This is a genomic window from Enterobacter sp. ENT03 (assembly GCF_019218745.1).
Taxonomy (GTDB): domain Bacteria; phylum Pseudomonadota; class Gammaproteobacteria; order Enterobacterales; family Enterobacteriaceae; genus Enterobacter_D.
Genome location: NZ_JAHUXA010000001.1, coordinates 689,254 through 804,596 on the forward strand (window position 1 = coordinate 689,254; position 115,343 = coordinate 804,596).

Annotated in this window: 109 protein-coding genes, 5 tRNA genes and 1 riboswitch (2 of these 115 only partly in view); of the genes, 47 read left to right on the plus strand and 67 right to left on the minus strand. The window is 56.6% G+C overall.

Features of this window, described 5'->3' with window-relative positions; translation table 11 throughout:
- Positions 1-833 carry the 3' portion of a phosphoethanolamine transferase gene (locus tag KW828_RS03250; protein ID WP_218334963.1) on the plus strand. The gene continues 751 nt to the left of window position 1, outside the view, so 833 of the gene's 1,584 nt are visible here — the last part of the coding sequence; its start codon lies off the left edge, out of view; it ends in the stop codon at positions 831-833.
- 128 nt (positions 834-961) lie between these two features.
- On the opposite strand, the gene ompX is transcribed toward KW828_RS03250, so the two are convergent.
- Positions 962-1,468, minus strand: a complete 507-nt coding sequence (gene ompX, locus KW828_RS03255) for an outer membrane protein OmpX (RefSeq protein ID WP_218334964.1) — start codon at positions 1,466-1,468, stop codon at positions 962-964.
- Positions 1,469-1,820: 352 nt separating this feature from the next.
- Between ompX and rhtA the strand changes: the two genes are divergently transcribed.
- The 6 genes from rhtA to ybiO all read left to right on the plus strand — a co-directional run bounded on the left by rhtA (position 1,821) and on the right by ybiO (position 8,410).
- Entirely contained in the window at positions 1,821-2,708 is an 888-nt protein-coding gene (rhtA, locus tag KW828_RS03260) for a threonine/homoserine exporter RhtA (protein WP_218334965.1), read from the plus strand.
- Between the two features lie 277 nt (positions 2,709-2,985).
- A complete protein-coding gene (gene dps, locus KW828_RS03265) occupies positions 2,986-3,489 on the plus strand; it encodes a DNA starvation/stationary phase protection protein Dps (protein ID WP_218334966.1) in 504 nt (167 codons plus the stop codon).
- Between the two features lie 359 nt (positions 3,490-3,848).
- Positions 3,849-4,592, plus strand: a complete 744-nt coding sequence (glnH, locus tag KW828_RS03270) for a glutamine ABC transporter substrate-binding protein GlnH (RefSeq protein ID WP_088219875.1) — start codon at positions 3,849-3,851, stop codon at positions 4,590-4,592.
- A gap of 81 nt (positions 4,593-4,673) precedes the next feature.
- The gene (gene glnP, locus KW828_RS03275; RefSeq protein ID WP_088219876.1) at positions 4,674-5,333 is read left to right on the plus strand and encodes a glutamine ABC transporter permease GlnP; all 660 of its coding nucleotides are present in this window, start codon (positions 4,674-4,676) and stop codon (positions 5,331-5,333) included.
- On the plus strand, positions 5,330-6,052 hold the full coding sequence (gene glnQ, locus KW828_RS03280; RefSeq protein WP_129362195.1) for a glutamine ABC transporter ATP-binding protein GlnQ: 723 nt from the start codon (positions 5,330-5,332) through the stop codon (positions 6,050-6,052). Before glnP ends, glnQ begins: the two co-directional genes overlap by 4 nt.
- Before the next feature lie 123 nt (positions 6,053-6,175).
- The gene (ybiO, locus tag KW828_RS03285) at positions 6,176-8,410 is read left to right on the plus strand and encodes a mechanosensitive channel protein (protein ID WP_218334967.1); all 2,235 of its coding nucleotides are present in this window, start codon (positions 6,176-6,178) and stop codon (positions 8,408-8,410) included.
- Here the strand turns inward: ybiO and rlmF are convergent.
- Positions 8,400-9,332 carry a 23S rRNA (adenine(1618)-N(6))-methyltransferase RlmF gene (gene rlmF, locus KW828_RS03290; RefSeq protein WP_218334968.1) on the minus strand — a complete coding sequence of 311 codons (933 nt, stop codon included), beginning with the start codon at positions 9,330-9,332 and terminating at the stop codon, positions 8,400-8,402. The two genes, ybiO and rlmF, sit on opposite strands and share 11 nt — an antisense overlap.
- 100 nt (positions 9,333-9,432) lie before the next feature.
- On the opposite strand from rlmF, the gene KW828_RS03295 reads away from it, so the two are divergent.
- From KW828_RS03295 to ybiJ, 3 genes are all read left to right on the plus strand, one after another.
- Positions 9,433-10,047 (plus strand): flavin reductase family protein, encoded by a 615-nt coding sequence (locus KW828_RS03295; protein ID WP_088219880.1) that lies wholly within the window; start codon positions 9,433-9,435, stop codon positions 10,045-10,047.
- A 67-nt stretch (positions 10,048-10,114) separates the two neighbouring features.
- Positions 10,115-10,381, plus strand: a complete 267-nt coding sequence (locus KW828_RS03300) for a DksA/TraR family C4-type zinc finger protein (RefSeq protein ID WP_088219881.1) — start codon at positions 10,115-10,117, stop codon at positions 10,379-10,381.
- Between the two features lie 285 nt (positions 10,382-10,666).
- Positions 10,667-10,927: a DUF1471 family protein YbiJ gene (gene ybiJ, locus KW828_RS03305; protein ID WP_088219882.1), complete on the plus strand. Its 261-nt coding sequence runs from the start codon at positions 10,667-10,669 to the stop codon at positions 10,925-10,927.
- A gap of 129 nt (positions 10,928-11,056) precedes the next feature.
- Here the strand turns inward: ybiJ and ybiB are convergent, their stop codons facing one another.
- The 6 genes from ybiB to rhlE all read right to left on the minus strand — a co-directional run bounded on the left by ybiB (position 11,057) and on the right by rhlE (position 19,571).
- Positions 11,057-12,022, minus strand: a complete 966-nt coding sequence (gene ybiB / locus KW828_RS03310) for a DNA-binding protein YbiB (RefSeq protein WP_088219883.1) — start codon at positions 12,020-12,022, stop codon at positions 11,057-11,059.
- A 23-nt stretch (positions 12,023-12,045) separates the two neighbouring features.
- Positions 12,046-14,202, minus strand: a complete 2,157-nt coding sequence (gene dinG, locus KW828_RS03315) for an ATP-dependent DNA helicase DinG (protein ID WP_218334969.1) — start codon at positions 14,200-14,202, stop codon at positions 12,046-12,048.
- 127 nt (positions 14,203-14,329) lie between these two features.
- A complete protein-coding gene (locus KW828_RS03320) occupies positions 14,330-15,658 on the minus strand; it encodes a 6-phospho-alpha-glucosidase (protein WP_256349959.1) in 1,329 nt (442 codons plus the stop codon).
- A gap of 8 nt (positions 15,659-15,666) precedes the next feature.
- A complete protein-coding gene (locus KW828_RS03325) occupies positions 15,667-17,271 on the minus strand; it encodes a PTS transporter subunit EIIC (RefSeq protein WP_218334970.1) in 1,605 nt (534 codons plus the stop codon).
- A 128-nt stretch (positions 17,272-17,399) separates the two neighbouring features.
- On the minus strand, positions 17,400-18,134 hold the full coding sequence (locus KW828_RS03330; RefSeq protein ID WP_256349960.1) for a GntR family transcriptional regulator: 735 nt from the start codon (positions 18,132-18,134) through the stop codon (positions 17,400-17,402).
- Positions 18,135-18,227: 93 nt separating this feature from the next.
- On the minus strand, positions 18,228-19,571 hold the full coding sequence (gene rhlE, locus KW828_RS03335; RefSeq protein ID WP_218334971.1) for an ATP-dependent RNA helicase RhlE: 1,344 nt from the start codon (positions 19,569-19,571) through the stop codon (positions 18,228-18,230).
- A 229-nt stretch (positions 19,572-19,800) separates the two neighbouring features.
- Here rhlE and cecR point away from each other — a divergent pair, with 229 nt between their 5' ends.
- From cecR to KW828_RS03360, 5 genes are all read left to right on the plus strand, one after another.
- Positions 19,801-20,478 carry a transcriptional regulator CecR gene (cecR, locus tag KW828_RS03340; protein ID WP_218334972.1) on the plus strand — a complete coding sequence of 226 codons (678 nt, stop codon included), beginning with the start codon at positions 19,801-19,803 and terminating at the stop codon, positions 20,476-20,478.
- Positions 20,475-21,470, plus strand: a complete 996-nt coding sequence (gene hlyD, locus KW828_RS03345; protein ID WP_218334973.1) for a secretion protein HlyD — start codon at positions 20,475-20,477, stop codon at positions 21,468-21,470. Before cecR ends, hlyD begins: the two co-directional genes overlap by 4 nt.
- Positions 21,463-23,199, plus strand: a complete 1,737-nt coding sequence (locus KW828_RS03350) for an ATP-binding cassette domain-containing protein (protein WP_218334974.1) — start codon at positions 21,463-21,465, stop codon at positions 23,197-23,199. The genes hlyD and KW828_RS03350 overlap by 8 nt, the downstream gene beginning before the upstream one ends.
- Positions 23,192-24,325: an ABC transporter permease gene (locus KW828_RS03355; RefSeq protein WP_218334975.1), complete on the plus strand. Its 1,134-nt coding sequence runs from the start codon at positions 23,192-23,194 to the stop codon at positions 24,323-24,325. The genes KW828_RS03350 and KW828_RS03355 overlap by 8 nt, the downstream gene beginning before the upstream one ends.
- A gap of 199 nt (positions 24,326-24,524) precedes the next feature.
- Positions 24,525-25,631, plus strand: coding sequence for an ABC transporter permease (locus KW828_RS03360; protein WP_129362205.1), 1,107 nt, complete (start codon positions 24,525-24,527; stop codon positions 25,629-25,631).
- On the opposite strand, the gene KW828_RS03365 is transcribed toward KW828_RS03360, so the two are convergent.
- Positions 25,593-26,003, minus strand: a complete 411-nt coding sequence (locus tag KW828_RS03365; RefSeq protein WP_218334976.1) for a YbhQ family protein — start codon at positions 26,001-26,003, stop codon at positions 25,593-25,595. The genes KW828_RS03360 and KW828_RS03365 overlap by 39 nt on opposite strands.
- A gap of 133 nt (positions 26,004-26,136) precedes the next feature.
- Here KW828_RS03365 and KW828_RS03370 point away from each other — a divergent pair, with 133 nt between their 5' ends.
- Genes KW828_RS03370 through KW828_RS03380 form a run of 3 tightly spaced genes read left to right on the plus strand, consistent with a single transcriptional unit; the run spans position 26,137 to position 29,104 of the window.
- Positions 26,137-26,898 carry an endonuclease/exonuclease/phosphatase family protein gene (locus KW828_RS03370; RefSeq protein WP_218334977.1) on the plus strand — a complete coding sequence of 254 codons (762 nt, stop codon included), beginning with the start codon at positions 26,137-26,139 and terminating at the stop codon, positions 26,896-26,898.
- On the plus strand, positions 26,895-28,142 hold the full coding sequence (gene clsB / locus KW828_RS03375; RefSeq protein ID WP_218334978.1) for a cardiolipin synthase ClsB: 1,248 nt from the start codon (positions 26,895-26,897) through the stop codon (positions 28,140-28,142). The genes KW828_RS03370 and clsB overlap by 4 nt, the downstream gene beginning before the upstream one ends.
- The gene (locus KW828_RS03380; protein WP_218334979.1) at positions 28,142-29,104 is read left to right on the plus strand and encodes a YbhN family protein; all 963 of its coding nucleotides are present in this window, start codon (positions 28,142-28,144) and stop codon (positions 29,102-29,104) included. The genes clsB and KW828_RS03380 overlap by 1 nt, the downstream gene beginning before the upstream one ends.
- Positions 29,105-29,191: 87 nt before the next feature.
- Here the strand turns inward: KW828_RS03380 and KW828_RS03385 are convergent, their stop codons facing one another.
- From KW828_RS03385 to moaA, 6 genes are all read right to left on the minus strand, one after another.
- A complete protein-coding gene (locus KW828_RS03385; RefSeq protein WP_129362207.1) occupies positions 29,192-29,896 on the minus strand; it encodes a Bax inhibitor-1/YccA family protein in 705 nt (234 codons plus the stop codon).
- A gap of 58 nt (positions 29,897-29,954) precedes the next feature.
- A complete protein-coding gene (gene moaE, locus KW828_RS03390) occupies positions 29,955-30,407 on the minus strand; it encodes a molybdopterin synthase catalytic subunit MoaE (RefSeq protein ID WP_218334980.1) in 453 nt (150 codons plus the stop codon).
- 4 nt (positions 30,408-30,411) lie between these two features.
- The gene (gene moaD / locus KW828_RS03395; RefSeq protein WP_218334981.1) at positions 30,412-30,657 is read right to left on the minus strand and encodes a molybdopterin synthase sulfur carrier subunit; all 246 of its coding nucleotides are present in this window, start codon (positions 30,655-30,657) and stop codon (positions 30,412-30,414) included.
- Positions 30,650-31,135 (minus strand): cyclic pyranopterin monophosphate synthase MoaC, encoded by a 486-nt coding sequence (gene moaC, locus KW828_RS03400; RefSeq protein ID WP_088219899.1) that lies wholly within the window; start codon positions 31,133-31,135, stop codon positions 30,650-30,652. The genes moaD and moaC overlap by 8 nt, the downstream gene beginning before the upstream one ends.
- Positions 31,136-31,138: 3 nt before the next feature.
- A complete protein-coding gene (gene moaB / locus KW828_RS03405; RefSeq protein WP_218334982.1) occupies positions 31,139-31,651 on the minus strand; it encodes a molybdenum cofactor biosynthesis protein B in 513 nt (170 codons plus the stop codon).
- Between the two features lie 21 nt (positions 31,652-31,672).
- Positions 31,673-32,662 (minus strand): GTP 3',8-cyclase MoaA, encoded by a 990-nt coding sequence (gene moaA / locus KW828_RS03410; protein ID WP_218334983.1) that lies wholly within the window; start codon positions 32,660-32,662, stop codon positions 31,673-31,675.
- Positions 32,650-32,783, minus strand: a riboswitch (molybdenum cofactor riboswitch). (Overlaps the previous gene by 13 nt.)
- A gap of 217 nt (positions 32,784-33,000) precedes the next feature.
- Here moaA and yvcK point away from each other — a divergent pair.
- The 4 genes from yvcK (at position 33,001) to pmrB (ending at position 37,436) form a co-directional block, all read left to right on the plus strand.
- Complete coding sequence (gene yvcK / locus KW828_RS03415; RefSeq protein ID WP_218334984.1) at positions 33,001-33,909, plus strand: uridine diphosphate-N-acetylglucosamine-binding protein YvcK; 909 nt, start codon at positions 33,001-33,003, stop codon at positions 33,907-33,909.
- 120 nt (positions 33,910-34,029) lie between these two features.
- The gene (gene eptA / locus KW828_RS03420; protein ID WP_218334985.1) at positions 34,030-35,664 is read left to right on the plus strand and encodes a phosphoethanolamine transferase EptA; all 1,635 of its coding nucleotides are present in this window, start codon (positions 34,030-34,032) and stop codon (positions 35,662-35,664) included.
- Between the two features lie 5 nt (positions 35,665-35,669).
- The gene (pmrA, locus tag KW828_RS03425; RefSeq protein WP_218334986.1) at positions 35,670-36,341 is read left to right on the plus strand and encodes a two-component system response regulator PmrA; all 672 of its coding nucleotides are present in this window, start codon (positions 35,670-35,672) and stop codon (positions 36,339-36,341) included.
- Between the two features lie 3 nt (positions 36,342-36,344).
- The gene (pmrB, locus tag KW828_RS03430) at positions 36,345-37,436 is read left to right on the plus strand and encodes a two-component system sensor histidine kinase PmrB (RefSeq protein ID WP_218334987.1); all 1,092 of its coding nucleotides are present in this window, start codon (positions 36,345-36,347) and stop codon (positions 37,434-37,436) included.
- A 155-nt stretch (positions 37,437-37,591) separates the two neighbouring features.
- Here the strand turns inward: pmrB and KW828_RS03435 are convergent, their stop codons facing one another.
- From KW828_RS03435 to uvrB, 6 genes are all read right to left on the minus strand, one after another.
- The gene (locus KW828_RS03435; protein WP_256349961.1) at positions 37,592-38,611 is read right to left on the minus strand and encodes a Na+/H+ antiporter NhaC family protein; all 1,020 of its coding nucleotides are present in this window, start codon (positions 38,609-38,611) and stop codon (positions 37,592-37,594) included.
- On the minus strand, positions 38,608-39,048 hold the full coding sequence (locus KW828_RS21840; RefSeq protein ID WP_256349962.1) for a hypothetical protein: 441 nt from the start codon (positions 39,046-39,048) through the stop codon (positions 38,608-38,610). The genes KW828_RS03435 and KW828_RS21840 overlap by 4 nt, the downstream gene beginning before the upstream one ends.
- 16 nt (positions 39,049-39,064) lie before the next feature.
- On the minus strand, positions 39,065-40,276 hold the full coding sequence (locus tag KW828_RS03440; protein WP_218334988.1) for a PLP-dependent aspartate aminotransferase family protein: 1,212 nt from the start codon (positions 40,274-40,276) through the stop codon (positions 39,065-39,067).
- A 203-nt stretch (positions 40,277-40,479) separates the two neighbouring features.
- Positions 40,480-40,896 carry a PIN domain-containing protein gene (locus tag KW828_RS03445; protein WP_218334989.1) on the minus strand — a complete coding sequence of 139 codons (417 nt, stop codon included), beginning with the start codon at positions 40,894-40,896 and terminating at the stop codon, positions 40,480-40,482.
- Complete coding sequence (gene vapB / locus KW828_RS03450; RefSeq protein WP_088219909.1) at positions 40,893-41,123, minus strand: type II toxin-antitoxin system VapB family antitoxin; 231 nt, start codon at positions 41,121-41,123, stop codon at positions 40,893-40,895. The genes KW828_RS03445 and vapB overlap by 4 nt, the downstream gene beginning before the upstream one ends.
- 113 nt (positions 41,124-41,236) lie before the next feature.
- The gene (gene uvrB, locus KW828_RS03455) at positions 41,237-43,258 is read right to left on the minus strand and encodes an excinuclease ABC subunit UvrB (protein WP_218334990.1); all 2,022 of its coding nucleotides are present in this window, start codon (positions 43,256-43,258) and stop codon (positions 41,237-41,239) included.
- A 413-nt stretch (positions 43,259-43,671) separates the two neighbouring features.
- Here uvrB and KW828_RS03460 point away from each other — a divergent pair, with 413 nt between their 5' ends.
- Together KW828_RS03460 and KW828_RS03465 are read left to right on the plus strand one after the other, a co-directional pair.
- Positions 43,672-44,004 carry a hypothetical protein gene (locus KW828_RS03460; RefSeq protein ID WP_218334991.1) on the plus strand — a complete coding sequence of 111 codons (333 nt, stop codon included), beginning with the start codon at positions 43,672-43,674 and terminating at the stop codon, positions 44,002-44,004.
- Positions 44,005-44,020: 16 nt separating this feature from the next.
- Positions 44,021-44,743, plus strand: coding sequence for an ABC transporter ATP-binding protein (locus tag KW828_RS03465; RefSeq protein WP_218334992.1), 723 nt, complete (start codon positions 44,021-44,023; stop codon positions 44,741-44,743).
- On the opposite strand, the gene bioD is transcribed toward KW828_RS03465, so the two are convergent.
- Genes bioD through bioB form a run of 4 tightly spaced genes read right to left on the minus strand, consistent with a single transcriptional unit; the run spans position 44,706 to position 48,327 of the window.
- The gene (gene bioD / locus KW828_RS03470; protein WP_218334993.1) at positions 44,706-45,407 is read right to left on the minus strand and encodes a dethiobiotin synthase; all 702 of its coding nucleotides are present in this window, start codon (positions 45,405-45,407) and stop codon (positions 44,706-44,708) included. The genes KW828_RS03465 and bioD overlap by 38 nt on opposite strands.
- Entirely contained in the window at positions 45,400-46,155 is a 756-nt protein-coding gene (gene bioC, locus KW828_RS03475) for a malonyl-ACP O-methyltransferase BioC (RefSeq protein ID WP_218334994.1), read from the minus strand. Before bioC ends, bioD begins: the two co-directional genes overlap by 8 nt.
- Positions 46,139-47,296: an 8-amino-7-oxononanoate synthase gene (bioF, locus tag KW828_RS03480; protein ID WP_218334995.1), complete on the minus strand. Its 1,158-nt coding sequence runs from the start codon at positions 47,294-47,296 to the stop codon at positions 46,139-46,141. Before bioF ends, bioC begins: the two co-directional genes overlap by 17 nt.
- On the minus strand, positions 47,293-48,327 hold the full coding sequence (gene bioB / locus KW828_RS03485; protein ID WP_218334996.1) for a biotin synthase BioB: 1,035 nt from the start codon (positions 48,325-48,327) through the stop codon (positions 47,293-47,295). Before bioB ends, bioF begins: the two co-directional genes overlap by 4 nt.
- Positions 48,328-48,393: 66 nt before the next feature.
- Here bioB and bioA point away from each other — a divergent pair, with 66 nt between their 5' ends.
- Positions 48,394-49,701, plus strand: coding sequence for an adenosylmethionine--8-amino-7-oxononanoate transaminase (gene bioA, locus KW828_RS03490; RefSeq protein ID WP_218334997.1), 1,308 nt, complete (start codon positions 48,394-48,396; stop codon positions 49,699-49,701).
- Positions 49,702-49,839: 138 nt separating this feature from the next.
- The gene (locus KW828_RS03495; protein WP_218334998.1) at positions 49,840-51,123 is read left to right on the plus strand and encodes a putative acyl-CoA thioester hydrolase; all 1,284 of its coding nucleotides are present in this window, start codon (positions 49,840-49,842) and stop codon (positions 51,121-51,123) included.
- 52 nt (positions 51,124-51,175) lie between these two features.
- Here KW828_RS03495 and pgl read toward each other — a convergent pair whose 3' ends face one another.
- Positions 51,176-52,171: a 6-phosphogluconolactonase gene (gene pgl, locus KW828_RS03500; RefSeq protein WP_218334999.1), complete on the minus strand. Its 996-nt coding sequence runs from the start codon at positions 52,169-52,171 to the stop codon at positions 51,176-51,178.
- Between the two features lie 152 nt (positions 52,172-52,323).
- On the opposite strand from pgl, the gene KW828_RS03505 reads away from it, so the two are divergent.
- Positions 52,324-53,142, plus strand: a complete 819-nt coding sequence (locus KW828_RS03505; protein ID WP_218335000.1) for a pyridoxal phosphatase — start codon at positions 52,324-52,326, stop codon at positions 53,140-53,142.
- Here the strand turns inward: KW828_RS03505 and modC are convergent, their stop codons facing one another.
- The 4 genes from modC to KW828_RS03525 all read right to left on the minus strand — a co-directional run bounded on the left by modC (position 53,143) and on the right by KW828_RS03525 (position 55,988).
- Positions 53,143-54,201 carry a molybdenum ABC transporter ATP-binding protein ModC gene (modC, locus tag KW828_RS03510; RefSeq protein ID WP_218335368.1) on the minus strand — a complete coding sequence of 353 codons (1,059 nt, stop codon included), beginning with the start codon at positions 54,199-54,201 and terminating at the stop codon, positions 53,143-53,145. It abuts the gene before it with no gap.
- A 2-nt stretch (positions 54,202-54,203) separates the two neighbouring features.
- On the minus strand, positions 54,204-54,893 hold the full coding sequence (modB, locus tag KW828_RS03515) for a molybdate ABC transporter permease subunit (RefSeq protein WP_218335001.1): 690 nt from the start codon (positions 54,891-54,893) through the stop codon (positions 54,204-54,206).
- Positions 54,890-55,666 carry a molybdate ABC transporter substrate-binding protein gene (gene modA, locus KW828_RS03520; RefSeq protein ID WP_218335002.1) on the minus strand — a complete coding sequence of 259 codons (777 nt, stop codon included), beginning with the start codon at positions 55,664-55,666 and terminating at the stop codon, positions 54,890-54,892. The genes modB and modA overlap by 4 nt, the downstream gene beginning before the upstream one ends.
- Positions 55,667-55,838: 172 nt before the next feature.
- On the minus strand, positions 55,839-55,988 hold the full coding sequence (locus tag KW828_RS03525; RefSeq protein WP_088219922.1) for an AcrZ family multidrug efflux pump-associated protein: 150 nt from the start codon (positions 55,986-55,988) through the stop codon (positions 55,839-55,841).
- A gap of 128 nt (positions 55,989-56,116) precedes the next feature.
- Between KW828_RS03525 and modE the strand changes: the two genes are divergently transcribed.
- From modE to gpmA, 7 genes are all read left to right on the plus strand, one after another.
- On the plus strand, positions 56,117-56,905 hold the full coding sequence (modE, locus tag KW828_RS03530) for a molybdenum-dependent transcriptional regulator (protein ID WP_218335003.1): 789 nt from the start codon (positions 56,117-56,119) through the stop codon (positions 56,903-56,905).
- Positions 56,906-56,972: 67 nt separating this feature from the next.
- Positions 56,973-58,445, plus strand: a complete 1,473-nt coding sequence (gene modF / locus KW828_RS03535) for a molybdate ABC transporter ATP-binding protein ModF (protein ID WP_218335004.1) — start codon at positions 56,973-56,975, stop codon at positions 58,443-58,445.
- Between the two features lie 209 nt (positions 58,446-58,654).
- On the plus strand, positions 58,655-59,671 hold the full coding sequence (gene galE / locus KW828_RS03540) for a UDP-glucose 4-epimerase GalE (protein WP_088219925.1): 1,017 nt from the start codon (positions 58,655-58,657) through the stop codon (positions 59,669-59,671).
- A 9-nt stretch (positions 59,672-59,680) separates the two neighbouring features.
- Positions 59,681-60,727, plus strand: a complete 1,047-nt coding sequence (galT, locus tag KW828_RS03545; RefSeq protein ID WP_218335005.1) for a galactose-1-phosphate uridylyltransferase — start codon at positions 59,681-59,683, stop codon at positions 60,725-60,727.
- Positions 60,728-60,729: 2 nt separating this feature from the next.
- Positions 60,730-61,878, plus strand: coding sequence for a galactokinase (galK, locus tag KW828_RS03550; protein ID WP_218335006.1), 1,149 nt, complete (start codon positions 60,730-60,732; stop codon positions 61,876-61,878).
- A complete protein-coding gene (gene galM, locus KW828_RS03555; RefSeq protein ID WP_218335007.1) occupies positions 61,872-62,912 on the plus strand; it encodes a galactose-1-epimerase in 1,041 nt (346 codons plus the stop codon). Before galK ends, galM begins: the two co-directional genes overlap by 7 nt.
- A 239-nt stretch (positions 62,913-63,151) precedes the next feature.
- Positions 63,152-63,904 (plus strand): 2,3-diphosphoglycerate-dependent phosphoglycerate mutase, encoded by a 753-nt coding sequence (gpmA, locus tag KW828_RS03560; protein ID WP_088219929.1) that lies wholly within the window; start codon positions 63,152-63,154, stop codon positions 63,902-63,904.
- Positions 63,905-63,964: 60 nt separating this feature from the next.
- Here the strand turns inward: gpmA and aroG are convergent, their stop codons facing one another.
- A complete protein-coding gene (aroG, locus tag KW828_RS03565) occupies positions 63,965-65,023 on the minus strand; it encodes a 3-deoxy-7-phosphoheptulonate synthase AroG (protein ID WP_218335008.1) in 1,059 nt (352 codons plus the stop codon).
- A 319-nt stretch (positions 65,024-65,342) separates the two neighbouring features.
- On the opposite strand from aroG, the gene KW828_RS03570 reads away from it, so the two are divergent.
- Both KW828_RS03570 and zitB read left to right on the plus strand, forming a co-directional pair.
- Complete coding sequence (locus KW828_RS03570; protein ID WP_088219931.1) at positions 65,343-65,762, plus strand: protein YbgS; 420 nt, start codon at positions 65,343-65,345, stop codon at positions 65,760-65,762.
- 114 nt (positions 65,763-65,876) lie between these two features.
- Positions 65,877-66,812, plus strand: a complete 936-nt coding sequence (gene zitB / locus KW828_RS03575) for a CDF family zinc transporter ZitB (protein ID WP_218335009.1) — start codon at positions 65,877-65,879, stop codon at positions 66,810-66,812.
- On the opposite strand, the gene pnuC is transcribed toward zitB, so the two are convergent.
- The 20 genes from pnuC to mngA form a co-directional block, all read right to left on the minus strand.
- Entirely contained in the window at positions 66,809-67,528 is a 720-nt protein-coding gene (gene pnuC / locus KW828_RS03580; protein ID WP_218335010.1) for a nicotinamide riboside transporter PnuC, read from the minus strand. The genes zitB and pnuC overlap by 4 nt on opposite strands.
- 28 nt (positions 67,529-67,556) lie before the next feature.
- Positions 67,557-68,600, minus strand: a complete 1,044-nt coding sequence (gene nadA / locus KW828_RS03585) for a quinolinate synthase NadA (protein ID WP_218335011.1) — start codon at positions 68,598-68,600, stop codon at positions 67,557-67,559.
- 378 nt (positions 68,601-68,978) lie between these two features.
- A tRNA-Lys gene (locus tag KW828_RS03590) sits at positions 68,979-69,054 on the minus strand.
- Between the two features lie 121 nt (positions 69,055-69,175).
- Positions 69,176-69,251, minus strand: a tRNA-Lys gene (locus tag KW828_RS03595).
- A 144-nt stretch (positions 69,252-69,395) separates the two neighbouring features.
- Positions 69,396-69,471 (minus strand) — tRNA-Lys (locus KW828_RS03600).
- Positions 69,472-69,474: 3 nt separating this feature from the next.
- Positions 69,475-69,550, minus strand: a tRNA-Val gene (locus KW828_RS03605).
- A 126-nt stretch (positions 69,551-69,676) separates the two neighbouring features.
- Positions 69,677-69,752: transfer RNA gene (locus KW828_RS03610), tRNA-Lys, on the minus strand.
- Between the two features lie 174 nt (positions 69,753-69,926).
- A complete protein-coding gene (gene cpoB, locus KW828_RS03615) occupies positions 69,927-70,709 on the minus strand; it encodes a cell division protein CpoB (protein ID WP_218335012.1) in 783 nt (260 codons plus the stop codon).
- Between the two features lie 9 nt (positions 70,710-70,718).
- Positions 70,719-71,240, minus strand: a complete 522-nt coding sequence (pal, locus tag KW828_RS03620) for a peptidoglycan-associated lipoprotein Pal (protein ID WP_072567856.1) — start codon at positions 71,238-71,240, stop codon at positions 70,719-70,721.
- A gap of 34 nt (positions 71,241-71,274) precedes the next feature.
- Entirely contained in the window at positions 71,275-72,567 is a 1,293-nt protein-coding gene (gene tolB, locus KW828_RS03625; protein WP_218335369.1) for a Tol-Pal system beta propeller repeat protein TolB, read from the minus strand.
- A gap of 130 nt (positions 72,568-72,697) precedes the next feature.
- The gene (tolA, locus tag KW828_RS03630; protein WP_218335013.1) at positions 72,698-73,981 is read right to left on the minus strand and encodes a cell envelope integrity protein TolA; all 1,284 of its coding nucleotides are present in this window, start codon (positions 73,979-73,981) and stop codon (positions 72,698-72,700) included.
- A 161-nt stretch (positions 73,982-74,142) separates the two neighbouring features.
- A complete protein-coding gene (tolR, locus tag KW828_RS03635; RefSeq protein WP_218335014.1) occupies positions 74,143-74,571 on the minus strand; it encodes a colicin uptake protein TolR in 429 nt (142 codons plus the stop codon).
- A 3-nt stretch (positions 74,572-74,574) separates the two neighbouring features.
- Positions 74,575-75,267: a Tol-Pal system protein TolQ gene (tolQ, locus tag KW828_RS03640; protein ID WP_072567852.1), complete on the minus strand. Its 693-nt coding sequence runs from the start codon at positions 75,265-75,267 to the stop codon at positions 74,575-74,577.
- On the minus strand, positions 75,264-75,668 hold the full coding sequence (gene ybgC, locus KW828_RS03645; RefSeq protein ID WP_218335015.1) for a tol-pal system-associated acyl-CoA thioesterase: 405 nt from the start codon (positions 75,666-75,668) through the stop codon (positions 75,264-75,266). The genes tolQ and ybgC overlap by 4 nt, the downstream gene beginning before the upstream one ends.
- A 148-nt stretch (positions 75,669-75,816) precedes the next feature.
- Positions 75,817-76,110 (minus strand): cyd operon protein YbgE, encoded by a 294-nt coding sequence (ybgE, locus tag KW828_RS03650; RefSeq protein ID WP_218335016.1) that lies wholly within the window; start codon positions 76,108-76,110, stop codon positions 75,817-75,819.
- Complete coding sequence (gene cydX / locus KW828_RS03655; protein WP_055725978.1) at positions 76,110-76,223, minus strand: cytochrome bd-I oxidase subunit CydX; 114 nt, start codon at positions 76,221-76,223, stop codon at positions 76,110-76,112. The genes ybgE and cydX overlap by 1 nt, the downstream gene beginning before the upstream one ends.
- Before the next feature lie 14 nt (positions 76,224-76,237).
- On the minus strand, positions 76,238-77,377 hold the full coding sequence (gene cydB / locus KW828_RS03660; RefSeq protein ID WP_218335017.1) for a cytochrome d ubiquinol oxidase subunit II: 1,140 nt from the start codon (positions 77,375-77,377) through the stop codon (positions 76,238-76,240).
- 15 nt (positions 77,378-77,392) lie between these two features.
- Positions 77,393-78,961, minus strand: coding sequence for a cytochrome ubiquinol oxidase subunit I (cydA, locus tag KW828_RS03665; RefSeq protein ID WP_129362497.1), 1,569 nt, complete (start codon positions 78,959-78,961; stop codon positions 77,393-77,395).
- 590 nt (positions 78,962-79,551) lie between these two features.
- Positions 79,552-82,176, minus strand: coding sequence for a mannosylglycerate hydrolase (mngB, locus tag KW828_RS03670; RefSeq protein ID WP_218335018.1), 2,625 nt, complete (start codon positions 82,174-82,176; stop codon positions 79,552-79,554).
- Positions 82,177-82,188: 12 nt separating this feature from the next.
- Positions 82,189-84,081, minus strand: coding sequence for a PTS 2-O-a-mannosyl-D-glycerate transporter subunit IIABC (gene mngA, locus KW828_RS03675; protein ID WP_218335019.1), 1,893 nt, complete (start codon positions 84,079-84,081; stop codon positions 82,189-82,191).
- 189 nt (positions 84,082-84,270) lie between these two features.
- Between mngA and KW828_RS03680 the strand changes: the two genes are divergently transcribed.
- On the plus strand, positions 84,271-84,987 hold the full coding sequence (locus KW828_RS03680; protein WP_218335020.1) for a GntR family transcriptional regulator: 717 nt from the start codon (positions 84,271-84,273) through the stop codon (positions 84,985-84,987).
- 60 nt (positions 84,988-85,047) lie between these two features.
- Here the strand turns inward: KW828_RS03680 and sucD are convergent, their stop codons facing one another.
- The 8 genes from sucD to sdhC form a co-directional block, all read right to left on the minus strand.
- Positions 85,048-85,914, minus strand: coding sequence for a succinate--CoA ligase subunit alpha (gene sucD / locus KW828_RS03685; protein ID WP_072567843.1), 867 nt, complete (start codon positions 85,912-85,914; stop codon positions 85,048-85,050).
- Positions 85,914-87,080, minus strand: coding sequence for an ADP-forming succinate--CoA ligase subunit beta (gene sucC / locus KW828_RS03690; RefSeq protein WP_088219946.1), 1,167 nt, complete (start codon positions 87,078-87,080; stop codon positions 85,914-85,916). The genes sucD and sucC overlap by 1 nt, the downstream gene beginning before the upstream one ends.
- Before the next feature lie 113 nt (positions 87,081-87,193).
- Positions 87,194-88,432: a 2-oxoglutarate dehydrogenase complex dihydrolipoyllysine-residue succinyltransferase gene (odhB, locus tag KW828_RS03695; protein ID WP_218335021.1), complete on the minus strand. Its 1,239-nt coding sequence runs from the start codon at positions 88,430-88,432 to the stop codon at positions 87,194-87,196.
- A 14-nt stretch (positions 88,433-88,446) separates the two neighbouring features.
- Complete coding sequence (gene sucA, locus KW828_RS03700; RefSeq protein ID WP_218335022.1) at positions 88,447-91,254, minus strand: 2-oxoglutarate dehydrogenase E1 component; 2,808 nt, start codon at positions 91,252-91,254, stop codon at positions 88,447-88,449.
- A gap of 380 nt (positions 91,255-91,634) precedes the next feature.
- Positions 91,635-92,351, minus strand: a complete 717-nt coding sequence (locus KW828_RS03705) for a succinate dehydrogenase iron-sulfur subunit (protein WP_218335023.1) — start codon at positions 92,349-92,351, stop codon at positions 91,635-91,637.
- Between the two features lie 16 nt (positions 92,352-92,367).
- On the minus strand, positions 92,368-94,134 hold the full coding sequence (gene sdhA / locus KW828_RS03710; protein ID WP_218335024.1) for a succinate dehydrogenase flavoprotein subunit: 1,767 nt from the start codon (positions 94,132-94,134) through the stop codon (positions 92,368-92,370).
- Entirely contained in the window at positions 94,134-94,481 is a 348-nt protein-coding gene (gene sdhD, locus KW828_RS03715) for a succinate dehydrogenase membrane anchor subunit (RefSeq protein ID WP_088219951.1), read from the minus strand. Before sdhD ends, sdhA begins: the two co-directional genes overlap by 1 nt.
- Positions 94,475-94,879, minus strand: a complete 405-nt coding sequence (gene sdhC, locus KW828_RS03720; RefSeq protein WP_218335025.1) for a succinate dehydrogenase cytochrome b556 subunit — start codon at positions 94,877-94,879, stop codon at positions 94,475-94,477. The genes sdhD and sdhC overlap by 7 nt, the downstream gene beginning before the upstream one ends.
- Before the next feature lie 636 nt (positions 94,880-95,515).
- Between sdhC and KW828_RS03725 the strand changes: the two genes are divergently transcribed.
- Positions 95,516-96,802, plus strand: coding sequence for a citrate synthase (locus tag KW828_RS03725; protein ID WP_218335026.1), 1,287 nt, complete (start codon positions 95,516-95,518; stop codon positions 96,800-96,802).
- Between the two features lie 156 nt (positions 96,803-96,958).
- On the opposite strand, the gene nei is transcribed toward KW828_RS03725, so the two are convergent.
- The 8 genes from nei to KW828_RS03765 all read right to left on the minus strand — a co-directional run bounded on the left by nei (position 96,959) and on the right by KW828_RS03765 (position 104,251).
- Positions 96,959-97,750, minus strand: coding sequence for an endonuclease VIII (nei, locus tag KW828_RS03730; protein ID WP_218335027.1), 792 nt, complete (start codon positions 97,748-97,750; stop codon positions 96,959-96,961).
- Positions 97,743-98,489, minus strand: a complete 747-nt coding sequence (gene pxpA, locus KW828_RS03735) for a 5-oxoprolinase subunit PxpA (protein ID WP_218335028.1) — start codon at positions 98,487-98,489, stop codon at positions 97,743-97,745. Before pxpA ends, nei begins: the two co-directional genes overlap by 8 nt.
- Positions 98,479-99,411 (minus strand): 5-oxoprolinase subunit PxpC, encoded by a 933-nt coding sequence (gene pxpC / locus KW828_RS03740; RefSeq protein WP_218335029.1) that lies wholly within the window; start codon positions 99,409-99,411, stop codon positions 98,479-98,481. The genes pxpA and pxpC overlap by 11 nt, the downstream gene beginning before the upstream one ends.
- Positions 99,405-100,061 (minus strand): 5-oxoprolinase subunit PxpB, encoded by a 657-nt coding sequence (pxpB, locus tag KW828_RS03745; RefSeq protein WP_218335030.1) that lies wholly within the window; start codon positions 100,059-100,061, stop codon positions 99,405-99,407. The genes pxpC and pxpB overlap by 7 nt, the downstream gene beginning before the upstream one ends.
- Positions 100,062-100,075: 14 nt before the next feature.
- A complete protein-coding gene (locus KW828_RS03750) occupies positions 100,076-100,819 on the minus strand; it encodes a type 2 GTP cyclohydrolase I (RefSeq protein WP_218335031.1) in 744 nt (247 codons plus the stop codon).
- A gap of 12 nt (positions 100,820-100,831) precedes the next feature.
- Positions 100,832-102,250 (minus strand): deoxyribodipyrimidine photo-lyase, encoded by a 1,419-nt coding sequence (gene phrB, locus KW828_RS03755; RefSeq protein ID WP_218335032.1) that lies wholly within the window; start codon positions 102,248-102,250, stop codon positions 100,832-100,834.
- 12 nt (positions 102,251-102,262) lie between these two features.
- The gene (locus tag KW828_RS03760) at positions 102,263-103,219 is read right to left on the minus strand and encodes a DUF523 and DUF1722 domain-containing protein (RefSeq protein ID WP_218335033.1); all 957 of its coding nucleotides are present in this window, start codon (positions 103,217-103,219) and stop codon (positions 102,263-102,265) included.
- 825 nt (positions 103,220-104,044) lie between these two features.
- A complete protein-coding gene (locus KW828_RS03765; protein ID WP_218335034.1) occupies positions 104,045-104,251 on the minus strand; it encodes a DUF2517 family protein in 207 nt (68 codons plus the stop codon).
- 308 nt (positions 104,252-104,559) lie between these two features.
- Here KW828_RS03765 and kdpF point away from each other — a divergent pair, with 308 nt between their 5' ends.
- From kdpF to potE, 9 genes are all read left to right on the plus strand, one after another.
- A complete protein-coding gene (gene kdpF, locus KW828_RS03770) occupies positions 104,560-104,649 on the plus strand; it encodes a K(+)-transporting ATPase subunit F (RefSeq protein WP_042392117.1) in 90 nt (29 codons plus the stop codon).
- The gene (gene kdpA, locus KW828_RS03775; protein ID WP_218335035.1) at positions 104,649-106,328 is read left to right on the plus strand and encodes a potassium-transporting ATPase subunit KdpA; all 1,680 of its coding nucleotides are present in this window, start codon (positions 104,649-104,651) and stop codon (positions 106,326-106,328) included. The genes kdpF and kdpA overlap by 1 nt, the downstream gene beginning before the upstream one ends.
- Positions 106,329-106,338: 10 nt before the next feature.
- Entirely contained in the window at positions 106,339-108,387 is a 2,049-nt protein-coding gene (gene kdpB, locus KW828_RS03780) for a potassium-transporting ATPase subunit KdpB (RefSeq protein WP_218335036.1), read from the plus strand.
- 11 nt (positions 108,388-108,398) lie between these two features.
- The gene (gene kdpC / locus KW828_RS03785; RefSeq protein WP_218335037.1) at positions 108,399-108,980 is read left to right on the plus strand and encodes a potassium-transporting ATPase subunit KdpC; all 582 of its coding nucleotides are present in this window, start codon (positions 108,399-108,401) and stop codon (positions 108,978-108,980) included.
- Positions 108,977-111,664 carry a two-component system sensor histidine kinase KdpD gene (gene kdpD / locus KW828_RS03790; protein ID WP_218335038.1) on the plus strand — a complete coding sequence of 896 codons (2,688 nt, stop codon included), beginning with the start codon at positions 108,977-108,979 and terminating at the stop codon, positions 111,662-111,664. Before kdpC ends, kdpD begins: the two co-directional genes overlap by 4 nt.
- Positions 111,661-112,338: a two-component system response regulator KdpE gene (gene kdpE, locus KW828_RS03795; protein ID WP_218335039.1), complete on the plus strand. Its 678-nt coding sequence runs from the start codon at positions 111,661-111,663 to the stop codon at positions 112,336-112,338. The genes kdpD and kdpE overlap by 4 nt, the downstream gene beginning before the upstream one ends.
- Positions 112,339-112,645: 307 nt before the next feature.
- On the plus strand, positions 112,646-112,750 hold the full coding sequence (speFL, locus tag KW828_RS03800; protein WP_110510109.1) for a leader peptide SpeFL: 105 nt from the start codon (positions 112,646-112,648) through the stop codon (positions 112,748-112,750).
- Positions 112,751-112,947: 197 nt separating this feature from the next.
- Positions 112,948-115,146 (plus strand): ornithine decarboxylase SpeF, encoded by a 2,199-nt coding sequence (speF, locus tag KW828_RS03805; RefSeq protein WP_218335040.1) that lies wholly within the window; start codon positions 112,948-112,950, stop codon positions 115,144-115,146.
- Positions 115,143-115,343: the 5' portion of a putrescine-ornithine antiporter gene (gene potE, locus KW828_RS03810; RefSeq protein WP_218335041.1), read on the plus strand. Its footprint extends 1,113 nt past the window's final position; 201 of the gene's 1,314 nt are visible here — the first part of the coding sequence; the start codon lies at positions 115,143-115,145; its stop codon lies off the right edge, out of view. The genes speF and potE overlap by 4 nt, the downstream gene beginning before the upstream one ends.

Genomic DNA, 115,343 nt, shown 5'->3' on the forward strand with positions numbered 1-115,343 from the left:
TCTTTACCGACTATGTTGCCGCCAGCGGCTCGACACAGAAATCCCTCGGCCTGACGTTAAACCGCGTGGTGGATGATAAACCGCAATATCAGGATAACTTTGTCACCCTCGCGAACCGCGCCGGTTTTCAGACCTGGTGGTTCTCCAATCAGGGACAAATTGGCGAGTACGATACGGCAATCGCCAGCATCGCCAAACGCGCCGATGAAGTGCATTTCCTGAAAAATGGCGATTTCGAGGCGGATAAAAATGTTAAGGATGAGGCGCTGCTGAAGATGACGTCGCAAGTGCTGTCCACTCCCCACAGCCAGCCGCAGCTCATCGTGCTGCATTTGATGGGCTCGCATCCCCAGGCCTGCGACCGCACCGGCGGCAAGTACACGGTGTTTGTGCAGTCGAAAGAGACGTCGTGCTACCTCTATTCCATCACCCAGACGGATGAACTGCTCGGCAAACTCTACGCCCAGTTGCAGGGGGCCGGGGAAAGCTTCTCGATGGTTTATTTCTCGGATCACGGACTGGCGTTTAAAGAGCGCGGCAAAGACGTGCAGTATCTGGCGCACAGCGATACTTTCCAGCAGAACTTCCAGGTGCCCTTTATGGTGCTCTCCAGCGATGATAAAACCCATCGCGTGATCAAAGCCCGCCGTTCCGCGAACGATTTTCTGAGTTTCTTCTCCCAGTGGACCGGTATCAGCGCCAAAGAGATCGCCAACCGCTACCGTTTTATGTCATCCCAAAAAAGCGGCACCACCTGGGTGACAAACTTCAAATTGCAGAAAGTGGATTACACTCATCTGGGCAGCGATATTTTTGATACCCGCACACGATAAGCGTGGTGATGACCTGGCTGGCGCCTGCGAACACATCAGGCCGATAAGCGCAGCGCCACCGGGCTATTACGTTTCTTCACGCAAAAAAAATCCGCCCGTGGGCGGATTTTTTATCATCACCGAAGTGATTAGAAGCGGTAACCTACGCCTGCGATCCAGGTGCCAACGTCGGTGCTGCGGATACGGCTCTGCTCGTAGGACACGTCGATAGCAACGTTTTCCATCGGGTTGAACTGCAGACCGGCACCGTAAGAGAAGCCATAATCGCTGGTGTCAGCGGTTTTGAAGCCTTCTTCGCGCTGCTGGAATTTACCGTAACCAACACCCACGACGCCATAGATGCTGGCCCAGTCGTTGATACGGAAAGCAGGACCACCGGTCACACCGTAGTACTGCGCTTTGTTGTAAGCGCCGTCTTCGCTACGGTCTTTTTCGGTGTAGGTGAAGGAGCCGATGTAGCCCAGCGGGGTATCATTTTCGTAACGGTATTTCAGGTTGAAACCGTTAGCTTTGTTCGCTACGCCCTGCGCATCGCTCTGAGCGTAACCGCCAGAAACGGTGGATGCAGCTACTGCGGAACCTGCGGTAACGGCCAGAATCGCGGCCAGCGCTGAAAGACATGCAATTTTTTTCATAACCACCTCAAATGTGCTTCAAGTAAATCCTAAGTTTTAAATATATCAAAAATAGTCGGGAAACTCCTGGCGGATTACGCTGTCTAAGGAAGCTTTTCCTGTAACAGAACGTTTCCAGTGCTGACTATCTCTTTCAAAATGCAGTGGTTTTTCCACACAGGACGCTAGTTTTACGCGAGAACCCCAACACATTCATCCAGATTAATCCTAATCAAACGGCGATTAATCCATCAACTGCCGGCTATTATACGGATTTACGGCGACTTTTTTTCAACGAAGGTTCAACCGTAAGAGGGTATTTCCATTACACTGCCTCTTTTACCTCGTTTGACATAAATTGACAGGAGAAAGGATGCCTGGCTTATCCCGTAAAATGCCGGTATGGATGCCCGTACTGGTTATTCTCATTGCAATGCTCTCTATTCAGAGCGGCGCATCGCTGGCGAAATCCCTCTTTCCGCTGATTGGCGCACCCGGCGTCACCGCGCTGCGTCTCGCACTCGGCACGGTGATCCTGATCGTCATTTTTAAGCCGTGGCGTCTGCGCTTCACGAAGGAACAGCGTAAACCGCTGCTGCTGTATGGATTATCGCTGGGGGCGATGAACTACCTCTTTTATCTGTCTATCCAGACGGTGCCGCTGGGAATTGCCGTGGCGCTGGAATTTACCGGCCCACTGGCGGTGGCGCTGTTTTCCTCTCGTCGGGCGGTGGATTTCATCTGGGTGGCGCTGGCGGTGCTCGGGCTGTGGTTCCTGCTGCCGCTCGGCCAGGATGTGTCGCACGTCGATCTGCCCGGCGCAGCGCTGGCACTCGGCGCGGGGGCCTGCTGGGCTATCTATATATTAAGCGGCCAGCGTGCCGGCGAAGAGCATGGTCCGGCGACGGTAGCAGTGGGTTCGCTGATCGCCGCTCTGGTGTTCGTGCCCATTGGCGTAGTGCAGGCGGGCGATGCCCTCTGGCACTGGTCGGTATTGCCGCTCGGACTTGGCGTGGCGATCCTCTCAACGGCCCTGCCCTATTCTCTTGAGATGGTCGCGTTAACCCGCCTGCCAACCCGCACCTTTGGTACGCTGATGAGTATGGAACCGGGACTGGCGGCGCTGTCGGGTATGGTGTTCCTGGGCGAAACCCTGACCCTGACCCAGTGGCTGGCGCTGCTCGCCATCATTACCGCGTCGATGGGCTCGACCCTGACGATGCGCCGCGAAGCGAAAATTGAAAAAGTTGATATAACTTGAATTATATTTTCTGTGCGGCGACAAAGGCCGCGCAGAATAACACTTTACCGGGGTTCGCTTTATTTTCATTCATATTTATTCACACTCTTACCTGTTGCAGCCAATTAAGAATCATTCCTAAAAAATCTTGTAATACATTGAAAATAAGGTGCTTTTATTTTCTGATATTGTCTTCACTATTAAACCGATAGGCACAGCCGAAAAGCAAACTCAGGATCCGTGCTATACTGAGTTTCAGTAATTACCCGGGACATAAACATCAAGAGGATATGAGACTATGAGTACCGCTAAACTGGTAAAAACGAAAGCTTCCAATCTGCTTTATACCCGCAATGATGTCTCTGACAACGATAAGAAAGCGACGATTGAGTTGCTGAATCGTCAGGTAGTCCAGTTCATTGACCTGTCTCTGATCACTAAACAGGCCCACTGGAATATGCGTGGTGCAAACTTCATCGCCGTTCACGAAATGCTGGATGGCTTCCGCACCGGTCTGGTTAACCACCTGGATACCATGGCAGAACGTGCCGTGCAGTTGGGCGGTGTTGCGCTGGGAACCACGCAGGTTATCAACAGCAAAACCGCGCTGAAAAGCTACCCGCTGGACATCCACACCGTTCAGGAGCACCTGAAAGAGCTGGCTGACCGTTATGCCGTTGTGGCAAATGATGTGCGTAAAGCGATTGGCGACGCTAAAGATGAAGATACCGCAGACATCCTGACTGCCGCATCTCGCGACCTGGATCAGTACCTGTGGTTCATTGAATCCAACATCGAATAAGTATTGCAATTTGCTATGACCCCTCGCCTGTGCAAGGGGTTTTGCACTTTTATGGTGCACCTCTCCCCCGCATTCCCTCGTCAAACGTAAAGCAGATGTAATAATCACTTCACACAATCGTTAATAAAAGATTGTTTCCCGACCACTTCCTGCGTTAAAAATAGACATCAGTCTGTCCCCTCTGCCGTTGCACTAAAACAGCGCCCCATAATAGTGCAACAGGCTGCCGTTGCGCTGTTTTCAGTGCGCACTGGTGATGACACGTCTTTACAAAACAACAGGTTGTAAACCTGGCACGATTTTTTCATACTGCACATGTTCTCTCAGGGGATCGCCCCGTGGATATAAAAGGAAAGGCTATGAAGTCTGTATTGAAAGTTTCCCTGGCAGCTTTGACGCTGGCTTTTGCGGTTTCTTCTCACGCCGCGGATAAACTGGTGGTAGCAACGGATACCGCGTTCGTTCCGTTCGAATTCAAACAAGGCGATAAATACGTCGGTTTCGATGTGGATCTGTGGGCTGCCGTGGCGAAAGAGCTGAAGCTGGATTACCAGCTGAAACCAATGGATTTCAGCGGCATTATCCCGGCACTGCAAACCAAAAACGTCGATGTCGCGCTGGCCGGTATTACCATTACTGAAGAACGTAAAAAAGCGATCGACTTCTCCGATGGCTACTACAAAAGTGGTCTGCTGGTGATGGTGAAAGCGGACAACAACGACGTGAAAAGCGTAAAAGACCTGGACGGTAAAGTGGTAGCCGTGAAAGGCGGTACCGGTTCAGTTGACTACGCGAAAGCCAATATCAAAACCAAAGATCTGCGTCAGTTCCCGAACATCGACAACGCGTACATGGAACTGGGCACCAACCGTGCCGACGCGGTGCTGCATGACACGCCAAATATCCTGTACTTCATCAAAACTGCCGGTAACGGTAAGTTCAAAGCAGTGGGTGACTCTCTGGAAGCGCAGCAGTACGGCATCGCCTTCCCGAAAGGCAGCGACGAGCTGCGTAACAAAGTTAACGGCGCGCTGAAAACGCTGAAAGAGAACGGTACGTACAACGAAATCTACAAAAAATGGTTCGGTACTGAGCCTAAATAATAATTATAAGTTTTAACACGTTAAATCAGGGGCGCCCGTTCGCCCCTGCTGTTTTTAAACCACGGTTTACAGGAATACATCATGCAGTTTGACTGGAGTGCCATCTGGCCTGCCATTCCGCTTCTCTTTGAAGGCGCCAAAATGACGCTGTGGATCTCGGTCCTCGGTCTCGCAGGCGGCCTGATTATCGGTCTTGCCGCCGGTTTCGCCCGTAGCTTCGGCGGCTGGCTGGCTAACCACATCGCGCTGGTCTTCATCGAAGTGATCCGCGGTACGCCGATCGTCGTCCAGGTGATGTTCATCTATTTTGCGTTGCCAATGGCGTTTAATGACCTGCGTATCGATCCCTTTAGCGCCGCCGTCGTGACCATCATGATCAACTCCGGCGCGTACATTGCCGAGATCACCCGCGGTGCCGTACTGTCTATCCATAAAGGCTTCCGTGAAGCAGGTCTGGCGCTGGGGCTGTCGCGCCGCGAAACCATTCGCCACGTGATCCTGCCGCTGGCGCTACGCCGTATGCTGCCGCCGCTGGGCAACCAGTGGATCATCAGCATCAAAGACACCTCCCTGTTTATTGTTATCGGCGTCGCCGAACTGACACGTCAGGGCCAGGAGATCATCGCCGGCAACTTCCGCGCGCTGGAAATCTGGAGCGCCGTTGCGGTCTTCTATCTGATCATCACCCTGGTGCTGAGCTTTATTCTGCGTCGTCTTGAAAGAAGGATGAAAATCCTGTGATTGAATTTAAAAATGTTTCCAAGCACTTTGGGCAGACCCAGGTGCTGCACAATATCGACCTGAACATTAAACAAGGTGAAGTGGTGGTGATTATTGGGCCGTCCGGCTCCGGTAAATCAACGCTACTGCGCTGCATTAACAAGCTGGAAGATATCACCAGCGGCGATCTGATCGTCGATGGCCTGAAAGTGAACGATCCAAAAGTGGACGAGCGCCTGATCCGTCAGGAAGCGGGCATGGTGTTCCAGCAGTTTTATCTGTTCCCGCACCTGACGGCGCTGGAAAACGTGATGTTTGGTCCGCTGCGCGTGCGTGGCGCGAACAAAAAAGAGGCTGAAGTGCAGGCAAAAGCGCTGCTGGCGAAAGTGGGTCTTGCCGAGCGTGCGCACCACTATCCGTCGGAGCTGTCCGGCGGTCAGCAGCAGCGTGTCGCCATCGCCCGCGCCTTAGCAGTGAAGCCAAAAATGATGCTGTTTGATGAGCCCACCTCTGCACTCGATCCGGAACTGCGTCATGAAGTACTGAAAGTGATGCAGGATCTGGCGGAAGAGGGCATGACGATGGTCATCGTGACCCACGAAATCGGCTTTGCTGAAAAAGTGGCTTCGCGTCTGATCTTCATCGATAAAGGCCGCATTGCCGAAGACGGCAATCCGCAGGCGCTGATCGAGAACCCGCCAAGCCCGCGTTTACAGGAATTTTTGCAGCACGTTTCTTAATCGCGCGATCCCCGCCCTCTTCTCACCGGAGAGGGCGTATTCCCTGGATTTCTCTCATTTCCCGTCGCCGCTCCGCCATCCTCTATACTTATCCTTTTGTTCTGCTTTTCTCAGGAGGAGTCCGTGAAGTGGATCTTGTTGCTGCTTAGCCTGTTCTTCATGCCGCTGCACGCGGCGACGATCCCTGGCGTTACGTCAGGCGCGACCACCACCCCAGCCGAAGCCCCCGCCGCCGAGCCGGATGTCGAGCAAAAAAAAGCTGCCTATGGCGCGCTGGCCGATGTGCTGGAGAACAGCGCTTCCAGGGAGGAACTGATCGGCCAGTTGCGGAAAGTCGCCGCAACGCCACCGCCGGAACCGGTGCCGACCATTACCCCGCCGGAAGTGCTGGAAGAGACCACGGTGCTGGAGAACGTCACTAACGTCATCCGTCATTACGGCGATGAACTGGCCTCCCGCTTCGCGCAGTTGTATCGCAACATCACAGACTCGCCGCACAAAGCCTTTAACCCGCAGAGTTTTTATAATGCCGCCTCGCATTTTCTGATGCTGGCGGTGTGTGTGTTTGCCTTTTTCTGGCTGGCGCGCTTTAGCGTCACGCCGCTGTACCGCAAGATGGGCACCTGGGCACGCCGCAAAAACCGCGAACACAAGAACTGGCTTCAGCTTCCGGCGATCATCATCGGCGCGTTTATTATCGATATCATGCTGCTGGCCCTGACGCTGTTTGTGGGTCAGGTGCTCAGTGATAACCTGGACGGCGGAAACCGCACTATCGCCTTCCAGCAGGCGCTGTTCCTGAATGCCTTTGCGCTGATCGAATTTTTCAAAGCCATTCTGCGGCTTATCTTCAGTCCGCGTTTTCCCGATCTGCGCCCGTTCCCGGTCAAAGATGAAACGGCAAAATACTGGCATCTGCGTCTGACGGCCCTGAGCAGCCTGATTGGCTATGGGCTTCTGGTGGCGGTGCCTATTATCTCCAACCAGGTGAACGTACAGGTCGGCGCGATGGCAAACGTGCTAATCATGCTGTTTATCACCAGTTGGGCGCTGTACCTGATTTTTCATAACAAGATCACCGTGCAGCAGAATCTTATTCACCTGGCAGAGCGCTCGCTGTCGTTTTTCAGCCTGTTTATCCGCGCTTTTGCGCTGGTCTGGCACTGGCTGGCCAGCGCCTACTTTGTGGTGCTGTTTTTCTTCTCGCTGTTCGATCCCGGTAACAGCCTGAAGTTTATGATGAGCGCCTCGCTGCGCAGTCTGGCCATCATCAGCGTCGCCGCCTTTGCCTCAGGCGTGCTCTCCCGGTGGCTTTCGAAAACCATCACCCTGTCGCCGCATGTGCAGCGCAACTATCCGGAACTGCAAAAGCGGGTTAACGGCTGGCTTTCCGCCTCGCTGAAGATGGCGCGCATTCTGGTGGTCTGTGTGGCGATCATGCTGCTGCTCAACGCCTGGGGGCTGTTTGATTTCTGGAACTGGCTGCACAATGGCGCAGGGGAGAAAACCGTTGATATTCTGATCCGCATTGCGCTGATCCTGTTCTTCTCCGCCGTCGGCTGGACGGTGCTGGCCAGCCTTATTGAAAATCGTCTCTCCTCGGATATTCATGGCAGGCCACTGCCGAGCGCCCGCACCCGTACGCTGCTGACGCTGTTCCGTAACGCGCTGGCGGTGGTGATCAGCACCATTACGGTGATGATTGTGTTGTCGGAAATTGGTGTGAACATCGCGCCGCTGCTGGCGGGTGCCGGGGCGCTGGGTCTGGCGATCTCATTCGGCTCGCAGACGCTGGTGAAAGATATTATCACCGGGGTATTTATCCAGTTTGAGAACGGCATGAACACCGGCGATCTGGTGACCATCGGGCCGCTGACCGGCACGGTTGAACGCATGTCGATCCGCTCGGTGGGCGTGCGCCAGGATACCGGCGCGTATCACATCATTCCGTGGTCATCGATTACCACCTTCGCCAACTTTGTGCGCGGCATTGGCTCGGTGGTGGCGAATTACGATGTCGATCGCCATGAGGATGCGGATAAAGCGAATCAGGCGCTGAAGGATGCGGTGGGTGAACTGATGGCGCGGGACGATATTCGCGGGCTGATCATCGGCGAGCCGACCTTTGTCGGCATTGTCGGCCTGACCAATACCGCCTTTACCCTGCGCGTGACCTTCACCACGCAGCCGCTCAAGCAGTGGACGGTACGCTTTGCGCTGGACAGCATGGTGAAGAAATATTTCGATCTGGCAGGGGTACGCCCGCCAGTGCAGACTTATCAGGTGCTGGCGCAGCCTGCTGCGCCGTCATCGGCCGCGCCGCAGGAACTGTCGCCACCCGCCGCGCCTACGCTTTAAAACGGGTATTTGCCCAGCGGCGACGCTGGGCGTCATCCATAAAGGTCCAGGCAATAAAGCGGCTCTGCTTTTGCCCCTGGGCCATCTCTTTTTTCACCACTTTCACCGCACCGGCTTCCGTCAGCGCACGATACAGCGGCGGGAGGTTTTCCCCGCGCGATACCAGCGAGCTGAACCACAGCACCTGACGGCCAAAGGCCTGGCTTTCGGCAATCATCTGCGTGATAAAGGCCACTTCCCCGCCCTCGCACCACAGCTCCTGCTGCTGACCGCCAAAGTTCAGCGCCTCGCTGCTCTGACCAAGGTTACGACGCTTACGCTCGTTTCCGGCACGGGCGGCGGCGGCAGAATCATGGAACGGCGGATTGCACAGGGTGGCATCGTACTGTTCGTTTTTATGGATGATACCGGTGAGGATGGCTGCCGGATCTTTTTGACGACGCAGGCGCACGGCGCGGGTCAGCCCCGGATTGCCGTTAATGATCGCCTGGGCGCTGGCAAAGGCCTCGTTGTGCACTTCCGTGCCGGTAAAGCGCCAGCCGTATTCATGATTGCCGATCAGCGGATAGATGCAGTTGGCACCCACACCGATGTCCAGCACGCTCGCCTGACGCGGCACGGTACCTTCAGCACTTTCCGCCAGCAGATCCGCCAGATGATGAATATAATCCGCGCGGCCCGGTACCGGCGGACAGAGGAACCCTTCCGGAATGTCCCAGTGGGCAACGCCATAGAAATGCGCCAGCAGCGCTTTGTTCAGTGCCTTCACGGCGAGGGGATCGGCAAAGTTTACCGTCGCCTCACCCGTTGGCGTGGCAATAATAAAGCCACGCAGCTCCGGGCAGTCCTGACAGAGGGCGTCAAGATCGTAGCGGCTGTGATGGCGGTTTCGCGGGTGTAATCCCGGCTTCTGGGCAGTCATGGCATTCTCCTTTCAACAGCGGCGTAAGATACCCGTTGACGGCGGCGCGGTAAATAAGTGACGCTCGCTATTCTGATTTAATCGTAAAAATGGGTGAACTATGTATTTTTATCAGCCAGCACAGGGACACGGTCTGCCGCACGATCCGCTGAATGCTATTATCGGCCCACGTCCTATCGGCTGGATCGCCTCGCAGGACAGTCAGGGACAGCGCAACCTCGCCCCCTACAGCTTTTTCAACTGCTTTAACTATCGCCCACCGATTATTGGTTTTTCCAGCACCGGCTGGAAAGACAGCGTGCGAAACATCACCGAAACCAAAGAGTTCGTCTGGAACCTGACCACTTACGATCTGGCGGTGCGGATGAATGAAAGCTCCGCCTCCCTGCCGCACGGCGAAGATGAATTCGTGCGCGCCGGGCTGACGCCGGTGGCAAGTCAGGTGGTGAGCGTGCCGCGCGTGGCAGAAAGCCCGGTCAATTTCGAATGCCGTCTGTCCCAGTGTATTCAGTTGACCGCCGCCGACGGTACGCCGATCGACAGCTGGCTGGTGCTGGGCGAAGTGGTGGGGATCCATATCGATGAATCCTTGCTGGAAAATGGCATTTACCAGACTGCCAAAGCCCGTCCGGTATTGCGCGCGGGGGGGCCGTCGGCGTATTACACCATTGATGAATCCCAGCGTTTCGACCTGGTACGCCCCGACGCCCGTTGAGCCCTGAAGCCATCGCTTTGCCTGTATGGTCTAAACTATAAGGATGTACAACGATAAGGAGAAGGCGATGGCTTCCGGTTGGGCAAATGATGGCGCAGTGCAGGATCAAATCGACAGCACCGTAGAAGACGCCGTGGCGCGCGCCCGGCGCGATCTGCCAAAAGGCGAGAGCCTGAAAGAGTGTGAAGAGTGCGGTGAGCCGATCCCTGAAGCACGTCGCAAGGCGATTGCCGGTGTGCGGTTGTGCGTGAACTGCCAGCAGAAGAAAGATTTACAAAATTCAACAAATGCAGGGTATAATCGCAGAGGTTCTAAAGACAGCCAGTTACGTTGACCTTTACTGACGTAACATGACAGTGCAAGCGGTTGCGAAGCGGCGCACAAAAAATCGTACAGAAAGTAGCAAATTGTGCCGCTAATCCCCTGCAACCGCAGCCACCCCCCTTTCCTGACACATTCAGCGAAAAAATGTGTTCCTAATCAATTAATTAACGATCGTTCAATTTTTTAGAACAAGGTCGTCAATTCTCTTCGATTTAATCTTTTGCGAAATACTGTGATACTTATCACATCGACGGAACATCGTCCCCTTAACAGAATAACCTGCGAGAGATTAACCATGAAAACCATCAAATATGCTGTTGCCGCCATCGCCCTTTCTACCCTGTCCTTTGGCGCGTTTGCTGCCCAGGCAGTGACTGCTGAACAGGCCAGCAACATGAATAAAATCGGTGTTGTTGCTGCTGACGGCGCGACCACCCTCGACGGACTGGAAGCTCAACTGGCACAGAAAGCGGCTGAAGCAGGCGCTACCGGTTATAGCATCACCTCTGCTAACACCAGTAACAAAATGAGCGGCACCGCGGTTATCTACAAATAATCGACTGAATGCTTTACACCTGCGGTTAACCTCCGCGGGTGCGTTTTACCCTCATCATATGTTTTATTTGCAATACCAGAGTGTTATTACCCTTGTTGCCCGTCCGGTCTGGACGGGCTTTTTTTTGTCTTAAAAACGGGCGTTAACCTGCGCTAGTCCTGCCTCAATAGAGTCAGCTTCACCGGTGGCATACAGACAGCACGCCATCTGCGTTTTCAAAGATTGGGGTATCGCTTCGCTGCCTACAATACAGCGCTCGATCCAGCGCGCGGTAGTATGCGGATCTTTGGCGTCCGGCAGTGAGACGCCGCTTTGCTCTTCGGCCTGACGTTCGAGGATCACCCGCGCGCCCAGGCTGTCTATCAGCGTTATCTGCGGGCAGCGCTGTGGGTTGGCATACACTTCCCCTTCGGTGCCATGCATCAGCAGGCCGCGGCCACCAATATCACTGAAGAATTTCGCCACACGCGGCACGTACTCCGGGTGGGAGACGCTGGACAGGCGCAGGGCGGCGTCTTCGGCGAACGGCGTTGCCAGCTTGGCCAGCGTGTGGGCGCTGTTACGCACGCCCATCCGCCAGCGCATCGCCAGCTGGTTTTCCAGCGGCGGGCAGAGCGCGCTGACGGGGATATAGACCGGCTGATGACCATCGAGCTTCGCCTGCGCCTGTCCGGCAAGGTGCGTGGCTTCAATGCCGAGCAGCGCAAAAATGGTTTCTGTCACTACACGGGTGGGATCTTCGCTGACGCCGTGCACCACCACCGGAAAACCGAGTTTATGCAGCAGGATAGCCAGCAGCGGCGTCAGGTTGGCCTGTTTCCGCGCGCCGTTATAGCTTGGGATAACAATCGGCATCGGCTTTGCCACCGGCGGCGTCAGGCGCATTGTCTGCTGCTGCATGGCGTCATAGAAACCGAGCATTTCCGCTTCGCCCTCGCCTTTGATGCGCAGCGCGATCAGGATGCCGCCCATTTCCAGTTCCGGCACGTCGCCGTTCAGCATGTGGGTGTACAGCGCGCGTGCGGTGTCAACATCCAGATCGCGGGCGTGATTTTTGCCGCGCCCGACCTCTTTGATGATCTTGCGATAGTCCATGAAATCTCCTTCCCGTGCCCAGGTTAGCGTCGTCGGCGACGGCTCTGTTTTGCTTCCGCTTTTGGTTTACTTTTCACTATAACGTCCGGAACGGCAGGTTGTGAAATAGGAAATACCGGTAGCGCGTTGAGCAGACGCTTGCCATAGCTTTTGGTCAGCAGGCGTTTATCGTAGATCACCACTTCGCCCCGACAGCTGTGACTTCTGATCAGACGCCCGACCTGCTGGATCAGATTGAAGGAAGCGCTTGGCAGACTCTGCACTTCAAAGGGATAGCGGTTAAGGCTTTTCAGCCATTCCCCCTCGGTGATCACCACCGGGCTGTCGATGGGCGGGAAGGCGATTTTATGGATATGCACCTGCGTCAGGTAATCGCCTTTCAGATCCAGCCCCTCGGCAAAGGATTGCAGACCGACCAGCACGCTGCGCTCGCCGCCATCAATGCGTTTGCGGTGCAGCTCCACCAGCCGGTAACGGGGCTGATCGCCCTGCACCAGCAGCAACAGCCGCAGATCGGTGACAAAAGTCAGGAACAGCTGCATTGCGCGTCCGCTGGCAAACAGTACCAGCATGCCTTTGTGCGCTTTGCTTTTCAGCTGTTCCCGAAAATAGGTCGCCATCTCCGCGATATGCTGCTCTTCATGCTCCATCAGCGGCTCGTACTTCATCTGCGGAATAACGATTTTACCCTGCTCGACATGGTTAAACGGCGAGTCCAGCGCCACAAAACGGTCGCCCGCTTTTTCTTTCAGGCCGCTCATCTCCTGGAGCCGGGTAAAGCTGTTCAGCGAGCGCAACGTGGCGGAGGTGATGATAATGTGCGGCACGCTGCGCCACAGCAGCTTCTCCAGCTGATCGCTGACGCGGATCCCGACACAATGGAAGAACAGATGTATCTGCCCGTCGCGCACCTCGCGTGTTGCCCATTTTGATACCGGCGCGCCGGAGGCTTGCGCCATGGAGGCCAGCCGCCACAGCTTGCTCTGGCTTTCAAACATGCCGAGCGCGCGGTTCATTTGCAGGATCACCCGGTGCAGGCGCACGATGTCATGCTGCCCGGTTTTCTCGCTCAGATCGCTTAAAAACAGATCCGCCAGACCACGCAGCATGTCGGCGAGTTTCGCCAGCCGCTGACAGATTGCCATGATTTCATCCGGCAGTTCCCCCATCGCAAAACGATGCTCAGCCGCCTGGCCTGCGGGCATATACAGATTCAGGATATTATTCAGCGAGGCGATCAGCTCATACAGCTCTTCGCAGTGGGCGTTCAGCCGCTCCGGCGTTGCCAGCGGCGGCGTTGTTTTCGGGCGGAACTGCTCCATGCAGGTAGCCACCAGTTTGCTGAACAGATCCAGCTGCAGGCGATACCAGGGCGCGCTGATCTCCGCGCTCATTTCCAGCGCATCACGCGCCACATCAGGCAGATGATGGCCTTCATCCAGCACCAGCAGCAGGTTTTTCGGCTCCGGCAATACTGCTTCGGACTCCATTGCCGCCATCACCAGCGCGTGGTTTGCCACCACCACCTCCGCTTCCTGCACTTCCCGACGGGCGACAAAGAACGGGCATTCTTTGTAGTAGTGGCAGTTGCGGTTCAGACAGCTGGCTTTATCGGTGGAGAGCCGCGCCCAGAGCGCGTCTTCAATATTCTGATCGGTGTGATCGCGCAGGCCGTCCCATTTGTAGCTGTCGAGATCGACTTTAAGCTTTGCGCAGCGCTGCTGCTCTTCTTTGCTGCCGGGCGTCAGTTCGTCGTCCATAAACGCCAGCAGATCCTGCTGGGTCGCGTCGCTGCTGGCGAGCGCGGCCAGATTGCGCGGGCAGACATAGCGCCCGCGTCCGAAGGCGGCGGTAAAACGCAGGTCGGGAATGATTTTCTTCAGCAACGGCAGATCTTTACTGAAGATCTGATCCTGTAGCGCCACGTTCGCGGTGCTGACCACCAGCGTTTTTTGTTCTTCCCGGGCGATAGCAATGCCGGGGATCAGATAGGAGAGCGTTTTACCGACGCCGGTCGGTGCTTCGATAGCCAGATGCCGCCCCTCTTCACCGGCGAGGGTTTTCGCCACATCAGCAATCATCTGCCGTTGCGGTGCGCGGGGAATAAAATCCGGGATCTGTTGTTGTAACGCCTTATACCAGGCGGCTATCTGCGCTTTTAGCGCGGCGGATAAGGCCATCGGGAAACCTGAAACACTGTATAAACAGCCACTATTGTGGCATTTTTAACGTTCAGGCTGTACCTTTTTTTGCCGTCTCTGGAAGGCGGCTCGTAAAAACGGGAGAAGTTCCCTTTCTCCCTCCCGGTTAGTGCAGTTCAGGCCAGTAATCTTTGTTCGCCTCAATCAGCGCATCCAGCACCTTACGGGCTTTTTTCGCGTCTACAATGGTGCGGTTGAGGGTCAGAGCCTGCAACGCTTTGGTGTAAGAGCCTTCAAACCAGGCCTCGACCGTCAGACGCTCATAGGCGAACTGCTGCTCGATAAGCCCTTTATAGAAGGTCGGGATTTTGCCCACGCCATAAGGACGTGGCCCGTTGATGCCTATTTCTGCCACCACTTCCACCATCACGTCGTTGTCGAGGTTTTCCACCAGGCCGTTATTTTCCAGCATGACGATAAATTTTTTCTTCAGATTGAACGCGATGGCTTCCGCCAGTTCGACAATCATGTCGCCGTGGGCATCGTTGTGCACCACTTTGACGTTTTTGGTGGTGCCTTCCGCCACCGCCGTGCGGCACTCTTCAAAGACGCGTTTTTCGCGGCCATTCATCACTTCGTTGGCGCGGGTGAAATTCGCATCCAGTTTTGAGAATTTGTATTCCGGATAGAGGTAGTACTGCAAGTAAGTGTTCGGCAGATAGTCCGGGAAATCGCGCAGCATGTCGGCGACAGCGGCGTAGGTGTCCAGCCAGGACTGATCGCGCTGCTCGGCATCCGCCGGTTTAAAGCCGTTATCGGAAATAATGGCTTTCAGTTGCGGCAGCAGATCGACGCCGTTTTCATCGTACAGATGGGTGAACCAGCCGAAGTGGTTAAGGCCAAAATAGACTGGCTCGAAGGTTTCCGGGTTGCGCCCCAGCAGACGCCCGTAAGAACGCAGCAGGTTTACCGGCTGGTCGCAGATATTCAGAATACGATCGTCATCCGGGAAGCGCTGGTTGAGCGCGTCGGCGACAATGGCTGCCGGGTTGGTATAGTTGAGGATCCATGCCTGCGGCGAGCGGGCGCGAACGTCCTCCACCAGCTGGATCATGTCGCGGATCGAGCGCATACCGTAGGCAAAACCGCCTGCGCCACAGGTTTCCTGACCAATCACGCCGAGGCTGAGCGGGATTTTTTCATCTTTTTCGCGCATCGCGTAGCCGCCGGTGCGCATCTGGCAAAAGATGAAATCCATATCGGCAAAAGCTACGTCTTTATCGGTGGTATAGGTAAATTCCAGTTCCGGATATTCTTCACGGAACAGTACTTTCGCATACTCGCCTATTACCGCCTGACGCTCTTCATTAACGTCAAACATCACCAGTTTCTTCAGCGGCAGACGCGACTTGAGTTTGCATAAGGCTTTTAATAATCCCGGCGTCCAGGTGGAACCACCGCCGACTAATACGATATTAAAGGTGTTTTTCATCATCAGTTCTCTTATGGCGTCTGTTGAAGTAATTGTTGTTTTACGGCGCTGGCAATGCTTTCCACCTGCGGGCCGTATATAACCTGAAGATCGTTCTCCGTGGTGCGAATAACACCGTTGGCCCCGCTCTGTTTCAGCGCCGCGTCGTCCACTTTCGCCATCTCGTGAAGTTTGACGCGCAGGCGGGTAAAGCAGCAGTCAACGTGCTGAATATTCTCCCTGCCCCCCAGCCCCTGAATAATCAGCGCGGTTTCGCCGGAAACCTCGTTCGTGCCTGTTATTACACTGCGTACCCTGTCTTCCTCTTCCCGGCCCGGCGTTCTGGCATTGGTGCGCAAAATGACCCATTTAAAAACGAAGTAATACGCCGGTGCCCATATCGCGCCCTGTAGCAAACTGAACCACCAGTGCGTTTTCGCACCGCCCAGTACGCCGAACACCATAAAATCGATAAAACCACCCTGGATATTGCCGATCATCACCTCCAGCAGTTGCGCGCAGGCAAAGGAAAGCCCGGACATGACGGCGTGGAATAAGAACAGAATGGGTGAGACGAAGATGAAGCTGAATTCCAGCGGTTCGGTGATGCCGGTCGTGAAGGAGGCCAGCGCCCCGGCCATCATTAAGGCTTTGACACGCTGTTTATGCTCCGGGCGGGCGCAACGATAAATCGCCAGCGCCGCCGCCGGTAAACCAAACATCATTACCGGAATTTTACCCTGTGCCAGAAAGCGCGTGGCTTCGCGGGTGATGTCATCCGCCAGCGCGCCAGGATGGGCAAGGGCGTAATTGAAAATAGAGAGCGCGCCGATCACGCTTTCGTTATCGACATGCACCATGCCACCTACCGGCGTGAAGCGCACGGTTTCATTAAGGATATGGTGCAGACCCGTCGGGATCAGAATACGTTCGGTAAAGGCGTAAATAAAGGTGCCGAACGGCCCGGACTCGCCAATAAATTCACCGATATGAATAATCGCTGTGGCAATAACCGGCCAGATTAATGACATTAAAACGCCGACCAGCGGCAGCACAACGACGGTAATAATGGGCACAAAGCGGCGGCCACCAAAATAGGCGATGGCCGCCGGGAGTTTAATCGTATAAAAGCGGTTGTGCAGTATTACCGTGACCATGCCAGCAATAACCCCGCCGAGTACGCTCATCTGATAAGAAAATATCCCCAGCGTGCTGGCGAATTCCGCGGAATACATCACCGCTTCGGTCTGGCTGTAGCCTTTTTCCACAAATGCAGCGACGGAGGTCGTCGCCGGCGTTAAGCCCTGCACCAGCAGACTAAAATTAACGCCGACGTGAAAGGTAATAAAACCAATCACCGCTGCCAGCGCGGCGGTGGGTTTTTCATCCCGCGCCAGTCCAATAGCGGCGGCAATGGCAAAGAGTAAGGGTAAATTGGCAAACAGCGATCCGGCCACCTTACGAATAAAGCCGATGATGTGCTGCATCAGTTGGGCATTCATCATGTCGGCACTGACAATCGCCGGGTTTTGCAGTGCCGCCGCGAGGCCCAGAAATATCCCGGCGGCGGCAATCACCGAAATCGGCATCATTAATGCCTTGCCTAAATCTTGTAAAAACTCGCCAGCGCGACTCATAGCGTGATCCTTATTCAAGTAAGGGTATAACGGATCGAGAACCTGCCACGAGTATAGGCAGCTTAGATGTATAGTTGTCTAGCCCACTTATTTTATAACCAGAGTTGGATCACAGAACAGCGTTGCTGTTACGGACGTTCGGCGGTCAGCGTGAAACGGTAATGCTGCTGGTTGTAATAGATTTCAGAAACTTCGAAGGGAATGCCTTCCGCAAGCCAGGCGACGGAAGTGGCATGTAAAACGGGTTCATCACGGTTGATACCGAGCATATCACGCACGTCCTGGGACGGCAGCTCAGCACGGATCTCTTTTTCTGAGCGGGCAACGGTGTGGCCTTTGCGGCTGATATAGGCGTATTTCGAGGCGTTGAGATCGGCTTCGCACAGATCGCTGAACGGGGCAAACAGCATCCAGGACTGTTCAAACACAAAGGGCACCTCATCCAGCAGGCGCAGGCGTTTCATAAACCACACCGTATCCCCGGCCTGGATATGCAGCTTTTCAGCAATATCGTCAGGCGCTGCCTGACGCGAGAGGCAGATCAGACGGTTTATCACCGGCTCGTCAAGACCGAGCATGGCTTCGCTGGAGGAGAGATGACGATCAAGGGGTAACGGAATACGGAGGATTTTTTTGGGATGAGCAACAAAGGTGCCCTGGCCGCGACGGCGCTCAACTTTTCCCTGCCGGACCAGATAATCGACGGCTTTACGCGCGGTCATGCGCGACACCGAAAACTGCTGGCAGAGTTCATTTTCCGACGGAATAACGTCACCTGGACGTAAATCACCGGCGCAGATGCGGCCAGTCAGATACTGTTCAAGCTGTAAATATACCGGGACGGTAGAATGTTTATCGATCATCAGAGCGCTCCCCCACACTGCCGGGTATGTTAGCGATCCGCTGACAAAGAGACAACGCGGATTTTCCCTCTCCCGCAGGAGAGGGAATGCCGGTTACTGGGCTGCCGGTTTGCGAGGACGTGGACGGCGCGGTTTTTCACCGGCCGGCTTTGACTCGCTGGTGCGGCGCGCGCCTGGCGCTGAACTGTCGCTACGGCGTGGCTGCTGGCTGCGACCATTGCCGCCCTGCCCGCGTCCACCACCGCCACCGCCGCTACGCTGCTGACGACCGTTCTGAATAGGTTCCGCTTTGATCGACGGATCCGGTTCATAGCCCGCAACAGCAATACGCGGGATCTCTTTTTTCAGCAGACGTTCAATATCACGCAGCAGTTTGTGCTCATCGACGCACACCAGCGATAACGCTTCGCCGGTCGCCGCGGCACGACCTGTACGGCCAATACGGTGCACGTAGTCTTCCGGCACGTTTGGCAGTTCATAGTTCACCACGTGCGGCAGCTCTTCGATGTCCAGACCACGGGCGGCAATATCCGTCGCCACCAGCACGCGCAGTTCGCCGGATTTGAAATCCGCCAGCGCCCGGGTACGTGCGCCCTGGCTTTTATTGCCGTGGATCGCCGCACTGCGGATGCCGTCTTTGTTCAGCTGCTCGGCAAGATGGTTCGCGCCGTGCTTGGTACGGGTAAACACCAGCACCTGCTGCCAGTTGCCCTGGCCGATCATCTGTGACAGCAGTTCCCGTTTGCGTTTTTTATCCACAAAGTGAACGTGCTGGGTGATCTGCTCAGAGGCAGTGTTGCGACGCGCCACTTCGATTTCCAGCGGGTTGTGCAGCAGTTTTTCCGCCAGGCTCTTGATCTCATCAGAGAAGGTGGCAGAGAACAGCAGGTTCTGACGCTTTTTCGGCAGCTTCGCCAGTACACGACGAATGTCGTGAATAAAGCCCATATCCAGCATGCGGTCCGCTTCGTCCAGCACGAGGATCTCAACGCTGTCGAGCTTCAGGGCGTTCTGGTGTTCCAGATCGAGTAAACGGCCCGGTGTTGCCACCAGCACGTCCACGCCGCCGCGCAGTTTCAGCATCTGCGGGTTGATGCTCACACCGCCGAAAACCACCAGCGAGCGAATGTTCAGGTACTTGCTGTATTCACGGACGTTTTCACCGACCTGGGCCGCCAGCTCGCGGGTTGGGGTCAGGATCAACGCACGCACCGGACGGCGCGCTTTGCTGTGCGGCTCATTGTCCACCAGGTGTTGCAATAACGGCAGCGTAAAGCCTGCGGTTTTGCCGGTACCGGTTTGGGCGCTGGCCATCAGGTCGCGCCCCTGCAACACGGCCGGAATGGCCTGCTGCTGAATTGGAGTGGGTTCGCGGTAGCCCTGCTCAGCAACGGCGCGCAGGATCTCAGGGTTTAAACCCAGTTCATCAAAAGACATAACAACTCCGAACCGCCCCGACCGTTACCGGTGTAGTTTTCAGGGAGATCAGTAACGTGACAGATGACAAAAACCACAATGTCATGAAGTGGCGGAGTGTAGCAGCTTTTGTGACACACCGCATAAATTATCCCCTCGCCCGTTGTCAGCAAAATAATTCACTGTACTGGACAAGGTTAAAAATCCGTCATAATGTTAATCAATCGATTGATTAATTTTTAATGACGTCATGAATGCATCCCTGAAAACAAGTAAAGGCGAACAGGCAAAAGGCCTGCTGATCAAAGCGGCGCTGGCGCAGTTCGGTGAGTATGGCCTGAATGCCACCACCCGTGAGATTGCCGCGCAGGCCGGGCAAAACATTGCCGCCATCCCCTACTATTTTGGGTCAAAAGAGGATCTTTACCTCGCCTGCGCTCAGTCGATTGCCGACTTTATTGGCGAGAACTTCCGTACCCATGCCGAGGCCGCCGAGCAGTTGCTGGCGCAGCCCGCGCCGGAGAAAGCCGCCATTCGCGAGCTGATCCTGCGCGCCTGCAACAACATGGTCCAGTTGCTGACGGAAGATGAAACGCTGCCGCTAAGTAAATTTATCTCCCGCGAGCAGCTCTCCCCTACCCGCGCCTATCAGCTGATCCACCAGCAGGTGATCGATCCGCTGCACAACCATTTAACACGCTTGATCGCCGCCTTTACCGGACGAGACGCCGGCGATACGCGCACGATTTTGCATACCCATGCCCTGCTCGGTGAGATCCTCGCCTTTCGCCTTGGCCGGGAAACTATTTTACTGCGCGCCGGCTGGCAGGCGTTTGACACGGACAAATGTGCGCAAATCTATGAAGTCATCTGCTGCCATCTCGATCTTATCCTCGAAGGATTAACGTTAAGGAGCCAGGAGTCATGAAAAAACAGGTGATTATCGCACTGGCGATGGTCGTGGTGCTCGCCATTATCGGCGCGGGCACGCTGTGGTATCAGAGCCGACAGGATCAGCCGCTAACGCTGTACGGTAACGTGGATATTCGCACGGTCAATCTCAGCTTTCGCGTCGGTGGGCGGCTACAGGCGCTGAACGTCGATGAAGGCGACCAGCTAAAAGCGGGTCAGACGCTGGGCGTGCTGGATCGCGCGCCCTATGAGAATGCGTTATTGCAGGCGAAAGCCAACGTCTCCACCGCCCAGGCGAAATACGATCTGACTATTGCGGGCTACCGCGATGAAGAGATCGCCCAGGCGGTGGCAGCAGTGAATCAGGCACGCGCAGCCTATGACTATGCGCAAAACTTTTACCAGCGCCAGCAGGGACTGTGGAAGACCCGCGTGATCTCCGCCAACGATCTGGAAAATGCCCGTTCGTCACGCGACCAGGCGCAGGCCAGCCTGAAATCGGCGCAGGATAAACTTAACCAGTTCCGTGCCGGGAATCGTCCCCAGGAGATCGCGCAGGCGAAAGCGGGGCTTGAACAAGCGCAGGCACAGCTGGCTCAGGCACAGCTGGATCTGCATGACACCACGCTGGTTGCGCCATCCGATGGCACCGTCCTCACCCGCGCCGTGGAGCCGGGCAGTATGCTGAACGCAGGCAGCACAGTGTTAACCCTGTCGCTTACCCGCCCGGTATGGGTGCGTGCCTATATTAATGAACAGAGCCTCAGCGAAGCGCGGCCTGGGCGGGAGATCCTGCTCTATACCGATGGCCGACCGGATAAGCCGTATCACGGCAAAATCGGTTTTGTTTCGCCGACGGCGGAGTTCACGCCGAAGACCGTCGAGACGCCGGATCTGCGCACCGACCTGGTGTATCGCCTGCGTATTATCGTCACCGATGCCGACGATAACCTGCGCCAGGGGATGCCGATCACCGCCACCTTCCAGGATGCCGCGGCGCATGAATAATGACGCGATCCAGTTAAGCGGCCTGGTCAAACGCTTTGCCGGGATGGACAAGCCCGCCGTGGCGCGGCTGGACTGTGAGATCGCCTCCGGCTACGTCACCGGCCTTGTCGGGCCGGACGGCGCGGGCAAAACGACGCTGATGCGCATGCTGGCCGGGCTGATGAAACCCGATGAGGGCGAGGCGCGCGTGCTGGGCTTTGATCCGATCAAAGACGACCGGGCGCTGCACGCAGTGCTGGGCTATATGCCGCAAAAATTCGGCCTGTATGAAGATCTGACGGTGATGGAAAACCTCAATCTGTATGCCGATCTGCGCAGCGTGACGGGCGATGCGCGCAAACAAACTTTCGCGCGGTTGCTGGAATTCACCGCGCTGGGTCCGTTCACCGGGCGGCTGGCGGGGAAACTCTCCGGCGGCATGAAGCAGAAACTGGGGCTGGCCTGTACGCTGGTGGGCGAGCCAAAAGTGCTGCTGCTCGACGAGCCTGGGGTCGGCGTCGATCCTATCTCCCGCCGGGAGCTGTGGCAGATGGTGCACGAACTGGCGGGCGACGGGATGCTGATCCTGTGGAGCACCTCCTATCTGGATGAAGCCGAACAGTGCCGCGATGTGCTGCTGATGAACGAAGGCGAGTTGCTGTATCAGGGCGAGCCGAAAGCGCTGACGCAGACCATCGCCGGACGCAGTTTTCTGCTGCACAGCCCGCAGGAAAATAACCGTCGTCTGTTGCAGCGCGCGCTGAAACTGCCGCAGGTGAGCGACGGCATGATCCAGGGCAAATCCGTGCGCCTGATCCTCAAAAAAGCGGCCACCGCCGATGACATTCGCCAGGCCCCCGGTATGCCGGAGATTGAGATCGCGGAAACCGCGCCGCGTTTTGAAGATGCGTTTATCGATCTGCTCGGCGGCGCGGGTGCGTCGGAATCGCCGCTCGGCGCTATTCTGCATACCGTTAACGGCAGTGCTGACGAAACGGTGATCGAGGCCCGACAACTGACCAAAAAATTCGGTGATTTCGCCGCCACCGATCATGTGGATTTCAGCGTGAAGCGCGGGGAGATCTTCGGGCTGCTCGGACCGAACGGCGCCGGAAAATCCACCACCTTTAAAATGATGTGCGGATTGCTGGTCCCGACCTCCGGCAACGCGCTGGTGCTGGGCATGGATCTGAAAGTCAGCTCCGGCAAAGCGCGTCAGCATCTGGGCTATATGGCGCAAAAATTCTCGCTGTACGGCAACCTGAGCGTCGAGCAGAACCTGCGCTTTTTCTCCGGCGTCTATGGCCTGCGCGGGCGGGCGCAGGATGAGAAGATCAACCGCATGAGCGAGGCGTTCGGCCTGAAAAGCCTCGCCGGACAGGCCACGGACTCGCTGCCGCTCGGCTTTAAACAGCGGCTGGCGCTGGCCTGCTCGCTGATGCACGAGCCGGATATTCTGTTTCTGGATGAGCCAACCTCCGGCGTCGATCCCCTCACCCGCCGTGAATTCTGGCTGCACATTAACAGCATGGTGGAAAAAGGCGTCACCGTGATGGTGACCACGCACTTTATGGATGAAGCGGAATACTGCGATCGCATTGGCCTGGTGTATCGCGGCAAGTTGATTGCCAGCGGCACGCCGGACGATCTCAAAGCGCAGGCCGCCGACGATGCACAGCCGGATCCAACCATGGAGCAGGCGTTTATTCGCTTGATCAACGACTGGGACGAGGAGCATACCCATGCGTAGTTCTGCGTTAAGCTGGCGGCGGGTGCGTGCGCTGTGCGTCAAAGAGACGCGGCAAATCGTGCGCGATCCCAGCAGTTGGCTGATCGCCTTTGTCATTCCGCTGCTGTTGCTGTTTATCTTCGGTTACGGCATTAACCTTGATTCCAGCAAGCTGCGCGTCGGCGTACTGCTGGAGCAACGCAGCGAGGAGGCGCTGGATTTCACTCATGCGATGACCGGCTCCCCTTACATCGACGCCACCATCAGCAACAGCCGCCCGCAGCTTATCGAAATGATGCAGGCCGGGCGCATTCGCGGGCTGGTGGTGATCCCGGTGGATTTCGCTGAAAAAATGGCGCGCCCCGGCGATGAAGCGCCCATTCAGGTGATCACCGATGGGAGCGAGCCAAATACCGCCAACTTTGTGCAGGGCTATATGCAGGGCATCTGGCAGCTATGGCAGGCCCAGCGTGCCAGCGATCGCGGCGAGTCTTTTGAACCGCTGATCGACGTGCAGATGCGCTACTGGTTTAACCCGGCGGCCATCAGCCAGCATTTTATTATCCCCGGCGCGGTGACCATCATTATGACGGTGATCGGCGCGATCCTGACCTCACTGGTGGTGGCGCGGGAGTGGGAGCGCGGCACCATGGAGGCGCTGCTCTCCACCGAGGTGACGCGCGGTGAGCTGCTGTTGTGCAAGCTCATCCCCTACTATTTTCTCGGCATGCTGGCGATGCTGCTGTGCATGCTGGTGTCGGTGTTCGTGCTGGGCGTGCCCTACCGCGGCTCGCTGCTGGTGCTGTTTCTGATCACCAGTCTGTTTTTACTGAGCACGCTCGGCATGGGGCTGCTGATTTCCACCATCACCCGCAACCAGTTTAATGCTGCGCAGGTGGCGCTGAACGCCGCGTTTCTGCCGTCGGTGATGCTGTCCGGCTTTATTTTTCAGATCGACAGTATGCCCGCCGCCATTCGCATGGTGACCTACATTATTCCGGCGCGCTATTTCGCCAGCACGCTGCAAAGCCTGTTTCTGGCGGGAAATATCCCGACGGTGCTGGTGATCAATACGCTGTTTCTGGTCGCCTCGGCGGTGATGTTTATCGGCCTGACGTGGATGAAAACCAAACGGCGGCTGGATTGACTTTGCCCGGTGGCGCTGCGCTTACCGGGCCTACGGGACTTAACGGACCTACGGGGCATGTAGGCCGGGCAAGACATCGTCGCCGCCCGGCGAAAATAACGGCCACGGTGCAATATTCAACGCCCGGCGGCACAGGCTTGCCGGGCCTACAGGTTGTAGGTCGGGATCGCTGCGCGATACCCGACATTAAGGAGATGCTATGTTTCACCGACTCTGGACGCTGATCCGTAAAGAGCTGCAATCGCTGCTGCGCGAGCCGCAAACCCGCGCCATTCTGGTGCTGCCGGTGTTGATCCAGGTGCTGCTGTTTCCCTTTGCCGCCACGCTGGAGGTCACCAACGCCACCGTTGCCATCTATAACGAGGACAACGGCAAACATGCCATTGAGCTGACCCAGCGCTTTGCGCGGGCGAAAGCCTTTACGCACGTCATCATGCTCGCCAGCCCGCAGGAGATTAAGCCAACCATTGACCAGCAAAAAGCGCTGCTGCTGGTGCGCTTCCCGGCAGATTTCTCCCGTAATCTTGATACGTTCCAGCCCGCGCCGATGCAGTTGATCCTGGATGGACGTAACTCGAACAGCGCGCAGATCGCCGCCAACTATTTGCAGCAGATCGTCAAAGATTATCAGCAGGAGTTGCTGGGGGATAAGCCAAAACCAAACAACAGCGAACTGGTGGTGCGCAACTGGTATAACCCGAACCTCGATTACAAATGGTTTGTTGTGCCATCGTTGATTGCGATGATCACCACCATTGGCGTGATGATTGTCACCTCGCTGTCGGTGGCGCGCGAGCGGGAACAGGGCACGCTGGATCAGCTGCTGGTGTCGCCGCTGGCCACCTGGCAGATCTTCGTTGGCAAAGCAGTACCGGCGTTAATCGTCGCCACCTTCCAGGCGACTATCGTGCTCGGCATCGGTATTTTTGCCTATCAGATCCCCTTTGCCGGATCGCTGCTGCTGTTTTATTTCACCATGGTGATTTACGGGCTGTCGCTGGTAGGCTTCGGGCTGTTGATTTCGTCGCTGTGCGCCACCCAGCAGCAGGCGTTTATCGGCGTGTTCGTGTTTATGATGCCGGCGATTTTGCTCTCCGGCTATGTGTCGCCGGTGGAGAACATGCCGATCTGGTTACAGAATCTGACGTGGGTGAATCCGATCCGCCATTTCACCGACATTACCAAGCAAATTTATCTCAAGGATGCGAGTCTGGGGATCGTGTGGGGAAGTTTGTGGCCGTTACTGGTGATAACGGCCACGACAGGTTCAGCGGCGTACGCGATGTTTCGTCGTAAAGTGGCCTGATGTTTTATCTTTCATCAGCAGCGAAATGATGGCGGGACCGGCAAGGATCACCACGCCCGCCAGCGCCAGCAGCAGGTTATTTTGCAGCACGCGGGAGAGCAGCCACAGCACGATCATGGCCGCGCCAAAATACCAGGTGGTGGTCAGCTCTTCGAGGAAATCGCCCATTTCGCGCCACTTTGCTTCGTGGTGACGTTGCAGGGCCAGCATCAGGATCACCGTGACGCCATAAACCACGCACAACCCCAGGCCGACATGCACCAGCGCCTTGCTCATCCAGCCCATAACCAGCACTGCGACGACCATTAAATGCAACACAATCTGCCAGCAACTTAAGCCTGTTGCGACACGAATACGTTGTTGCCATCTCATGGCTTATCTCCTTAACGGATATTTAACTGTATTGAGAGTACCGGACTTTACGGAAAAATCCGTAAGGCCGCATCTTTTTGTGACAAGGACTACACTTTATTTTCATCAGGATAGTGACGCGGGAAGGATAAAAATGACGCAACAAACCCGACAGTTTTCTTTGAAAGTGCTCACCATTAATACGCACAAGGGCTTCACAACATTTAATAAACGCTTCATTTTGCCTGAGTTGCGCGATGCGGTGCGCACCGTCAGCGCGGATATTGTCTGTTTGCAGGAAGTGATGGGCGCCCACGAAGTGCACCCCCTGCACGTCGAGAACTGGCCGGACACCACGCACTATGAATTTCTCGCTGACACCATGTGGAGCGACTTTGCCTATGGTCGTAACGCCGTCTACCCTGAAGGGCACCACGGCAACGCCGTGCTGTCGCGCTATCCGATAGAACATTATGAGAATCGTGATGTGTCGGTGGAAGGCAGCGAGAACCGCGGTCTGCTCTATTGCCGCATTGCGCCGCCGCAGTATGACCGGCCAATCCATGTGATTTGCGTCCATCTGGGCCTGCGCGAGGCGCACCGGCAGGCGCAGCTGGATATGCTGGCCGAATGGGTAAATTCATTCCCTGAGGGGGAGCCGGTACTGGTGGCGGGGGATTTTAACGACTGGCTGCAAAAAGCCAATCGCCCCCTGCAGACCAAGGCCGGGCTGGAGGAGATTTTTACGCGGGCGCACGGGCGTCCGGCGCGCACTTTCCCGGTCAGTTTCCCGGTGCTACGTCTTGATCGTATTTATGTGAAGAATGCCAGTGCCAGCGCGCCCACGGCGCTTCCGCTGCGCAACTGGCGTCATTTGTCCGATCATGCGCCACTGAGCGCGGAGATCCATTTATGAAATGTGGCTGGCGAGATGGAAACCGTATCCAGCTTCTGGAAAACGGCGACGAATATTATCCGGCAGTGTTTGAGGCGATCGATCATGCACAGCGCAAAGTGATCCTTGAAACCTTTATCTGGTTTGAAGATGACGTCGGCAAGCAGTTGCATGCGGTGATCCTGCGTGCGGCGCAGCGCGGCGTGGATGTGGAAGTGTTACTGGACGGCTACGGCTCACCGGATCTGAGCGATGAATTTGTCAGTCAGCTCACCTCGGCGGGCGTAGTGTTCCGCTATTACGATCCGCGTCCACCGCTGATGGGGATGCGCACCAATGTATTCCGCCGTATGCATCGCAAGATTGTGGTGATCGACAATACCATCGCCTTTGTTGGCGGCATTAACTACTCCGCCGAGCATATGTCCGATTACGGGCCGGAAGCCAAACAAGATTATGCGGTGCGGGTGGAAGGCCCGGTGGTGCTGGATATTCTGCAATTTGAGCTGGAAAACCTGCCGCAGAACGCACAAACCCGCCGCTGGTGGCGGCAGCGTCGTCGTCATCTGGCGGAAGAAAACCGCACGCCAGGCGAAGCGCAGGCGCTGTTTGTCTGGCGCGATAACGACGATCACCGGGACGACATTGAGCGGCACTATCTGAAGATGCTCGCTAATGCCAAACGCGAAGTGATTATCGCCAACGCCTATTTCTTCCCTGGCTACCGTCTGCTGCACGCCATGCGCAATGCGGCCCGGCGCGGCGTGCGGGTGAAGCTGATCGTGCAGGGTGAACCGGATATGCCGATAGTGAAAGTGGGCGCGGAACTGCTGTACAACTACCTGCTGAAAGGCGGTGTGCAGGTGTACGAGTACCGTCGTCGACCGCTGCACGGCAAAGTGGCGCTGATGGACGACCACTGGGCCACCGTTGGCTCCAGCAACCTCGATCCGCTCAGCCTGTCGCTGAATCTGGAAGCGAATCTGATCATTCATGACCGCGAGTTCAACCAGACGCTGCGCGAAAATCTTCACGCGATTATCGCCAATGACTGTCAGCGCGTGGATGAAACCATGGCACCGAAACGCACCTGGTGGAATCTGGCCATTAACGTGGTGGTGTTCCACTTCCTGCGTAAATTCCCGGCACTGGTAGGCTGGTTACCAGCCCATACGCCACGGCTGGCGCAGGTGCCTGCGCCGGTACAACCGGAAATCGAAACGCAGGATCGCGTCACTCCCGAAAACTCTGAGGTAAAACCCTGATGGCAAAATCGCATCCGAAGTGGCGCATTGCCAAAAAAATCCTCACATGGGTGTTTTTTATCGCCATGGCGGTCCTGCTGGTGGTGTATGCCCGCACGGTGAACTGGGAAGATGTCTGGGAGGTGATCCGCAACTATAACCGCAGCACGTTGCTGATTGCGCTGGGGCTGGTGGTAGTGAGCTATCTGCTGTACGGCTGTTACGATCTGCTGGCGCGCACCTACTGCGGGCATAAGCTGGCAGCGCGGCAGGTGATGCTGGTGTCGTTTATCTGCTATGCCTTTAACCTGACGTTAAGCACCTGGGTCGGCGGCATTGGTATGCGCTACCGGCTCTATTCCCGGCTGGGGCTGCCGGGCAGCACTATCACCCGTATTTTCTCACTGAGTATCACCACTAACTGGCTGGGCTATATCCTGCTGGGCGGCATTATCTTTACCTTCGGCGTGGTGGAGCTGCCGGCGCACTGGTATATCGACGAAGGGACGCTGCGCATTGCCGGCATCGTGCTGCTGGCGTTTATCGCGGTGTATATGTGGTTCTGCGCTTTTGCCAAACGTCGTCATGCCACCATTAAAGGGCAGAAGCTGGTGCTGCCCTCCTGGAAGTTTGCGCTGGCACAGATGGCGATCTCCAGCGCTAACTGGATGGCGATGGGGGCCATCATCTGGCTGTTGCTGGGCCAGGAAGTGAACTATTTCTTCGTGCTGGGGGTGCTGCTGGTGAGCAGCATCGCCGGGGTGATCGTGCATATCCCGGCGGGTATCGGCGTGCTGGAAGCGGTGTTTATTGCGCTGCTGGCGGGGGAACATACGACAAAAGGGGCTATTATCGCCGCCCTGCTCGCTTACCGTATGCTGTATTACTTTATTCCGCTGCTGCTGGCGCTGGTGTCTTATCTGCTGCTGGAAGGTCGGGCGAAGAAGTTGCGTGCGAAAAACGAGAAGGCGATGGCGAAGTAAGCGATTTAGTGCCGGGTGGCGCTGCGCTTACCGGGCCTACGCGCTCTGTAGGCCGGGCAAACAACGTGCCGCCCGGCACTGTTATTATCAGCGGCGGTTGCCGAAAATGCGCAACAGCATCAGGAACAGGTTTATAAAGTCCAGATACAGTGTCAGCGCACCGAGGATCGAATAACGACGCAGGTTAGTGCTGTCGCGGGTGTCGATATTCTCGCCGATATTTTTCAGTTTCTGCGTGTCATAGGCCGTCAGCCCCACAAACACAATCACCCCGATATAGGTCACTGCCCACATCAGCGCTTCGCTTTTCAGCCAGAAGTTGACGAGCGAAGCCAGCACGATCCCAATCAGCGCCATAAACAGCATATTACCGAAGCCACTTAAATCGCGCTTCGTGGTGTAACCGTAGAGGCTCATCGCACCAAACATCCCGCCGGCCACCACAAAGGTACTGGCGATAGAGGAGTAAGTGTAGACGAGGAAAATACTGGAAATGGTCAGCCCGGTCAGCGCCGAATAGAGCATAAACAGCGTGGTGGCCATCCCGGCACTCAGACGATGCACCATGCCGGAAAGTACAAACACCAGCGCCAGTTGCGCGATCACCAGTCCGAAGAAGGTGATTTTGCTGGAGAAGACAAACATCATTACCGCCGGGGTATTCGCGGAATACCAGGCGATAAAGGCGGTCAACAGCAGACCGCAGGTCATCCAGCCATACACCTGTGCCATATAGGTTTGCAGACCGCCGCGCGCCTCGACAATCGAGCCGCTTCGTGGGTATCTGTCCATGATTAACTCCTGATTAAGTGAAGAGAATATAAGGGTAACACATCCCTGCGAAAGCGGCTCACCAGCGGTCGGCCGCCTGCTTATCGCTGTCCCGTGCATCCACCCAGCGGCTGCCTTCCGGCGTGGCTTCACGCTTCCAGAACGGCGCGCGGGTTTTCAGATAATCCATAATAAACTGTGCCGCTTCAAAGGCAGAGCTACGGTGCGCGCCGGTGACGCCGACAAAAACGATTTCGTCGCCGGGCCATAATTCCCCGATGCGATGAATGACGGAAACCCGTTGCAGCGGCCAGCGCGCGCGGGCGTCACTGACGATCTCCGCGAGGGCTTTCTCGGTCATGCCGGGATAGTGTTCGAGGGTCAGCGCGCTGACGCTGTCGCCCAGATTGTGGTTACGCACTTTGCCGGTGAAGGTGACGACCGCGCCGTCCTCATCGCAGGCAGCCAGCCACTGGTATTCGTCGCCGACGCTGAAATTGTCATGACCGACGCGGATGCGGGTATTTTCCATCGGTTTATCCTCCGGTTACCGGCGGGAAGAAAGCCACTTCGTCGCCGTCGCGCAGCGGATGATCAAAGGCCACCAGCGTCTGATTGACCGCCGCCAGCAGCTTGCCGGATTCCAGCGCCAGCGCCCAGCGATCGCTTTTCGCCGCCAGCGCCGCGCGCAGATGCTCCACGTTCTCGAACGCGGCGTCAACCTCCAGCCCGTCGCAGGCCACCAGTTCGCGCACCTGCGCAAAAAACAGCACCTTAATCATCGCTTGCCACCCTGAAATCCCCAGATTTACCGCCGCTTTTCGCCAGCAGGCGCAGCGGGCCAATGACCATATCTTTCTGCACGGCTTTGCACATGTCGTAAATGGTCAGCGCCGCCACGGAGGCCGCGGTCAGCGCTTCCATTTCGACGCCGGTTTTCCCGGTCAGCCGGCAGAGAGATTCAATGCGCACGCGGTGATGTTCAGGTTCGGCGCGCAGATTCACTTCCACTTTGCTAAGCATCAGCGGGTGGCACAGCGGGATCAGATCCCATGTACGTTTGGCGGCCTGGATCCCCGCGATGCGGGCGGTGGCAAACACATCGCCTTTGTGATGGCTGCCGTCGATGATCATCTGTAACGTTTCCGGGCGCATGGTGACAAAGGCTTCGGCGCGCGCTTCACGCACGGTTTCGGCTTTGCCTGACACATCCACCATATGCGCTTCGCCTGCGGCGTTAATGTGGGTTAACTGAGACATGGTTTATTTCTTTAAATGAGGGTGAAAATTACACGGCCGGGTGCGGGCGTCGAGCTGCGGGGCAATGATATTTTCCCACGCGGTGCGGCAGGCTTTTGTCGAGCCGGGCATGGCGAAAATCAGCGTTTTATTGGCGATGCCTGCGATAGCACGGGATTGCAGCGTCGAGGTGCCAATCTCTTCAAAAGAGAGCATACGGAACACTTCCCCGAAGCCTTCCACTTCGCGGTCGAACAGCGGCAGCAGCGCTTCAGGAGCCTGATCGCCATCGGTCAGCCCGGTACCGCCGGTGATCAGCACCACCTGCACATCGTCTGCGGCGATCCACACGGAAACCTGCGCGCGAATGGCGTAGCGGTTCTCTTTGACAATCGCTTTATCAACGATGTGATGCCCCACTTCCTGCGCGGCATCGCGCAGATAGTGGCCGGAGGTATCATCCTCTTCGGTGCGACGGCTGGTGACGGTTAAAATAGCGATACGGGTCGGGATAAAGTCTGCACTGACCTGACTCATGAGAAATCTCCTTATTCGGTGTTACCCGCCGATGTACGACAGATTTTGCGTAATACCGGTATTGCCCTGATGCAGGAAATGGGTCTGTTTTTTATGCGTCAGCGCTTCTGATATACGCGCTTCCAGCGCCGCCTGCTGGCTGTCATCTGCGAGCAGATCCCGCAGGCTGACGCCACCATCCCCAAACAGGCACAGGTGAAGCTTGCCGACGGACGAGACGCGCAGGCGGTTGCAGGTGGCACAGAAATCTTTCTCATACGGCATGATGAGGCCGATTTCGCCTTCATAATCCGGGTGACAGAATACTTGCGCCGGGCCGTCGCTGCGCTGGCGGAGCTTCTGGATCCAGCCGCGACGCAGCAGTTCATCGCGCAGCACCATGCCGGAAAGGTGGTGTTTGCGGAACAGCTCGCTGCCCTCGCCAGTTTCCATCAGTTCGATAAAGCGCAGTTGAATGGGACGCGGCTGGATCCACGCCAGAAACGTATCCAGCTGGTGATGATTCACATCGCGCATCAGGACGGTGTTGACTTTGACTTTCTCGAAGCCTGCGGCGAAAGCGGCGTCGATGCCCTCCATCACCTGGCGGAATTTATCCTGGCCGGTAATGGCGTGAAACTGGCGGGCATCAAGGCTGTCGACGCTGACGTTGATCGCCGTCAGCCCGGCATCGCGCCAGTTCTGCACGTCACGCGCCATGCGATAGCCGTTAGTGGTGACGGCAATCTGACGGATAGCGGCGTTTTCATGTACCGCTGCGATGATGTCGGTGAAATCCCGGCGCAGGGAGGGTTCGCCGCCGGTCAGACGCACTTTTTCCGTGCCCAGCGCGGCAAAGGTCCGGGTGACGCGGCGAATTTCATCGACGCTGAGAAAGCTTTTGTTGGTGACGCCGCCCGGCTTGTAGCCATCGGGCAGGCAATAGGTGCAACGAAAATTGCACACGTCGGTAATCGACAAACGCAGGTAAAAAAACTTACGCGCGAATGCATCGGTAAGTTGTGAGGCCATGTACACCTTTCCAGATTCGGGAGGTGCAGTCATTTCTTCCTGCACCCTGGTGGCTATTTGCCACGGCCAAAGCACCATATCAGTAAGACGTAGGCACAGAGGCTAGAGTGTGTGTGATTAGCAAGCTCAGGCGATAATATCGCGATACGTCCTGTTCCGCCATCCTTGCATAGCGCTATATAATTAACTACATAGCGACATAATCGTGCATTTTCACTACAGACTACGCGATAATCCCAGGCTTGCATTGATATGTGTCATTTTCCCCCCGACGTGGCATCGTCATAAAGGGGTACACCGGGTAACGTAACGTTATTTTTTCGACTTAAGGACTGACTATGCGCAATCGAACTCTTGCGGATCTCGACAGGGTTGTCGCCCTTGGCGGCGGGCACGGACTGGGACGGGTGATGTCTTCCCTCTCCTCGCTCGGCTCCCGTTTAACCGGCATCGTGACCACCACCGATAATGGCGGCTCGACCGGACGCATTCGTCGCTCCGAAGGCGGTATCGCCTGGGGAGATATGCGTAACTGTCTCAACCAGTTGATCACCGAGCAGAGCGTCGCCTCAGCGATGTTCGAATACCGCTTTAACGGTAACGGTGAGCTGGCGGGGCATAACCTCGGCAACCTGATGCTCAAAGCGCTGGATCACCTCAGCGTGCGGCCGCTGGAAGCGATCAATCTGATCCGCAACCTGCTAAAAGTGGACGCCTTCCTGATCCCCATGTCAGAGCAGCCGCTGGATCTGATGGCGCTCGACAGCGAGGGGCACGCGGTATACGGCGAAGTGAATATCGACCAGCTGACCCAGCCGGTGCAGGAATTAATGCTGTTTCCCAGTGCTCAGGCCACCCGCGAGGCGGTACAGGCCATTGCCGAAGCGGATCTGATTTTGATTGGGCCGGGGAGTTTTTACACCAGCCTGCTGCCGCTGCTGCTGCTCGACAATCTGGCGCAGGCGCTGCGCCGCACGCCTGCGCCCGTGGTGTATATCGGTAATCTCGGCAAAGAACTGAGCGTCGCCGCCGCCAGCCTCAGTCTGAACGACAAGCTGGCGCTGATGGAGCAGTACGTCGGCAAGCGCATTATTGACGCGGTGGTGGTTGGCCCGACGGTGGAGGTCTCATCGGTGACGGATCGTATTGTTATCCAGGACGTGCTGGAAGCAAGTGATGTGCCCTATCGCCACGACCGCCGCCTGCTGCGCGCGGCGCTGGAGCGCGCGGTGCAGAGCCTCGGCTGAACTTTTCCCCCTCGTTTGTTACGAGGGGGAAACATTTTATTCATCTCTTTCTTAACTTCTTAAGGTTGGCTTAACCCTTCTCCGTGAATATGCCGGGTATATTCTCCCAGGACGTTCACTATGAGCCGTATTCCGCTTCGCAGACCCGAAATGAGTCGCCTGACTTTTCTGCTGCTGTTTTCCGTTTATATTGCCGTTTTCCTGAACCTGATTTTTTACCGTCAGGTGTGGGTGCTCCTGCCCGTAAATTCGGCTTACACTCTGGCGGTCTTTTTATCGATGCCGCTGGTGGCATTCAGCGTCATTAATATTCTCGCGACGCTGGCCTCCTTTTTATGGCTGGAGCGCGTGGTGGTGGTCATCTTTATTTTACTCAGCGCCGCCACGCAATATTTTATCTGGACTTACGGCATTATTATTGACCGTTCAATGATTGCCAATATGCTCGATACGACGCCCGCGGAGAGCTTTGCGCTGATGACGCCGCAACTGTTGCTGACTATTGGCCTGAGCGGTATCGCCATGGCGATTTTCGCGTTTGTGGTTAAATTCAAAAAAAGCCCTGCGCGGGTTAATAGCCTGGTAGTACGGTGCCTGAATATCGGCGCTTCCATCGTCCTTTTAGTGCTGATCGCCGCTTTCTTTTATAAAGACTACGCATCCGTGTTTCGTAACAATAAAGAGCTGATAAAATCCCTCGGCCCTTCAAACAGTATCAGCGCGCTCTGGTCATATAATATCCACCACCGCATGGATAACCTGCCGCTGGTTAAACTGGGCGAGGATGCAAAACGCGATCCGGCGATGCATACGCCGCCAAATAAACACCTGACTATTTTGATTGTCGGCGAAACCTCACGCGGGGATAACTTTGGCCTGTCAGGCTATGACCGTGACACTAATCCCCTGCTGTCAAAAGACGACGTGGTGTATTTCCCTAAAACCACCTCCTGCGGAACGGCCACCGCCATTTCGGTGCCCTGCATGTTCTCCGGGATGCCGCGCAAAAATTATGACGAACAGCTCGCCCATCATCGCGAAGGCTTGCTGGATATTGTGCAGCGCGCAGGTATTTCGGTGCTGTGGAATGAAAATGACGGCGGCTGTAAAGGTGCCTGCGATCGTGTGCCGCATCAGGATATGACAAAACTGGATCTGGCAGATTACTGCATCAAAGGTGAATGCCAGGATGACATCCTGTTCCATGACCTGCAAAAATATATCAACAGCGTCCCTGAGGATGGGCTGATCGTATTACATACCATCGGCAGCCACGGCCCGACCTACTATAACCGTTATCCGCCGCAGTTCCGGAAATTCACTCCAACCTGCGACACCAATGAAATTCAGACCTGTTCCCGCGAGCAACTGGTGAATACCTATGACAATACGGTGCTGTACGTGGATTATATTGTCGATAAGGCGATTAAATTATTACAGGCGCAGCCGGATAACGTTATCACCAGCCTGGTGTATCTCTCCGATCATGGCGAATCCTTAGGTGAAAATGGCGTTTATCTGCACGGTCTGCCGTATTCCATCGCACCGGATGCGCAGAAGCATATTCCGATGCTGATCTGGCTTTCCCGGCAATATCAGACACGCCATGCGGTGGATTATCGTTGCCTGAAAAAACGTGCCGCTACGGAAGATTTTTCCCAGGATAATCTGTTCTCAACGATGTTAGGGTTAGTGGGTGTACAAACCAGCGAGTATCATGCGGCAGATGATATTCTCGCGCCGTGCAGAGGGTAATACTGATGAAAATCTTAGTGGTCGAAGATGATACGCTGCTGTTACAAGGGCTGCTGCTGGCGATGCAGGCGGAAGGCTATGCCTGCGATGGCGTGGCGACCGCGCGTGAAGCCGCGCAGTGCCTGGCAGTCAGCCATTACAGCCTGATCGTGCTGGATTTGGGATTACCCGATGAAGACGGTGTGCATTTTTTACAGCGACTGCGCCGCGAGAAGTGCGCGCTGCCGGTGCTGATCCTGACCGCGCGCGATACCGTTGAGGATCGCGTGTCGGGGCTGGACGCCGGCGCTGACGACTATCTGATAAAACCCTTCGCGCTGGAGGAGCTGAACGCCCGTATTCGCGCGCTGCTGCGCCGTAAACATAATGAGGGTGACAGTGAACTGACGGTGGGCGATCTGCAACTTAATGTGAATAATCGTCAGGCAAAACTGGCGGGCCAGCTGCTGGACCTGACCCCCAAAGAGTATGCCCTGCTCTCGCGGCTGATGCTCAAAGCAGGCAACCCGGTGCACCGGGAAATCCTCTACAACGATATTTACAGCTGGGATAACGAACCGGCGACCAATACGCTGGAAGTGCATATTCATAATCTGCGCGACAAAGTGGGTAAAGATCGCATCCGCACGGTGCGGGGCTTCGGTTATTTGCTGGTGAAAACGCAGGGAGAGCAGTAAAGCATGAATTTTCGTCACTGGACGCTACGGCGTCGTTTGCTACTGACCATCGGCACTATTCTGGTGGTCTGCCAGCTGGTGAGCGTGTTCTGGCTGTGGCATGAAAGCAAAGAGCAGATCCAGCTGATTGTGGAAAGCGAGATCCATAAAGCCAACAATCACAGCAACATTAAACATGAAGTGCACGAAGCGGTCGCCAGCCTGCTGATCCCAAGCCTCATCATTATCGGCCTTGCCCTGCTGCTGTGCATGCAGGCCATCAAACGCATTACCCGACCGCTAAAGGATTTGCAGCATGAACTGGAGATCCGCACGCCGGATAACCTGCAACCCATCGCGCTGGAAAACCCGGTGCCGGAAGTGGAGGCGGTGACCACAGCGATCAACCAGCTGGTGGCCCGCCTGACCGTCACCCTCGATCGGGAACGACTGTTCACCGCGGATGTGGCCCACGAGCTGCGCACGCCGCTGGCCGGGCTACGGCTGCACCTTGAACTGTTGTCAAAAAGCCATGCCATTGACGTCAGCCATTTGATCCTGCGTCTTGAACAGATGACGGAAAGTGTCTCGCAGTTGCTGCAACTGGCGCGCGTGGCGCAGTCCTTTTCGGCGGGAAGTTATCAGCAGGTGATGCTGATCCGCGATGTGATCCTGCCGTTACAGGACGAATTACTCACCATGCTCAGTACACGCCAGCAGAGACTGGTATGGCCTGAACAGGTCAATGATATTGCGGTCAGCGGTGATGCCCCGCAGCTGCGCGTGCTGTTGAGAAATCTGGTGGAAAACGCTCATCGTTACAGTCCTGAGCGGGCCACTATCACCATTACGGTCAGCAATGAAAACGCGCCAGTGCTGGCGGTGGAAGATGAAGGTCCTGGCATTGACGAAGCGTCCAGCCATGAGCTCAGCAAAGCCTTTGTGCGTATGGACAGCCGTTACGGCGGCATGGGACTCGGGCTGAGCATCGTCAGCCGCATCGCACAATTACACGACGGGGAGCTGTTTTTACATAATCGTAACCCCGGACCGGGGCTACGCGCATGGGTACGATTTCCGGACAGCAGCGCCGAGGGCGCAACCGTCAAACGGTAAACCAGGTATGCAGGAAGCTGGCGATCATCATCACCGTGATCGCCAGCGCGAGTCGTTGTACGGGGGTTATTTTTTGCATGACACTGTCCTCATTAACATCCGTACAGTGTCGCCTTACCAGATTAAGACTGCATTAAGCCGCATAAAAAAGCGCGCTACGATGTGACACCCTTCTCATTTCCCGTTTCGTAACGTGTTCCGAATCCGGACCAACGCGCCAGCACGGCATACAGCACCGCCATCACAAAGCAGCTCAGGTTAAACAGCACCCAGGGCGCATACTCGAGCGTCGCCACGCCGAGGGTTTTCGCCATAAACATCCCGGAGATGGTCCACGGAAACAGTCCCTCCAGCAGCGTGGCGCCGGACTCCATGGCGCGCGACATGTTCACCATATGCAGTTTTTTGGTTTTAAAGCAGGGATCGTACATATTTTTGACGAGGAAAAAGCTGATCACCGCATTGCCGGTACAGGCCACCAGCAGCGAGCTGGTGAGCATGGTTGCCAGCACGGTGCTGGTCACCGAGGTCAGTTTTTTCACCAGCCGCTGCAAAATAACGTTAAGCCCGCCGGACACCTCCAGCGCCGAAGCAAACAAAAAGGCGTACAGCATCACCACAATCGGGCTGACCATCGAATACATCCCGCCCCGGTTAAGCAGCGTATTGATGTTTTTGCTGGTCGCCTCGTTCATCGCCACCGTGGTGAAGTCCGGGATCATGCTGGTGTTAAAGCCGTTAATCGCCGCTTTCACCAGATCCGCCAGCGCAAAAGGCTGCGTAACAGCGGCAATGCCCAGCGCCATGAAAGACGAGGCGACCAGTACAATAACGGTATCCCATTTACGCATCGCGCCGACAAACACCAGCAGCGCCGGCACCATCAGCAGCGGATTCAGCCAGAACAACAGGTCGAGGGCATTTTTCATCACCGAAATGGTGTCCAGGTGCAGCGCCTGTGCCGCCTGCAAATCCCAACCGGCGATCCAGAAGCCGATGCAGGCGAACAAAAACGCCGGGACCGAGGTGTACATCATGTGGCGAATGCTCTGGTACAGCTCTGCCCCTGCCGCCAGCGCCGCCATGTTGGTGGTGTCGGACAGCGGAGAGAGCTTGTCGCCAAAGTAAGCCCCGGAGATCACCGCCCCGGCAGTTATCGGCAGCGAAACGTTCATGGCGGCCGCCACAGCCACCAGCGCCACGCCACGCCAATGGTGCCCGCCGATCCCCACGACGTACCGGTAAAGGTCGAAATGCACACCGTAACCAGAAATGCCGTCAGATAAAGATAGGCCGGATTAATAATTTCCAGCCCGTAATAGACCATCAGCGGGATAGTCCCGCTGACCATCCAGCAGCCGATGAGCATACCAATGGTGAGCAGGATCAGCATTGCCGGCACGGCATCTTTAATTTTGCCGATAAACGTCTGCATCATGTTTTGCCAGCCCGCCCCATAATAACGGGCAAAAAAGCCGGTAATAATCGTGATGACAATAAGAATAAATTCGACCGGATAATTTAAAACACCGATCCCCATAAAAAACACCATAAAGACCACCGCGAATAACAGCATCGCAGCGGTAAAGCCCGGTTCCCTGTTAGCGTCCATACTCTTTCCTGTATATTTAGCCGTGTCTGACGGCATTAAAAGCGCGATTTAAATCTGCGATCAATAATTGCGGATTTTCCTGGCCGACAGAGAGGCGAATTAATCCTGCCGCCATGCCGTCGCGGGCAATATCCGCTTCGTTATAACCGCGATTAGGGGAAATAATCAGGCTCTCGTAACCGCCCCAGCTGCAGCCAGGCTTAAAGATTTTGCAGCTATCAATAAAGGTTTTTACTTTCTGAAAACTGCCGTTACGTAATTCAAAACTCAATAAGCCGGAGACGCCGTACATTTGCGCCGCGATTAATTCCCGGCTGCGGACATCTGCCACCGCCGGGTGACAGAGTTTTTCCACCGCCTCGCACTGTTGCAGCCAGGCCAGCACCACCAGGGTGTTTTCCTGATGCTGCTTCATGCGCAGGGGCAATGTGCGCAGGCCACGGATCACCAGCCAGGCGCTGTCCGGTGCCAGTACCGCGCCGAGCAGTTGATGAGAGAAATCACGGATCGCATCGATATGCTCATGACGGCCCACCACCGCGCCGGCGGTTAAGTCGCTGTGACCGCCGATATACTTGGTGCAGGAGTGCACCGACAGGTCGAAGCCGAGCGTCAAGGGTTTCTGGAACAGCGGCGTAGCCCAGGTATTGTCGATCACGGTGATAATACCGTGCGTTTTTGCCAGCCGGGCGATGGCACGCAGATCCACCACCCGCATGGTCATGGTGCCAGGGGATTCGGTATAGATCATTCGTGTATTGGGGCGAATTTTTGCCGCGATGTCCCCAGGCTCGCCGCTCAGCACCACGTCAAACGTAATGTTAAATCGCGCCTGCATCTGCCTGACTAACGTCAGCGTCGGGCCGTAAACGTTATTGGTGAAGATGACGTGATCCCCGCTGCGCAAAAAAGCCAACAGGGTGGCGGCAATCGCCCCCATGCCCGAAGCAAAGGCTTTGCAGGCTTCTCCCCGTTCAAGGGCCGCGAGTTTATTTTCCAGCAATTCCGTGGTGGGATTCAGCCCACGGGAATAAATATAACGTTCAGCTTCATGCTGCATATCATCGCAATAGCGCTGATAATTCTGCTGCACGAATAAACTGGTTTTCACCAGCGGCGGGCTGACCGCGCCATAATTTTTATGATGTTCCTCATTAATACCTGAACAGGTAATAACATCATCCATGGCATAGTCATTCTCTTTAAACAGACAGCGTATCGATTCCATTGTCTTTTCCTGGTTTTACGTGGGAATAATAAAAACCAGCTTAATAAAAAAGCGCAGAAAAGAATCGGTTTATTTTGCCATCAATTTTCATAAGAAGGCATAAATGCAAAGATCGACGTTATTCAGATCACAGCCAATAAAAACAGGGGTTGGGGTTAATTAATGGGATTAATAAGAGCGGTAAATAATATCACGTAGCGCTATTATTCTGCCCAGTCTTCCAGGATCAGTCCCGGCACCCGCGCAAATTCACGGGTATTATTAGTGACCAGAATGACATTAGCGGCGATAGCATGCCCGGCGATGGCGGCATCGTTAGCGCCAACTGGCGTACCCGCCGCTGCCAGCGCAGCCTTGATCCTGGTGGTGGCATCAACGGCAGCACGATCCCAGGGCAGGATGGCGTCCAGACGAGCGCAGAACGCCTGCACCAGTTGCCCGTGCCGTGGAGAGGCTTTTTTGCCGATGGCACTAAACTGCATTTCTGCGTAGGTAATCGCGGATACCACGATACGATTACGGCGCATCACCGCCTGCTCGAGACGTTTTAATACCGACTCAGGCTGCTCGCGCATGATAAACGAGCAAATATTGGTATCCAGCATGTAGGTCTTACTCATAGCTTGAAACGTCCCTCATCGCTGACGATCTCTTCACGCTCCTGCATGAAATCCTTGTCGGCTTTTTCTTCCTGCACAAAAGAACCCCATGAGGGTTTAACTGGTCGCAGGATGATGGTGTCGCCTTCCCTGATAATTTCCAGCTCGTTCACGCCGTCAAAATCCAGATCGCGGGGCAAACGAATGGCACGGTTATTACCGTTCTTAAATATCGATACTGTTCGCATGTTTCTACTCCTTATTGAACAGGGACAAGCTCTGCTGAGGAGTATATGCCTTGCATATGCTAACGCGCAATAAACAAACCGCGCTATACCATATCGGCATAGCGCGGCAGGCATCAGGACGCCGCGATAAACAACTCGCGCAGCTGGTGAAGCTGGTCGCGTACGGCAGCGGCTTCTTCGAACTCGAGGTTTTGCGCGTGCTGCATCATTTGCGCTTCCAGTTCGTGGATTTTCTGCTGCATCGCTTTTGGCGTCAGCAGACGTTCCAGGCTCTCTTCCACCACCGGTGAACGGGATTTGCCGCGGCCTTTGGCTTTGGTTTTCGCGATGTTCTCGCCCAGCGCCAGAATATCGACCACTTTCTTGTTCAGCCCCTGCGGCGTAATGCCGTGCTCGATGTTGTACTGGTGCTGTTTCTCACGGCGACGTTCGGTTTCGCTGATGGCTTTCGCCATCGACGCGGTGATGCGATCGCCGTAAAGAATGGCTTTCCCGTTAACGTTACGCGCCGCACGCCCAATGGTCTGGATCAGCGAGCGTTCAGAACGCAGGAAGCCTTCTTTGTCGGCATCAAGGATCGCCACCAGCGACACCTCCGGCATATCCAGCCCCTCACGCAACAGGTTGATCCCGACCAGCACGTCAAACTCACCAAGACGCAGGTCGCGGATGATCTCCATACGCTCCACGGTATCGATGTCGGAGTGCAGATAGCGCACCTTCTCGCCGTGTTCTTCGAGATATTCGGTTAAATCCTCGGCCATTCGCTTGGTGAGCGTAGTGACCAGTACACGCTCGTTGATGGCGACACGCTTACGGATCTCAGAAAGCAGATCGTCCACCTGGGTGCCCACCGGGCGCACTTCGATAATCGGATCCAGCAGGCCGGTCGGACGCACCACCTGATCGACAATATCGTCGCCGGATTTTTCCAGCTCGTAAGGGCCAGGCGTTGCGGACACGTAAATGGTCTGCGGTGCCAGCGCTTCGAACTCTTCAAACTTCATCGGACGGTTATCCAGCGCCGAGGGCAAACGGAAGCCATATTCCACCAGCGTCTCTTTACGCGCGCGGTCGCCACGGTACATGCCGCCAATCTGCGGAATGGTCACGTGGGATTCGTCCACCACCAGCAGGCCATCTGCAGGCAGGTAGTCGAACAGCGTTGGCGGCGCTTCCCCCGGCCCGCGCCCGGAGAGGTAGCGGGAATAGTTTTCCACCCCGGAGCAGTAACCCAGTTCGTTCATCATTTCGAGGTCGAACTGCGTACGTTGCGTCAGGCGCTGCTCTTCCAGCAGTTTGTTATTTGCCAGCAGCGTTTTGCGGCGTTCGGCGAGGTCGACTTTGATCTCTTCCATGGCCTGCACGATACGCTCGCGGGGCGTCACGTAGTGCGTTTTCGGGTAGACGGTAAAGCGCTGGATGGACGATTCCACATGCCCGGTCAGCGGATCAAACAGCGACAAACGCTCGACTTCTTCGTCGAACAGCTCAACGCGCAGCGCCATATCGTCAGATTCCGCCGGGAAAATATCGATGACTTCGCCGCGCACGCGGAAGGTGCCGCGCTGGAACGCCTGATCGTTACGGGTGTACTGCAACTCCGCCAGGCGGCGCACGATAGCGCGCTGATCGATGATCATGCCAGTGGTGAGGTGCAGCATCATTTTCAGGTACAGATCGGGGTCGCCCAGACCGTAGATCGCCGACACGGAGGCCACCACGATCACATCGCGGCGCTCCAGCAGCGCTTTGGTCGCGGACAGACGCATCTGTTCGATGTGCTCGTTCACCGACGAATCTTTTTCGATAAAGGTGTCAGAACTGGGCACGTAGGCTTCCGGCTGGTAGTAGTCGTAGTACGACACAAAATACTCTACCGCGTTATCCGGGAAGAACTCTTTCATCTCGCCATACAGCTGGGCCGCCAGGGTTTTGTTGGGTGCCAGCACCATGGTCGGACGCTGGAGATCGGCAATCACATTCGCCACGGTGAACGTTTTCCCTGAACCGGTTACCCCCAGCAAGGTTTGGTGCGCCAGTCCGTCTTCCAGCCCTTCTTTCAGGCGGCGGATGGCCTCTGGCTGATCGCCAGAAGGTTTAAACGCAGAATTCAGTTTGAACGGTTTACTCATGAACGGCTACCTGATGGAGGAATGAGCGGGCAGGTGAGTAATTTTACTCGCGACGGCGATTTTTGCCAATAAAAAATACTGGATGAAAAAACAGTAACGCGCTACGTTGTGGCGACGTAAGGGTGACAGTAGGTCCAGGGCGGATGGCACATTATCCTGCTTACGGGATAAAACGCTGCGCGATACAGGTTATCCCCAAAAAGATTTCTGATTTAACATTTGTCAAGAGATGTCATGAAAGTTTTGTGGCAGTCAGTGACACTTTTTTTACAGGCATTGCTTTTATGCAAGTTATTGATATTAAAGCAATATACTGAAAAGCCGCCTTTCGCATCAATTCATGTCCAGGCCGCATGAACTCTCGCTTCTCACGTGTTTTCTAACTCTAATGCACATGGTTATCCACAGGAATAGTGGATAACTCCCGCCAGGCCATATCCCCTGCCGCTCAGCAAATTCCCGGTTTTGACCCAGGCGGCAATGACAAAAAATTTTTATCACTAAATTTTGCGTGGAAGATAAGCCGCCATCGGGTCAAAGCAGGGCGATCCTGCTTAAAAACCGTTCCGCTGCTGCACCCTTTTTGCCTTGTGCGCACTGCCAGCGTGCAGGATTTTCTGCGGCATCCGCTGCCGGTGACGATTTGTTCCCTGTTTCTTCATCCTGCTCTGAAAAATACGACATTCGTTGGAGGTGGCAAGTCTTTTGCAACATCTCGTTTACAGCGCTGTTACCGACAGCCATGAGAACAGGAGAAGCCCGATGTTACGTCTACGCGCGGTCAATCAGTATTACGGCGATCAGCATACGTTATGGAATGTCGATTTAGATTTAGTGCCTGGCACCTGTACCACGGTGATAGGTTTACAGGGGATGGGCAAGACCACGCTGGTGAACTGCATTACCGGCAATCTGCCTGTCGAGAGCGGCAGCATCGTCTGGCAGGATGCAAGCGCGCCACCGCTCGATCTGTTACAGGTGACAGCAGCACATCGCACGGCAATGGGGATTGGCTATGTGCCGCAGGACCGACGGATCTTCTCCCAGTTGACGGTAGAAGAAAATTTACATATTGCGATGCTGGCGGCGGGCGAACCGGGCTGCGCGGTCACCCCGGCGATCTACGATCTGTTTCCGGAGCTGTACGCGCTGCGCCAGATCAAGGGGGCGGGCCTGTCAGAGGATAACCAGTATCAGCTGGCGCTGGCCCGTGCGCTGGTCACGCAGCCGCGCCTGCTGATCCTCGATGAACCGACGCGGGGATCGGGCCAGGCGTTCATCCATAAGCTTGGTAATTTACTGGTGCGGCTGAATCAGGATCTCGGCATGACCATCCTGCTGGCGGAGCAGCATCTGTCGTTTATCCGCCGCGTGGCCGACCGGTTCTGCCTGCTGCACCGGGGACGTAACGTGGCGCAGGGGCATGTGCATCAGCTCGATGACCAGCTTATTTCCCACTGGATGTCACAGGACGCAGTTCGCTGAGATCAAGATAATGACCGTTTTGCCGTTCCAGCGGCGCGTCTGCCAGCCAGGGGATCTCCCCGAGGAAAGGCGCAGGCAGCACGCGTCGCAGCGTCGCCAGGTACTCCGCATGACGTTTTCCCGGCGGCTGCACGTCATTGGCGATCCAGCCTGCCAGCCGTAATCCCGCCTGACGCACCGCCAGCGCGGTGAGCTGCGCGTGGTTAATGCAGCCGAGCTTGACCCCGACCACCAGGATCACCGGCAGCGCTTCCTGTATCACCCAGTCTGCATAGCTGTCGCGTTCAGACAGCGGCGTGAACCAGCCCCCTGCCCCTTCCACCAGGATCCAGTCCGCCTGGTTTTCCAGCGCGCGTAACCCCGCTGACATCACGCCAAAATCAATCGGGATCCCCTGATCCGCGCTGACGATATGCGGTGAGGTCGGCTCGGCAAAGACGTAGGGATTGACCACCTCATAGTCCAGCACCAGGCTGGCGTGGCGTTGCAGGGCCAGCGCATCGCTGTTGCGCAGCCCGTCCGGCGTCACCTCGCTGCCTGAGGCCACCGGTTTATAGCCAGCCGTGCGTTTTCCCCGTGCGGCTGCCGCCTGTAACAGCGCGCAGCTGGCGACGGTTTTCCCCACTTCGGTATCCGTCCCGGTGACAAAATAGCGTTCAGTCACGTTCAATAACTCCCCAGAAAAGTGAATAGGTCAGCGGATAGCGCCCGGCGCGTTGTGGCCAGGCGAGCTGCAGCCGTTGCAGCTGTCCACGGGTCAGCGCCTGCGCCTGACGCCCGGCATGCAGATGCGTGGCCCCAATACCCTTCAGCGAACGCATGGCGCTGAGCGCATCCTCAAACTCCAGCGTAATCTGTGCGATCCCGCTGCGACCGCGCCAGTGACTCACCGTGTCGGTAAGCGTCTGCGCCGGTAAAAAACGATTGGCGTGCGGGTGATGATCCACCGCCTGCCAGGCCTGATTCAGCTCCGGTAAAGAGCCTGCCGCCAGCGTCGTAAAAGCCACCGCGCCACCAGGACGCACCACGCGATACAGCTCGCTCAATGCCTGATGCAGATCGTCGCACCACTGCACCGCCAGATTGCTCCACGCCAGATCAAACTGCGCGCTGCCAAAAGGCATGGCTTCGATGTCTGCCAGCACATAGTGATGCGCGGCCTGCTGGCGGCGGGCCTCATCGAGCATCGGCGCAGATAAATCGAGGGCGGTAACGTTCGCGCCCTGCTCACGCCAGTAGCGGCTGAGCGCCCCCGGTCCGCAACCGGCGTCCAGTACCCGCTCAATGGATCGTTCACCGGTCATTGCCAGCAGCAGGTCGGCGCTTTGCGTCTGTAACTGCGCATGACGGGCATAGCCCTGGGCGGCACGGCCAAAGGCGGCGGCGACCGCAGGTTTATTCACCGGCGTCATGCAGCGCCTCCAGCAGACAGTCGATGTCCTGGCGTTCGTGATCTGCCGTCAGGGTCAGCCGCAGACGCGCGGTGCCCGGCGGTACGGTGGGCGGGCGGATCGCCGTCACCCAGCAACCCGCCTGCCGCAGCCGCGCGGCCAGATCCAGCGCCCGGGCGTTATCGCCGACGATCAGCGGCTGTATGGCGCTTTGTGAGGCGGTCATTTTGACGTTAAGCGCCTGCGCACCACGGCGAAAATGGTCGATCAGCGCGCTGAGTTTTTCCCGTCGGGCAGCACCGTCGGCCTGACGGATCACCGCCAGCGACGCGCTGATGGCGATGGCCTGGGCAGGCGGCATGGCGGTGCTGTAAATCAGATGGCGGGCGAACTGCACCAGATAGTCCGCCAGCGCCTCGCTACACAGCACGGCCGCGCCGCTGACGCCAAAACCTTTGCCGAAAGTGACGATCAGCAGTTCCGGGCGGATGCCTGCGGCATGACAGCTGCCGCGTCCTTCCGGCCCGGTCACGCCGGTGCCGTGAGCGTCATCCACCAGCAGCCAGGCGGATGCGCCTTGCGCGGCGGCGGCAATCTCCGCCAGCGGTGCGCTGTCGCCATCCATGCTGAACACCCCTTCGGTGATCAAAAGTTGTTGTCCGGCGCAGGGTTTCGCCAGCAGGTCAGTGAGCTGCGGGACGTTGTTATGGCTGTAACGCCGCAGTTGTGCGGGGCTTAATACCGCCGCTTCCAGTAACGAGGCGTGGCTGAGCTTGTCGGCGATCAGCCGGTCATCGTCACCCGCCAGCGCGGCGATCACCGCCTGGTTGGCGGCGAATCCTGAAATAAACAGCAGCGCGCGCGGGTAGCCGAGCCAGTCGGCAAGTTCCGCTTCCAGCGCCTGATGTGCTGCGGTGTAGCCGCTGACGTGCCCGGAGCCGCCGCTGCCAACGCCGTAGCGGTCGGCCCCCTGCTGCCAGGCGCGGATCACCTGCGGATGCTGGCTGAGGCCGAGGTAATCATTGGAGGAGAAGTTACAAAAGCGCTCGCCGTCGTGCGTCAGCCAGCGCCCGGCCCCCTGCTCCATTACGCGCCGGGTGCGCAGCGCCTGCGCCGCGCGACGGTTGTCGAGCGCCGTATCGATGCGCGTCTGCCAGCTCATACCGCCGCCGCGTTGTAATACTGGTCGGTGTCGGCGTTACGCAGTTGTTGTTCAAGCTGATACTGCTGCTCGTTATCGCCGTTCATCACGTCGGTCTGCTGCGGATTAAGGCCGAGCTTACGGAACAGCTGCACGTCTTTGTCCTCTTCCGGGTTCGGCGTGGTCAGCAGTTTGCAGCCGTAGAAAATCGAGTTCGCCCCGGCCATGAAACACATCGCCTGGGTCTGCTCATTCATCTGCTCGCGTCCGGCGGAGAGACGCACATACGAGGTCGGCATCATGATGCGCGCCACGGCGATGGTGCGGATAAAATCAAAGGCGTCCACGTCGTCATTATCGGCCAGCGGCGTCCCTTTTACTTTCACCAGCATGTTGATCGGCACACTTTCCGGCGGCGTTGGCAGGTTCGCCAGTTGCAGCAGCAGACCGGCGCGATCGGTGACGGTTTCACCTAAGCCCACGATACCGCCGGAGCAGACTTTGATCCCCGCATCGCGCACTTTATCCAGCGTGTCGAGACGCTCCTGATAGGTGCGGGTGGTGATGATGTTGCCGTAAAATTCCGGCGAGGTGTCGAGGTTGTGGTTGTAGTAATCGAGTCCGGCAGCGGCGAGGCGCTGTGCCTGGCTGTCTTCCAGCGTGCCAAGCGTCATGCAGGCTTCCAGCCCCATCGCCTTCACGCCCTGCACCATTTGCTCGAGATACGGCATATCACGCTCGTGCGGGTTCTTCCACGCCGCACCCATGCAGAAGCGCGTCGAACCGGCGTCTTTGGCTTTGCGCGCCGATTCCAGCACCTGCTCCACTTCCATCAGGCGCTCGGAAGCCAGCCCGGTTTTATAGCGCGAGCTTTGCGGGCAGTATTTACAGTCTTCCGGGCAGGCACCGGTTTTGATCGACAGCAGCGTGCTGACCTGCACCTGACGCGGATCGAAATGCTGACGGTGTACGGTTTGCGCCTCGAACAGCAGATCGAGCAGCGGTTTATTAAACAGTTCGGTGACTTGCGACAAAGTCCAGCGGTGAGCCATGGGGCATCTCCAACGGTGTGTTACGTTTTGATTTGGTGTAGACTCGTAAACCTAAATGTTTTTAATTTGGTTTACAAGTCGATTATGACACCGAACGATCTCGCCTTTGATAAGCGCCATATCTGGCATCCTTACACTTCCATGACCACCCCGCTGCCGGTCTTTCCGGTACAGTCTGCCCACGGTTGTGAACTGCATCTGACGACAGGCGAGCGGCTGGTGGACGGCATGTCGTCCTGGTGGGCGGCGATCCACGGCTATAACCATCCGCAGCTTAATGCGGCGATGAAAGCGCAGATTGATGAGATGTCCCATGTGATGTTCGGCGGCATTACGCATCAGCCAGCGGTGGATCTGTGCCGCAGGCTGGTGGCGATGACGCCGGCGCCACTGGAGTGCGTGTTCCTCGCAGATTCCGGCTCAGTAGCGGTGGAAGTGGCGATGAAAATGGCGTTGCAGTACTGGCAGGCGAAAGGCCAGCCGCGCCAGCGTTTTCTCACCTTCCGCAATGGCTATCACGGCGATACCTTTGGCGCGATGTCGGTATGCGATCCGGATAATTCGATGCACAGCCTGTGGCAGGGTTATCTGCCGGATAACCTCTTTGCAACAGCGCCGCAAAGCCGTTTTGACGGCGAATGGGATGAGCTGGATATGGTGCCGTTTGCCCGGCTGATGGCGGCGCACCGTCACGACATCGCGGCGGTGATCCTCGAACCCATCGTACAGGGCGCGGGCGGAATGCGGTTTTATCACCCTGAATGGCTGAGGCGCATTCGTAAGATGTGCGATCGCGAAGGTATCCTGCTGATCGCCGATGAGATCGCCACCGGTTTCGGGCGTACCGGCAAGCTGTTCGCCTGCGAACACGCTGGCATTGCGCCGGATATTCTCTGCCTCGGCAAGGCGCTGACCGGCGGCACCATGACGCTTTCCGCCACCCTGACCACCCGCGATGTCGCCGATACCATCAGCAACGGCGAAGCGGGCTGCTTTATGCATGGCCCGACGTTTATGGGCAATCCGCTGGCCTGCGCGGTGGCGAATGCCAGCCTGCAACTGCTGGAAAGCGGCGACTGGCGCAATCAGGTGGCGACCATTGAAGCCCAGTTAAGCCGTGAACTGGCACCGATCCGTGATGCAGAAACGGTGGCGGATGTGCGGGTGCTGGGGGCGATTGGCGTTGTCGAAACCCGCCAGCCGGTCAACATGGCGGCGCTGCAACGCTTCTTCGTATCGCGCGGCGTCTGGGTGCGGCCGTTCGGTCGGCTGATCTATTTAATGCCGCCCTATATCATCACCTCGCAGCAACTCTCCAGGCTTACGCAGGCGGTGTGCGATGCGGTGCGGGAGCCGCAACATTTCCTGCCGTAACGCGTTGCACGCAAAATGGCGTAAATATTTCGGGATATTGCAGCCGATTTAAACAATCGGCTTCCCGTTTCGCTCAACTTAGTATAAAAAAGCAGGCTTCTAAGGAATTCATTTTAACCTGATAGCCTGGAGCATCCCTTGAACACATTTTCGGTTTCCCGTCTGACGCTGGCACTGGCTTTTGGCGTGACACTGACTGCATGCAGCTCAACGCCACCGGACCAAAAACCTTCCACGCAAGCTGCACCGGGTACTGCCGCCCGTCCGGTCTTGTCCGCGAATGAAGCACAGAACTTTGTCCCGGCGCGTTATTTCGCGTCGATGGATCCGAATGCGGCCCCCTGGACCCCGTCTGATATTCGTCTGCCACAGCAGGCCAACTTTGTCGTCGGCCCGGCGGGTACAGCGGGTGTGACGCACACCACCATCCAGGCCGCGGTCGATGCGGCTATCAATAAACACACCAGCGAGCGCCAGTACATTGCCATTCTGCCAGGCGAGTATGAAGGTACCGTGTATATTCCGGCCGCCCCTGGCAGCCTGACCCTGTACGGTACCGGCGAAAAACCGCTGGACGTGAAAGTGGGCCTTGCGGTGGACTCCGAAATGGACACCACCACCTGGCGTCGCCTCGTGAATCCGGCCGGGAAATATATGCCAGGCAAACCGGCGTGGTATATGTTCGATGCCTGCCAGAGCAAGCGTAACGCCACCGTGGGCGTGATGTGCTCCGCAGTCGTCTGGTCACAGAATAACGGCCTGCAACTGCAAAACCTGACCATCCAGAACAGCCTGGGTGACAGCGTGGATGCGGGTAATCACCAGGCGGTGGCCCTGCGCAGCGATGGCGATAAAGTGCAGATCAACAAGGTGAACATTCTGGGTCGCCAGAACACGTTCTTCGTGACCAACAGTAGCGTCGATAACACCCTGCGCACCGATCGTCAGACCCGTACGCTGGTAAAAGACAGCTATGTGGAAGGGGATGTGGATCTGGTCGCGGGTCGCGGCGCGGTGGTCTTTGAAAACACCGATTTCCGCATCGTGAATTCCCGTACCCAGCAGGAAGGCTATGTCTTCGCCCCGGCAACCCAGGCGAATATCTTCTACGGTTTCCTGGCGGTGAACAGCCGCTTCAGCGCCGCCGGTGACGGCGTGGCACAGCTGGGCCGTTCACTGGATCTTGATTCCGCGACCAACGGTCAGGTGGTGATCCGCGACAGCGTGATCAACGAAGGCTTTAACGTGGCGAAACCCTGGGCCGCGGCCGCAGGTTCGCAGCGCGCCTTTGCGGGTAACACCGGCAACGTGGATGATAAAGGCAATGTGACGCGCGATCTGAACGACGCGCAGTTTAACCGCATGTGGGAGTTCAACAACCGCGGCGTGGGCAGCCAGATTGTCGCCGAGCCGAAGCAGTAATGCGTGACTGATAAAAAGCCCGCCAGATGGCGGGCTTTTTTTTGCGTCTGGTTTAGTAGGCGTTAACCACCACCCACATCGGGCCCTGGCCGACCGCATAACGGCCTTTCTCTTCCAGCAAACCCTGCGCGCCGCTGATTTCATACAGCGCGATATGGTGCGACTTCTGCCCGGCAGCAATCAGGTACTTACCGCTGTGATCGACATTAAAGCCGCGCGGCTGAGTTTCCGTTGGCTGATAACCTTCGATGGCCAGCACGCTACCGTCTTCTGACACGCTGAACACCGTGATCAGACTGGCGGTACGGTCACAGGCATACAAATGACGTCCGTCCGGGGTGATATGAATATCGGCCGCCCAGCGGGTGTCAGCGAAATCAGCCGGCATCATATCCAGCGTCTGCACGCATTCAATTTCACCGTGCGGGTTTTTCAGTTGCCAGACATCGACGCTGCTGTTCAGTTCGTTCACGCAGTACGCAAACTGCTGATTGGGATGGAACGCGATGTGGCGCGGGCCTGCTCCTTCCACGGTTTTCACTTCGCCCGGCTCCTGCGGCGTCAGCGAACCGTCTTCGCCCAGTGAGAACAGGCAAATACGATCCTGTTTGAGCGCCGGGACCCACAGCGTGCGGTTGTCCGGGGAGATATTCGCCGAGTGGCAGCCTTCCAGCCCTTCGGCAACCGTCACGGTTTCGCCGGGGATGCCGTCATCCAGACGGGTCACGCTGACGCAGCCAGCGTTATAGGAGCCGCTGAACAGGAAACGACCGCTGTGATCGGTAGAGATATGCGTCGGGCTGCCCGGCAGCGGCGCTTCGGCGGTATAGGTCAGCGCGCCGTCTTCCGCAGAAATGCGGTACGCCAGCACGCGAAACTCAGGGCGAACACCGACGTACAAGAAGCGTTTATCCGGGCTTACGACCATCGGTTGCACCTGCCCTGGAACATCAACAACCTGGACCAGTGTTAGTGCGCCTTCCGGGTTCAGACGCCAGACGTGGATCTGCTGGCTTTCCGGGCTGGCGGTATAAACGGTTTGTTTCATGAATTCTCCTCGATCACAAAGCAGTGAAGTAGATTACCAGGATAGTCTTTTTTAACAGTGAATGCTGGATTTCTGCGCGCGGATTTTGTCCGACCGGTCATCGGGTGTACCATTCCGGCAGCTTATTTCTCATCATTCATACGGAATACGATATGACCTCGCGCGTTATCGCTCTCGATTTAGACGGCACCTTACTGACCCCCGGCAAAACCCTTCTTCCCGCCACACTTGATGCGATGAACCGTGCCAAAGCCGCCGGGTATCAGTTAATTATCGTGACCGGTCGCCATCATGTTGCCATTCATCCTTTTTATCAGGCACTGGCGCTGGATACACCTGCAATTTGTTGTAATGGCACTTATTTGTATGATTATCATGCAAAAAAGGTGCTGGAGTCCGATCCGCTGCCGGTCAATCAGGCACTGCAACTGATCGAGATGCTGGATGAACACGAGGTGCACGGTCTGATGTATGTTGACGACGCGATGGTTTATGAAAAGCCCACCGGTCATGTGATCCGCACCCACAACTGGGCGATGAACTTACCGGAAGCGCAGCGCCCGACCTTTACCCAGGTGGCTTCCCTGACGCAGACAGCGCAGGATGTGGCGGCGATCTGGAAATTCGCGCTGACCGATGAAAACAGCGAGAAGTTAAATGCGTTCGCGCTGCACGTGGAGCAGACGCTGGGTCTGGAGTGCGAGCGTTCGTGGCACGATCAGGTGGACATCGCCCGGCGCGGCAACAGCAAAGGCAAACGCCTCTCCCAATGGGTGGCGGCGCAGGGATTGTCGATGCAGGACGTGATTGCTTTTGGTGATAACTTCAACGACATCAGCATGCTGGAAGCGGCGGGCACCGGCGTCGCCATGGGCAACGCCGACGAGGCGGTAAAAGCGCGGGCGGATGTGGTGATCGGCGATAACAGCACCGACACCATCGCCGAATACCTCTATAAACATCTGCTGTGATCAGGCGGTAATCGACACGCTCTTGATTTGCGCGTACAGCCACAGGCCGGGTTTGATCCCCAGTTCATCCCTGGCCCACGGGCTGATACGCGCCCAGATGGTCCGGCTGCCTACCTCAAGCTGCACTTCAACCTGCCCCTGGTCATCCAGACACTGCGTCACCTTCGCGCGCAGAATATTACGAATGCTGCTGTTAACCGGCGGCTGTAGCACCAGCGAAACATCCGTCGCCTGAATACGCACCCGCAGCGTGGACTGCAACGGGCGATCCAGTTTATTGACCCACAAATGCTGATCGCCCAGCGCCAGCGCGGTCATCGCGTAATGTGGATGGTGTTCCAGCACGCTGACCTTCAGCACGCTGCTTTGCTGATCCGGCGGCACCCACGGATTCATCACCCGACTGCCCCAGACCGCCTCCAGCGAGCTAAAGGCTTTCACCGTCCCGCCCTCCAGCACCATCACTTTATCCGCCAGATGCAGGATCTCATCCAGCGAGTGACTGACGTAGAGCATCGGGATGTGGATCTCCCGCGCCAGCCGTTGCAGATACGGCAGCAGTTCGCGCTTTCGCGGCATATCCAGCGAGGCCAGCGGCTCGTCGAGCAGCAGCAGCTCCGGCGCGGTTAACAGTGCGCGGCCAATCGCCACCCGCTGTTTTTCACCGCCGGAAAGACTGCCCGGCAGGCGATCGAGCAGCGGCGCAATGCCCAGCAGATCCACCAGCTTGTCGAACTGGCCGGCCATACTTTTTGCCATGCCGTAGCGCAAATTGCCGCGCACGCTGTAATGGGGAAACAGACGCGCATCCTGAAACACATAGCCGACGCGGCGTTTTTCCGGTGCGAGAAAAAGGCCTTTTTCAGCATCGTTCAGTACGCGATTATTCAGCACAATGCGTCCTTGCTGCGGACGTGTCAGGCCACTGATGGCATTGATAAGCGAAGTTTTACCGGCCCCGGATACACCAAAAATAGCGGTAATGCCGCTGGCAGGCAGCGTTTCGTTGATCTGTAAACGATGCGTTCCCAGCGTCTGGGTAAAGTGCAGTTCCAGCATGATCAGCGCCCCGTCCGTTCGCGGCTGATGCGGGCCAGCCATTCAGAAACCAGCAGTGAAATTAACGCCAGTACGATGGAGATGACGCACAGTCGTGCGGCAGCGCTTTCCCCGCCCGGCGTCTGGATCAGGGTGTACATGGCCGAAGGGAGGGTGCGCGTTTCGCCGGGGATATTCGAAACAAAAGTGATAGTCGCACCAAATTCACCCAGCGAACGGGCAAACGCCAGCACCGTGCCGACGATAATGCCGGGCAACGTCAGGGGTAACGTGATGGTGAAAAAGACGCGCCAGCGCCCCGCACCCAGCGTGCGGGCAGCCTGTTCCAGTTTGATGTCCACGCCTTCCAGCGCCAGGCGGATCGCCCGCACCATCAGCGGAAAGGACATCACCGCCGCCGCCAGTACCGCACCGCGCCAGTTAAAGGCCAGAGTGATGCCGAACCAGTCATACAACCAGCCGCCGATCACCCCGCGCCGTCCCATGCTGATAAGCAGCAGATAACCCACCACCACCGGCGGCAGAACAAGGGGAAGATGCAGCAGGCTGTCGAGCAGCGCTTTGCCCGGAAAGGTGCAGCGCACCAGCAGCCAGGCAAAGAAGATCCCAAAAGGCAGACTAAAGAGTACGGCCAGGGACGAGACTTTCAGGCTCAGCAATACCGCCTGCCATTCGGGATCGGTCAATATCATTCGTGCGTCGTAAATCCATAACGTTTAAAGATTTCAGAAGCCTGCGGACCTTGCAGATAGTCATAAAAGGCGCTCACCGTCGCGTTCTTATGACCCTCGACAATCGCCAGCGGGTATTCCACTTTTTGGTGTGACGCTTCCGGGAACGTGCCAACCACTTTCACGCCGTTACTGGCCACCGCATCAGAGCCGTAAACGATGCCGAGCGGCGCTTCGTTACGTTCCACCAGCGCCAGCGCGCCGCGCACATCTTCCGCCGGGGCGAGTACTGGCGACAGCGTATCCCAGGCCCCCAGTTTTTGTAACGCCTCTTTGGCATAAATGCCCGCCGGGACGTGCTGCGGATCGCCTGACGCGAGACGACCACCGTTCAGCAGACGGGTCCACGGCGTTTGCGCGTTAATGGTTATCGGCCCCTGGGGGCTGGCTTTCGCCGCGACCACCACCAGGCTGTTGCCCAGCAATGTTTTCCGACTGTCGGCGTCAATCGCCTTTTTCTCTACCGCGTAATCCATCCATTTCTGGTCGGCAGAGATAAACAGATCGGCTGGCGCGCCCGCTTCGATCTGGCGGGCCAGCGTGGAGGACGAGGCAAATGACGACACCACCGCGACGTTTTTCTCTTTTTTGTACTGTGTTGCAATATCCTGCATCGCGTTGGTCAGCGAGGCAGCGGCGAAGACGGTGATTTTGCTTTCGTCTGCCAGCGCAGCACCTGCCAGCGAGAGAGACAGCGCGGCGCCTGCAAACAGACGTAAACCGGTACGGGCCATGTTCTTACTCCTGTGAGTTTCGTTATATACTTAATGATATAACGATAGCCGCACAAATTTACAGGACTAATTGGTTCGGCTCAGGTATTAGCAGGTACGCAAAGGGAATATCGGCAGGCGGGCGTAAATCTTGAATAGCAAAACGCCCGCTGAGCGGGCGCTTTTTATGAAATCAATGTGACTGTCTGGATTTATCTTTGTGGCCGACGCCGGAGAAGATATTGAAGACTTCACCAAGACCGTAAATCAGGCCCAGAATGATCGCCATTACCACCGGTACCATGATGACCGCAAATCCCAGACTTTTTAATAACTCTAACATGGTCGACTCCACAGTGTGTTAAGCGGTTATTCTAACCCGATCCCTACAAATTACACGCCCCTTTTGTGCGGTGCCCGTTGCGCCAGGGGGGAATTCCGTCACAATACCCTATTTGCCAGGACATTGTTATGCAGGCCGAAATCCTCCTTACTCTCAAGCTCCAGCAACGTCTTTTTGCCGATCCGCGCCGCATTTCCCTGCTTAAACAAATAGCCGAAACCGGCTCAATTAGCCAGGGCGCCAAGAACGCCGGGATCAGCTACAAAAGCGCCTGGGATGCGATCAACGAGATGAATCAGCTCAGCGAACAGACGCTGGTGGAGCGCGCCACCGGCGGAAAAGGCGGCGGCGGCGCGCTGCTCACGCGCTACGGGCAACGGCTGATCGCGCTTTACGATCTGCTGGCGCAGATCCAGCAGAAAGCCTTCGATGTGTTAAGCGACGATGACGCCCTGCCGCTGGACAGCCTGCTGGCGGCCATCTCGCGCTTTTCCCTGCAAACCAGCGCCCGTAATCAGTGGTTCGGTACCGTTGTCGCCCGTGAATCCCATCAGGTGCAGCACGCTATCGAGGTGTTACTGGCGAACGGCAGCACCCGTCTGAAAGTGGCGATCACCGCCCAAAGTAGCGCGCGGCTGGGGCTTGCAGAAGGCAAAGAGGTACTGGTATTGCTGAAAGCGCCGTGGGTGAAGGTAACCCAGGATGTGGCGATTGCCGCCAGTATGGATAATCAGTTGCCCGCCACTGTGCGTCATATCGAACGCGGTGAGACGCAGTGCGAAGTGCTGATGACCCTCCCGGACGGTCAGACGCTGTGCGCCACGCTGCCCCATGCCGACGCGGAAGATCTCACCGAAAACAGCGAAGTGATTGCCTGTTTTGCCGCCGACCAGGTGATTGTCGCGACATTGTGCTGAGTGCATTGACAAACCGCCCGCTGACACGTAATCCTGTGTTTTTCTGCTGCAAAAAACGGGATACACAATGTCATTATTGCATATTTCGCAAGGCACGTTTCGTCTTAGCGATACTCGCACCTTACAGATTGCGAAGTTGTGTCTGCGCAACGGGGAAAGCTGGGCTTTTGTCGGCAGCAACGGCAGCGGTAAATCCGCCCTCGCCCGCGCGCTGGCAGGAGAACTGCCGCTGCTGAAAGGCACGCGCCAGTGCGAGTATACCCGCGTCACCCGCCTGTCCTTCGAGCAGTTACAAAAACTGGTCAGCGATGAATGGCAGCGCAATAACACCGATATGCAAAGTCCTGACGAGAACGATACCGGCCGCACCACGGCAGACATCATTCAGGACGACGTTAAAGACGCCGAGCGCTGCGCAAAGCTGGCGGCGCAGTTTGGCATCAGCGGCCTGCTCGATCGCCGTTTTAAATACCTCTCCACCGGTGAGACACGTAAAACCCTGCTTTGCCAGGCGCTGATGGCCTCTCCTGACCTGCTGATCCTCGATGAGCCGTTTGACGGGCTGGATGTCGCCTCCCGCGCCCAGCTGGCAGAACATCTCGCACAGCTCAATGCCGAGGGCATCACCCTCGTGCTGGTGCTTAACCGCTTTGATGAGATCCCCGAGTTTGTGCAACATGCGGGGGTGCTGGTGGACTGCGCGCTGGCGGAAACCGGCGAAAAATCAGCGCTGTTGCAGCAGGCGCTGATCGCCCAGCTGGCGCACAGCGAGCAGCTTCAGGGCATTGCCCTGCCACCGCCTGATGCGCCGTCAGCGCGTCATGCTCTTTCGCCTGACGTTCCGCGCATCGTGCTTAAAGACGGCGTGGTGTCCTATGACGACAGGCCGATCATTGATCATCTGAGCTGGACGGTAAAACCGGGCGAACACTGGCAGATCACCGGCCCTAACGGCGCGGGTAAATCGACGCTGTTAAATCTGATTACCGGCGATCACCCGCAGGGCTACAGCAATGATCTGACGCTATTCGGCGTGCGTCGCGGTAGCGGCGAAACCATCTGGGATATTAAAAAGCACATTGGCTACGTCAGCAGCAGCCTGCATCTGGATTACCGCGTCAGCACCAACGTGCGCAATGTGATTCTGTCCGGCTATTTTGACTCTATCGGCATCTATCAGGCGGTGTCGGACAAGCAGCATAAGCTGGCGCAGGCGTGGCTGGATATTCTGGGTTTTGATGCCCGTACCGCCGACGCGCCCTTTCACAGTCTGTCGTGGGGTCAGCAGCGGCTGGCGTTGATTGTCCGCGCGCTGGTAAAACATCCGACGCTTTTGATCCTGGATGAGCCGCTACAGGGCCTTGATCCGCTTAACCGCCAGCTGGTGCGCCGGTTTGTTGACGTGCTGATCAGCGAAGGCGACACGCAGTTGCTGTTCGTTTCCCACCACGCCGCCGACGCCCCCGCCTGTATTACGCACCGCCTGGAATTCGTGCCCGATGGTGCGGGGTATCGTTACCATGTCGCCGCCGTGCGCTGACGCTTTCACGCCTGCCGTCTGGCAGGCGTTCACTTTCAGATAAATTACAGCGCTACCGGCGTATGTTATTGATTTAGAATAGCCGCAAACGCTGCGCTCTGGTTGAAAAGCGTCAGTGTAAACGATTCCACTATTTTCGGTCATGTCACACTTTCCCGCGCTCTGTTATGCTATGTTTAATACATAACATACGCCTGATGGAGTGTCATATGCGAGTTCTGGTTACTGGTGGTAGCGGTTACATTGGGAGTCACACCTGTGTGCAACTGCTACAGAACGGCCACGAGGTCATTATTCTCGATAACTTATGTAACAGTAAGCGCAGCGTGCTGCCGGTGATCGAGCGACTGGCGGGCAAATCCGTTACCTTCGTCGAAGGGGATATTCGTAACGAAGCCCTGATGACCGAAATCCTTCACGATCACGCCGTCGATACGGTGATCCACTTTGCCGGTCTTAAAGCGGTGGGTGAATCCGTTGCCAAACCGCTGGAATACTATGACAACAACGTTAACGGTACTTTGCGCCTGATTAGCGCAATGCGGGCGGCGAACGTTAAGAACTTCATTTTCAGCTCATCGGCCACTGTCTACGGCGACCAGCCTAAAATCCCTTACGTGGAAAGCTTCCCGACCGGTACGCCGCAAAGCCCGTATGGCAAGAGCAAGCTGATGGTTGAGCAAATCCTCACCGACCTGCAAAAAGCGCAGCCGGAGTGGAGCATCGCGCTGCTGCGCTACTTCAACCCGGTCGGTGCGCATCCGTCGGGCGACATGGGCGAAGATCCGCAGGGTATTCCGAACAACCTGATGCCGTTTATCGCGCAGGTGGCGGTCGGCCGTCGTGAATCGCTGGCGATTTTCGGTAACGACTACCCGACCGAAGACGGTACCGGCGTGCGCGATTACATTCACGTTATGGATCTGGCCGACGGTCACGTGGCGGCCATGCAGCAGCTGGCGGGTAAAGCGGGCGTACATATTTACAACCTCGGCGCGGGCGTTGGCAGCAGCGTGCTGGACGTGGTTAACGCCTTCAGCAAAGCCTGCGGCAAACCGATTAACTACCACTTTGCCCCACGTCGCGACGGCGATCTGCCCGCCTACTGGGCCGATGCCAGCCGCGCGGATAAAGAGCTGAACTGGCGAGTCACTCGCACACTGGATGAAATGGCTGAAGATACCTGGCGCTGGCAGTCACGCCATCCGCAGGGATATGCAGATTAAGGAATAGTGATGACGCAATTTAACCCGGTCGATCACCCGCATCGACGTTATAACCCGCTTACCGGGCAATGGATTTTAGTTTCACCGCATCGTGCCAAACGTCCGTGGCAGGGCGCACAGGAAACGGCGTCGCAGGAAACCCTGCCGTCCCACGATCCTGACTGCTTCCTGTGTCCGGGCAACACGCGCGTGACGGGCGATAAAAACCCGCAGTACACCGGTACCTTTGTCTTTACCAACGACTTTGCCGCGCTGATGAGCGATACCCCGGAGGCCCCGGAAAGTACCGATCCGCTGATGCGCACCCAAAGCGCGCGCGGCGTCAGCCGGGTGATTTGCTTCTCTCCGGATCACAGCAAAACGCTGCCGGAGTTGAGCCTGCCGGCGCTGGAAGAGGTGGTGAAAACCTGGCAGGCGCAGACCGCCGATCTGGGCAAAACCTATCCGTGGGTGCAGGTGTTTGAAAATAAAGGCGCGGCCATGGGCTGCTCGAACCCGCATCCGCACGGTCAGGTCTGGGCAAACAGCTTCCTGCCGAACGAAGTGGAGCGCGAAGATCGCCTGCAAAAAGCCTATTTCGACGATCACCAGTCGCCCATGCTGCATGACTATGTGCAGCGCGAACAGGCCGACGGCAGCCGTACCGTGGTGGAGACAGAGCACTGGCTGGCGGTCGTCCCTTACTGGGCGGCGTGGCCGTTCGAGACGCTGCTGCTGCCAAAAGCGCACGTGCTGCGAATTACCGATCTCACGGACGCCCAGCGCAGCGATCTGGCACTGTGCCTGAAAAAATTAACCAGCCGTTATGACAACCTGTTCCAGTGCTCCTTCCCCTACTCCATGGGCTGGCACGGCGCGCCGTTCAACGGTGAAGAAAACCACCACTGGCAGTTGCATGCGCACTTCTACCCGCCGTTGTTGCGCTCCGCGACGGTGCGTAAATTTATGGTCGGCTATGAAATGCTGGCCGAAACCCAGCGTGATTTGACGGCTGAACAAGCCGCAGAACGCCTGCGGGCAGTCAGTGATATTCATTTTCGTGCATCCGGAGAATAACAATGAGTCTGAAAGAGAAAACACAGTCCCTGTTTGCTGAAAAATTTGGCTACCCTGCAACTCATACCATTCAGGCGCCGGGCCGCGTGAATCTGATCGGTGAACATACCGATTATAACGATGGTTTCGTGCTGCCATGCGCCATTGATTACCAGACGGTGATCAGCTGCGCGACACGTCAGGATCGCACTGTGCGGGTAATTGCCGCCGATTATGACAATCAGACGGATGAGTTCTCCCTGGATGCGCCGATTGTGGCGCACGACAGCCAGCAGTGGTCCAACTACGTGCGCGGCGTGGTGAAACACCTGCAACAGCGTGACAGCAGCTTCGGCGGCGCGGATCTGGTGATCAGCGGCAACGTCCCCCAGGGCGCGGGTCTGAGTTCATCGGCCTCGCTGGAAGTGGCGGTGGGTACCGTTTTCCAGCAGCTTTATCATCTCTCCCTCGACGGTGCGCAAATCGCGCTGAACGGTCAGGAAGCGGAAAACCAGTTTGTTGGCTGTAACTGCGGCATCATGGATCAGCTGATCTCCGCACTCGGCAAAGAGGGCAGCGCGCTGCTGATCGACTGCCGTTCGCTGGGCACCAAAGCTGTCTCCATGCCGGAAGGCGTGGCGGTGGTGATCATTAACAGTAACTTCAAGCGCACGCTGGTGGGCAGCGAGTACAACACCCGCCGCGAGCAGTGCGAAATTGGCGCGCGTTTCTTCCAGCAGCCGAAACTGCGTGATGTGTCGCTGGCACAGTTCAGCGCGGTGGCGCACGAACTGGATCCGGTGGTGGCGAAGCGCGTTCGCCACGTGTTGACGGAAAATGCCCGCACCGTGGAAGCCGCCAGCGCGCTGGAGAAAGGCGATCTGGCCCGCATGGGTGAGCTGATGGCGGAATCTCATGCCTCCATGCGGGACGACTTCGAAATCACCGTACCGCAAATCGATACGCTGGTTGAGATCGTGAAAGCGACCATCGGGGATAAGGGCGGCGTGCGTATGACCGGCGGCGGCTTCGGTGGCTGTATCGTGGCGCTGGTGCCGGAAGCGATGGTGCCTGAAGTAGAGAAAGCCGTAGCGGAACAGTACGAAGCGAAAACCGGTATCAAAGAAACCTTCTACGTTTGTAAAGCATCACAGGGGGCAGGACAGTGCTAAACGAAACACCTGCGCTGGCTCCGGACGGGCTGGCTTATCGTCTGATCACCCTGCGCAATGGCGCGGGAATGGTAGTGACCTTAATGGACTGGGGCGCGACGTTGCTGTCAGCGCGCGTACCGCTGCCGGATGGCACCGTGCGTGAAACCCTGCTCGGCTGCCGTACGCCACAGACGTACCCGGAACACACCGCTTACCTCGGCGCGTCGATCGGACGTTATGCAAACCGCATCGGCAAAAGCCGTTTTCGCCTTGACGGGCAGGAATATCAGCTGCTGCCGAGCCAGGGTGAAAATCAGCTGCACGGCGGGCCGCAGGGCTTTGATAAACGCCGCTGGCGTATTGTGCGCCAGAACGACAGCGAAGTGCTGTTCTCCATCGACTCACCCGACGGCGATCAGGGTTTCCCCGGCAATCTGGCTGCCAGCGCGCTATTCCGCCTGACGGACGACAACCGTATCCGCATTGAATATCGCGCGACGACCGACAAGCCCTGCCCGGTGAATCTGACCAACCACGCCTATTTCAATCTTGATGGGGCGCAGGGAGATGTACGTCAGCACCAATTGCAACTGCTGGCGGATCAGTATCTGCCGGTAGGCGAAGACGGTATTCCGACCCACGGCCTGAAAGATGTCGATCAGACCAGCTTTGATTTCCGCCGCCCAAAAACGCTGGCGCAGGATTTCCTCAGCGACGACGACCAGAAAAAGGTAAAGGGTTACGACCACGCCTTTTTACTGCAGGCGAAAGGCGATCTCAGCCAGCCTGCGGCGCATTTATGGTCCAGCGATGACCGCCTGCAAATGTCGGTGTTTACCACCGCCCCGGCGTTGCAGTTCTATTCCGGCAACTTCCTGGAAGGGACGCCGTCGCGCGAGCTGAAAGCGTATGAGGCCTGGCAGGGTCTGGCGCTGGAAAGCGAGCTGTTGCCGGACAGTCCGAATCATCCGGAATGGCCGCAACCGGACTGCGTTCTGCGTCCGGGCGAGGAGTATCTGAGCATCACTGAGTATCAGTTTATTCCGTCGTGATCCTTTCGCTTTGCCCGGCGGCGTTACGCTTGCCGGGCCTTCCCTCTTTTGTCGTGACTTTTTTACCCATATCGCTGAAATAAACGCCATTTACCGACAAAAACATAACCCTGTATTCACATGCACCTTACACTACGCGACTATTTTCGCTATGGTTAAGGTTATGCGTTGCCGCTGACAGCGTCACGGCAATATAATGAGAATTGTTATCATTCAATCAGTTTTTGGAGGAGTAAAGTATGGCAGTTACTAAGCTTGTTCTGGTTCGTCATGGCGAAAGCCAGTGGAACAACGAAAACCGCTTTACCGGCTGGTACGATGTGGACCTGTCCGAAAAAGGCGTCAGCGAAGCGAAAGCAGCAGGTAAACTGCTGAAGAGCGAAGGCTTCAGCTTCGACTTTGCTTACACTTCTGTGCTCAAACGCGCTATCCATACCCTGTGGAATGTGCTGGACGAACTCGACCAGGCCTGGCTGCCGGTTGAAAAATCCTGGAAACTGAACGAGCGTCACTACGGTGCGCTGCAGGGCCTCAACAAAGCTGAAACCGCTGAAAAATACGGTGACGAGCAGGTTAAGCAGTGGCGTCGTGGCTTTGCGGTAACCCCGCCGGAGCTGACCAAAGATGATGAGCGTTACCCGGGCCACGATCCGCGTTACGCAAAACTGACCGATAAAGAGCTGCCGACCACCGAGAGCCTGGCGCTGACCATCGATCGCGTGATCCCGTTCTGGAACGATTCTATTCTGCCGCGCATGAAATCCGGTGAGCGTGTGATCGTTGCTGCCCACGGTAACTCCCTGCGTGCGCTGGTGAAATACCTCGATAACCTGAGCGAAGACGAGATCCTCGAACTGAACATCCCGACCGGCGTACCGCTGGTGTATGAGTTTGACGAAAACTTCAAACCACTGAAACGCTACTACCTGGGCAATGCTGACGAAATCGCTGCAAAAGCGGCGGCAGTAGCCAACCAGGGTAAAGCGAAGTAATTCGCTTCAGCCATAAAAAAAGCGCGGATCTCCGCGCTTTTTTATTATTTTTTTCCTGACTTACTGACCGTTACGGCGCGCTTTCACCGCTTCAGCTAACTGACGCAGCACTATGCCGGTATCTTCCCAGCCAATACACGCATCGGTAACGCTTTTGCCGTACACCAGCGGTGCGCCGCTTTCCAGGCTCTGATTCCCTTCCACCAGATGGCTTTCGATCATCACGCCCATAATGGCTTTCTCACCACCGGCGATCTGCTGGCAGACATCTGCGCCCACGTCCATCTGACGCTTAAATTGCTTGCTGGAGTTAGCATGGCTGAAGTCGATCATCACCTGCGGCGTCAGACCAGCCTTGACCAGTCCCTCTTTCACTTCTGCAACATGGCGAGCGCTGTAGTTTGGCTCTTTGCCGCCGCGCAGAATGATATGGCAGTCGCCATTGCCGCTGGTATTCACAATCGCCGAATGGCCCCATTTGGTGACTGACAGGAAGCAGTGCGGCGCACCGGCGGCGTTAATGGCGTCAATGGCCACTTTGATGGTGCCATCCGTGCCGTTTTTGAAACCGACCGGGCAGGAGAGCCCGGACGCCAGCTCACGGTGAACCTGGGATTCGGTGGTGCGCGCGCCGATTGCGCCCCAGCTCATCAGGTCCGCCACGTACTGCGGGGTGATCATATCCAGAAACTCACCCGCCGCCGGCAGACCGGTATCATTAATATCGAGCAGCAATTTACGGGCGATACGCAGACCGTCATTGATCTGGTAGCTGTTGTCCATATGCGGATCGTTAATCAGCCCTTTCCAGCCCACGGTGGTACGCGGTTTTTCGAAATAAACGCGCATCACCACTTCTAACTCGCCTTTCAGCTCGTCACGCAGCGTAAGCAGGCGGGATGCATACTCTTTTGCCGCCTGCGGATCGTGGATTGAGCATGGGCCAATCACCACCAGCAGACGGTCGTCATGACCGCTGAGGATGTTATGGATTGCCTTGCGAGCGTGAGAAACGGTATTGGCGGCCATTTCTGTGGCAGGAAATTTTTCAAGGAGCGCAACAGGGGGTAATAACTCGTTGATTTCTTTGATACGTAAGTCGTCGTTCTGATAATTCATGGGGATCCCAGCTTTGCCATACAAATAAAAGTTTTTGCAATGCTTCCAATCTAACTGCTCACCGGGGAAGTGTAAACGCGCTTTTACACTTGATACGGATAATTCCTGAAAAGCTTCTAAAAGGCTCCAGATAGTAGCGAACGGCGTGTTCGCGGCTAAACTTTTTAACGGTAAGCACTTTATTTTTTTGTTTTAACGAGATCCAATTCTGCCTGAGCGGCTGGATTTGGCATCTTTCACCACTGGGCGATGAATTCGTATCACATCTGCACTGTTGGACTCCATTGTCCAATCAAATGACGAGCACAGGAGCAACATGATGAAAATGAATAAATTAACTGCACTATTCCTGACGACCACGTTAACGCTGGCAAGCGGCGCTGCGCTGGCAGCCGACGCTGCCTCTTCAGACAATAACGGTAACGCGAACGCCGCGGCAAGTGCGGGCCAGGTTGCCCCGGATGCTCATCAGAATGTTGCACCTAAGAGTGTTGATAAAAACGACATCAACACCGGTAATACCAATACCGCAACCGGCACTAACACCACCACGGGCACCTCATCTACAGGCGTGACCGGCGGTAACACTAGCGCTTCCGGTGAATCGATGAGCAAAGATGACATTCACAAAAACAGCCAGTGTAAAGACGGCAAATGCCCGGACATCAATGAAAAAGTTCAGACCGGTGACGGCGTGAACAACGATACCAATACCAAAACTGATGGCACGTCCCAGTAATAGACAGCCATAAGTTGATAAACAGGAGAGCTTCGGCTCTCCTTTTTTTGTGCCGAAAACTAAAAAATCTGCAATGATGTCAGGCGCTGATTATTAATACTGCCGGGATAAAAAATGGCGCATTCACACTCTCATTCCCATCCACCCGCTGATGACAACGGTCGACGTTTGTTGCTGGCGTTTGGCGTTACCGCCCTGTTTATGATTATTGAAGTGGTGGGCGGGTTACTCTCCGGCTCACTGGCGCTGCTCGCCGATGCCGGACATATGCTGACGGACTCCGCCGCCCTGCTCTTCGCCCTGCTTGCCGTGGGATTTGCGCGTAAGCCGCCCAGTGGGCGACACACCTTTGGCTGGCTGCGGCTGACCACGCTGGCGGCCTTTGTGAATGCCATCGCGCTGGTGGTCATTACCCTCTTGATCGTCTGGGAAGCCTTCCAGCGTTTCCGTCATCCGCAACCGGTGGCGGGCGTTACCATGATGACTATCGCCATCGCCGGTCTGTTCGCCAATCTGCTGGCGTTCTGGATCCTGCACCGCGGCAGCACTGAAAAAAATCTTAATGTACGGGCCGCCGCGTTGCACGTGCTGGGCGATCTGCTGGGGTCGGTCGGGGCGATTGTCGCCGCCATGGTGATCCTGTGGACGGGCTGGACCCCCGCCGATCCTATTCTTTCGGTGCTGGTATCCTGTCTGGTGCTGCGCAGCGCCTGGCAACTGTTACGGGAAAGCGTAAACGAATTACTGGAAGGTGCACCGGTAGCACTGGACCTCAACGCTATGAAACGGCATTTGCGCCGGGATATTCCGGAAGTTCGCGATGCGCACCATGTGCATGTCTGGACGATAGGCGAAAAGACGGTGATGACCCTGCACGTGCAGGTGGTGCCGCCTCACGATCATGATGCGCTTCTGACGCGCATTCAGCACTTTCTGGCCCATCATTATGATATTGAGCACGTTACGGTGCAGATGGAATATCAGCCCTGTAGCGGACCGGACTGCAGTCTTAACACACTGCCGTCCGGTCATTCACATCATCACCATTAATGGCTGAGTGCGCGTGAGCCTCGCTCGCGGGCGCTTTTGATCCACATGCGGCTGCCGTTAAGGGCGATAAACGTCAGCAGCATGTATTCCAGCGACATGGCGTAAACGCCCTGGCGGGCGAAAATCACCACGCTTATTACGTTAATCACCACCCACAGCAACCAGTTTTCCACGTATTTGCGCGTCATCAGGATCATCGCCACGATGGACAGCACCATCATGCAGGAATCCCAGAACGGGAAGGCATCCGGCTGCAATTCAGGCATTGCTACATTAAGCCCAAGGCTTTGCATCAGCGACACGGCAATGCGCGTTAAGAAAGCGAATACCGGATTGATCCATATCGTCATCAAACCAATAGCGACGACACAGATCGCAAGCCAGGTAAGGGCTTTCGATAACGGTAGCCAGCGAATTTGCAGCACGGCTTCGTTTTGCGTGTTTTGCCGTGACCAGGCATACCAGCCGTAAATATTGGCAGCGAAGAAAAACAGCTGTAACAGCAGGCTGGCATAGAGCTGGATCTGGAAAAAGATAATCGCAAACAGCGTAACGTTGATTAAGCCAAACGCGTAGTTGCTGATTTTTTCCAGACTGGCAAGCCAGATACAGAGTAATCCCGCCAGGGTGCCAACCGCCTCGATCCATGACAAATCATAGCCACCCGCGCCAATCGGGATGTGAACGAGAATGTTCTGCGTGCTAAAAAAATCCATCTTTTCCCCAAATGATTGTTTACGTTAATTATGAACGTAGTGTAGCTGCAAAATCTAACATACGGTTTAACGGCTTGAGCGCCCCTTCACGCAGCGCCGCGTCAACATGGATTTCGTGGTCCACGCCACCGTCTCTTAAGCCGTCAGCGATGGCTTTAAGGCCGTTCATCGCCATCCATGGACAGTGGGCACAGCTGCGGCACGTTGCCCCCTCTCCTGCGGTCGGCGCTTCCAGTAATTCTTTTTCCGGCACCGCCTGCTGCATCTTATAAAAGATCCCGCGATCCGTCGCCACGATCAGCTGTTTGTGCGGCAACGTTTTTGCCGCGGCAATCAGCTGACTGGTGGATCCCACCGCATCGGCCATATCAACCACTGCCTGCGGTGATTCCGGATGAACAAGGATCGCCGCCCCCGGAAAGAGTCCTTTCATGCGGGCCAGCGCCTGGGTTTTGAATTCGTCATGCACGATACAGGCCCCCTGCCAGCACAATACATCGGCACCCGTCTGTTTTTGCACGTAGTGGCCGAGATGTCGGTCCGGTGCCCAAAGAATTTTTTCGCCGAGGCTGTCGAGATGCTCAATCAGCTCCACAGCGATGCTGGAAGTCACCACCCAGTCGGCGCGCGCTTTAACGGCGGCCGAGGTGTTGGCATACACCACCACGGTACGATCCGGATGGGCATCGCAAAATGCGCTGAATGCATCGGCCGGACAGCCAAGATCCAGTGAGCACTCCGCCTGTAGCGTCGGCATCAGGATGGTTTTTTCCGGACTGAGGATTTTGGCGGTTTCGCCCATAAAGCGCACCCCGGCGACCAGTAGCGTCGAGGCCGGATGTTTTGCGCCAAAGCGCGCCATCTCCAGCGAATCAGAAATACAACCACCGGTTTCTTCCGCCAGCTGCTGGATTTCCGGATCGGTGTAGTAGTGCGCCACCATCACCGCATCACGCGCTTTAAGCAGACGTTTAATTTCCTCCCGGTACGCCTCTTTTTCATCCCGATTTAACGGAACGGGCTTCGGCGGGAAGGGATAAATTGCGGTTTCGGGATCGAACATCACGCTCATTGGGCTTTCTCGTTTTGCTGACTTAACAAATATCGGTTTATAAAGCGATAAATTGCTTATCAAAACCAGCCGTGTTTTATATGCTAAACAAGATAGCCGATCGGCCGGGGAAAGTCACAGAGATAACGGAGTGTAAGCAAATTATTTTGCGCAGAAAAAGCAGTTGCCCGGCGGCGCAAGCTTGCCGGGCCTACGCCAGGATTGTAGGCCGGGTAAGCGCAGTACCACCCGGCAAAAAACGCATAGCAAAAAGGCGCCTTTAGGGCGCCTTTCAACATTGGTGGGTCGTGCAGGATGACTCGGCTTCGCCTCGCCCTTCGGGCCGTTGCTGTCGCAACGTTATCCTTCACGCTTTACTACGGTATTCCAGTCAGGAATTGGTGGGTCGTGCAGGATTCGAACCTGCGACCAATTGATTAAAAGTCAACTGCTCTACCAACTGAGCTAACGACCCTTTACGGGATTTTCTTCGAAGTGGTGGGTCGTGCAGGATGACTCGGCTTCGCCTCGCCCTACGGGCCGTTGCTGTTGCAACGTTATCCTTCACGTCTCACTATCATGGTCCACCGATAAGTTGGTGGGTCGTGCAGGATTCGAACCTGCGACCAATTGATTAAAAGTCAACTGCTCTACCAACTGAGCTAACGACCCATTCAGGGTGTTGACTTCGAAGATTTAAAACTGGCAAAAATGACTGGTGGGTCGTGCAGGATGACTCGGCTTCGCCTCGCCCTTCGGGCCGTTGCTGTCGCAACGTTATCCTTCACGTTTAACTACTGCTTTCCACCTGAGTATTGGTGGGTCGTGCAGGATTCGAACCTGCGACCAATTGATTAAAAGTCAACTGCTCTACCAACTGAGCTAACGACCCGAGTGGTGGGTGATGACGGGCTCGAACCGCCGACCCCCTCCGTGTAAAGGAGATGCTCTACCAACTGAGCTAATCACCCACTCAAATACTCATCATTCTTTATAGTGGTGGGTCGTGCAGGATGACTCGACTTCGTCTCGCCCTACGGGCCGTTGCTGTCGCAACGTTATCCTTCACGTTTTACTATCGCTTTCCACCAAACGATTGGTGGGTCGTGCAGGATTCGAACCTGCGACCAATTGATTAAAAGTCAACTGCTCTACCAACTGAGCTAACGACCCACTATAACGCTTTATTTCGCTGCTTCAGGTATGTCTCATATCCCTTGGCAACGGCGGCATATATTACTGGTTTATGAATCTGGCGCAACAAAAATTTCGATATAGATCACTTAACTGCTTAGGATTCATGCGACAAGACCAGAAATACGGCGATTTCTGGTCATGCAGCATTCATTACATTGCACTAAGACGTTTTTGCGCTTGTTTCGCGCCTTCGGTGCCTGGGTACTTGCTAATCACCTGCTGATAAACCGCTTTGGCTTTTGCTGTGTCCCCTTTGTCTTGCATGATCACACCGACTTTAAACATCGCATCCGGCGCCTTCGGTGATTTCGGGTAATTTTTTACCACGGAGGCAAAATAAAACGCCGCATCATCCTTCTTACCTTTGTTGTAATTCAACTGTCCGAGCCAGTAATTCGCATTCGGCAAATAGGTTGAATCCGGGTATTTCTTAACGAAATTATTGAACGCGACTATAGCGTCATCCTGGCGGGATTTATCCTGCACCAGCGCAATAGCGGCGTTGTAGTCCGTATTGGCATCACCGCTTTGTACCGGCGCTGATGGGGTTTGCGCCCCGGCGTCCGGCGTGCCAGCGGCCGCGCCCGTTTGATCGCCTGTCGCAGGCTGAGCTGCTGCACCACCGCTGCTCAGACCATCAAGTTGACTCTGCATCTGCTTCTGCCGCTCAACCATCTGGCTCAGCTGATACTGGCTTTCCTGGATCTGACCGCGCAGGGAATCAATATCAGACTGGTTATCAGAAAGTTGCTGCTGAAGTTGGGTTAAAAGCTGACTGTGAGCGTTAGAAATACGCTCGAGTTGGGTGACGCGGTCTTCGACCGAGCCTGAGCCGACACTACTGATTGGCGCCTGAGAAAAAGCGGCCCAGGGGGCCGCTATGCCAACCAGTAACGACAGACCCATCAGATGATGTCTGAAGTTACTGCTCATGCAATTCTCTTAGTAAACCAGTACGGCACGACGGTTTTTAGCGTAAGCCGCTTCGTCATGACCCAGTACTGCAGGTTTTTCTTTACCGTAAGAAACGATGGAGATCTGGTCAGCGGTAACGCCTTTACCTTGCAGGTACATTTTAACCGCGTTAGCACGACGCTCACCCAGGGAGATGTTGTATTCCGGGGTACCACGTTCGTCAGCGTGACCTTCTACGGTGACTTTATAAGACGGGTTGCTACGCAGGAAGTTAGCGTGTGCATCCAGCATTGCAGCGAAGTCAGAACGAATATCGTACTTGTCCAGATCGAAGTAAACGATGTTGTTCTGCTGCAGCTGCTGCATCTGCAGACGTGCCTGCTCTTCAGAAGACATGTTGCCGCCGCCATTAGCGTCCATACCAGTGCCGGCACCCAGCATGCCTTCGCCGCTTTGGTCGTTGCTCGCGTTCTTGTTAGAAGAACACGCTGCGATTGCCATAACCGGCAGAGCGAGCATCAGCCCTTTCAGCACTTTGTTCAGTTGCATTTCTTTGATTCCTTTAATAATCAATTATTTATTATTACAGATACGGCGACCAGGCAGGGAATTTGACCTGTCCATCAGTTGCCGGAATACGCGCTTTGAAACGCCCATCTGTAGAAACCAGATTCAGCACGGATCCCATCCCCTGAGAAGAGCTGTAGATAACCATAGTGCCGTTAGGTGCCAGACTTGGCGTTTCATCCAGGAACGTTGACGATAAAACCTGCACGCCACCCGCTACCAGATCTTGTTTGGCAATGTGTTGCTGACCGCCATTAGAGGTCACCATTACCATAAATTTGCCGTCGGAACTCACGTCTGCGTCCTGGTTCTGTGAACCTTCCCAGGAAATACGCTGCGGAGTGCCGCCGTTGATATTCACTTTATAAACTTGCGGACGACCTGCCTGATCGGAGGTGAACGCCAGGTTCTGGCTGTCCGGGAACCAGGTCGGCTCAGTGTTGTTGCTGCGACCGTCGGTTACCTGGCGGATCTGGCCGGAAGCGAGGTCCATCACGTACAGGTTCAGACTGCCGGTTTTAGACAAGGCGAAAGCCAGTTTTTTACCGTCAGGCGAGAATGCAGGTGCCCCGTTGTGACGCGGGAAAGAAGCAATCTGACGCGTTGCGGTGCTGGCCAGATTCTGGACAACCAGCGCAGAACGACCACTTTCGAAGGTGACGTAAGCCAGTTGGTTACCATCCGGTGACCAAGCCGGTGACATCAGCGGCTGCGGAGATTTGTGAACCACGAACTGGTTGTAACCATCGTAGTCAGATACGCGCACTTCATACGGGAACTGACCACCGTTGGTTTGCACCACGTAGGCGATACGTGTACGGAAAGCCCCTTTAATGCCGGTCAGCTTTTCAAAGACTTCATCACTAGCGGTGTGACCCGCAAGGCGCAGCCATTGTTTGTTAACCTTAAAGGTGTTCTGCGACAGCACGGTACCCGGCGCACCGCCGGTATCCACCAGCTGGTAAGACACGCTGTAGCCGCCATCCGGACTCGGCGTAACCTGACCCACAATCACCGCATCAATACCCAGTGCCGACCAGGCTGCTGGCTGAACTTCCTGAGCGGAAGCTGGCTGTTGCGGAAGACGTGAACGATCCAGCGGGTTAAATTTACCGCTGTTACGCAGGTCAGCTGCAACAATGCCGCCAATATCTTCCGGCGCTGCGCCCGGACCTGCCCATTTAAACGGGACCACGCCGATAGGTCGCGCGGAGTCGACCCCCTGGGTGATCTCAATGCGCACTTCTGCATGCAGCGCCGCTGCAAACAGTACCAGAAAACCAAACACTACACGTAATGCCTGCTTCATCATATCTCCCTTATCCAGGCTGAAAACCTGCGATAATTTAGCAGAATGTTAACAAACTCAAATAGACAAAACTATCGAAACCCCGTGACTAAAATAGTCCCTTTTCCGGCGTTATGTGGAAAAGTGTATCTTAAGGCTTGAAGTCCAGTGGCGCATTTTTAAACACTTCATACACCGCCTGCGTCGGCGGTTTCGGGAGCTTCGCCTGACGGGCTGCAGCAAGTGCGGCCTGGCAAAGCGCGGGATCGCCCCCTTCAGACTGAATATCTTTCAACGTGCCATCTGGCTCAAGCCTGATGCGCAGCGTACATACCTTGCCGGTATAGGATGAGGCATCGTAGAACTTGGTTTCGATGGCTGCTTTTATCTGACCAGCATAGTTGCTTATTTCAGCCCCTGAAGCGCCATTGTTTTTAGTGTTACCACTTCCTGCTGGCGCTGCATTACTTCCTTTCGCTCCACCGCCGGTTTTCGGCGCATTCTTACCGGAGCTGAGGTCGCCAAACAGGTCGTCAACATCCGACGCAGCTGCCTTGTCTGCCGCGGCTTTTTTCGCAGCGGCGGCTTTCGCTGCTGCGGCTTTGTCGGCGGCGGCTTTCTTATCGGCAGCAGCTTTCTCTGCTGCCGCTTTTTTATCAGCTGCGGCCTTTTCAGCAGCGGCGGCTTTTGCAGCGGCGGCTTTTTCGGCGGCAGCCTTTTCAGCAGCGGCAGCTTTCGCAGCAGCGGCCTTTTCAGCGGCTGCGGCTTTCTTAGCCGCTTCCGCCTGCGCTTTCTTCTCGGCGTCCTGCTGTGCTTTTTTTGCCGCTTCTGCTTCGGCTTTTTTCGCGGCATCGGCAGCCGCTTTCGCTGCTTCTGCTTCCGCTTTCTTCGCGGCTGCGGCAGCCGCTTTGGCTGCATCAGCTTCGGCTTTCTTCGCGGCATCTGCTGCGGCTTTCGCCTGGGCATCAGCCTGTGCTTTCGCATCGGCGGCGGCTTTGGCGGCGGCTTCTTCAGCCTGTTTCTGCTGCTCCTGCGCTTTCTTCGCCGCTTCTTCAGCCTGTTTCTGTTGCTGCGCCTGTTCGCGGGCGTTTTCCTGTGCCTGCAAACGTTCTTTTTCGAGCTGTTTTAAGCGCTCCTGCTCGGCGGCCTGCTTCTCACGAAGCTCTTCCGCCTGCTGTTGCGCCTGTTTTTCACGTTGTTCTTCAGCGCGTTTCGCACTCGCCTGTTGCTGCTGCTCACGGTTGTACTGTTGTACAACGGCACCAGGATCGACCATAACGGCGTCGATGGACGAGCCACCGCCGCCGCCAGCAGAGGCGTCTATATGCTCATCGAACGAACTCCAGATCAGCAGCGCAAATAAAATCACATGCAGCACCGCTGAAATGGTTATCGCTCGTTTAAGCTTGTCGTTTTGTTCGGTTGCCTTTGACACTATCGGTTCCCAAAAACTGTTCGCCTGTTAACCCGTCATACTTCTAGTTGCACGTGCGTGGGCTGCTCTCGTTCACCTCAGTCACTTACCCGAGTAAGGTCCTGGGGATTCACGCGTTTGCCGCCTTCCTGCACCTTGAATTATCCAGGGGTTCTGCAGGATTAAATAGGCTGCGTCATCAAGCCAACCGACTTCACACCCGCGCTGTGTAACAGGTTCAGCGCTTTGATGATTTCATCATATGGCACCTCTTTGGCACCGCCGATTAAGAAGACCGTTTTCGGATTCGCCTGCAGATGACGCTGCGCTTCCGCAACCACCTGCTCTGGCGGCAGTTGATCCAGACGATCTTTTTCAATCACCACACTGTACTGCCCCACGCCGGAGACTTCGATAATGACCGGAGGATCATCATTGGTACTGACGCTTTGTGATTCAGTCGCATCCGGCAGATCAACTTCCACGCTTTGAGTGATGATCGGGGCGGTTGCCATAAAGATGAGCAACAGCACGAGCAGGACGTCCAGCAGCGGTACGATGTTGATTTCGGACTTCAGTTCACGGCGACCTCGTCTACCCTTTCTGGCCATGGCTTACCCCTTGTTGCTCTCGCTGCTGGTAAACGCCTGACGATGCAGAATAGCGGTAAACTCTTCCATAAAGTTGTCGTAATTCTGTTCAAGTTTATTCACGCGCTGGTTCAGGCGGTTATACGCCATAACAGCCGGAATAGCCGCAAACAGACCGATTGCCGTTGCAATCAGCGCTTCGGCGATACCTGGCGCAACCATCTGCAACGTTGCCTGTTTAACCGCACCCAGTGCGATAAAGGCATGCATGATCCCCCACACCGTACCAAACAGGCCAATATAAGGGCTGATGGAACCGACGGTACCGAGGAACGGAATATGCGTTTCCAGCGCTTCCAGCTCGCGGTTCATGGAGATGCGCATCGCGCGCGATGCCCCTTCCACTATCGCTTCCGGCGCATGACTGTTGGCGCGATGTAATCGGGCAAACTCTTTAAATCCGCTATAGAACATTTGTTCTGAACCGGAAAGCGTTTCGCGGCGGCCCTGACTTTCCTGATACAGACGAGACAGTTCGATGCCTGACCAGAATTTGTCTTCAAAGGCTTCCGCTTCACGTCCGGCGGCATTAAGTATGCGCGTACGTTGAATGATGATGGCCCAGGATGCGATTGAAAAACCAATCAAAATCAACATGATAAGTTTGACCAGAAGGCTTGCCTTCAGGAACAAATCAAGGATGTTCATGTCAGTCACTGCTTAAACTCCGCGACAATAGACTTGGGAAGCGCACGAGGCTTCATTAAGAGTGGATCAACGCAAACAATCAGTACTTCAGCTTCATTAAGCACGGTGTTCTCTGCGTTGACGATCCGCTGCGTGAAAACCAGAGAGGTTCCACGCACTGATGTAATTTCCGATTGGACTTCGAGCATATCGTCGAGTCTGGCGGGCGCAAAATAGTCCAGCGTCATTTTGCGTACCACGAAGGCTACGCGCTCCGCCAGCAAAACCTGCTGGCTAAAGTGATGGTGGCGCAGCATCTCTGTGCGTGCCCGTTCATAAAAAGCGACGTAGCTGGCGTGGTAAACCACACCACCGGCATCGGTGTCTTCATAGTAGACACGAACCGGCCATCGAAACAGCGTTGTATTCACTTTACATCCCGGTAATGCAATAAAAGTTAGCGCTCAAAAACGTTGCTACTATACGCGCGGGAATGTTGCTTTGGAATGGGTTCAGGTGAACGGAGAGTAAAAATTTATGGGCTTTTACAAGCCCATGACGTTAACGGACAGTTCTTAGTCAGAAGAAAAAATAAAACAGCGCAGCAGCCAGCACGATGTCTGCAATCAGCGGACAAAATATGCCCTGCCAGTGAACCGCAGCGGGACGAAAGCCGACGCCGTGGATCACGCCGCTGCAAACGGCCCACATCATCAGGAAACCTTGCCAGATTTCATAGTCGCTGGTCTTCGCGGCAAAGCGTGCGGGATCCCAGAATACACAGCCCGCCAGCAACAGTGCCATCACTAAGGAAAGGGCCCGAAGCGGGCCCTTGTCCATTACCGCATAGAGTTTTGCGATAATTGCGTTCATTAGTGCTCTTCTTTACCTGCGTTCGTCGCTTCGACATGCTCAAGCGCCAGGGCAGTAATGACTCCAAATGCACAGGCAAGAAGCGTTCCTAAAATCCATGCGAAATACCACATTGTCTGCTCCTTACTTAGTACAGAGAGTGAGTGTTGCTTTCAATATCTTCTTTGGTGATGCGACCGAACATTTTCCAGTAACACCAGGAGGTGTAGAGCAGGATAATCGGTACAAACACCGCAGCAACCCAGGTCATCAGGTTCAACGTCAGCTGGCTGGAGGTCGCATCCCACAGGGTCAGGCTTACGTTCATCATCGTGCTGGACGGCATAATGAACGGGAACATCGCGATACCCGCCGTCAGGATGATGCACGCCAGCGTCAGGGAGGAGAAGACGAAGGCAAACGCCGGTTTCTCAAGACGCGACATCAGCGTCGTCAGCAACGGCAGCACCACACCCAAGGCCGGTACCAGCCACAGGATCGGCGTGTTGTTGAAGTTCACCAGCCAGGCACCGGCCTGACGTGCCACTTCTTTGGTCAGCGGGTTAGACGCGGCATGGTGATCGATAACCGAGGTCACCACATAACCGTCAATGCCGTACATCACCCACACACCTGCCAGCGCGAAGCAGACCAGCGTCACCAGCGCGGCGATCTGCGCCACGCCACGCACGCGCAGATGCAGTTCACCCACGGTACGCATTTGCAGATAGGTTGCCCCCTGGGTAACGATCATCGCCACGCTCACCACACCTGCCAGCAGACCAAACGGGTTGAGCAGCTGGAAGAAGTTGCCGGTGTAGAACAGACGCATGTACTCATCCATGTGGAAAGGCACGCCCTGTAACAGGTTACCGAACGCCACACCGATGACCAGCGGCGGCACGAAGCTGCCGATGAAAATGCCCCAGTCCCACATGTTACGCCAGCGGGTGTCTTCGATCTTCGAGCGGTAGTCAAAACCAACCGGACGGAAGAATAAAGAGGCCAGCACGAGGATCATCGCCACATAAAAGCCGGAGAACGCAGCGGCGTAGACCATCGGCCAGGCGGCGAACAGCGCGCCGCCAGCGGTGATGAGCCACACCTGGTTGCCATCCCAGTGCGGGGCAATGGCGTTAATCATGATACGGCGTTCGGTGTCGCTGCGACCCAGAACGCGGGTCAACATCCCCACGCCCATATCGAAGCCGTCGGTGACCGCAAAACCAATCAGCAAAATGCCAACCAGCAGCCACCAGATAAAACGTAATACTTCATAATCGATCATTTGACGACTCCTGTCTTAGCGTGCCGGCTGAGAAGCCACGGTAGGCTGCTCGTGATGATAACGACCTGTTTTCAGACTGCTCGGCCCAAGGCGAGCGAATTTGAACATCAGGAACACTTCCGCCACCATAAACAGCGTGTACAGACCGCAAATCAGGATCATCGAGAACAGCAGATCGCCGATGGTCAGCGATGAGTTCGCTACGGCTGTCGGCAGCACTTCACCAATCGCCCACGGCTGACGGCCATACTCAGCGACAAACCAGCCTGCTTCGATCGCAATCCACGGCAGCGGAATGCCGTACAGGGCAGCACGCAGCAGCCACGGTTTAGAACCGATACGGTTGCGGCAGACGGTCCAGAAGGAGAAGCCGATGATAAACAGCATCAGAATGCCGCTACCAACCATGATGCGGAAAGCAAAGTAGAGCGGAGCAACGCGCGGAATAGAGTCTTTGGTTGCCTGCTGAATTTGCGCTTCGGTCGCATCAGTGACGTTTTCGGTATAGCGCTTAAGCAGCATGCCGTAACCCAGGTCTTTCTTCATGCTGTTGAACTGGTCACGAACGTTCTGATCGGTTGAACCGGCACGCAGCTCTTCCAGCAGGTGGTAGGCTTTCATCCCGTTACGGATACGCTCTTCATGCTGCACCATCAGATCTTTCAGGCCGATAACCTGCGTATCAACCGAACGCGTGGCGATAAGGCCAAGCGCATACGGGATCTGGATGGCGTATTTGTTTTCCTGGGTTTCCTGATCGGGAATACCAAACAGAGTAAACGCGGCCGGTGCCGGCTGGGTTTCCCACTCGGCTTCAATGGCGGCCAGTTTGGTTTTCTGCACGTCGCCCATTTCGTAACCGGATTCATCACCCAGCACGATAACGGAGAGGATCGCTGCCATGCCGAAGCTCGCGGCAATCGCAAAGGAGCGTTTGGCAAAAGCGACATCGCGACCGCGCAGCAGGTAGTAGGCGCTGATGCCGAGGATGAACATGGCGCCACAGGTGTAACCTGATGCGACGGTGTGAACAAATTTCACCTGCGCAACCGGGTTAAGCACCAGCTCCGAGAAGCTCACCATTTCCATACGCATGGTTTCGAAGTTGAAATCCGACGCGATAGGGTTTTGCATCCAGCCGTTAGCAACAAGGATCCACAATGCCGATAAGTTAGAGCCCAGCGCCACCAGCCAGGTCACGGCCATGTGCTGAACTTTACCCAGACGATCCCAACCGAAGAAGAACAGACCTACAAAGGTGGATTCGAGGAAGAAGGCCATCAGACCTTCAATGGCCAGCGGCGCACCGAAAATATCGCCCACATAGTGGGAATAGTAAGACCAGTTAGTCCCGAACTGGAACTCCATGGTCAGACCGGTTGCCACACCCAGCGCAAAGTTGATACCAAACAACTTGCCCCAGAATTTGGTCATATCTTTATAAATCTGTTTGCCGGAGAGGACATACACGGTTTCCATGATGGCCAGCAGGAACGCCATACCCAGCGTCAGTGGCACAAAAAGGAAGTGGTACATCGCGGTCAAGGCAAACTGTAAGCGCGACAGTTCGACTATATCTAACATCATGACTCCTTGCTCATCGCATGAAGACTTCGAGAGTAAACCCGGCAGTAGGGTTTACACACATGCCCCAATACAAAAATATCCGCGCTATTCTTTGTTACTGTTATTCGAATGAAAGTGACAGTTTCAAAGAAAAGTTAAAGATACGTTAAAAAACACCCTAAATTGATCTCGCAATATATTACGCCGCAATTCCCTTACAATAAACAGGTTTTTATTGTAGCTCTTTTACGTTTTTCGACGGAGATCAATTTATCGGCATTCTACTACTTTTCGACCAGTTTGATCGGGAGCAATTTAACGTTTTTTAGCATCTTTTTCCATGATTTAAATATTGATTTAAATCAATTTTAACTCAACTTGTTAACGTCATGTCATAATCGAGCCGTGTGGTAAAAACCATGTTAAATATATGTTTATAAAAATAACCTCTTTTACCTGTTTTGCTCAATTTAATAATAAAATCATAAAACCCATTGTCAGAATTTTAAAAACACGCGCTTGCAGCCCGAAAATATTTTTTCGGGCTGTGTGTATTTTATAAAAGTGCGTTTTTAAAGCCGTTGAGATAATTTGGCTTAAGAATGAGCTTATTCAGCGAATACCACGTCCAGCGTGACGGACTGGCACGCCGTCAGCCGCGGCCATCGGTCCCCTTCCCCCTCAAGAAACTGCTCATCCATCGCGGTTTCCCGCAGTATGACCGGCGAGCTGAACGTCAGTGACGCCGCACAGGTTGTCTCGTCAGACGGATTGAACAGCCGGAGGATCAGCGCCTCGCGATCTTCGGCTTTTTTAAGCGCGCTCAACTGACAACCGGTTGGCGGTAGCGTCAGCAGGCTGTAGTGCACTGGCGTCACCTGCGGCGCAGGATTGAGCTTCATCGCATTCCACGGGATTTTGTTATAACACAGTACCGGCGTCAGCCAGCGCCGTGCCTGCTGCGCCACCCCGGCGTCAAGCGGATCGCCGCTAAAGCTCCACAGACTGAAACGGCTGTGCAGCCGCCCGCGTAGCTGCGAATCCGGCACCGGCAACGCAATGCCCGACGGTCGGCCAGGCCGCAGCAGCAGATCGCTTTTGCCGAGCCACCCCACGCCGCGCAGCAGCGTCAGGGCAAAGGTCTTCTCCCCTTCCCCGATGACTTCAAATTCCCGCAGCCCTTCGCTGAACAGCGCCAGCCCGTGTTCCGCCTGTTGCAAAACAGCATAGCTGAGCATATTCCACACCGGCACCGGCGCTTCTTTCCACCCCTGCGCCTGCCAGTCGGCCATGGCGCTATCGTTAACCGGGCGTGATACCGTGCCGAATTGCGTATCTGCCAGCACCCGATCGGTGACGAACGGCGTTGGGATCAGCACCCGCACGCGATGGTCATCCGCCTGATTATCCAGCTGTACCTCAATGTCGATACGGCGGCTGTTATGGCTGAGCGTGACGTGGAACTCCACCTCCAGCGTGCCGCCGGTGAGACGCGCCGCCCGTTCATCCAGATTAACGGGCACCGCCAGCGTGACGCGAATAACCGCCCTGCTCTGCCATGCTTCATGCATCACCTCAACCGTGTGCGTTCCCTGTCGGGAGGTGAGCACCCACTCTTCGCGCGCCGGGGAGTAATCATATTCGTCGCCGTCGTCGGCACTTTCTTCCAGCGCCAGTACCCGGTCATACACCTGCCCGCTCGTTTTATCGCGCAGGCACAGCGTGCCGTCATCGTTCAGGTGGATTTCCCAGAAGGCATTTTCGAGCAACGCGGTGCGTGAAGGCGCAGAAGCCGCAATCTGCATCCCGGTCACATCCGCGTCGATAAACAGCGTGCGGTAGCCCATCGCGGGCAGCGTCTGCATCAGTTGAATGTCATACGCCATAAAGGGATCGTAATTGCCGTAATGGACGATTTGCCGGTCAATCAGCCCCGGATCGACCTCCCGCACGCCGCGAATACAATACGCCACCTCAAGCCCTTCGCTGTCACGCAGGCGGAACTGACTGGCGCGCATGATCAGGGTGGTGTTAATCACCTCCTCGCGCGAAAACGGCATCAGGTTAAACAGCACCAGTTTGTCGCCCTCGCCGGGCACGCTGTCGGCGATTTTACGCTGGGTAAAGCGCAGCAGATTATCCGCCATGTCCTCCGCCTGCCGGAAGCGCGCCTGAATGTCGCGATGCACCGTGTCGCTGCAACAGCAGCCAATGCTGTCGTGGGCATGATTTTTCAGGATGGTTTTCCACATCAATTCCAGCAGGCCGTGCGGATAGTCAAAGCCCAGTCGCCAGGCGATGGCGCACAGCGGCTCCAGCAGATTCACGATGCGATTTTCGATACGCGCGTGGGCGAGCTTAATGTCCATGCGCGTCGAACCGATGGTGCGATGTACGCGCATATATTTGCCGTCGATAAACTCCCCGGCGAGCCGCGGCAGCCTGTCCCGCAGCGCTTCGATCAGATCAAAAACGTCCTCGAAGCGGCTCATCACAAACTCGCGCTGCGGCCAGAGCTGGCGCATTTTCCCCATCACGGCCAGGATATTCTGCTGGATCGGCATCTGGTCATGACCGTTCGGCAAGAGGATTTCTCCGGTCAGTGAGGCCTGTTCCAGGACCGCAAAGTAAGACTCCAGCCGCTTACGCAGGCCCGCGTCATCGTCAGGTAAGTATTTACCAATCGCATAGCCCAGCGGCAGCACCTGGGCGATAACTTCGCTGCCGTCGCGGCTTTGCCAGATAAACTCCGTTTTATCGGTACCGTGCCGCTCAGAGCAGCCGCGCCAGAACAGCGCGCGGGTGATGCCAAAACCGTTATAGATATGCGGCATCTGGCCCGACATCCCGAAAGAATCCGGCAGATAGCCAATTTTCATCGGCTCGCCAAACGCCCGGCAGTCGCGCAAACCGTACAGCAGATTGCGCACAATCGACTCCCCCGCCACGATGCGGGTATCGGTCTGCGTATACCAGGGGCCGATAACCAGTTTCCCTGCCTGAACCTGCGCTTTTACGCGCGCGGCGTGCTGTGGTTGGACGGCGAGATAATCCTCCAGCACCGCCGTTTGTCCGTCGAGCACGTAGCAGGGGTAATCCGCATCCTGCTCCAGCCGGGTGAGGATCTCCTCCATATTATTGACCAGTAGAATGCGGGACTCTTCGCTGGTGAAGTACCATTCGCGATCCCAGTGCATGTGCGGCGTGATGTGCACGCGCGAAACGTTTTTCATTGTCGGATCCTGTTAATGGCGATCGGTAAGGTAAGCGCCGGTGCGTACCGCATGACCGCGCCAGATCAGCAGGATCGCGGTGGAGATCGCCGCTCCCAGCAGCGCTGCGGCAAACCAGCTGGCGGCGGCAATCACGCCTCCCAGCCCGTTGTCATGCAGTAAAAACAGCGAGAAGATCCCCGCACCTGGCGTCGATAACCCGATACCTGTTGCGCCCACCAGCGCGCCGGTGACCAGCGATCCGAGGACAAACGCGCCGATCACCCGCAGCGGATCTTCAATCGCCATCGGGATCGCCCCCTCGGTGATCCCCGCCAGTCCCAGCAGCCAGGTGGATTTACCGGTTTCGATTTCAAATTCCCGGAACAGCCGTGGTGCGAGCAGAGTTGAAGCGGTGACGGTAAACGCGGAGACCATTTTCACCGCCGCGAAAATGGCGTAAGGCCCGTACACGCCGTTCGCCATCGCCCCCAGACAGAAGGCGTAGGCGGCTTTATTCACCGGGCCGCCCAGATCAAACGAACACATAAAGCCGATAATGGCACCGAGCAGTAGCGCATTGGTCCCGGACAAACCATTCAGCCAGGCGGTCAGGCCCTGGTTCAGCCATGCCACCGGCTCGCCGACGACAAACAGCATCAGGCTGCCCGCGCCCAGCGTGCCGAGCACCGGATAGAGATAAAAAGTCAGAAAGCCGTTGTAGCGGCTGCCGAGCCGGATATGGCTTTTCACCCAGCGCATCAGATAACCGGCGATAAGCCCGCCCACCACCGCGCCCAGAAAGCCTGCGCCGATCATGTTGGCCGCCAGTCCCGCGGCAAAACCCGGCGTCAGTGCCGGTTTATCTGCCAGCGAATAGGCGGTGTACGCCGCCAGCACCGGCACCATCAGCGTGCCGAGCATGCCGCCGCCCAGTTTGCGGTACAGCCACAGCCAGGAGTTCTCCAGATCGAACAGGTGTTGCAGACCGAAAATCTGTGCCAGCAGTACCGCTACCGCCAGCACGGTACCCCCGGCGACGATGAGCGGCACGGCATACGAAATACCGCTCAGCAGCGCCTGCTTCAGCTCGCTTTTAACGCTCATTGGTGCCGCTTGCGGTTGGCTGTCAGAGGGCAGCGCCAGCGCCCTGGAGAGCAGTGCATCGGCCTGTTTTATGGGTTCCGCGACCGACACCGTCAGCGTCGGGATCCCCTCAAAACGTTGCGCGTCTTTTACCGCCACGTCAGCTGCCAGGATGCAGGCGCGCGCGGCTCGCAGTTGCTCAGGGGTTATGCGCCCTTCAATGCCGTTGGCCCCCTGCTTTTCGACATACACCTGAATCCCCCGTCTGCGCCCGGCGTTTTCCAGATACTCCGCCGCCATATAGGTGTGGGCAATGCCCGCCGGACAGGCGGTCACGCAGACCACCGTCGGCGCATCGGGTGCGCTTAACGGCGTTTTCCCGCCGGGCGCCTCGCCGAGCAGCGCCAGCAGGTCGGCGGCGCTGGTTGCCCGCTGCATCTGTTCGCACAGGGCGTCATCCGCCAGCAGCGTCGTCAGTTGGGTCAGTAGCTGCATGTGCGTGGTGCCCGCTTCGGCGCAGGGAATGGCGAGCAGAAAAATCAGCGTCACCGGTTCCGGGCCATCGATCCCCTCCCACAGCAGCGGTTCCCGCAGCGTGGCGACGGCAAAGGCCGCCTCTGTCACCGCCTCGGTTTTCCCGTGCGGCACTGCCAGCCCTTCGCCAAGCGCCGTCGGGCCTTCGGCTTCGCGGTGCAGCACTTCGTTCACAAAATCATCCACATTGCGCAGTTTGCCCAGCCGGTGCAGCCGCGCAGCCAGCGCGTGAATAGCGTCGTCCCGGCAGGTGAACTGCGTCTGGATCAGGCAGGCGTCCGGGTGGGTTAATGCCGTCAGGTTCATCTCGTCCTCACTGAGTCCTGGTAAGCCGCCACCATGACGGCTCGTGCCACAGGCATTTTGCGCGATCAAACCATACAATTTTGCGATCAATTTCATTTAACCGAGTATTTGTATTGTATTTGTATTGTTTACATCACCGCGGCGACGGGCATAATCGTCACTACTTGTCTGGTACAACACGAGGGATCCATGAGCAGACAACCGATGTACCGCCAGATCGCCGGGGCGATCCGCGCGCAGATTGACAGCGGCGAACTGAAACCGGGGGATGCGCTGCCTACCGAGTCGGCGTTACAGGCGCAGTTTGACGTCAGCCGGGTCACGGTGCGCCAGGCGCTGAAACAGCTCACCGAGCAGGCGATCATCGAAAGCATTCAGGGCAGCGGCTCCTATGTGAAAGAAGAGCGCGTGAATTACGACATCTATCAGCTGACCAGCTTTTCGGAAAAGCTCGGCGATCGTCATGCTGATACGCACAGCGAAGTGCAGGTGTTCGAGGTGATCAAAACGGACGAGGCGCTGGCGGCGCTGTTGCAGATCGCCCCCGGAGACAAAGCCTGGCATGTGAAGCGGGTGCGTTTTATCAAGCAAAAGCCGGTGACGCTGGAAGAGACCTGGATGCCCCTCGCGCTGTTTCCCGATCTCACCTGGGAAGTGATGGAAAACTCCAAATACTATTTTATTGAGCAGGTGAAGAAGCGGGTTATCGATCGCAGCGAGCAGGAGATCGTGCCGGTGATGCCCGACGACGAGGCGATTGCCGCGCTGGGTATCGATCCGGCCCGACCGATCCTTGAGAAGATCTCACGCGGTTTTCTGAAAGGCGGGGAAGTATTCGAATACAGCCGCAACCTGTTCAAGAGCGACGACTATAAGTTCACGCTGGTGGCAAAACGGCGGCAATAAAAAAGGCCATCTTGCGATGGCCAACCATGTCGAACGTTATTATTGTCTTACTGCTTTAAATCAGATGATGCTTTTCAGTGCTTCGCCGATGTCAGCCAGGCTGCGTACGGTTTTCACACCTGCGGCTTCCAGCGCGGCGAATTTCTCATCCGCCGTGCCTTTGCCGCCCGCGATGATCGCGCCAGCGTGGCCCATACGCTTGCCTTTCGGCGCGGTAACACCAGCGATGTAGCCGACCACCGGTTTGGTGACGTGATCTTTGATGTACGCCGCTGCTTCTTCTTCTGCGCTGCCGCCGATTTCACCGATCATCACGATCGCTTCGGTCTGCGGATCTTCCTGGAACAGCTTCAGGATGTCGATGAAGTTAGAGCCAGGGATCGGGTCGCCGCCGATGCCCACACAAGTGGACTGGCCGAAGCCGTAGTCGGTGGTCTGCTTAACCGCTTCATAGGTCAGCGTACCGGAGCGGGACACAATACCCACTTTACCCGGCTGGTGAATGTGGCCCGGCATGATGCCGATTTTGCATTCGCCTGGGGTGATCACACCCGGACAGTTCGGGCCGATCATGCGCACGCCTGCTTCGTCGAGCTTCACTTTCACAGTCAGCATATCCAGCGTCGGGATGCCTTCGGTAATGGTGATAATCAGCTTAATGCCTGCATCGATGGCTTCCAGAATGGAGTCTTTGCAGAACGGTGCCGGAACGTAGATCACGGTCGCGGTTGCGCCGGTGGCTTCTACCGCTTCGCGCACGGTGTTAAACACCGGCAGGCCGAGGTGCGTGGTGCCGCCTTTGCCTGGCGTCACGCCGCCAACCATCTGCGTACCGTATGCAATCGCCTGCTCAGAGTGGAACGTGCCCTGACTGCCGGTGAAACCCTGGCAGATCACTTTGGTATTTTTATCGATCAGAATGGACATTATTTCCCCTCCACTGCGGCAACAACCTGCTGTGCTGCATCCGTCAGACTTTTCGCTGCAATAATATTGAGGCCGCTGTCAGCCAGTTTTTTCGCGCCCAGTTCGGCGTTGTTACCTTCCAGACGAACCACGACCGGCACGTTCACACCCACTTCTTCAACCGCACCGATGATGCCGTCAGCGATCAGGTCGCAACGCACGATACCGCCGAAAATGTTTACCAGAACGGCTTTCACTTTGTCGTCAGAGAGGATGATTTTAAACGCTTCGGTTACGCGCTCTTTGGTCGCGCCGCCGCCTACGTCGAGGAAGTTAGCCGGTTCGCCGCCGTGCAGCTTAACGATGTCCATGGTGCCCATTGCCAGACCCGCACCGTTCACCATGCAGCCGATGTTGCCATCAAGCGCCACATAGTTCAGCTCCCACTGTGCCGCCTGAGATTCACGGGCGTCTTCCTGAGAGTGGTCACGCATTTCGCGCAGATCCGGCTGGCGGAACAGGGCATTACCGTCGGCGCCCAGTTTACCGTCGAGGCAAATCAGATCGCCCTGAGTGGTGATCACCAGCGGGTTGATTTCGATCAGCGCCAGATCGCGCTCAAGGAAGATATTCGCCAGACCCATGAAAATCTTGGTGAACTGCTGAACCTGTTTACCTTCCAGACCCAGTTTGAACGCCAGTTCGCGTCCCTGATACGGCATCGGGCCGGCCAGCGGATCCAGTGCCACTTTGTGGATCAGGTGCGGGGTTTCTTCCGCCACTTTTTCAATTTCCACGCCACCTTCGGTGGACGCCATGAACACCACGCGACGGGAGCTGCGATCCACTACCGCGCCGAGATACAGTTCTTTGTCGATGTCGGTTGCGGCTTCCACCAGGATCTGGTTAACCGGCTGACCGTGGGCATCTGTCTGATAGGTCACCAGACGCTTGCCCAGCCAGTGCTCAGCAAACGCGCGGATCTCTTCTTTACTTTTCACCACTTTCACACCGCCCGCTTTACCGCGGCCACCAGCGTGAACCTGACATTTTACCACCCACGGACCGGCACCGATTTTAGATGCGGCTTCTTCGGCTTCACGCGGGGTATTGCAGGCATAGCCTACCGGTGCGGGTAAGCCATAGCGGGCAAATAGCTGTTTTGCCTGGTATTCATGTAAGTTCATCAGTTCTATCCACTTTTCAGGTAATCGTTTTTGTACCCGTAGGCCTGATAAGACGCGCCAGAGGGCGGCGTAACCGCCTTATCCGGCCTACAGGGCAGGTAATATGCTAATTACTACACGTCCAGCAGCAGACGTGTCGGATCTTCCAGCAGCTCTTTAATGGCCACCAGGAAGCTCACCGATTCACGGCCATCGATCAGGCGGTGATCGTAGGACAGCGCCAGATACATCATCGGCAGGATTTCCACCTTGCCATCCACCGCCATCGGGCGATCTTTAATGGCGTGCATACCCAGAATGGCGCTCTGCGGCGGGTTGATGATCGGCGTGGACATCAGCGAACCGAACACACCACCGTTGGTGATGGTGAAGTTACCGCCAGTCAGATCCTCAACGGTCAGTTTGCCGTCACGACCTTTCACCGCCAGTTCTTTGATGCGTTTTTCGATGTCGGCCATGCCCAGCGCGTCAACGTCACGCAGCACTGGCGTTACCAGACCACGCGGCGTGGATACCGCCATGCTGACGTCGAAATAGTTGTGGTACACCACATCATCGCCGTCGATAGAGGCATTCACTTCCGGGAAGCGTTTCAGGGCTTCCACCACCGCTTTCACGTAGAAAGACATAAAGCCCAGACGGATGCCGTGACGTTTTTCGAAGGCGTCACCGTACTGCTTACGCAGATCCATAATCGGCTTCATGTTGACTTCGTTGAACGTGGTCAGCATGGCGGTAGAGTTTTTCGCTTCCAGCAGACGCTCGGCCACGCGCTTACGCAGACGGGTCATCGGCACACGTTTTTCTGAGCGGTTGCCCAGTGCCGGAGCAGGCTGGGATGGCGCGCTGGCCGGAGCCTGAGCCGCCGGTGCTTTTTCTTCTTTCGCCGCAGGCGCTTTCGCCAGATGTTTTTCCACATCTTCACGGGTCAGACGACCGCCAACACCAGTGCCTTTGATTGCACCCGCGTCAAGGCCATGCTCGGCCAGCAGGCGACGGATCGCCGGGCTTAAGGCCTCGTTATTCTGTTCTTCCAGGGAAGCCTGCTGGCGCTGAGCCGGTGTAGACTCGTTGCTGTCAGACTTCGCGCTGCTCTCTTTGCCAGCGCTGTTGCCTTCACGCAGACGGCCCAGGATCTGGCGGGACGTGACTGTCGTCCCTTCTTCTTCGAGCACAGCATCGAGGATGCCGTCCGCTGATGCCGGTACTTCCAGTACCACTTTGTCAGTTTCGATTTCTACCAGCACTTCATCACGGGTAACCGCATCGCCTGGTTTTTTGTGCCAGGTCGCAACAGTCGCGTCAGCAACGGACTCAGGCAGGTCGGGAACAAGAATATCTACGCTACTCATTATTTATCCTTTAATTAATCGACGTTCAGCGCGTCATTGACCAGATCTTGCTGCTGTTTCTGGTGAACGGACATATACCCTACCGCCGGCGAGGCGGAGGCCGGACGACCTGCATAACGCAGACCGGACCCAAACGGAATCACTTCACGGAAATGATGCTGGCTGCAGTACCATGCGCCCTGGTTCAGCGGCTCTTCCTGGCACCAGACAAAATCATGCACGTGGGCATAAGATTTTAATGTTTCCTGCACCGCCTGGTGCGGGAACGGATACAACTGTTCGATACGGATGATGGCCACGTTTTTCTGGTCGTTCTTACGACGTTGTTCAAGCAGGTCGTAATAAACCTTACCAGAACAAAGCACTACCCGCTTCACGCCCTGCGGATCAATATCATCGATCTCACCAATGGCGGGGAGGAAGGTTCCGTTCGCCAGTTCGTCAAGGCTGGACACCGCCAGCGGATGACGCAGCAGCGATTTCGGTGACATCACCACCAGCGGACGGCGCATACCACGCAGCGCCTGACGGCGGATCATGTGGTACACCTGTGCAGGCGTGGACGGTACGCACACCTGCATGTTTTGTTCCGCACACAGTTGCAGATAACGCTCCAGACGTGCTGAGGAGTGTTCCGGGCCTTGACCTTCATAGCCGTGCGGCAGCAGCATCACCAGACCGCACATACGGCCCCATTTCTGCTCGCCGGAGCTGATGAACTGGTCGATAACCACTTGCGCACCGTTAGCGAAGTCGCCGAACTGCGCTTCCCAGATGGTCAGCGTGCGCGGTTCCGCCGTGGCATAACCGTATTCGAACGCCAGCACCGCTTCTTCAGACAGCACGGAGTCCCAGACACGGAAAGTACCCTGTGAATTATGCACGTGGTGCAGCGGCGTCCAGGTGGAGCCGTTGGTCTGGTTGTGGATCACCGCATGACGGTGGAAGAAGGTGCCGCGACCGGCATCTTCACCGGACAGACGAACAGAAATGCCTTCATCAACCAGCGTCGCATAAGCGAGGTTTTCCGCGCCGCCCCAGTCAAAGAGCTTCTCACCGGCAGCCATTGCCAGACGATCGCCATAAATCTTCGCCACGCGGGACTGCATTTCGATGGCATCCGGCACCGTGCTGATACGCTTCGCCAGCTCCTGCAGACGCTTCATCTCCACCTTGTTCGGGTAGCTTTCGTCCCAGTCATGGTTGAGATACGGCGACCAGGTGAACGAATGCATGTTCATCGGACGGTATTCTTTAACTACGCACTCACCCGCATCGAGCATGTCACGGTAGAGATTGACCATTTCGGTGGCATCTTCCAGCGTAACGACCTTCTCCTGCTCCAGCTTGTCGGCGTAAATTTTACGCGGCGTCGGGTGTTTTTTGATTTTCTGGTACATCAGCGGCTGGGTTGCGCTCGGCTCGTCGGCTTCGTTATGGCCGTGACGGCGGTAGCACACCAGGTCGATAAACACGTCGCGCTTAAAGGTGTTACGGAATTCCAGCGCCACGCGGGTCACGAAGGCAACAGCTTCCGGATCGTCGGCGTTAACGTGGAAAATCGGTGCCTGTACCATTTTGCCGATGTCAGTACAGTACGGGGTGGAACGGGCATCCAGCGGGTTAGAGGTGGTGAAGCCCACCTGGTTGTTAATCACGATACGTACAGTACCGCCAACTTCATAACCCCGCGCTTTCGACATGTTCAGGGTTTCCTGAACGACGCCCTGCCCGGTAACCGCCGCATCGCCATGAATGGTGATCGGCAGCACTTTATTGCTGGAAGGCTCGTCCAGACGATCCAGACGGGCGCGTACAGAACCCATGACTACCGGGCTGACGATCTCCAGGTGTGACGGGTTAAACGCCAGCGCCAGGTGCACCAGGCCGCCTTCGGTTTCGATGTCCGAGGAGAAGCCCATGTGATATTTCACATCGCCCGTACCCAGATGTTCTTTATGTTTACCGGCGAATTCGTCGAACAGATCCTGGGATTTTTTACCCAGCACGTTGATCAGCACGTTCAGGCGTCCGCGGTGCGCCATACCCAGCACCACTTCGCGCGTGCCGCTCTTACCGGCATGACGGATCATCTCTTTGAGCATCGGCACCAGCGCGTCGCCGCCTTCCAGCGAGAAGCGTTTCGCACCGGGGAATTTCGCCCCCAGATAGCGCTCCATCCCTTCTGCTGCGGTCAGTTCGCTGAGGAAGCGTTTTTTCTCTTCGGCGGTAAAGATGCCATGACCTGCCGCCGATTCGATACGCTGCTGGATCCAGCGTTTCTCTTCGGTGCTGGTGATGTGCATGTATTCCGCACCCACCGAACCGCAATAGGTCTGTTTCAGCGCCTCTAACAGCTCGCCGAGTTTCATGGTGTCTTTGCCGAAGGCAAAGGATCCCACATTGAAACTTTCTTCCAGATCAGCGTCGGTCAGGTCGTGATAATCAAGAGAGAGATCGGCCACGCGCTCTTGTTTCCACAGTCCCAGCGGATCGAGATTCGCATGCTGGTGCCCGCGGAAGCGGTAGGCGTTGATCAATTGCAGGACTTTAACCTGCTTCACGTTGGTGTCAGGGTCAGAAACTGAAGAGGTATAACGTGAGGCATCCTTCGCGAGACGACGGAAATAATCACGTGTTTTGGAATGGAATTGATCCGGTTTGATACCGGTCACCGGTAGCTGCTGGAACATGGAGCGCCAGTTTTCATCTACCGAATCAGGATCGGTTAAGAAGTCTTCATAGAGCTGTTCTATCCAGCTCTGGTTGGAGCCAGAGAGGTAAGAAGAGTCCAGCCAGGCTTTCATTGCGCCGTTCTGCATCGTGATCCCTTAAGCATTGGTATGCTTATTCGCCGTGGATAACTACACCGTACACCGTGAGGGGCACGTACCAGGGTTCACTTGCGAGCTCTTTTCACTGAGTTGGCCCGCGAAGGAACCTTTAAAAACTGTCTAATAATCTTCGCTGTTCTGGCTGCGACTGCGTTGCAACCTTCACTCACGCCGGTCACATAGTTCGCTATGCTCCCGGTGATTCGTTCTGGTTGCGCCTTGTCTCGCCCAGAACATCTCGATTATTTCTGTATGTGGCAGTTTTTAGAGGTTTCCTGCATTTCACTCTGTTTTGCCCACTGGCACTGCGTTTACCGGGCCTACGTAAAGGTAGGCCGGATAAGCGCAGCGCCATCCGGCAATCTTACTTACGCACTACGTTGCAGCAGCATCGACTTAATATGGCCGATGGCGCGCGTCGGGTTCAGCCCCTTCGGACACACACTGACGCAGTTCATAATGCTATGGCAGCGGAATACGCTGAAAGCATCGCTCAGCCCGTCGAGGCGCTGGTCGGTTTGGGTATCGCGGCTGTCGATCAGGAAGCGATACGCCGCCAGCAGACCCGCCGGGCCGATGAACTTGTCCGGGTTCCACCAGAATGACGGACAGGATGTGGAGCAGCATGCACAGAGAATACACTCGTACAGCCCGTCCAGTTTTTCACGCTGCTCTGGCGACTGAAGATGCTCGCGAGCTGGCGGATTTTGTCCATTATTCAACAAGTAAGGCTTAATCTTCTCATATTGAGCATAGAATTGCCCCATGTCCACCACCAGATCGCGAACCACCGGTAAACCTGGCAGCGGGCGGATGACGATTTTTTTGCTGCCGTTACCCAGCGCCGAAATCGGCGTGATGCAGGCGAGGCCATTCTTGCCGTTCATGTTCAGACCGTCGGAGCCGCACACGCCTTCACGGCATGAACGACGAAACGCCAGCGTCGGATCTTTTTCTTTCAGCTGCATCAGCGCATCGAGCAGCATCATGTCGCGGCCTTCTTCGCCTTCCAGGGTGTAATCCTGCATATGCGGCGCGTCGTCGACATCCGGGTTATAACGATAAATCGAAAATTCGAGTTTCATTTTTCCTGACTCCGCATTAGTAAGTACGAATCTTCGGCGGGAATGCCGGACGCAGTTTCGGTTCCATATTGACGGCTCGACGCGTCATGGATTCCGATTCAGGCAGATACAGGGAGTGGCACAGCCAGTTTTCGTCGTCACGATCCGGGAAGTCAAAGCGGCTATGCGCCCCGCGGCTTTCGGTACGGAAGTTCGCCGAAACCGCCGTGGCAAACGCCGTTTCCATCAGGTTATCCAGTTCAAGGCACTCAACACGCTGGGTGTTGAAGTCGCTGGAGGTATCGTCCAGACGGGCATTTTTCAGACGCTCGCGGATCTCTTTTAGCTGCTCCAGCCCTTTCGCCATCGCATCCCCTTCGCGGAAGACCGAGAAGTTATGCTGCATACATTCCTGAAGCGCTTTACGGATGGACACCGGATCTTCACCGCTACGGGTGTTGTTCCAGCGATTGACGCGCGTCAGAGAAGCGTCAATGTCGGATTCGCTGGCATCGCGCAGGGCACCCTGCTCGACGATAGATTCCTGTAAGTGCAGACCCGCCGCGCGACCAAACACCACCAGATCCAGCAGCGAGTTGCCGCCCAAGCGGTTAGCGCCGTGTACCGATACGCAGGCGATTTCACCTACCGCGAACAGACCCGGGATCACCACGTCTTCGCCCTGGGCGTTAACGGTCAGCGCCTGGCCGGTCACTTTGGTCGGAATACCGCCCATCATGTAGTGGCAGGTCGGGATCACCGGGATCGGCTCTTTCACCGGATCGACGTGAGCAAAGGTACGGGAAAGTTCCAGAATGCCCGGCAGACGGGATTCCAGAACGTCTTTACCCAGATGGTCGAGCTTCAGTTTCGCGTGCGGACCCCACGGACCGTCGCAGCCGCGACCTTCGCGGATTTCGATCATGATGGAACGCGCCACCACGTCACGACCCGCCAGGTCTTTGGCGTTCGGCGCATAACGCTCCATGAAGCGCTCGCCGTGTTTGTTCAACAGATAACCGCCTTCACCACGGCAGCCTTCGGTGACCAGCACACCCGCGCCGGCGATACCGGTCGGGTGGAACTGCCACATTTCCATATCCTGCACCGGTACACCGGCACGCAGCGCCATGCCAACACCGTCGCCGGTATTGATGTGGGCGTTGGTGGTGGACTGGTAAATACGGCCTGCACCGCCGGTCGCCAGCACGGTCGCGCGGGCTTTGAAGTAAACGACTTCACCGGTTTCAATACACAGCGCCGTACAACCCACCACGGCACCGTCCTGGTTTTTCACCAGATCAAGGGCATACCACTCGGAAAAAATGGTGGTGTGGTTTTTCAGGTTCTGCTGATAAAGCGTATGCAACAGCGCGTGACCGGTACGGTCAGCCGCTGCGGCGGTACGTGCCGCCTGCTCGCCGCCGAAGTTCTTCGACTGGCCGCCAAACGGACGTTGATAGATAGAGCCATCTTCCAGACGGGAGAACGGCAGACCCATATGTTCCAGCTCCAGAATCGCTTCCGGGCCGGTTTTACACATATATTCAATGGCGTCCTGGTCACCGATATAGTCGGAACCTTTCACCGTGTCGTACATGTGCCATTCCCAGTTATCTTCATGGGTGTTACCCAGCGCAACGGTAATACCGCCCTGCGCAGATACGGTGTGGGAACGGGTCGGGAATACTTTGGAGAGCAGCGCACAGGTCTGGCCGCTCTGGGAAATTTGTAGCGCCGCGCGCATACCTGCGCCACCGGCTCCGATGACGACTGCATCAAACTCTCTGACTGGTAAATTCATCACACACCCCACACCACAACAAATCCATAAATAACGTAAACCAGCAGCGCCACGACAATGGCGAGTTGCAGGCCAAGACGCAGGCCCGTTGATTTAACGTAGTCTGTCAACACCTGCCACATGCCAATCCAGGCATGCACTAACGTCGAGAACAGCGCCAGCAGGGTGAAGACTTTGGTAAAGGCGGAGGAGAAGAAACCCGTCCAGACTTCCCAGGTGATCTCGCCGGAGATGGCAAAAAAACCGACCATATAGATGATGTAAAGCGTCAGAACGAGGGCAGTAGCACGAACCAGAATGAAGTCATGTACGCCGTTGCGTCCGAATGCGGAGGCGTTGCTTACCATACGAGGACTCCTGCGAGAATTGAAAGCACGACAGTAATACCAATAGCGACCCAGGCAGAACGTTTCCCGGCTTCGAAGGTCTCTTCAAGATAGCCCACATCCATCAAGGCATGACGAATACCACCGACCGCGTGATACGCAAGCGCAGTGAGAATGCCCCACATGATGAATTTCGCGAAGAAGCCATCCATGATGTCAGCGGCTGACTGGAAACCTTCTTGAGAGGAGAGCGACAGGCCCAGTAACCACAGCAGGATCCCGACCGCCACAAAAGTGATGACGCCAGAAACACGGTGCAGAATGGACGCTATAGCCGTAACAGGAAACCGGATCGTTGTCAGATCCAGATTGACAGGTCTTTGTTTTTTGACATTTTTTATCATGAATAACGCCCACATGCTGTTCTTCTAGTTCCTTTCCTCCGGTCTGCAGGCGGGTCAGACAGCGTCCTTTCAATAACCGCACGTTATGCAAATCACATTGCTTCCAGATGCTAAACGACACGTTACAACGCTGGGTGGCTCGGGGCGGCAGAGAACTCCGGAGACCTGGCGGCAGTATAGGATGTTCACAAAATCATTACAATTAACCTACATATAGTTTGTCGGGTTTTATGCGGAACAGTGACCGTCATCACGATAACAACATATTTTTAAATTTTAACCATTGGATTTGACAAAAGTTAAACATTATTGTTACAAACGACAGCCGAAAAGGCATATAATTCGTAAAAGTTATGGGGTCTCTCTTTCACCTGAGATTTAGTTATGTAAGAGTGAGAAGGATTGACCGGGGTTATCAGTACAGTTATTAGTGATAGACAGATTTGACAAATTCGGACTGCTAAGACCCTGATTTGCTGTTGTTTCACTGGTTTTTCAATGTTTGCCTGCCAGCGCCCATCGCTCTGTACCCTGGTACCACCTCTCTGCAGAGTGTCGTGCCAAATAACAAATTGGTAACATTGATTTTCGCTATGAATGCAAATCCGGCTTCTGAGCAGTCTTAAGCATAAGGCGCTAAGGAGACCGTAAATGGCTGATAAGAAAGCAACCATCACTTACAATAGTGAAGATGCTATTGAACTGGATGTGCTAAAAGGCACGCTCGGTCAGGATGTTATTGATATTCGTAGTCTTGGTTCGAAAGGTGTGTTTACTTTTGATCCTGGTTTCACCTCTACCGCATCTTGCGAATCCAAAATCACCTTTATCGACGGTGACGAAGGTATCCTGCTCCATCGCGGTTTCCCGATTGACCAGCTGGCCACTGAATCCAACTATCTGGAAGTGTGCTACATCCTGCTGTACGGTGAAAAACCGAGCCAGGAAGAGTACGACGATTTCAAAACTATCGTTACTCGTCACACCATGATCCACGAGCAGATCACCCGTCTGTTCCACGGTTTCCGTCGTGATTCTCATCCGATGGCAGTCCTGTGCGGCGTTACCGGCGCGCTGGCGGCCTTCTATCATGATTCGCTGGATGTGAACAATCCGCGCCACCGTGACATCGCTGCGTTCCGTCTGCTGTCCAAAATGCCGACCGTCGCCGCCATGTGTTACAAATATTCCATCGGCCAGCCGTTTGTTTATCCGCGTAACGACCTCTCCTATGCCGGCAACTTCCTGCATATGATGTTCTCCACGCCGTGCGAGCCGTACGAAGTGAACCCGGTGCTGGAACGCGCGATGGATCGAATCCTCGTGCTGCACGCCGATCATGAGCAGAACGCTTCCACTTCTACCGTGCGTACCGCCGGTTCATCTGGCGCGAACCCGTTTGCCTGTATCGCGGCCGGTATTGCCTCCCTGTGGGGACCGGCACACGGCGGCGCGAACGAAGCTGCACTGAAAATGCTGGAAGAGATCAGCACCGTTGAGCACATTCCTGAATTCGTGCGTCGCGCCAAAGACAAGAACGATTCGTTCCGTCTGATGGGCTTCGGACATCGTGTTTACAAAAACTACGATCCGCGCGCGACCGTGATGCGTGAAACCTGCCACGAAGTGCTGAAAGAGCTGGGCACCAAAGATGATCTGCTGGAAGTGGCGATGGAGCTGGAAAACATCGCGCTGAACGACCCGTACTTCATTGAGCGTAAACTCTATCCGAACGTGGACTTCTACTCCGGTATCATCCTGAAAGCGATGGGGATCCCGTCTTCCATGTTTACGGTGATCTTCGCGATGGCCCGTACCGTTGGCTGGATCGCGCACTGGAACGAAATGCACGACGACGGCATTAAGATTGCCCGTCCGCGCCAGCTGTACACCGGTTACGAGCAGCGTGATTTCGAATCGGAAGTGAAGAACCGCTAAGGTGTGTGGTGCCCGGCGGCGCTTTCGCTTGCCGGGCCTACGAATTCAGCCAGGTGGCCGGTTCACATATAGGCCGGGTAAGGCGTAGCCGCCACCCGGCAAGTGCAGTCCGGACCGTAGGCCGGGTAAGGCGCAGCCGCCACCCGGCAATTCACGTTAAATCTGACACCCCGGACACCAGTAAAACGGCCGCGACGACAGCGTGGTTTTCTCAATGATCCCCCCGCACCGCTCACATTTCTTCCCGGCCCGATGAAACACCTTAAAGCGAAACAGCGCCCCGTGATGCTTGTTTTCTTTCGCCTTGCCGCGCGTCTGGTACGAGAGCCGCGGGATCTCCAGCAACGCCTGCGCCAGCACGTCCAGCTGCGCGTCATCCAGTTGCACCGCTTTATGCTGCGGGGCCAGCCCGCTGTGCCAGAGGATCTCCACCCGCAGATAATTTCCAAGCCCTGCGAGAAACGCCTGGTCGAGCAGCAGGCCGGAAAATTGTCGTCGGCAGAATTTTGGTGAGCACAGCCGCGCTTTCACCTCCTCCACCGTCAGCGTCATGTCCAGCACGTCAGGCCCGACACGCTGTAAAAACGGATGGCAGGCCAGCTGTTCTGCGGTCAGCAGTTCAATGTCAGAGGCGCTGTAGAGCAGAATGGCACGCCCGGCGGTCTGCAATTTCACCCGCAGAATGCGCGTGGTCTGCGGCGTTTCCCCCGCCTTCACCACGCGCCAGACGCCGTAGAGCTGATTGTGACTGTACAGCGTAAGTCCACCGGAAAAATGCGTGAGCAGCGCTTTGCCGCGCGTCTCCATATGGGTGACGTGCTGACCAGTCAGCTCAGCGGCATAAGGTTGCAAATGCTCAAAGGCGAACCAGACGTCGGTGAGCGGTTGGCCGCCGATGGCCGCTTCCAGGGTATCCGCCGCCCGACGGATCTCCGGGCCTTCAGGCATGATACACCGCCGATACGGTAATATTGTGCGCGTCGAACGCCTGTCGCAGACGGCGCGCAAAGGCCAGCGCATGCTCACCGTCGCCATGCAAGCAGACGGTCTGCGCCTTCACCGGCACCCAGTTACCGTGAATACTTTTCACCCGGCCCTGCTGGATGATGGTCAGCGTCTGCGCCAGCGCCTGATCTTCATCGCCGACCAGCGCCCCGGGCTGCGAGCGTGGCACCAGAGTGCCGTCGTCCTGATACCCCCGATCGGCAAACACCTCTTCGCGCGTTTGCAGGCCATAATACTGGCCCGCGTCAATCAGCGTGCTGCCCGCCAGACCCACCAGAATGAGCGCCGGGTCCAGATCGTGCACCGCACGGGCGATGGCATCTGCCAGCACCGCGTCCTGCGCCGCCTGGTTATAGAGCATGCCATGAGGTTTGACGTGCTGCACCCGCCCGCCCTGCGCCCTAGCAATCGCCGCCAGCGCGCCGATTTGATAGAGCGTCTGGGCATAGACAGTTTCCGGGGGCAGCGTCATCGCCGTGCGCCCAAAGTTTTCCCGATCCGGGAAAGAGGGATGCGCGCCGATGGTCACGCCGTTTTTCAGCGCCTCGCGCACCGCATCCTGCATCATCTGCGCATCCCCGGCGTGAAAGCCGCAGGCGATGTTGGCAGAGGAAACCAGTTGCAGCAGCCCGGCGTCGCAGCCCGCGCCCTCCCCCAGATCGGCATTAAGATCAATGATCACCGCGCACTCCGTAGGCCAGCTGGTCGAGGAAAAGACGTTGTTCTCGTCGCGCCTTCAGCGCGTCTTCCAGCGTGCAGGGCACAAAATGGATCGGATCGCCAAGACGGATCTGCGCCAGATGGTACATGTCCGCGTCGATCACGCAGCCAATGCGCGGGTAGCCGCCGGTGGTCTGGGCGTCATTCATCAGCACAATCGGCTGACCGTTGTGCGGTACCTGGATCACGCCGGGGATCAACCCGTGAGACAGCAGCTCGCGCGTGTCGGTGCGGGTGAGTTGCGCGCCCTGCAAACGGTAGCCCATCCGGTTACTCTGGGGACTTAACTGCCACGGCAGACGCCAGAAGGCATCCTGGGAATTTTTATCAAAGGACTGATATTCCGGACCCGGCAGCACGCGAATGCGGTTGCCCCACAGCAACTGTTTAACACCCTGCGGGCCGCTGAAGGTGCGGGTCGCAGGCAGTACCGGCAGGCTGTCGCCATCTTTTAACGCTCGCCCGTGAAAACCGCCGATACCGGTTTTTAAATCGGTGCTGCGCGAGCCCATCACTTCCGGGACATCGATGCCACCCGCCACCGCCAGATAGCTGCGCATGCCGCGCTGCGGGCTTTTCAGTATCAAACGCTGGCCCGCGGTCATGGCATGCCGCCAGCCGGTCCATACCGGTTTGCCGTCAAGCTGCGCATCGCAGCCTGCGCCGGTCAGCGCAAACCAGCCGTCGTGGGTGAATTCCACTTCGCACTGCCCAAGGGTGATTTCCAGCGCCGCGGCGTCGGCGTCGTTGCCCACCAGCGCATTGGCAATTTCCAGCGCTGGCGCATCCAGTGCGCCGCTGTAGCTGATGCCCGACTGACGCAGCCCGGTACGCTTTCCGGCCTGTACAGAGGTGAGCATCCCCGCACGAATAATCTTCAGCATATGCCCTCCTTTTGCGGCACAAAGCGGATGGTGTCGCCCGCACGCAGCAGGACAGGCTCGGCGTTCTGCGGATCAAAAAGCGCCAGCGGCGTGCGGCCAATCAGCTGCCAGCCGCCTGGCGTCGGCAGCGGATAAATGCCGGTCTGTTCGCCACCGATGCCTACCGATCCGGCAGGCACGCTCAGGCGCGGCTCCGCACGGCGCGGGGTGATAAGCTGCGGCGGCAGGCTGCCAAGATACGGGAAGCCCGGCTGAAAACCGAGAAACCACACCTGGTACTCCACCGACGAGTGCAGTTCCACCACCTGTTTTTCGCTCAAACCGCAGTGGCTGGCGACATGCGCCAGATCCGGCCCGTCTTCTTTACCGTAGATCACCGGGATCTCGATAAAGCGCGGTTCCGGCTCCAGCGCTTCGCTTTCTTCCCACCAACGCTGTAAACGCTCGATGGCGTCCAGCGCGTTTCCCTGCGGATCGCGCAATACCACCGTGACATTATTCATACCGGGAATGGCATCCACCACATCGGGGATGGTCATTGCCCGCTGAACCAGCCGCCAGATGCGTTTCTGGCTGGCCAGCGTGATCGGCGGCTCAAGCTCAAGCACGACAGCCGTTTCACCTAACAGATAACAACGCGCTCGCTGCACTTTCGTTCCTCACATCAGGCTGGATTAGGAATATCGATAAAGGTGACGTCCAGATCGGTGTTCTCGGTCAGCCACTCGCTCAGCGCGCGAATACCGCCGCGCTCGGTGGCGTGATGGCCAGCGGCATAAAAATGCAGGCCCTGCTCGCGGGCGGAGTGAATGGTCTGCTCCGAGACTTCACCAGTGATAAAAGCGTCCACGCCAAAGCGCGCGGCGCTGTCGATAAAGCCCTGACCACCGCCGGTACACCAGGCCACGCGGCGCACTTCTTCCGGCCCGGTGTCACCGCACCATACCGGTCGGCGACCCAGACGCGCTTCGATCCACGACGCCAGCTCCGGGCCGGGCACCGGGATCGCCAGTTCGCCCCAGGGCACCAGATCGTCCACCTGCCCCATCACCGTGATGCCGAGCAGCTTCGCCAGCTGTACGTTGTTGCCCAGCTCCGGGTGCGCGTCCAGCGGCAGGTGCCAGCCGTAAAGGTTAATGTCGTTCGCCAGCAGGGTTTTCAGGCGGTTACGCTTCATGCCGCGAATGATCGGCGCTTCGTTTTTCCAGAAATAGCCGTGGTGCACGATCACCGCATCCGCCCCCAGGCGTACCGCCTCATCCAGCAGCGCCTGGCTTGCGGTCACGCCGGTGACGATTTTTTGTACGGTGTCGCGCCCTTCGACCTGCAAGCCGTTCGGGCCGTAATCGCTGAACGCGCCACTGTTAAGTTTGTCGTTGATCAGTTTTTCCAGTTCGCTATTTTTCATCGTCTCTCTCCTTTACGATTTTCGCGCGGCTTCGTACGCCGCCAGTGTGGCAACGCGGGCCTTTTTATGATCGACAATCGGACGCGGATAATCGAGCGTCACGCCCTGCTTATCGGCCCAGTTCCACGGCTCATGCAGGGCGGCTGCTGGCACCTTTGCCAGCGCCGGGATATAGCGGCGAATAAATTCACCGTCTTTATCAAATCGCTCGCCCTGCGTGGTCGGGTTGAATATACGAAAGTACGGCGCGGAGTCATTGCCCGTGGACGCTGCCCACTGCCAGCCGCCGTTATTGGCCGCCAGATCGCCGTCAATCAACTGAGACATAAAGTACCGCTCTCCGGCGCGCCAGTCGATAAGTAAGTCCTTGACCAGGAAGCTGGCGGTGATCATGCGCAGGCGGTTGTGCATCCAGCCGGTTTCATTCATCTGACGCATGGCTGCATCGACAATCGGATAACCGGTGTTGCCCTGCTGCCATGCCTTAAGATGCGCGACGTTATCCTGCCACTGCACGCGCCGCGTCCAGTCGATAAACGGCTGGTGCTTGCACAATTCCGGGTGGAAGGTCATCAGGTGACGGTAAAACTCACGCCAGATCAGCTCGCTGAGCCAGACCGCGCCCGCACCGCCCCCCAGCGCATCGGGCTGCTCTTTCAGCAGGCGATGCAGGCACTGGCGTGGCGACAGCGAGCCTATCGCCAGACAAGCCGATAAACGGCTGGTGCCGTCGATAGCCGGAAAGTCACGCCGCGCCTCGTACTCCCCCGCCCCCTGCTGGCAGAACTCCCGCAGTCGGGCAATGGCCGCTTTTTCGCTGGCGGGGAACAGGTCCTGATCAAAATCCTGCTGCGGATAGTTCAGCACGATGGGCGTTAAATCGTCATCTAATGCGCCGCTTTCGCGGACTTTCGGCGCAGGGACGCATTCGGGAAGATCCTCACGCAGCCGCCGTAAAAAGGCGTTTTTAAACGGCGTGAAGACTTTGTACATCTGATGATTGCCGGTGACCACGCTGCCAGGGGCGAGCAGCACGCTGTCGTCGAAGCCCTGGAATACCACCTCCGGCAGCAATTTTTCCACCGCGCGATCGCGCTGACGCTCGTTGATTTCATACTGATAATTATAAAAAAGGTGCGTGACCTGATGCGCCTCGCAGACCGCTTTCACGGCCTGCTGGCTGGCCGCAAAGTCATCCACTTCTTTGAAAATCAGCGGAATGCCCCGCTCCGCCAGCGCCTGTTGCAGATCGTTAAGCTGCGCCTGAATACAGGCCGCCTGCCGGGGTGCCATCAAGTGATTTTCCCACTGCCGTGGGGTGGCAATAAACAGCGCCAGAACCCTGGCGTGGGGATCGCGGCAGGCCGCCGCGAGCGCAAAATTATCGTTCACGCGGAGATCCGCGCGAAACCAGACCAGATGCGTGGTCATAACTCTCCTGAATTAATGTCCGTAGCGAAGACGAAGCGTTTCCGGCCAGGGATCAAAATAGCGCTGGCCCGACAGATAGGCATCCGGGTATTCAGCCATATAATGTTTAAGCAAGGTGACCGGGGCGAGCAGCGGCTGCGTGCCCTGACGATAACGGTGAATGAGCGAGGAAAGCTCTTCGCGCTGGCGCGCATTAAGCTGTTTGCGGAAATAGCCCTGCACATGCATCAGCACGTTAGTGTGATTACGGCGGGTGGCCTGATGTGACAACAGATCCATCAGCCGCAGGCGATACTCGACAAACCAGGCTTCCAGCGACGCCCATTCGTGAATGGCCGCCACGAAGCGTCCCAGCTCGCGGTATTTAGGCTGTGAATGGGCCAGCAGCAGAAGTTTGTAGCGGCTGTGATAGGCGATAAGCTCGCCGCGCGTCAGGCCGCGCTCACGAACGCTGTTCAGCTCATGCAGGGCATACACGCGCTCGACGAAGTTTTCGCGGATCAGCGGATCGTGCAGCCGCCCGTCTTCCTCCACCGGCAGCCAGGGATAGGTTTTCATCAGCACCTCGGTGTAGATGCCGCGCCCCGCTTTACGGTTGATATTGTTTTCAGCTTCGTAAACGCGCACGCGCTCCATGCCGCAACTGGGCGATTTGGCGCAGACGATATACCCGCACAGGTGATCAAACTGGCTGACGCGTTTCTCCGCAAAGGCGGTCATTTCCTGCGTCAGGTCGCCTTCACGCTTGTCACTAAAACGCAGCGAAATATCGCCCGTGCTGGTTTTTACCAGCCGTAGCGCGGCGCGGGGCACCGGCAGGCCAATCGCCATTTCCGGGCACACCGGTTCAAACTTCATCAGCGGCGATAACTCTTCGACAGCAAATGCCAGTCGCTTATGTCCACCGTCAAAACGCACCTGTTCCCCTAACAGGCAGGCACTGATGCCAACCGGGATTTTCTCACTCATAACGACTCCTTTTAGCCCTTAAAATGAGTGTAGCCTGAGAAGCTTAAAAAATACCGCGTTAGCGGGCGTGGAACACGTGATGAATGGCTGATTGATGGTAAAAGCAGCAAACCCATCGCCAGGCAAGGCGTAAACATGGATTTTAGGAATTCATTCAGGTCAAAGAGGTTTGCTCAGAGAAACATTGTGCGCAAAAATCAGCAGCTGAGAGATGCTTGTCAGAGTCCCAATGGACCGCGAATCCCAGGGACGCAAAAAACCGCTAAATTCTGTTTGGCGGTTTTTTTATGTCTTCTGCCAGATAAAAAAGGCCGCACGAGGCGGCCCTGGGCGCTACTTGACCTGCGAGAGAGTGGCAGCGATAACCATGTCAGGTTGCTTATCGCCTCTTACCACCAGCACGCTGGTAACAATGAACACGATACAAAAGTAACGTTTCATTATGCGGTCCTTGCTGAAAAACCGCTCCACCGTCTCACCACCGATGATCTTTCGGCGGATGCAAGCACGGAATAGTGCCTGATTACGGTTGTGGATAATCCTTTCCCTGGATCGGTGCCCATTTGCGAGATGGCGGAAAGGGACGCTGGATCATAATGAATGTCACATGTACCGGTAAGCGTGTGAGTGGAGTTTTAGGAATTCATTTAGACTATGTAGCTTGATCCAGTGGACTGCATACGCAACAATCTTCGCACGGAATAGTGCTTGTACTCCCCCAACGGACCGCGAATCCCAGGGGCATAAAAAAACCGCCAAATCAGATTTGGCGGTTTTTCTTTTTTTGCCACATGGGCTTGTAGTTTGCTGTGTGCGCTTTGCTGCTTAGTAGAAATCGCAGGCGACTTTCTCGGCCTGATCCATCCACACCGGCTTATCGCTGGTTTTCGCCCAGACGCGGTGCAGATAGCTGTAAAAACGTGCACGATCTTTCCAGAACAACATCACCGGTAACGCGATGATGCCTGCCGCAATGGCGAAAGCGCGGCGTACGAAAATGACATATGCAGGATATTCCCGATATAAAGACATAAGCTTCCCCCTTTTGTTGGTCGGTAACATTCACCGTAAAAATGAATCTGCTGAACTGGTTAAAATAGTACCGTTTTGTTTGTACTTTTACTACTCATCCGACCACTAATTTTCACTTATTTAGACAACATTTACAAAGCACCCCGTAATTAAGTTACAAAATAGTTAAATAAATACTAACCCATAGTTAAATTGTGGCATTCATCATTTTTATACTTTTTTTACACCCGCCCGCCTGATTTTTGCGAAATCTTTGCACCGAAAATCTTACCTTCACTGCGTTAACAAAAGACACCTGGAGGTGGATTGTGAGTGCAGGCGTAATAACCGGTGTGGTACTGGTTTTCCTGTTGTTGGGCTATCTGGTTTACGCCCTGATTAACGCGGAGGCCTTCTGATGGCGGCGCAGGCGTTTTTACTGATCGCCAGCTTTATGCTGGTGCTGATGGTGCTGGCGCGACCGCTTGGCGGCGTGCTGGCAACGATGGTGCGCGGTACGCCGCTCGCAGGAACGGGCGGGCTCGAAAAGGTGCTGTGGCGCGGGCTGGGCATCACGCCCTCGCCAATGAACTGGCGGCAATATCTGTTCGCCATTCTGGCGATCAACCTGTGCGGCCTGGCGCTGCTGTTCGCGATGCTGATGATGCAGGATCATCTGCCGCTGAACCCGCAGCAACTGCCCGGCCTCTCATGGCATCTGGCGCTGAATACCGCGGTAAGTTTTGTCGCCAACACCAACTGGCAGTCGTATGCCGGTGAAAGCACGCTGAGCTATTTCAGTCAGATGGTCGGCCTGACGGTGCAGAATTTCCTCTCTGCCGCCACCGGTATCGCCGTGCTGTTTGCGCTGATCCGCGCCTTCGCCCAACAGAGTGTTAACACGCTGGGCAACGCCTGGGTCGATCTGACGCGCATTACCCTGTGGATCCTGCTGCCGCTCTCGCTGCTGCTGGCGCTGTTCTTCATCCAACAGGGCGTATTGCAAAATTTCGATCACTATCAGCCATTTACGTCGCTGGAGGGCGTGAAGTCGATGCTGCCGATGGGACCGGTCGCCTCGCAGGAAGCCATCAAACTGCTGGGCACCAACGGCGGCGGTTTCTTTAACGCTAACTCCTCACACCCGTTTGAAAACCCCACCGCGCTGACCAACCTGGTGCAGATGCTGGCGATCTTTCTCATCCCCGCCGCGCTGTGCTTCGCCTTTGGCGAGGCGGTAGGCGATAAACGCCAGGGACATATGATCCTGTGGGCGATGTCGATCATCTTCGTGGTCTGCGTGGTGCTGGTGATGTGGGCGGAGCTGCACGGTAATGCGCACCTCACGGCGTTCGGCGCTGACAGCCACATCAATATGGAAGGCAAAGAGAGTCGCTTCGGCATTCTGGCGAGCAGCCTGTATGCGGTCGTCACTACGGCGGCCTCCTGCGGCGCGGTGAACGCCATGCACGACTCCTTTACCGCGCTGGGCGGCATGATCCCGCTGTGGCTGATGCAGATCGGCGAAGTGGTGTTCGGCGGCGTCGGTTCCGGCCTGTACGGGATGTTGCTGTTCGTGCTGCTGGCGGTGTTTATCGCCGGGCTGATGATTGGCCGCACGCCGGAATACCTCGGCAAGAAAATCGATGTGCGGGAGATGAAAATGACCGCGCTGGCGATCCTCGTCACGCCCCTGCTGGTGCTGCTCGGCACCGCGCTGGCGATGATGACCGAAGCCGGACGCGCAGGCATGTTAAATCCCGGTACGCACGGCTTCAGCGAAGTGCTGTATGCGGTGTCATCCGCCGCCAACAATAACGGCAGCGCTTTTGCCGGACTGAGCGCCAACACGCCGTTCTGGAACTGTCTGCTGGCGGTATGCATGTTCGTCGGACGCTTTGGGGTGATCATCCCGGTCATGGCTATCGCCGGATCGCTGGTAATGAAAAAACGCCAGCCCGCCGGTAATGGCACCCTGCCGACCCACGGCGCGCTCTTTGTCGGTCTGCTGATCGGCACCGTGCTGCTGGTGGGTGCGCTGACCTTTATTCCCGCGCTGGCCTTAGGCCCGGTCGCAGAACATCTTTCCTTACGTTAAGGCGCACATTATGAGCCGCAAGCAACTTGCCCTGCTCGAACCCGCGCTGGTTCGTCAGGCACTTTTAGAGTCTTTTCGCAAATTAAGCCCGCGTGCGCAGTGGCGTAACCCGGTGATGTTTATGGTCTGGCTGGGCAGCGTGCTCACCACCCTGCTGTGCGTGGCGATGGCGACCGGGCATCTGGCGGGCAGCGCCGGGTTTACCGGCACCATCAGCGTCTGGCTGTGGTTTACCGTGCTGTTCGCCAACTTTGCCGAAGCGCTGGCGGAGGGCCGCAGTAAAGCGCAGGCCAACAGCCTGAAAGGGGTGCAGAAAACGGCGTTTGCCCGCAAACTGCGCGCCCCGCGTCATGATGCGCAGCAGGATCAGGTGCCCGCTGCCGATCTGCGCAAAGGCGATATTGTACTGGTGGAAGCCGGGGACATTATCCCCTGCGACGGTGAAGTGATCGAAGGCGGTGCGTCGGTGGACGAAAGCGCCATTACCGGCGAATCCGCCCCGGTGATCCGCGAATCCGGCGGCGATTTTGCCTCAGTCACCGGCGGGACACGCATTCTTTCCGACTGGCTGGTGATCCAGTGCAGCGTTAACCCAGGCGAAACCTTTCTTGATCGGATGATCGCCATGGTGGAAGGCGCACAACGCCGCAAAACGCCGAACGAAATCGCGCTGACCATTCTGTTGGTGGCGCTGACTATCGTCTTCCTGCTGGCAACGGCGACGTTGTGGCCGTTCTCGGCTTACGGCGGTACGGCGGTCAGCGTGACGGTGCTGGTAGCGCTGCTGGTGTGTCTGATCCCGACCACCATCGGCGGGCTGTTATCCGCCATCGGCGTGGCGGGGATGAGCCGCATGCTGGGCGCGAACGTCATCGCCACCAGCGGCCGCGCGGTGGAAGCGGCGGGCGATGTCGATGTGCTGCTGCTGGATAAAACCGGCACCATCACCCTCGGCAACCGTCAGGCGTCTGCTTTCCTGCCGGTCAACGGCGTGGAAGAACGGGCGCTGGCCGACGCCGCGCAACTCTCGTCGCTGGCGGATGAAACCCCGGAAGGCCGCAGCATCGTGATCCTCGCCCGTCAGCGTTTCAATCTGCGCGAGCGGGATATTCAGAGCCTGAACGCCACGTTTGTGCCCTTCACCGCTCAAACGCGCATGAGCGGCATCAATATTCAGGATCGCCTGATCCGCAAAGGCTCCGTAGATGCGCTGCGCCGCCATATCGAGGCCAACGGCGGTCACTTCCCACCGGATGTCGATGCACTGGTGGAAACGGTCGCCCGTCAGGGCTCGACGCCGCTGGTGGTGGCGGATGGCGCCACGGTGCTCGGCGTGATCGCGCTGAAAGATATTGTGAAAGGCGGCATCAAAGCGCGTTTCGCCCAGCTGCGCGCCATGGGGATCAAAACGGTGATGATCACCGGTGATAACCGGCTGACTGCCGCGGCGATTGCCGCCGAAGCGGGGGTCGATGATTTCCTCGCAGAAGCGACGCCGGAAGCGAAACTGGCGCTGATCCGCCAGTATCAGTCTGATGGCCGGCTGGTGGCGATGACCGGCGACGGCACTAACGATGCCCCGGCGCTGGCGCAGGCAGATGTGGCGGTGGCGATGAACTCCGGTACCCAGGCCGCAAAAGAGGCGGGCAACATGGTGGATCTGGATTCCAACCCCACCAAGCTCATCGAAGTGGTGCATATCGGTAAACAGATGCTGATGACGCGCGGCTCGCTCACCACATTTAGTATCGCCAACGACGTGGCGAAGTATTTCGCCATTATTCCGGCGGCCTTCGCGGTGACCTATCCGCAGTTAAATGCGCTCAATGTGATGCACCTGCACTCCCCGGCGTCGGCGATTTTAAGCGCGGTGATCTTTAACGCGCTGATCATCGTGTTTCTGATTCCGCTGGCGCTAAAAGGCGTGAGCTATAAACCCCTGAGCGCCTCCGCCATGCTGCGCCGTAATCTGTGGATTTACGGCCTCGGCGGTCTGGTGGTGCCCTTTATCGGCATCAAGCTGATTGATCTGCTGTTGTCGCTCACCGGTCTGGTGTAAGGATCCTGAAAATGGCTGTTTTACGTCCTGCTGTCCTGCTGTTGTTATTCTTAACCTTGATCACCGGCGGGCTGTACCCGCTGGTGACTACCGTGCTCGGTCAGTGGTGGTTCCGCGACCAGGCGCACGGCTCGCTGATCCGCGTGGAAGATGACGTGCGTGGCTCACGGCTGATCGGGCAGAACTTTAGCGCGCCGGGATATTTTCACGGTCGCCCTTCTGTAACGTCAGATTCGCCTTATAATCCGCTGGCGTCCGGCGGCAGTAATCTGGCCGCCAGCAATCCGGCGCTGGATACGGCCATCCGCGAACGTGTCGCCGCGCTGCGGGCGGCCAATCCGCAGGCGGATGCGCGCGTGCCGGTGGAACTGGTCACCGCCTCGGCGAGCGGGCTGGATTACGGCCTGTCGCCAGCCGCGGTTCGCTGGCAGATCCCGCGCGTGGCAAAGGCTCGCGGCGTGTCGCCGCAGGTGATTTCGCAGTTAGTCGAACGCCATACGCAGCAACCGCTGATCGCCTTTAGCGGTGAGCCGGTGGTGAATATCGTTGAGTTAAACCTCGCGCTGGACGCGCTTAAGGATAATCCCGAATGACAGACGAGCCGTTGCGCCCGGATCCCGACCGCCTGCTGGAGCAGGCCGCTACTCCCCATCGCGGCAAGCTAAAGGTCTTTTTTGGCGCCTGCGCCGGGGTCGGCAAAACCTTCGCCATGCTGGCAGAAGCGCAGCGTCTGCGGGCGCAGGGGCTGGATATTCTCATCGGCGTGGTGGAAACCCATGGCCGTCAGGAAACCGCCGCGATGCTCGACGGGCTGGCGACACTGCCGCCCCGCCGTATCGCTCACCGGCGGCGGGAGCTGGATGAGTTTGACCTGGACGCCGCCCTTGCGCGGCGTCCAGCGCTGATTTTAATGGACGAGCTGGCGCATACCAACGCGCCCGGCTCACGCCATCCGAAACGCTGGCAGGATGTCGAAGAGCTGCTGGAAGCGGGCATTGATGTGTTCACCACCGTCAATGTGCAGCATCTGGAAAGTCTTAACGATGTGGTCAGCGGCGTCACCGGGATCCAGGTGCGGGAAACCGTGCCGGATCCCTTTTTTGATGCCGCCGACGAAGTGGTGCTGGTGGATCTGCCGCCGGACGATCTGCGTCAGCGTCTGCACGACGGCAAGGTCTATTTTGGCGGCCAGGCCGAGCGCGCCATCGAACACTTCTTCCGCAAAGGTAATCTGATTGCGCTGCGTGAACTGGCGCTGCGCCGTACCGCCGATCGGGTCGATTCGCAAATGCGCGCCTTTCGCGGTCGCCCCGGCGAGGAAAAAGTCTGGCACACCCGGGATGCCATTTTGCTGTGCATCGGCCATGGCAGCGGCAATGAAAAGCTGGTGCGTACCGCCGCGCGGCTGGCGGCCAGACTCGGCAGCGAGTGGCATGCGGTGTACGTCGAAACCCCAGGGCTGCACAAATTGCCGGAAGCGCAGCGCCGCGCCATTCTCAGCACGTTACGTTTAGCTCAGGAGCTGGGGGCTGAAACCGCTACGCTTGCGGATCCGCAGCAGGAAAAAGCGATTGTGCGTTACGCGAGGGAGCATAATCTCGGCAAAATTATCACCGGTCGCCGCAGCGCGCGCCGTTTCTGGCAGCATGAAACCTTTGCCGAACGACTGGCGCGTCTGGCCCCCGATCTCGATTTAATGATCGTCGCCCTTGAAGACAAACCTGCGCCCGCCGCCGCCCGCCCCGCAGACAGCCGTCCGTGGCTGGATCGCTGGCGCGTTCAGCTGACCGGTACGCTGGTGGCTGCCGGACTGTGTGCGCTGATCACGCTGATCGCCAGTCAGTGGCTGATGGCCTTCGACGCCGCCAATCTGGTGATGCTCTACCTGCTGGGAGTGGTGATCGTCGCGCTGTTTTATGGCCGCTGGCCGTCGGTGCTGGCAACCGTACTCAACGTCGTCAGCTTCGATCTGTTTTTCATCGCCCCGCGCGGCACGCTGGCGGTATCGGATGTGCAGTATCTGCTGACCTTCGGGGTGATGCTCACCGTCGGGCTGGTGATTGGTAATCTTACCGCTGGCGTGCGCTATCAGGCGCGGGTGGCGCGGTATCGCGAGCAGCGCACCCGGCATTTGTATGAGCTGTCAAAAGCGCTGGCCGCCGGGCGTAACGAGCGCGACATCGCCGCCACCAGCGAGGCGTTCATCCGCTCGACTTTCCACGCCCAAAGCCAGTTGCTGATCGCCGGACCTGACGGCGCGCTCACCGCCCTCACCCGCCAGCCGGGTCTGACGCCCTGGGATGACGCCATCGCCCAGTGGAGTTATAGCAAAGGGCAGCCAGCGGGCGCGGGCACCGATACGCTGCCCGGCGTGCCCTATCAGATTTTGCCGCTGAAAAGCGCCGATAAAACCCGCGGCCTGGTGGTGGTGGAGCCTGCCAGCCTGCGCCAGTTGATGATCCCCGAACAGCAACGCCTGCTGGAAACCTTCACCCTGCTGGTGGCGAACGCCCTTGAGCGACTGGCGCTTACCGCCAGCGAGCAGCAATCCCGGCTGGCGAGCGAGCGGGAAAGCGTGCGCAATGCGCTGCTGGCGGCGCTGTCCCACGATCTGCGTACGCCGCTGACGGTGCTGTTCGGCCAGGCGGAGATCCTGACGCTGGATCTGGCCAGCGAAGGCTCGCCCCACGCCACACAGGCCAGTGAAATCCGCCAGCATGTGCTGAACACCACGCGGCTGGTGAATAATCTGCTGGATATGGCGCGCATTCAGTCCGGCGGTTTTAACCTGAAAAAAGAGTGGCTGACGCTGGAAGAGGTGATCGGCAGCGCGCTGCGCACCCTGGAGCCGCTGCCCGGCAGTCGGCAGATCGCCCTTGAGATGCCCGATCCGCTGATGCTGGTGCAGATCGACGGGCCGCTGTTTGAACGAGTACTGATTAATCTGCTGGAAAATGCCCTGAAATACGCCGGGCCAACGGCGCAGATCGGCATCTCCGCTCATGTGGAAGAGAATACCTTCCGGCTGGCGGTGTGGGATAACGGCCCTGGCATTCCTGAAGGGCAACAGGCGAGCATTTTTGATAAATTTGCCCGTGGTCATAAAGAGTCGGCTATTCCCGGCGTCGGGCTGGGACTGGCGATTTGCCAGGCGATTGTCAGCGTGCACGGCGGCACTATTACCGCCGCGAACCGTCCGGAAGGCGGCGCCTGCTTCTGTGTTACACTGCCGCAGGGCGCGCCCCCGGCCCTGACTGAACTCCCCGAGGATCTGTGATAAGCGTACTGATTGTTGAAGATGAACAGGCTATTGTCCGCTTTCTGCGCACCGCGCTGGAGGCCGATGGCCTGCGCGTTTACGACGCCGGGACCTTGCAGCGTGGCCTGTTAGAAGCCGCCACCCGCAAGCCCGATCTGGTGATCCTTGATCTCGGTCTGCCGGACGGCGACGGCATCGATTTTATTCGCGATCTGCGCCAGTGGAGCCAGGTGCCGGTGCTGGTACTGTCGGCGCGCATTGAGGAGAGCGACAAAATCGCCGCCCTCGATGCCGGTGCCGACGATTATCTCAGCAAGCCGTTTGGTATTGGCGAATTACAGGCGCGCCTGCGGGTGGCGCTGCGTCGTCATGCTGGCACGCGGCAAAGCGATCCGCTGGTAAGCTTTTCCGATATTCAGGTCGACCTGGCGGCGCGGCGCATAACGCGCAATGAAGAAGAGATCCACCTGACGCCCATTGAATTTCGCCTGCTGGCGGTGCTGTTAAATAACCACGGCAAAGTGCTGACCCAGCGCCAGCTGTTAAGCCAGGTGTGGGGACCGAATGCCGTCGAGCACAGTCATTATCTGCGCATCTATATGGGCCACCTGCGCCAGAAGCTGGAAAGCGATCCGGCACGCCCGCGTCATCTGTTAACGGAAACCGGTATCGGCTATCGTTTTATGCTGTAAACGGCTGTTGTTAACGCCTGTTTACTTGCAGATGAATAAAAACACACATTTCCCCTCCGCTTTATTCATATATTTACCTCCCGCACGCCTCATATTTTAAATAAATGAATAGTTCTGCAAAAGGTAACAAAATTAAATTTCTAACATCTAATTAACCTTTTATACATTTGTAGTGATACACACTACGTTATTCACTTTTACTGACTAATTATTTCTGATTTGCGCCATTAATATTGATCATCCTCACAGACTTAGCCCATTTCCAGGATAAAATGACCACGCTTTCAAACAGCAAAAGGATTTTATTATGGAAAACAACAGCAGGCTGATGCCACATATCAGACGCACTACCCATATTATGATGTTTGCCCACCGTAACAGCTTCGACTTTCATTTCTTTAACGCCCGATAACCGTTCCGGTTTCGGGCCTGCTCTCTTTTCCTGATTTCAGCAAATACGCTGACGTCCGGGTTCGTGCACGCCCTACATAAATAAAATAACGTTTTCACTGGAGCTTATTCTCCGGCGCTGACGCTTATTTAAAAATTATCTCAATTCCCTTTACGGGAGTTGCGGGACGCCCTGTCCCTTTAAAACAAGGAATGAATATGCAACGCTTAAAAATTGCGGTCAGCCGCGCCTGTCCGGACTGTTTCACCACGCAGCGTGAAATAGTGAATGTGGCCGACACCGATTATATGGATGTCGCCGCCGTCGTCTTATCCATTAACGATATTTATAAAGGCATCGTCGAAGAAATAGAAGAAACCGGTTTTGGTATTCCACTTTTTGTCGTCAGTCACGAAGGCGAATTTGTACCGGCAGAGTATCTGGCGCGTATTCAGGGAGTATTTGAATATCAGGATGCCTGTCATGATTATTATGGTCGCCAGCTTGAATCGGCTGCGCAGAAATATGAGCGGGCTTTACGTCCGCCGTTTTTCAGCGCATTAGTGGATTATGTAAAACAGGGGAATAGCGCCTTTGATTGCCCCGGCCATCAGGGCGGACAATTTTTTCGCCGCCACCCCGCCGGGAATCAGTTTGTCGATTTCTTTGGCGAGACGCTGTTCCGCTCGGATCTCTGTAATGCCGACGTGGCGATGGGCGATTTGCTGATCCATGAAGGCGCGCCCTGCATTGCCCAGCAGCACGCGGCAAAAGTCTTTAACGCCGATAAAACCTATTTCGTGCTCAACGGCACCTCGTCGTCCAATAAAGTGGTGCTGAACGCGCTGCTGGCGCCGGGAGATCTGGTGCTGTTCGACCGTAATAACCATAAATCTAACCACCACGGCGCGCTGCTGCAGGCTGGCGCGACGCCGGTCTATCTGGAAACGGCGCGTAACCCCTACGGCTTTATCGGCGGCATCGACGCCCACTGTTTTGAAGAGACGTATTTGCGCGAGCAGATTGCAGACGTCGCGCCGCAACACAGGAATACGCCCCGCCCGTTCCGTCTGGCGGTGATCCAGCTTGGCACCTACGACGGCACCATTTATAACGCGCGGCAGGTGGTGGATAAGATCGGGCATCTGTGCGATTACATTCTGTTTGATTCGGCGTGGGTCGGCTACGAGCAGTTTATCCCGATGATGGCCGACTGCTCGCCGCTGCTGCTCGAACTGAATGAAAACGATCCGGGCATTCTGGTCACCCAGTCGGTGCATAAACAGCAGGCCGGTTTTTCCCAGACTTCGCAAATCCATAAAAAAGACAGCCACATCAAAGGGCAACCGCGCTATGTGCCCCATAAACGCCTGAACAATGCCTTTATGATGCACGCCTCCACCAGCCCGTTTTATCCGCTGTTTGCCGCGCTGGACGTTAACGCCCGGATGCATGAGGGCGAAAGCGGCAAACGGATGTGGATGCGCTGCGTCGAACAGGGCGTGGAAGCGCGCAAAATGATCCTGCAAAACTGCAAGTTCATTCGCCCCTTTGTGCCTGCCACCGTTGATGGCCGCCCGTGGGAAACCTTCGAAACGCACGAAATCTGCCGCGATCTGCGCTTCTTCCATTTTGTGCCGGGAGAAAACTGGCATGCCTTTGAGGGCTATGCGCCGCACCAGTATTTTGTCGATCCGTGCAAACTGCTGCTCACCACACCGGGCATCAACGCCCGCACCGGCGAGTACGACAGCTTTGGCGTGCCGGCGACCATTCTGGCGAACTATCTGCGTGAGAACGCCATCGTGCCGGAGAAGTGCGATCTGAACTCGATCCTCTTCCTGCTCACCCCGGCGGAAGGCATGGGCAAGCTCCAGCAACTGGTGTCGCAACTGGTGCAGTTCGAGAAGCTGCTGGAAAGCGATGCGCCGTTACAGGCGGTGCTACCGTCGCTCTATCGCCAGCATCAGCAGCGATATGAAGGCTACACGCTGCGCCAGCTGTGTCAGGAGATGCACGATCTCTATGCGCGTAACAACGTCAAACAGCTGCAAAAAGAGATGTTCCGTAAAGATCACTTCCCGGTGGTGAAAATGAATCCGCAGGCGGCGAACTATGCCTATATCCGTGGCGACGTGGAGCTGGTGTCGCTGCGCGATGCCGAGGGACGAATTGCCGCGGAAGGCGCGCTCCCCTACCCGCCGGGAGTGCTGTGCGTGGTTCCCGGCGAGGTGTGGGGCGGCGCGGTGCTGCATTACTTCGCTGCGCTGGAAGAAGGCATCAATTTGCTGCCGGGCTTTGCGCCGGAATTACAAGGCGTATACCTGAAAGAGATCGACGGGCGCAAACAGGTCTGGTGCTACGTCATTAAGCCGCAAACCGCTGAACCGGCGCTGTTTAAAGGGGAAACCTTATGAGCAAATCCAACAAGATGGGCGTTGTGCAGCTCACTATTCTGACGATGGTCAACATGATGGGCTCCGGCATTATTATGCTGCCCACTAAACTGGCGGAAGTCGGCACCATCTCGATTATCTCCTGGCTGGTGACGGCGGTCGGCTCCACAGCGCTGGCGTGGGCGTTCGCCAAATGCGGGATGTTCAGCCGCAAGTCA

Bases quoted from the DNA above. Each gene is read 5' to 3' on its own strand.
- ompX (WP_218334964.1), bottom strand. From the start codon at position 1,468: ATGAAAAAAATTGCATGTCTTTCAGCGCTGGCCGCGATTCTGGCCGTT.
- rhtA (WP_218334965.1), top strand. From the start codon at position 1,821: ATGCCTGGCTTATCCCGTAAAATGCCGGTATGGATGCCCGTACTGGTT.
- dps (WP_218334966.1), top strand. From the start codon at position 2,986: ATGAGTACCGCTAAACTGGTAAAAACGAAAGCTTCCAATCTGCTTTAT.
- glnH (WP_088219875.1), top strand. From the start codon at position 3,849: ATGAAGTCTGTATTGAAAGTTTCCCTGGCAGCTTTGACGCTGGCTTTT.
- glnP (WP_088219876.1), top strand. From the start codon at position 4,674: ATGCAGTTTGACTGGAGTGCCATCTGGCCTGCCATTCCGCTTCTCTTT.
- rlmF (WP_218334968.1), bottom strand. From the start codon at position 9,332: ATGACTGCCCAGAAGCCGGGATTACACCCGCGAAACCGCCATCACAGC.
- KW828_RS03295 (WP_088219880.1), top strand. From the start codon at position 9,433: ATGTATTTTTATCAGCCAGCACAGGGACACGGTCTGCCGCACGATCCG.
- KW828_RS03300 (WP_088219881.1), top strand. From the start codon at position 10,115: ATGGCTTCCGGTTGGGCAAATGATGGCGCAGTGCAGGATCAAATCGAC.
- ybiJ (WP_088219882.1), top strand. From the start codon at position 10,667: ATGAAAACCATCAAATATGCTGTTGCCGCCATCGCCCTTTCTACCCTG.
- ybiB (WP_088219883.1), bottom strand. From the start codon at position 12,022: ATGGACTATCGCAAGATCATCAAAGAGGTCGGGCGCGGCAAAAATCAC.
- dinG (WP_218334969.1), bottom strand. From the start codon at position 14,202: ATGGCCTTATCCGCCGCGCTAAAAGCGCAGATAGCCGCCTGGTATAAG.
- KW828_RS03320 (WP_256349959.1), bottom strand. From the start codon at position 15,658: ATGATGAAAAACACCTTTAATATCGTATTAGTCGGCGGTGGTTCCACC.
- KW828_RS03325 (WP_218334970.1), bottom strand. From the start codon at position 17,271: ATGAGTCGCGCTGGCGAGTTTTTACAAGATTTAGGCAAGGCATTAATG.
- KW828_RS03330 (WP_256349960.1), bottom strand. From the start codon at position 18,134: ATGATCGATAAACATTCTACCGTCCCGGTATATTTACAGCTTGAACAG.
- rhlE (WP_218334971.1), bottom strand. From the start codon at position 19,571: ATGTCTTTTGATGAACTGGGTTTAAACCCTGAGATCCTGCGCGCCGTT.
- cecR (WP_218334972.1), top strand. From the start codon at position 19,801: ATGAATGCATCCCTGAAAACAAGTAAAGGCGAACAGGCAAAAGGCCTG.
- hlyD (WP_218334973.1), top strand. From the start codon at position 20,475: ATGAAAAAACAGGTGATTATCGCACTGGCGATGGTCGTGGTGCTCGCC.
- KW828_RS03350 (WP_218334974.1), top strand. From the start codon at position 21,463: ATGAATAATGACGCGATCCAGTTAAGCGGCCTGGTCAAACGCTTTGCC.
- KW828_RS03355 (WP_218334975.1), top strand. From the start codon at position 23,192: ATGCGTAGTTCTGCGTTAAGCTGGCGGCGGGTGCGTGCGCTGTGCGTC.
- KW828_RS03360 (WP_129362205.1), top strand. From the start codon at position 24,525: ATGTTTCACCGACTCTGGACGCTGATCCGTAAAGAGCTGCAATCGCTG.
- KW828_RS03365 (WP_218334976.1), bottom strand. From the start codon at position 26,003: ATGAGATGGCAACAACGTATTCGTGTCGCAACAGGCTTAAGTTGCTGG.
- KW828_RS03370 (WP_218334977.1), top strand. From the start codon at position 26,137: ATGACGCAACAAACCCGACAGTTTTCTTTGAAAGTGCTCACCATTAAT.
- clsB (WP_218334978.1), top strand. From the start codon at position 26,895: ATGAAATGTGGCTGGCGAGATGGAAACCGTATCCAGCTTCTGGAAAAC.
- KW828_RS03380 (WP_218334979.1), top strand. From the start codon at position 28,142: ATGGCAAAATCGCATCCGAAGTGGCGCATTGCCAAAAAAATCCTCACA.
- KW828_RS03385 (WP_129362207.1), bottom strand. From the start codon at position 29,896: ATGGACAGATACCCACGAAGCGGCTCGATTGTCGAGGCGCGCGGCGGT.
- moaE (WP_218334980.1), bottom strand. From the start codon at position 30,407: ATGGAAAATACCCGCATCCGCGTCGGTCATGACAATTTCAGCGTCGGC.
- moaD (WP_218334981.1), bottom strand. From the start codon at position 30,657: ATGATTAAGGTGCTGTTTTTTGCGCAGGTGCGCGAACTGGTGGCCTGC.
- moaC (WP_088219899.1), bottom strand. From the start codon at position 31,135: ATGTCTCAGTTAACCCACATTAACGCCGCAGGCGAAGCGCATATGGTG.
- moaB (WP_218334982.1), bottom strand. From the start codon at position 31,651: ATGAGTCAGGTCAGTGCAGACTTTATCCCGACCCGTATCGCTATTTTA.
- moaA (WP_218334983.1), bottom strand. From the start codon at position 32,662: ATGGCCTCACAACTTACCGATGCATTCGCGCGTAAGTTTTTTTACCTG.
- yvcK (WP_218334984.1), top strand. From the start codon at position 33,001: ATGCGCAATCGAACTCTTGCGGATCTCGACAGGGTTGTCGCCCTTGGC.
- eptA (WP_218334985.1), top strand. From the start codon at position 34,030: ATGAGCCGTATTCCGCTTCGCAGACCCGAAATGAGTCGCCTGACTTTT.
- pmrA (WP_218334986.1), top strand. From the start codon at position 35,670: ATGAAAATCTTAGTGGTCGAAGATGATACGCTGCTGTTACAAGGGCTG.
- pmrB (WP_218334987.1), top strand. From the start codon at position 36,345: ATGAATTTTCGTCACTGGACGCTACGGCGTCGTTTGCTACTGACCATC.
- KW828_RS03435 (WP_256349961.1), bottom strand. From the start codon at position 38,611: ATGAACGTTTCGCTGCCGATAACTGCCGGGGCGGTGATCTCCGGGGCT.
- KW828_RS21840 (WP_256349962.1), bottom strand. From the start codon at position 39,048: ATGGACGCTAACAGGGAACCGGGCTTTACCGCTGCGATGCTGTTATTC.
- KW828_RS03440 (WP_218334988.1), bottom strand. From the start codon at position 40,276: ATGGAATCGATACGCTGTCTGTTTAAAGAGAATGACTATGCCATGGAT.
- KW828_RS03445 (WP_218334989.1), bottom strand. From the start codon at position 40,896: ATGAGTAAGACCTACATGCTGGATACCAATATTTGCTCGTTTATCATG.
- vapB (WP_088219909.1), bottom strand. From the start codon at position 41,123: ATGCGAACAGTATCGATATTTAAGAACGGTAATAACCGTGCCATTCGT.
- uvrB (WP_218334990.1), bottom strand. From the start codon at position 43,258: ATGAGTAAACCGTTCAAACTGAATTCTGCGTTTAAACCTTCTGGCGAT.
- KW828_RS03465 (WP_218334992.1), top strand. From the start codon at position 44,021: ATGTTACGTCTACGCGCGGTCAATCAGTATTACGGCGATCAGCATACG.
- bioC (WP_218334994.1), bottom strand. From the start codon at position 46,155: ATGACGCCGGTGAATAAACCTGCGGTCGCCGCCGCCTTTGGCCGTGCC.
- bioF (WP_218334995.1), bottom strand. From the start codon at position 47,296: ATGAGCTGGCAGACGCGCATCGATACGGCGCTCGACAACCGTCGCGCG.
- bioB (WP_218334996.1), bottom strand. From the start codon at position 48,327: ATGGCTCACCGCTGGACTTTGTCGCAAGTCACCGAACTGTTTAATAAA.
- pgl (WP_218334999.1), bottom strand. From the start codon at position 52,171: ATGAAACAAACCGTTTATACCGCCAGCCCGGAAAGCCAGCAGATCCAC.
- KW828_RS03505 (WP_218335000.1), top strand. From the start codon at position 52,324: ATGACCTCGCGCGTTATCGCTCTCGATTTAGACGGCACCTTACTGACC.
- modC (WP_218335368.1), bottom strand. From the start codon at position 54,201: ATGCTGGAACTGCACTTTACCCAGACGCTGGGAACGCATCGTTTACAG.
- modB (WP_218335001.1), bottom strand. From the start codon at position 54,893: ATGATATTGACCGATCCCGAATGGCAGGCGGTATTGCTGAGCCTGAAA.
- modA (WP_218335002.1), bottom strand. From the start codon at position 55,666: ATGGCCCGTACCGGTTTACGTCTGTTTGCAGGCGCCGCGCTGTCTCTC.
- KW828_RS03525 (WP_088219922.1), bottom strand. From the start codon at position 55,988: ATGTTAGAGTTATTAAAAAGTCTGGGATTTGCGGTCATCATGGTACCG.
- modE (WP_218335003.1), top strand. From the start codon at position 56,117: ATGCAGGCCGAAATCCTCCTTACTCTCAAGCTCCAGCAACGTCTTTTT.
- modF (WP_218335004.1), top strand. From the start codon at position 56,973: ATGTCATTATTGCATATTTCGCAAGGCACGTTTCGTCTTAGCGATACT.
- galE (WP_088219925.1), top strand. From the start codon at position 58,655: ATGCGAGTTCTGGTTACTGGTGGTAGCGGTTACATTGGGAGTCACACC.
- galT (WP_218335005.1), top strand. From the start codon at position 59,681: ATGACGCAATTTAACCCGGTCGATCACCCGCATCGACGTTATAACCCG.
- galK (WP_218335006.1), top strand. From the start codon at position 60,730: ATGAGTCTGAAAGAGAAAACACAGTCCCTGTTTGCTGAAAAATTTGGC.
- gpmA (WP_088219929.1), top strand. From the start codon at position 63,152: ATGGCAGTTACTAAGCTTGTTCTGGTTCGTCATGGCGAAAGCCAGTGG.
- aroG (WP_218335008.1), bottom strand. From the start codon at position 65,023: ATGAATTATCAGAACGACGACTTACGTATCAAAGAAATCAACGAGTTA.
- KW828_RS03570 (WP_088219931.1), top strand. From the start codon at position 65,343: ATGAAAATGAATAAATTAACTGCACTATTCCTGACGACCACGTTAACG.
- zitB (WP_218335009.1), top strand. From the start codon at position 65,877: ATGGCGCATTCACACTCTCATTCCCATCCACCCGCTGATGACAACGGT.
- pnuC (WP_218335010.1), bottom strand. From the start codon at position 67,528: ATGGATTTTTTTAGCACGCAGAACATTCTCGTTCACATCCCGATTGGC.
- nadA (WP_218335011.1), bottom strand. From the start codon at position 68,600: ATGAGCGTGATGTTCGATCCCGAAACCGCAATTTATCCCTTCCCGCCG.
- cpoB (WP_218335012.1), bottom strand. From the start codon at position 70,709: ATGAGCAGTAACTTCAGACATCATCTGATGGGTCTGTCGTTACTGGTT.
- pal (WP_072567856.1), bottom strand. From the start codon at position 71,240: ATGCAACTGAACAAAGTGCTGAAAGGGCTGATGCTCGCTCTGCCGGTT.
- tolB (WP_218335369.1), bottom strand. From the start codon at position 72,567: ATGAAGCAGGCATTACGTGTAGTGTTTGGTTTTCTGGTACTGTTTGCA.
- tolR (WP_218335014.1), bottom strand. From the start codon at position 74,571: ATGGCCAGAAAGGGTAGACGAGGTCGCCGTGAACTGAAGTCCGAAATC.
- ybgE (WP_218335016.1), bottom strand. From the start codon at position 76,110: ATGAACGCAATTATCGCAAAACTCTATGCGGTAATGGACAAGGGCCCG.
- cydX (WP_055725978.1), bottom strand. From the start codon at position 76,223: ATGTGGTATTTCGCATGGATTTTAGGAACGCTTCTTGCCTGTGCATTT.
- cydB (WP_218335017.1), bottom strand. From the start codon at position 77,377: ATGATCGATTATGAAGTATTACGTTTTATCTGGTGGCTGCTGGTTGGC.
- cydA (WP_129362497.1), bottom strand. From the start codon at position 78,961: ATGTTAGATATAGTCGAACTGTCGCGCTTACAGTTTGCCTTGACCGCG.
- mngB (WP_218335018.1), bottom strand. From the start codon at position 82,176: ATGAAAAACGTTTCGCGCGTGCACATCACGCCGCACATGCACTGGGAT.
- mngA (WP_218335019.1), bottom strand. From the start codon at position 84,081: ATGAACCTGACGGCATTAACCCACCCGGACGCCTGCCTGATCCAGACG.
- KW828_RS03680 (WP_218335020.1), top strand. From the start codon at position 84,271: ATGAGCAGACAACCGATGTACCGCCAGATCGCCGGGGCGATCCGCGCG.
- sucD (WP_072567843.1), bottom strand. From the start codon at position 85,914: ATGTCCATTCTGATCGATAAAAATACCAAAGTGATCTGCCAGGGTTTC.
- sucC (WP_088219946.1), bottom strand. From the start codon at position 87,080: ATGAACTTACATGAATACCAGGCAAAACAGCTATTTGCCCGCTATGGC.
- odhB (WP_218335021.1), bottom strand. From the start codon at position 88,432: ATGAGTAGCGTAGATATTCTTGTTCCCGACCTGCCTGAGTCCGTTGCT.
- sucA (WP_218335022.1), bottom strand. From the start codon at position 91,254: ATGCAGAACGGCGCAATGAAAGCCTGGCTGGACTCTTCTTACCTCTCT.
- KW828_RS03705 (WP_218335023.1), bottom strand. From the start codon at position 92,351: ATGAAACTCGAATTTTCGATTTATCGTTATAACCCGGATGTCGACGAC.
- sdhA (WP_218335024.1), bottom strand. From the start codon at position 94,134: ATGAATTTACCAGTCAGAGAGTTTGATGCAGTCGTCATCGGAGCCGGT.
- sdhD (WP_088219951.1), bottom strand. From the start codon at position 94,481: ATGGTAAGCAACGCCTCCGCATTCGGACGCAACGGCGTACATGACTTC.
- sdhC (WP_218335025.1), bottom strand. From the start codon at position 94,879: ATGTGGGCGTTATTCATGATAAAAAATGTCAAAAAACAAAGACCTGTC.
- KW828_RS03725 (WP_218335026.1), top strand. From the start codon at position 95,516: ATGGCTGATAAGAAAGCAACCATCACTTACAATAGTGAAGATGCTATT.
- nei (WP_218335027.1), bottom strand. From the start codon at position 97,750: ATGCCTGAAGGCCCGGAGATCCGTCGGGCGGCGGATACCCTGGAAGCG.
- pxpC (WP_218335029.1), bottom strand. From the start codon at position 99,411: ATGCTGAAGATTATTCGTGCGGGGATGCTCACCTCTGTACAGGCCGGA.
- KW828_RS03750 (WP_218335031.1), bottom strand. From the start codon at position 100,819: ATGAAAAATAGCGAACTGGAAAAACTGATCAACGACAAACTTAACAGT.
- phrB (WP_218335032.1), bottom strand. From the start codon at position 102,250: ATGACCACGCATCTGGTCTGGTTTCGCGCGGATCTCCGCGTGAACGAT.
- KW828_RS03760 (WP_218335033.1), bottom strand. From the start codon at position 103,219: ATGAGTGAGAAAATCCCGGTTGGCATCAGTGCCTGCCTGTTAGGGGAA.
- KW828_RS03765 (WP_218335034.1), bottom strand. From the start codon at position 104,251: ATGTCTTTATATCGGGAATATCCTGCATATGTCATTTTCGTACGCCGC.
- kdpA (WP_218335035.1), top strand. From the start codon at position 104,649: ATGGCGGCGCAGGCGTTTTTACTGATCGCCAGCTTTATGCTGGTGCTG.
- kdpB (WP_218335036.1), top strand. From the start codon at position 106,339: ATGAGCCGCAAGCAACTTGCCCTGCTCGAACCCGCGCTGGTTCGTCAG.
- kdpC (WP_218335037.1), top strand. From the start codon at position 108,399: ATGGCTGTTTTACGTCCTGCTGTCCTGCTGTTGTTATTCTTAACCTTG.
- kdpD (WP_218335038.1), top strand. From the start codon at position 108,977: ATGACAGACGAGCCGTTGCGCCCGGATCCCGACCGCCTGCTGGAGCAG.
- speFL (WP_110510109.1), top strand. From the start codon at position 112,646: ATGGAAAACAACAGCAGGCTGATGCCACATATCAGACGCACTACCCAT.
- speF (WP_218335040.1), top strand. From the start codon at position 112,948: ATGCAACGCTTAAAAATTGCGGTCAGCCGCGCCTGTCCGGACTGTTTC.